The organism is Luteimonas huabeiensis HB2 (assembly GCF_000559025.1).
Taxonomy (GTDB): Bacteria; Pseudomonadota; Gammaproteobacteria; order Xanthomonadales; family Xanthomonadaceae; genus Luteimonas; species Luteimonas huabeiensis.
On the sequence record NZ_JAAN01000010.1, the window covers coordinates 1 to 111,575 of the forward strand.

A 111,575-nucleotide genomic window follows, 5' to 3' on the forward strand; every position below is an offset into this window, starting at 1 on the left:
GCTTGCGGGAGAAGGGACAGCGTGCGCCCGCTTGCGGGAGAAGGGAGGGCATGCGCCCGCTTGCGGAGCAGGGACAGCTTCGGCGCCGCAGGTCGCATGTCGATGCGCGCTGGGGCCGCTCAGCCTCGCTCGTAGCGCCAGCCGCGCGTGGCGACGAAGTCGATCGCGCCGACGAGCAGCAGCGACAGCCCCGCCAGGGGAAACAGCGCGCCGCCGATGCACAGCAGGGCGAACACGCCGGCGACGGTGCGCGGCTGCGGCGGCAGGGGCGGTACGCCGAGGCGGCCGCGGGGGCGGCGCATCCACCACATCGCGGCGGCGCCGATGCACATCACGATGATCGCGGCGCAGGCGATCAGCAGGAGCAGACGGTTGACGGCGCTGTATTCCTGGCCGAGATGGACGTTGATGCCCCACTCCAGGGCACGGCCCAGCGCGCCGTAGTCGGCGTAGCCCATGTCCAGCAGGACGCGGCCGCTGTATTGGTCGAGGTGGACCACGCGTTGCTGCGCGACGTCTTCCGGGTACACGGAGGCGGTGTATACGCCGTGCGGGCCGCGCGGCAGGGCGACGCTGTAGCCGGGCGCCAGGCCCAGCGCGTCGAACCGGGCGATGGCCGCGTCGATGCCGATCGCGCCGGGCTGCGGTGCGAACGCGTCCAGCGCGCCGCCGCTGCCGTGACCTTCGTGGCCGGCATGGGCCGAGGCCGGCCCGCCGAGCGGCCGGTCCTGCGACATCGGCAGCCGCGCGTGTTCCAGCGACCACGCCGGCTGCGTGGTGTCGGCCAAGCGCTGGTCCGACATGGGCAGATCGACCCGTACGCCCGCGGGATAGCCGAAATCGTGGCCGTTGGCCCAGGCGTTGACCTGTTGGCCCCACAGCACCGACCACGGCATGCCGGTGATCGCCAGGAACAGCACCACCAGCCCCACCCATGCGCCGGTGACCGCGTGCAGGTCGCGCCAGAACAGCCGCTGCACCGGCGCGCCCCGCACCCGGGCGACGCCGCCCGACTGCCCGCGCGGCCACCACAGGTACACGCCGGTCAGCACCAGCAGGATCGCCCAGCCCGCCGCGATCTCGATCAGCGCGCTGGCGAAGCCGCCGAGCAGGTCCAGGCTGTGCAGGCGCCGTACGATCCGCGAAAACGTGCCGTCCTCGGGTAGCCAGCCGAGCACAGCGGCCGACGACGGGTCCACGTAATGGACCTCGCGCCGGCCTTCGGCATCGAGCACGCCGATTTCCACGCTGCCATCGGCGCGCTCGGGCGTGGCGTAGCGGAAGGCGCGGCCGCCCGCGGCGGCTTCCGCGGCGGCGATCTGCGCACTGGGCGGGGCCCGGAGCGCGGGCGTGGCCTCGACCACCTTCAGGTCGTGATGGATCCAGCGGTCGATCGGCTTCTGGTACAGGTAGGCCGCACCGGTCAGCGCGAGCCAGGCCAGGAACGGCAGCGTGAACAGCCCCGCGTAGAAGTGCCAGCGCCACACCGCGCGATAGAAGCGCACACGGCCGATGGCCGGGGCGCGGGAGGTACCGGCCACGTCAGAGCGCCCGGGTCCAGGTGAGGTAGACGGCACGGCCATCGCCCGGGGAATAGCCGGACGATCCGCTGTCGTACCAGGCGTACACGTAGAACCGGTCGGTGACGTTCTTCAATTGCAGGGTCAGGCTGTTGCGATCGTCGAGCCGATGGCGCGCGCTGAGGTTGAGCAGGGCGTAGCCGCCGTAGCGGCCCTGGGTGTTGGTGCGCTCGACGTAATAGTCGCTCTGGCCGTTGCCCCAGGCGGAGAACGTCCAGTCGGGCGAGGCCAGGTACTCGACGCCGGCGCTGGCCAGCCAGTTCGGGACGTTCTCGATCTGCCGGCCGCGGGTGAGCGGTGCGCTCGGGTCGGGGATCTCGATGGTGGCCTTTTGGCGCGAATAGGCGGCCCAGGCGCGCCAGCGCGCGGCCGATTGCCAGTTCACCTGCACGTCCCAGCCGCGCCGCAGGGTCCGGCCCACGTTGCCGACCTCGTCGCTGCCGACGCTGCCGTCCACGCCCAGGATCGTCGCCACCTCGTCGGAGGCTTTCTGCTCCCAGCGGGCCACGCGCCCCTGCAGCCCGGGCAGCGGCGACCACTTGAGCCCGGCTTCCCAGCCTTCGTTGATGGAGGGGGCGAGGTCGCGGGCCTGCAGGCGATACGCGCCGTTGCCGCTGCCGATCTGGAAGGTGCGGCCCCAGTTGGCGTAGCCGACCAGGCCATCGGCGAGGTCGTAGGACACGCTGAGCTTGGGTTGCCGGATCAGGCCGTAGTCGTAGACCGGCGCGGTCGCGCCGGTGGCCTTGTCGGCGAAGTCCCCGTACACCCGGCCGATGCGGTAGGCCGGCACCAGCTTGAGCGCCGGGATCGGCCGGATGACGGCCTGGAGGTAGGCGCCGCGGGTGTCGAGATCGAAATCCCAGTCGCGCAGCGTGGCCTGGCGCTGCCGTTGCACGGTGCGGAAGCGCTGCGCCACGTTGGCCTGCCACTGGCCGTCGAGGCCGGCATCGACGACGAGTTCGTCGAGCGCGCTGCGGGGCCGCCAGGTGGCGTTGAGCAGCAGCCCGCGATGGCGTTCGTCGTTGAAGCGCTCCTGCTGGGCGCCGCCGGCGGTGAAGGTCACCCAGCGCTGGTTGCGGTAGTCGTTCTGGTAGGCGCGGGCGTTCCAGGTCCAGTGCGCGCCGAGGCGGCCGTCGGCATGCAGCGCGGTCTGCACGGTCTCGCGGTCGCTGCGGTCGTCCCGGGCGTAGTCGGGCGACCGGCGGGGATCGGCCACCACCTCGGGGTAGCTCAGGTAGCCGGCTTCCAGCGCGCCGTTCTCGTAGTAGCGGCCGGTCAGCCCGGCCCGCCAGCGCCCGTCGGGGTCGGTATAGAACCACTTGCCGGCGAAGCTGCGCTGGGTGGCGTCGGCGTGGTCGCGCTCGCCGTCGGCATGCCGCCAGCCGAAGAAGTAGTTCTGCGCCCAGGCGCCGCGCTCGAAGCCCTTGGCCAGTTGCAGGTCGCGGGTGCCGAAGCTGCCGGCCGTCAGGCTCAGCGCGCCGTCGTCGCCGCCCTGCCGGGTGATCACGTTCGCGCTGCCGGCGATCGCGTGCAGGCCGTGGCGGGCATCGTTGGTGCCGCGCACGAGTTCGATGGCGGCGATGTCGAGGGGGAAGACGGCATCCAGGTAGGGCATGCCGCCGGCGTTGTCGTTGCTGGGGATGCCGTCGATCAACAGCTTCACCGCGTTGACGCGGCCTTCGCCGTTGAAGCCGCGGAACGAGAAGCGGCCGGCATCGGTGCCCATCTTGAACTGGGTCACCTGCACGCCCGGCGCGTTCGTCAGCAGCTCCCAGCTGTGATCGACGCGCTGCGATTGCAGCAGGTCGCCGCCGATGATGTCGACGGAACTGAAGACCGAGCCGGCGGTGAGTTCGCGCGGCGCGTGCGCGCGCGCATGCACGGTGCCCAGGGTGAGCGCGGTGCCGTCCTGGGCGCGGGCGGCGGGCGATGGTAGTGCGGTGGCGCAGGCGAGCGCGAGGCCGAGGGCCCTCGCGAGCGCCGAAGGGCTGAGGTGTGGTTGCATGGTCGAAAGCGATCTGCGCCACGGCCCGGGGCCGCGGCAGGAGCGAGGCCCGCGCGTGTCGGAGGCCGCGGGCGGTGGTCGGCGCGGACGCAGGCCGGCGCCGCAGGCCCAGGGCCTGGCGCGGGCGGTCGCAGGAACGGCCGGGGGTCAGGGCAGCGCGGGCGCCGGGGGGCCGCGGGCCCCCAGGGTGCTGCCGACGGCCGCGCGCCTCGGCGCAACGGCGCCTCGCGATGCGCGGAACGCTGCGCGCGCCGGGGCGCGCATCGGGAACGTCGCCACCAGCGGCAAGGCCAGGCGGGCGGCGATCAGGCAGTGCTCGCACTCGGCCGCCGTTGCGTGCCCTGCGTGGGGATCCGCGTGCTCGCCGGCGCGCGCTGCTTCGCCGTCGTCATGGTCGGCATGGGCGTGACGGGCATGCGCGCTGTGGCCCGTCGCCTCTGTCGTTGCGCGATCGCCGCCGTGCCCGTGTTCCCCGTGCGCATGCATCGGGCTGGTATGCGCGCTGGCGGAGGCCGCGATGTCTGCGATCGGCGCTGATGCGGACGCGAGGCTTGCCAGAACGCGGCTTACCACCGGCGCGCAGATCAGCAGGCACATCGCCAGGCATGCGCAGCCGAGAAACGCGCGGTGGAAGCGGGAGCGATGCACTCGACGATTCTAAGCGGGCCAACAGGCCGACGCGCCGATGCGAGAGCCCGTCGCCCTGCGACCGAATGTCGCAGCCTCGCCCGATCGACCGGTCAGCGCACCGGCCGCTGCCGTGCGAAGTCCAGGATCAGTTCCGCCAGCTCGTCTTCTTCGGCATAGAAGTACGCCAGCGGGCACCCGAGTGCCGCGGCCAGCTTCTGCAGGGTCTGCAGATCCGGCTGGTGCACGCCGGTCTCGTAGCGATTGACCCGGGTGCTGGCGACGAACTCGTCGAGGCCGGCTTCGATGCCGAGGTTGCGCTGCGAGATGCCGCGTGCCTCGCGGGCTTCCCGCAACCGCCGGCTGTAGACCGGAAGTCGCTTGCGCTTGCCCTGTTCTGCGCCGCGAGCTTTCATGCGCGAAAGCTTTGCGGAGCGCCGCATGCATGAATACTACGTTTAACGTAGTCGCGCGCGGGGCGCTGCGCGGCCTCGAATCGCGCCCGTCAGGGCGCCGGTCGGGCGCGATCGCCGGCGCGCGAAAACTCCACGATCAACCGCGCAAGCTCGTCGTCTTCGGCGAAGAAGTAGGCGACCGGCAGGCCGAGCGCCCGGGCCAGGCGCGCGATCAGCTCGAACTTGGGCTGATGGACGCCGCGCTCGTAACGGTTGATGCGCGAGCTGGCGACGAACGCGTCCAGGCCCGCTTCGATGCCCAGGTCGCGCTGCGACAGCCCGCGCCTTTCCCGCGCCTCGCGTAGCCGGCGGCTGTAGACCGGGATTTGCGCCTGTTCTGCCAAGGCATGCCCGTCCTGGACCTGCCCGAGCGGGAGCTTCCAGAACGGCGCTCGAGCCGGATGCTACGCCAACGCAGTCCCGACTCGCTGCGAGAAGGGCAGCCGACGGGCTGGACCGTCGCCGATGCCGCAGGCGGGCAGCGCGGCATCGACGCCTTCGTCCGGACACCGCCGGCATGGAGGGCCGCTGCCGTGGGCCGCCCGAGGTCTGCCGAAAGGGCCAGCGTGATTGTTCCCGGCCGACCTGCCGATCCGTGGCGACCGATGGGAACGAGGTCGACGCCCTCTGCGGGCGCGGAAACCGCGCCCGCAGAGCCCTCCGGTCAGAGGCCGCCGGTGCCGCCGCCGCCGGGCGTAGCGGAGCGCGAGCCGCTGCCGCCGGTCGCGCCGGCGGTTTCGCTGACGTCGCCGGTGTCCGCGGAACCGCTGCCGGTCCCCGCAGCGCCGCCGGTCCCGCTGGCGCCCTGGCTGCTGGTCGTATCGCGGTCCGGGCCGCCGCTGGTGCCTGATCCGTGGGCGCCCGAGGTGCTTCCGCCCGGGCTGCCGTACACGCCCGATGCCCCGGCGGCCGAGCCCGTGGCGCCCCGGCCGCTCGAACCGCTGCCGGGCGTGCCGTCGCGCCCGGTGTCGATCGGGTCTCCATGGGGCCGGGTCCGGGCGCCATCGTCGCCGTGCGTTTCGGAACGGAGGGAGGCGCGCCCGCCGCTCTTGCCGCCGCCGTCTTCGCCGCCTTGCCGGCGCTGCCAGGCTCGGTAGGCGACGAAGCCGGCGGCGCCGGCGGCGAGCAATCTGAAGATACCCATCTCGAATCTCCATTGCGTGTGCTGGTGGGGCCCGCAGAATGGGTGGGATGCGGTGAGTCCGACGTGACATCCGCCGATCCACGCGCGCGCGTTCCGGCGGGCGTTTAGCGTGCGGTCGACATGGTCGCGCCGGTGCGAGGCGGGCATGTTCTAAACCCGCAGTGAACCCGGAACGTGCCGCCGCGGTCCAGGCGACGTGAAGATTCGACTGGGCTTCAGGCGGGAACTCTCCTACTGCCCTGCGCCGGTCGCGAAACCGCCGGCGCGTCGAGGATCTTCGACCTGGTCGGAGGTCCGGCGGCAGGATGGCGTGTCCGCCGGCGCTCGTGTGGCGAGACAGGCCCGGGCCGGTCGGCGAACCGCTCGCAGAGCCGGATGGGCAGCCGCGACGCCCTAATATCCTGAGCCGCGTCCGTGCCGCCACGGATGCTCGCTCCATGACCCACAAGAAGGAACCCCCGATGAAGAAACTGCTTCTCCCCGCCGTGCTCGCCGCCTTGTCGCCGGTGCCGGCCGCGCTCGCGCAGGATCGCCTGGCCCACGATACCTATCGCCCGGACCTGCAGTCCGGCCAGGGCCACTGGTTCGTCGCCGGCAACGTCGGCCGGACCGATGGCGGCACCGCCGACCGCTTCGGCTCCGGCGACTTCAACGTCTTCGAAAGCCGCGATGGCCGCAGGACCGGTTACGGCCTGGTCGCCGGCTACCGCTGGAAGATCGGCGAGCGCTGGGGCCTGGGCCTGGAGGGCGGCTACAGCGACCTGGGCAACCTGCGCGTGCGCAACGTCTTCAACGACGACCCGGTGAACCAGCGCGACAGCGAAAACGCGCTGCGCGGCTGGCAGGTGGGCGGCAATGCGCGCTTCCACGTCACCCCGGCCTGGTACATCGGCGCGCGCGGCGGCTATTTCCGCGCCTCCGACAACGATGCGGACTACTACAACAGCGTCGGTCAGGATCTCGGCCTGGAGAGCGGCGGGCGCGACGGCCGCAACAGCTGGTACGCGGGCATCGGCACCGGCTGGAACGCGACCGAGCGCTTCAGCATCGGCGTGCACTACGACTATTTCCGCGCGAAGTCGGGCGACCTGCGCGATCCGGCCACCGGCGTCGAGTTCGAGGGGCCGAAGCGGTCCACCGCGCTGCTGGGGCTGACCGCCGAGTACGCGTTCTGATCCGTTCGCTGCCGCCGGCGCAGGCCGGCTGCAGCCGCCGCCGGCGCGCATCGCGGACGGTCCGCCGCGCGCTCGCGCGCCACGCCCGGCTGCTCGGTCCGGCCGCGCGCCGGGTGCGCCGCGGCGACGCTTCGCGCGCCCGCGGCGAGGCCGGCGGGCACGGCGCCGGCAGGGGCGATTGGCGCGCCTACAGGGACCGCCGGCTGGCGGTCGGCGCGAAGTTCGCGCGGCGGCGCTCGACGATCCGGTCGCCGTCCATGCGGCCTTCCACCAGTTCGTAGCCCAGCAGCGCGAACACGCGCCGGCCGACGAAGATCGGACGGGCGTCGCCGTACCAGTCCACGCAACTGACCTGGCAGCCGTCGTCGGCGTCGGATGCGTCGCCGGCGTCGAGCGTGCCGATCGGCGCGAGCGCGAGATCGCGGTTGCGCAGGAACAGCACCGAGGCGGCGGCCCGGCCCACGCGCGGCGCCGGGCCGTGGTGGGGCCCGGCGACGATCGGCAGGCCGGCGGTGCCGTTTCGCGCATCGTCGGCGCGGTAGAAGAAACCGTGGCTGCGGCGCTCGCCCTGCGCGGCGCCGGGTTGCACATAGACGCTGCCGGTCGCCGCCTCGCGCGCGGCCAGGCGCACGCTGGTGAAGTGCAGGTCGCGGCCGCGCCCGCCGACCAGCAGCGCATGGGCGCCGAGCGCCTCGATGCGCTCGACGCCGTGATCGAGCGCCAGCGGCCGCGGCGCGCCGCGGGCGGCGTAGCGCACGGCGTAGGCGGTCGTCTGCGCGGCGCCGTCGCGGTCGTGCCAGCGGTGCGGTGCGCCGCCGTAGAGCAGCCAGTCGCCGACGAAGCGGTTCTGCAGGGTGCCGTCGGCGCGGCCGGGCAGGGGGCGGTAGGCGCGTTCGGGCGCTTCGTCGCGGCCGTCGCCGAAGCGCGACAGCGGCACCCGCAGCAGGGCGAGTCCGCCGCGGCTGGCGGCGGCGCCCCACATCCCCTCGCCGGCCCCCGTCTCCGCCAGCAGCACGTTGAGGTGGCCGTCGCCGCCGTGCAGGAACGAGAACTGGTCGATCGGCATGCCGCGCGTCTTCAGCGCGGTGGGCGCGCCGTCGTCGAGCGGGATGCGGAGCACCGCGGCGGTCGGCTGCGGCCGCCGGCGACCGCCGGCGGTCCACACGAACACCGAATCGCCGGAGACGTAGAACACGCGTCCTGCCGGGCCCAGGACCGCGCTGGCGGTGCAGTCGAGCTCGGCGGCGGAGAGCGGGCAGCGGATCACCGTGTGCAGGGCCACGCGGTCCTCGAACGGGTCCAGCGGCGCATCGGTGCGGTAGATGCGGGTGGCCGGCAGGATGCGGCGGAAGTCCCCGGGTACCGCCTGCGGCGTCCAGCGCCGCAGGCCGGGCAGGAACTCGCGCTGGTCGAGCGTCCAGGGCGAGAGCCGCATCGGCGCGTAGACCACCAGCGTGTCGCCGATCAGGCGACTGGCGTAGTTGCGCGAGGCGTAGTAGTCGTCGCTGCGCAGGTGATGGGTGTCCAGGTAGCGCAGGCCGCCGTCGCGCGAGAGTCGGAAGCGCACCAGCTCGGTGCCGCCGCGCGCGTAGCTGTAGCCGACGACGACGGTGTCGCGGCTGATCAGCATTTCGTCGTACCAGCCGCCGTCCGGATCGGTGCCGGGGCCGAACGCGTCCACGGCGGCGACCGGCCGCAGCTGGTCGCCGCCGATGCGCAGAGTGAACAGCCGGCCGCGGCGCAGCACCACCAGATGGTCGCCGTGGCGCTTGACGATGCCGCCCTCGTCGACGCCGGCGGTCTGCACGTTGGTGATCGCCTCCTCGTCGGCGCGACCGCCGGCGACGGCCGACTCCTCCGCCATCGGTGCGGGCGCAGCCAGCGGCGCGGCCTGAGCCGCGCGCCGGCGCATGCGCGCGGTGGCGCGCTCGCGCGCCGCGCGTTCGGACCAGTCCGCCAGCAGGCGCTCGAAGTCCGCCTCGTCGGCGAAGGGCGCCAGGGCGCTGCGCCGGTCGCCGTCGGTGCGTCCGGCAGCGGCGGCGTTCGATGGCAAGACGGCGATGGCGCTCAGGCACAGCGCGACGATCAGGGGGAGGCGCGGCGTCATGTCGGATCCTGCGGCGGCGGCGATGGGACGGCGAACGCGCGAGGCCGGCGCGTGGGGTCGAGCCGTCCGCGCCCGGCCTGTCCGGGCATGCGATGGCGGGCGGATCGTCCGGACGGCGGCGGCTCCGGTCGAAGCGTCCGGTCCTTCGAGCGGCGCCTGCAGGGGCGCGCGTCGCCGATGGCCGCCAGCGCCCGGATGCGGCGCGGCCGCGGGCATGGCACTGTGCGTGGCATGAGCCCGCCGACGATCCCGACCGACGCGCCGATCCTGCTGGTCGTCGACGGCCACCCCGATCCGAACTCGCTGTGCGCTGCGCTGGCGGCGCGCTACGCGGCGGCGGCCCGCGCGTCGGGCGCGGTGGTGGACGAGCTGCGCGTGCGCGAGCTCCGCTTCGATCCGGTCCTGCACGCCGGTCTGCATGGCGGGCAGCCGCTGGAGCCGGACCTGGCCGAGGCGCAGCGGCGCATCGAGCGCTGCCGTCACCTGTGCCTGGTCACGCCGCTGTGGTGGGGCAGCGTGCCGGCACTGCTGAAAGGCTTCCTCGACCGCACCCTGGAGCGCGGCTGGGCGTACCGATACAGCCCGCGCGGCATTCCCCAGGCGTTGCTGAAAGGGCGCAGCGCGCGGGTCCTGATGACCGCCGACTCCCCGGGCTGGTACTTGTGGCTGCTGCAGGGTCAGCCCACGCGCCGCCAGCTGGTGCGCAGCACGCTGCGCTATTGCGGCTTCCGGCCGGTCGATTTCGTGCGCTACGGGCCCGTCCACGGCAGCACGCAGCAAGCGCGCGCCCGCTGGCTGGAGGATGCCGCCCGGTGCGGCGCCACCGATGCGCGGCGCCGGTGGGCGCCGCGATAGCGAGGGGGCGCCGGCGCCCGGTCACGGCGGCGTGCGGGCGGACGACGCGTCCGCTTCCAGGTCCGGGTAGCGGCCGAACAGCGCCAGCACCACGCCGTTGGTCCAGCCGAAGCCGTCCTGCAGCGGGTACTCGCCGCCGCCGCCGCCGCGCGGGCCCTCGGCGTCGTACTTCTCCACCAGCTTGCGTTCGCGCGCGTACACCGCCTGCACGTTGCCGAGGAAGTTGCGGGCGATCGCGCGCGCGAACGCGTCCTCGCCGTAGCGCGAAAGCCCGTCCACCGCCACCCATTGCAGCGGCGCCCAGGCGTTGGGCGCGTCCCACTGCTGGCCGCTTTCGACCGCGGTGGTGGCCAGGCCGCCGGGACGCAGCAGGACGCGCGCGGCGTGCGCGGTGGCGCGGGCGCGCTCGGGTGCGGCGAGGCCGACGAACAGCGGATAGAAGGCGGCCGCGGTCAGCGCGTCGCGAGGGCGCCCGGTGCGCAGGTCGTAGTCGGCGTAGTACCCGTCGGGGTGCCACAGGTGCGCCTCGATCGCCGCCCGGCGCCGCTCGGCGCCGCTCGGCGCGCTCGGAGAACTCCCGCGCGCAATCGGGTTGCGCGTCCAGCGCGCAGCCCTGCGCGATGGTCGATTCCAGGTGGTGCAGCAGGCTGTTGAGATCGACCGGCACGATCGCGGTGGTGCGGATGGCAGGCAGGCTGCGGCCGTCGTCCAGCCAGCGGCTGGAGTAGTCCCAGCCGCTTTCGGCGCCCGCGCGCAGGTCGCGGTAGACCTCGGCCGGCGGACGCGCCGCTTCGGCCGCGGTCTCGCGGTCCTGCACGAAGGATTCCGGGCGCGGGGTGTCGCGGTCGTCCCAGTAGCGGTTGAGCAGGCTGCCGTCGGCCAGGCGCACCACGCGGCGGTGCGTGGCGCCCGGCGCGAGATCATCCTCGCCGGCCATCCAGAACGCGTGCTCGCGGCGCAGCTGCGGCAGGTGGCGGCGCAGCACGGCCGGGTCGTCGCGCGCTTCCAGCGCCACCATGTGCGAGAAGAACGGCGGCTGCGAGCGGCCGAGGTAGTAGCTGCGGTTGCCGTTGGGAATGCGGCCCCAGGTGTCGAGCAGGTCGGCGAAGTTCTCCAGCATGCCGCGCGACAGGTCGCCGCGACCGCTCTCCACCAGTCCCAGCATGGTGAACCAGGAGTCCCAGTAGTAGACCTCGCGGAAGCGCCCGCCCGGCACCACGTAGGGCCGCGGCAGCGGCAGCAGGCTGTCGTGCGCGGCGGGCTCGGCGCGGCGGGTCAGCAGCGGCCACAGCGCGTCGATGTGCGCGCGCAGGGTCGGTTGCGGCGCGACATCGGCCGTGGCCACGTCGGGCGGCAGCGCGAAGCGGGATTGGACGAAGCCGGCCAGGTCGAAGCCGGGACGCTCGCGCGCGGCCAGGTACTCGGCGCGGATCGCCGCCGGGTCGCGGCGCGGCACCGCGTCGGCGAAACGCTTCTGGTCCTCGAACAGCCGCGCGGTCTGCACCGCCTCGAACAGTTCCGGGTAGGCCTCGTCGGGCGTGGCCGGCGCCGCGGCCGTGCGCGGCTTCAGCGGCGCGCAGGCCGACAGCAGCAGGGCGAGCGCGAGCCAGCAGGCGGCGAGGCGCCGCGGGGCGGTCGGAGCGGGCATGGTCGGCATCGTGCGGATGGGTCCGGCCCGACCCTAGCGCGTCGCGCCGCGCGCTCCAAGCCCGCGCGGGCGCCTGCACGCGATGCTGATCGGCGCGCGGGCAGGGTGGGGCGTCCAACGGAGCCCGCCATGCCGACCCAGCCCGCCCGCACATTCCAGCGCTACGACGCCCGCCTCGCCGAACCCGGACCCGACGAGGCGGCGCTGGCGGTCGAGCTCGACGCGGTGCTGCTGTCGATCTGCCGCCGGACCTGGGAGGACGAGGGCCGCGCGCTGCGCGCGGTGCACGCCAAGAGCCATGGGCTGCTGGCCGCGGAGTTCGAGGTGCCGGCGGACCTGCCGGCCGAGCTGGCGCAGGGCCTGTTCGCCTCCCCCGGCCGCTACGACGCGCTGCTGCGCTTCTCCACCACGCCCGGGGATCTTCTGCCCGACCGCGTGTCCACCCCGCGCGGCGTCGCACTGCGCGTGTGCGAGGTGGCCGGCGAGCGGCTGGAAGGCGCGGAGGCGATGCGCTGCCAGGACTTCGTGATGGTCAACGGCCCGCGCTTCAATGCCCCCGACGGCCGCGCGTTCCTGCGCAGCCTGAAGCTGCTGGCCAGGACCACCGACCGCATGGCGCGCACCAAGCAGGCGATCTCGCTGATCCTGCGCGGCACCGAGCGCGCGCTGGAGGCGATGGGCGGCGAGAGCGCCGGGCTCAAGGCCATGGGCGGCGAGCCGCCGCGGCACATCCTCGGCGAGACCTTCTTCACCCAGCTGCCGCTGCGCCACGGCGACCACATCGCGCGCCTGCAGCTGGCGCCGGCCTCGCCGGCGCTATGCGCGCTGGCCGACGCGCGCCTGGAGCTGGCCGACGACGACGCGATCCGCAGCGCGGTGGTGGACTACTTCGCCGAGCACGAGGCGGTGTGGGAGCTGCGCGCGCAGCTGTGCACCTCGCTCGACGAGATGCCGGTCGAGGACGCCAGCGCCGAGTGGGACACCGCGCACAGCCCGTTCCGCACCGTGGCGCGGGTACGCGCGCGCCCGCAGGTGGCCTGGAGCGAGGCGCGCAGCCGCGCGGTCGACGACGGCGTCGGCTTCAGCCCCTGGCACGGCCTGCAGGCGCACCGCCCGCTGGGCGAGATCATGCGGCTGCGCCGCTCGGCCTACGCGGCCTCGCAGGCGTTCCGGGCGGAGAAGAACGGCGCCGCGATGGACACCGGCTGCCCGTTCGTCCTGCCGCGGTAGGCCGCACCGGGCATTTCCGCTGCCTCGGCGGGCAGCGTGGTCGCGATCGGTCAGCCGGCGTCGATCATGCGGAACTCGCCGGGCAGGGGCTCGCCGCCGTGGCTCATAGCCAGCAGCGATTCGATGACCGCACCGCCATGCGCATCGTTGCCGAGCACGGCGAAGACCTCTTCGGGCGTCTGCGCGATCGCCAGCGCTTCCTCCTGGCTGGACCACCATGGCGTCTCCACGCCGCTGTCGAGGTTGTCGAGCTTCGCCTGGCCCTGGGTCTGCAGCACGTGGTCGCGCGCGCGGTCGCGCAGCTCCATCAACTGGTCGGTGCTCAGGACCATCTGCGCGTGCTGCGGCCGGTCGGGGAACTGGTTGGCGCGCGAAGGATCGTAGGCGCTCTCCAGGTAGTTCGCCAGCGTGGGGTCGAGGTCGGCGCGGACCACGGTCCAGGTCGCATCGGCGTAGTCGGGCTGGCCGGACGCGTCCAGCGTGTAGCGCACGTCGGTGGTCACGCCGCCGGCGGACGTGTACGTGTTGCTGTATGCCGTGGTGCCGTCTGCCCAGGTGGTGCGGGCGATGTTGCCGTTGGCCTGGCTGGCGCTTCCGATCTCCAGTCCGCCGACCTGGAGTCCGATCGAGCGCGCGTACTCGTGGGAGAACACCTCGGTCGTCCCGGACTGCTGCACGCCCGGCGGCGCCCAGTCCGGCACCTGCCCGGTGCTGATGAAGGCCTGGTAGGCCGCCTGGCCTTCCTCGGTCGAGAGATCGATGCGCGCGATCTGCATTTCGCGCGTCTCCATGCTGAGCTCGGAACCGATCCCGACCGCCAGCGAGCCCTGGCGGCCGACGCCGAAGAAGGCGCTGTTCTCCACGGTCTCCACCGGGCCGGAATACACCTCCACGATCGACCCCTCGCCGCGGGTCACGCCGAAGCCGAGGCCCGCCAGTTCGGTATGCGTGCCGCCGATCGTGAGCGCCTTCCAGTTGGCCTCGAAGCTGCTGCCCTCCAGCGATTGCCCGCGCATCAGCACCGAGGTGCCTTCGGGCATGTCCAGCGGCGCCAGCGGGTTGGGCATCCCGGATGCGTCGCCCTCGGCCAGCTGCTCGCCCTGCTGCGGCGTCACCGTGGCCTCGTAGCTCAGCCGCCCGCCCTGGAACTCGGTGTAGGAGCCCGTGACCGGCAGGCCCTTGGCCACTTGCCTGAGCAACGGCGATCCGTTGACCAGGTCGCGGACCTCGTCCGGCAGCTTGTTGAGGCGATCGGCCCACTTGTAGAGCTTCTGCGGCAGCGTCCGGCTGACGTCGAACGCGGCGCCGCCCTGTACCTGGACCGACATCTCGAACTGCTGGGTCTGCTCGAAGTTCACGCCGGTCTGCACGTCCGACAGTTCGACCTGGCCCCCGATGTCGACGTTGTACTGCAGGTTCGGTCCGGTCAGGTTCGGCGTGCCCACGCCGCCGCCGCCGGTGAAGGACACCTGGGAGCCGGGGTTGATCAGCGTGCCGAGCAGGTCGTCGGGCACGGTCTCGAGGATCCGGCGGCCGGCTTCGAGCTGTTCGGGGCTGCCGCCGGCGGGCAGGTCGACGCCCAGCAGCGAAAGCGCGTCGCGCACCTGGTCGGGCGTGAACTGCTGCGCGTCGGCGGTGGCGTCCGTCGCGGTCAGGTAGGCCGGGATCTCGCCCGGCGAGGCATTGGCCTCGTCGACGATGCGCTGCAGTTCCTGCGCATAGGGATTCCCGGCCCAGGCCGATCGCGCGTCGGCGTATTCCATCTCGCCGGTCCGGCCGGGCAGCGACGAGAAGTCCTCGCGCGTCGGCGCGAAGCGGTCGAGCGCGGACTGCGCGGCGTTGGCCCGGGTCGCGTTGTAGATCTCCGCGCGCTCCTGCGCGAGCGAGCTGGCCAGGTCCGGCGGCAGGTGCGCGAGATCGCCGTTGTCGGGCGGCGCCAGGTCGTGCAGCGCGGCCACGGCCTCGCGCGGCGTCGTGGCCTGCTCGACCGTCGGTGCGGGCAGCGGTTCCGCGGCCGGGGCTTCCGGCTCCTGCCGGGCCTGGTAGGCGTTGCGGATCGAGGCCTGGTCTTCGGGAGGCAGGCGATGGTAGGTCTGTGCGTTGACGCCGTAGATCGTGCTCATGGAGGGGGCCGTGCCTGGGCTGGCGCCAGTCTAGGATGGCACCAGGCGCCGCCGCACCCGGGAGTAACCCTAGGCTGTTCGAAATCCAGCGCGCGAAAGAGGTCCCGCTTCGGCGTCAGGCGGTCTTTGCCTTCCGCCAGCGGGGAGCATCCTGTTTTTTCCTTCCCCCGAAAGGCCGCCCTCATCCGGCGCTGGCTTGCGGGAGAAGGGACGAGATGCGCCCGCTTGCGGGAGAAGGGACGATTGCGCCCGCTTGCGGGAGAAGGATCGGCAGGGGCCCGATCAGTTCGCCCAGGCGGCGCGGACTCACTCGATCAGGTCGACCTGGAACGCGGCGGTGTCGGTCAGCAGGCCGAAGTGGCCGGTGGCGAAGTCGTGGCTGGCGTTCTCGCCGGGGATGCGCGAGCTGTGCACGCCGCCGACGGTGCATACGCCGCCGTAGCAGACCACCTGGTCGATCCAGGACTTGATCGTGTGCACGCGCGCGCCCAGCGGGTGGCCCCACAGGCCGGTCAGCAGCGGGCTGTTGACCGACAGGCCGTGCGCGCCGCAGGTCGAGGTGACGACGTGGAAGGGGTAGGTGCCGCAGCTCCACAGGCCGCGGTAGGCGCCGGCGATGCCGACGAAGGCGTCGACGTCCGCGGCCAGGCCGTACTGGACGATCTGCTTCGCGGCCAGGGTCACGCCCATCGAGTGCGCGATCACGTCGATCTTGCCGGTGCACGAGCGCGCCAGCGCTTCCACCAGCGCTTCGCGCACGGGCGTTTCCTCGCTGCCGTCGTGGTCGTTGCACGCCGCGCAGAGCCGGTTGCCCCAGGCCGGTCGCAGGATTTCGGCGTCGTTCCAGCCGCGCGCGCGCAGCTCGACGTAGGTGTTGTCGAACTGCGAGGGCGTGCCGGCGTTGCCGTGCACCAGCACCACCGCGTCGCGGCAGGCGGCCCACGCGGCGGGCAGCAGCGAACAGGCGGCAAGCGCGCCGCACAGCAACAGACGGATCTTGGAACGCATGACGGGTCCTCCCTTCGGCCGTGGCCGAGTCGTGGGTACAGCGCCGCGCGCATGCACGGCGGTCGGCTGGCCACGAGCGTGGGGGGAGGCCAGTGCGGGCATCCCAGCACGCCGGCGCGCGCGCCGGCATTGGCCGAACGGCCATCCGTGACCGCTGTCACTGCGGGCGCCACGACGCCGGGCGACTCACGCCGGCGGCACGTCGCGGCGGCTACGGTGCGGGCCTTTCCTGCAACGGAGGCCGACATGAACCAGCCCAGACAGCAGCAACCCGTCCCCGGCATCGAAGGGCGCCTGGATCCGCCCGCCGACCACGGCGAGCGGAGCTATCGCGGCCACGGCCGGCTGCAGGGCAAGGCCGCGATCGTCACCGGCGGCGACAGCGGCATCGGCCGCGCGGTGGCGATCGCCTTCGCGCGCGAGGGCGCCGACGTGCTGGTGAGCTACCTGTGCGAGGACGAGGACGCGCAAGAGACCCGGCGCTGGGTCGAGGAGGCGGGCCGCCGCTGCGTGCTGGTGCGCGGGGACATCGCCGAGCCGGCGCATTGCCGCGAGATCGTGCGCCGGGCGGTGGATGCGTTCGGCCGGCTCGACGTGCTGGTCAACAACGCCGCCTACCAGATGGCGCGCGAGTCGCTGGAGGAGATTCCGGACGAGGAATGGGACTACACCTTCCAGGTCAACGTCACCGCGATGTTCCACCTGTGCAAGGCGGCGGTGCCGCACATGAAGCCGGGCGCTTCGATCATCAACACCAGCTCGATCAACTCCGACAAGCCCAATCCCACCCTGCTGCCCTACGCGGCGACCAAGGGCGCGATCGCCAACTTCAGCGCCGGGCTGGCGCAACTGCTGGCCGACAAGGGCATCCGGGTGAACTCGGTCGCGCCGGGGCCGATCTGGACCCCGCTGATCCCCGCCACGCTGCCGCCCGACGCGGTCGAGCGCTTCGGCAAGCAGACCCCGCTGCAGCGGCCCGGCCAGCCGGCCGAGGTCGCCCCGATCTTCGTGCTGCTGGCATCCGACGAGGCCAGCTACATGACCGGCGGCCGCTACGCCGTGACCGGGGGCACCCCGATCCTTTAGCGGTACGCGCCGCGCGCGGCCGGCGCGATCATGCGTACTTCACGGCGCGTGCACCAAACTGACCGGCATGAACGATCCGAGCCGGACCCCGCCAGCGGCCGTCACTCCGAGGGGGCGCGGTCGTGCCCGTCCGCGTGCCTGGCCGAGGGAGTGCGGGCATGAGCGCGAGGCAGGAAGCCGCGCGCCTGCGTGCCCTCGTCGATGCCGCACCCGCCGTGCTCTGGATCACCGAGGCCGATGGCCACTGCAGCTTCGTCGCCGACGGCTGGCACGCATTGACCGGGCAGGCGGTGGACGAGGCGCTGGGCCACGGCTGGCTGGAGGCGCTGCATCCCGACGACCGGCCGCGCGTGCGCGCCGAGTTCGCGCTCGCGCACCAGCGGCAATCGGCGTTCGAGCTCGAGTACCGGGTCCATGGCGATGGCGGACGCCACTGCTGGGTCGCGCACGCGGGCAAGCCGCGGCACGACGCCTCGGGCGCGTTCGCCGGTTTCGCGGGCTCGGTCTTCGACATCGACGAACGCCATCGCTCGGCGGAGAAGTACCGTGCGCTGTTCGAGTCGATCGACCAGGGCTTCTGCATCCTGCAGATGCTGTTCGACGAGTCCGGGGCGCCGGCCGACTACCGCATCCTCGAGGTCAATCCGTCCTATGCCCGGCATACCGGGCTGCTGGACGCGGAGGGCCGCACCGTCCGCGAGCTGGTCCCGGATCTGGAGCCGCACTGGTTCGACATCTACGGGCGGGTCGCCAGCAGCGGCGTGGCCACGCGCTTCGTCGAGGGATCGGCGGCGATGGGCCGCTGGTTCGACGTCTACGCGTTCCCGGTCGGCGACGTCGCCGATCGCCAGATCGCGGTGCTGTTCTCGGACATCACCGAACGCCGCGAGCAGGAGCAGGCGCTGCTGGATGCCGATCGCCGCAAGGACGAGTTCCTCGCCACGCTGGCCCACGAACTGCGCAACCCGCTGGCGCCGATCCGCACCTCGCTCTACGTGCTGCGCCTGGAGCCGCACCCCAATTCCACCCGTCGCATGCTCGACATCCTGATGCGGCAGGTGGACCAGCTCACCCGCCTGGTCGACGACCTCATGGAGGTCTCGCGCATCACCCGCGGCCGCATCGAGCTGCGGCCGGTCGACGTGCGCCTGGACCTGGTGATCCGCAACGCGATGGAGACCGCGCAGCCCAACTACACCCAGGCCGGCCAGCGGCTGGAGCTCGACCTGCCCGCCGAGCCGGTCTGGCTCTACGCCGATCCCGTGCGACTGGCGCAGGTGTTCACCAACCTGCTCAACAACGCCTCGCGCTACAGCCGCCCCGACGGCGCCGTGCGCCTGCAGGCGCGGGTGGAGGACGGCGAGGCCGTGATCACGGTGCGCGACCAGGGCATGGGCATCGCCCCGGAGCACCTGCAGAGCATCTTCGAGCTGTTCACCCAGATCGACCGGGCGCGCAATGCCGACGCGCGCGGCCTGGGCATCGGCCTGGCGCTGGTCAAGAGCCTGGTGCAGATGCACGGCGGCCGCATCGGCGCCCGCAGCGACGGGCCGGGCCTGGGCGCGGAATTCGAGGTGCGCCTGCCGCTGCAGGGGCGGGCCGCGGCCGAGCCGCCGCCGCCCGAGCCCGGTCCTGAGCGCGCGTTCGCCGGCCTGCGCGTCCTGGTGGCCGACGACAACCGCGACGCCGCCGAAAGCCTCGGCGAATGGCTGTCGGCCTTCGGCGCCGAGACGGTGGTCGTCCACGACGGCCTGTCCGCGCTGAAGATGACCCAGCAGCGCCAGCCGCACGTGGCGCTGCTCGACCTGGGCATGCCCGAGTTGAGCGGACTCGAGGTGGCGCGCCAGCTGCGGCGCAGCCGCCAGCAGGACAATCTGCGGCTGATCGCCATCACCGGCTGGGGCCAGGCCCAGGACCGGACCGATACCCAGGCCGCCGGATTCGATCACCACATGACCAAGCCGCCGGACATCGTCCAGTTGCGGCGCTTGCTGCTGGACGTGCGGCGGGAGCTGCTGGGCCCGCGGGACGCGACCGCGCACGCGCCGGCCGTCGAGCAGTGAGCACCTGAATCGCCGCGCGCATGGACGGCCGGGATCCCTGGTCAGCAAGCCGTGTTGCATCGCACAATACGGTGCCCCGTCCCCTCCGGTAGGCCCGTGGCCGCATCCGCCGTTCCGCTCAGCCAGCGGCTGACTCCTCGCCAGCAGGGCTGGATCCTGTTCGCGCTGTCGATGGGCGGCTTCGCCATCGGCACCAGCGAGTTCGCGCCGATGGGCCTGATGCCGGAGATCGCCGGCGGCCTCGGCGTGCGCGAGCCGCAGGTGGGGCACGTCATCAGCGCCTATGCGCTGGGCGTGGTGGTCGGCGCGCCGCTGCTGGCGATCCTGGGCGCGCGGCTGCCGCGGCGCCGGCTGCTGCTGGCGCTGATGGCACTCTACGCCGCCGGCAGCGTGGCCAGCGCGCTGGCGCCGGGCTACCTGTCGCTGATGGCGATGCGGTTCCTGGCCGGCCTGCCGCATGGCGCCTACTTCGGCGTGGCGGCGCTGGTGGCCGCCTCGATCAGCCCACCCGGCCGGCGCGGCACCGCGGTCGCGCGGGTGATGCTGGGGCTGTCGGTGGCGCTGCTGGTCGGCAACCCGCTGGTCACCTGGCTCGGCCAGATCCTGGACTGGCGCTGGGCGTTCTGGCTGGTGACCGCCATCGCGCTGCTGACGATGGCGCTGGTGGCGCGGCTGCTGCCGCCCGATCCCCACGAGCCCCGCCAGAACCCGGCGCAGGAACTGCGCGACTTCAACCGCTCGCAGGTCTGGCTGAGCCTGGCCATCGGCGCGGTCGGGTTCTCCGGCATGTTCTGCGTCTTCAGCTATCTCGCCCCGACCCTGATCCACGTGACCGGGGTGCCGGCGCGGCAGGTGCCGTTCGGCCTGGTCGCCTTCGGCGTGGGCGCGATCCTCGGCAACCTGGTCGGCGGCTGGCTCTCCGACCGCTTCCGCTTCCGTGCCGCGGCGATGATCCTGGTCTGGTCGATGGTGGTGCTGCTGGCCTATCCGCTGGCCGCGCAGGCGCGCTGGTCGATCCTGCTCGTCGTGGTGGCGGTGGGCACGATGGGCGCGCTGGCGACCGTCCTGCAGGCGCATCTGATGGACGTGGCCGCGGGCGCGCAGACCCTGGCCGCGGCCTCCAACCACGCCGCGTTCAACACCGCCAACGCGCTCGGTCCCTGGCTCGGCGGGATGGCGATCACCGCCGGCTACGGCTGGACCTCCACCGGCTACGTGGGCGCCGCCACCGCCGCCGGCGGGCTGCTGCTGTACCTGTGGGCGCGCCACGACGCGCGCCGCGCGCGCGAGGCGGACTGCGCCTGCTGACGCGGCCGACGACGCTAGCGCGAATCGACATTCGAACTGCAGCGTCGAAACCGTCCCTGCTCCCGCGCGCGGGCCCCATTGTTCCTTCTCCCGCTGGCGGGAGAATCTTGTTCTCTCTTTCTCCCGCAAGCGGGACCATGCCGTCCCTTCTCCCGCAAGCGGGGGTATGTCGTCCCTTCTCCCCCAAGCGGGTGCATGCCGTCCTTCTCCCGCAAGCGGGACGCCTGCGGCGTGCCCCCCATCCGCCTTCGGCACCTTCCCCCGCTTGCGGGGGAAGGGAAAACAAGATGCGCCCCGCTTGCGGGGGAAGGGAAAAACAGCGCGCTCCCCGCTTGCGGGTAAAGGGAAAAACCAGCATGACCCCGCTCGCGGGGGCAGGCCAAAGACAGCGTGCCTCCAGGAGCGGGCCTTTCGCGCGCTGAAATGTCGATACAGCCTAGCGGCCATCGCGGTCCGCGTCGCCGGGCAGCGCGCGCTCGACCCGGTGCCAGGCGTCGCGCACGGCGTGCCTGGCGTCCTCCCACGACAGCCTGGACGTGCCGCGCTCGCGTTCCCATTCGCGGCCCAGCCGCGCTTCGGTCTCCTCGTCCCAGCGCGCCTCGCGATCGGCGGCGCGCGCGCGGGTGCCGTAGCGGTAGGCGGCGCGGTAGTCGTCGTAGGTGTAGTCGTCGCTGTAGTAGTCGGCCTCGGCGTAGCGTTCGCCGTAGTGGCGGTCGGCATCCTCGTAGGCGCGGTAGGTGCGGTCGGTGCGCGCGTAGGCGTCTTCCACCGCCGGGCGCGCCTGGTTCCAGGACAGCAGCGAGGCGCCGCGCGCCTCCTCCCAGCGCTCGCGCAGTTCGGGCTCGGCCTCGTCCCAGCTGCGCGCCTGCAGGTTGCGGGCCTCGGTGCCGTAGCGGTAGGCCGGGGCGTAGTCGCGCTCGTAGTCGGATTCGGGTGCGTAGTAGTCGCGCGCCGGGGCGCTGGCGCGCCAGTAGTCCACCTCCACCGTCGGGTCCACGCGCTCGGCCACCGCCTTGCCGCCGGCGGCGCCGCCGAGGGTGCCGACCGCGCCGCCGACCAGGGTGCCGATCGGCCCGAACAGGCTGCCGATGGCGGCGCCGGCGAGCGCGCCCGCGGTGCCGCCCGCCGCCACGCCGAGCGGGTGCGCGCCCGGCCGGCCGCTGATCGGGTCGCGGTTGGCATCGGGCTGCTTGGGTTCGTGCTTGTCGTTCATGGCGCGCTCCGGCGGAAGGGGGAGTGCGCACTGTCGGTGCGGGATCGTGCAGGGGGCGTGCAGCGCCCGCGGCCGCCCTGGAGCGGTTTCGGCCGCGGCAGCGGGCCTGCACGGCGCGCCCGTTCACGTGGCGGACGACGCATCGCCGGGCGCAGGCCCTAAGCTAGGCGCCGACCGTGCTGCCGACGCTCCGTCCCATGCGTGCCTCTGCGTTCCTCCGTGCCACCGCCGTCGCGTTCGTCGCCGTCCTGCTCGCCGCCTGCGGCGGCAAGCAGGCGCAGACCCGGCCCGCGCTGCTGGGCGAGACCTTCGCGTTCGACGACATGTATTCCCGCAGCTTCGAGACCACGCCGGCGGTCGCCTGCGAGGCGGCGCGCCGCGCGCTGCTGGGCCAGGGTTACGTGGTGGCGCGGGCGGATGCGGGCACGGTCGAGGCGAGCAAGAACTTCCAGCCCGAGGACGAGGCGCACCTGCAACTGGCGATCCGGGTCTCCTGCGTGCCGCAGGGCAGCGGCACGCTGCTGTTCGTCAGCGCCGTGCAGGACCGCTACGCGCTGCGCCGCAGCGCCAATTCCGCCAGCCTCGGCGTCGGCGCCCTCGGCTCGGTCTCGCTGCCGATCGGCAGCACCGAGGACTCGCTGGTGCGCGTGGCCAGCAGCACGGTTCAGGACGCCGATTTCTACGGCCGCTTCTTCGACCGCGTGCGGTATTACCTGCCGGCCCACGTGCAGGAAAGCCCCGCCGAACAGCCGTAGCCGCCCCGTGCCCGCCCCGCGTCCGGCAGGATTCCACCCGGAAGCCGCGGATGGGGCCCGGCCCCGAGGACGCGGACGGTTCGGGCGACACGCCCGCGGGACGCCCCAGGGGGCGTTATGCTGCCGGGGCGCGCTGCGCGATCCGGGCGAGGCTTCGAAGCCGGCGCGGAACGGCGGCGGCGCCTGCTCTCCGGTTTCCGCGCCCCGAGTACCGTCCGAACCCGGCGCCGCAGCAGCGGTACGATTTGACGATGCGCATCGACGACGCGCCCGGCGAGTTCGGGTGGATGGTCGGACGGATGCAGTTCGACGTGACCAACCGCGAGTGCCCGCCGCCGCCGAAGGAGAATCCGGGCGGCACCTCGTCGCCGGTGCCGACCTACTCGATCCTTTTCGAACTGGTGCGCCAGCCCGACGGCACCTACGCTGGCCAATTCTTCACGGACGGCATGATCGACGAGGATGACTACGGACGCGGGGTCTGCCGCTGGGCGCTGACGAACCTGCAGGTGCAGATGCGGGCGACGGGGGCGGAGGGGGAAACCCTGTTCATCTCCAATTTCGTTGGCGATGAAATTGAAGGCGGTCAAACGGAGAAGTCCTTCTACTACTGGAGCCGTCGTTATCCGCGATCCAGGATCGACAACTATCCTGCTTCCGGCTCGCCTTCGCCGGAGGATTTCGGGGCAGATGTCAGAAATCAACTGTTCAAGATCACGCTCGCGATCGAGGGGGCGAAGTCATGAGCCTGACGTCCCAGCAGTATGCGAATCTGTCCGATCATGCCTACGCCGGGCCCGGGCGGGCCCCGCGCTCGCGCGCGGCGATGCCGGTCAGCGGATCCAGCCGCGCAGTTCCTCGCGGGTGAGGCGGCCGTCGCCATCGATGTCGACGCCGCGGAACTCCTGCGACAGCCGCGGGTGCGCCGCGGCCTCGCTGCGGCTGATGACCCCGTCGCCGTCGGTGTCCAGCGCCTCGAAGCTGATCCGGTAGGCGTCGCCGGCGGTGCCGTCGGGCTCGTAGGAGCGCACGATGACCTGCTGCTCGCCGGGGTTGCCGAAGGTGACGATGCCGGTCTGCGCAGTCTGCGCGCTCGCCCGTTCGGGCGCGGGGGCGGCCGGCGGCAGCGGCCGGGTCTGCACCTGCGCCGCGACGGCGGCGGGCAGCAGCAGGGCGGCGGCGAAGGGGAGGGTGGTGGGTCGTCGGGTCATGGCGTGGCCTCCGGGTGCTTGCGGTCCCGCTGGATGGTACCCGCGCCGGCTGTCCCGGCGCCGCTGATCGCCTCGCGCGCGTCGCGGCGCGCCTGCGCGTCCTCGTCCAGCCCGGCGCGGGCCGGGTTGCGGCCGGGCTCGAGCGCCAGCTCGACCAGGATCGGGAAGTGGTCCGAGCCGATCGCCGGCAGCCGGCGCAGGGCCACGAGGCTGAAGTCGCGGCTGTGGAACACGTGGTCCAGGGGCCAGCGCAGGCCGGGCAGCCCGGCGTGGAAGGTGTTGAACATGCCGCGGCCGATGCGCGGGTCGAGCAGGCCGCTGACCTTGCGGAACAGGCGCGTGGTGCGCGACCAGGCGACGTCGTTGAGGTCGCCGGCGACGATGGCCGGCAGCGCGCTGCCGGCGGCGGCGCGGCCGACGGCCACCAGCTCCGCGTCGCGCTCGGCCGAACCGTCGGCCTCGGTCGGGCTGGGCGGCCGCGGGTGCAGGCAGTGCAGGGCGACGCTCGCGCCGCCGTCGAGCTCCAGGCGCGCGTGCATCGAGGGGATGTCGTCCTCGACGATGAACTTCACCTCGGCGTCGTGCAGCGGCAGGCGCGAGTACAGGTGCATGCCGTAGAGATTGTCGAGCGGACGCCGCAACGCGTGCGGCAGCAGGTCGGACAGGGTGTCCAGCCGCGCCTCCCACCAGGCGTCGGTCTCCACCGCGATCAGCACGTCCGGGCGCTCCTGCCGGACCAGCGCCAGCAGGCGGTCGGCCTCGCGGTTGGTCATCAGCACGTTGGCGGCCATCAGCCGCAGCCGCGGCCGCGACGGATCGCCGCACTCGCGCACCTCGACCGGGTGCAGGCGGGTGTAGGGCAGGATCCACCACGCCTGGTAGAGCATGCAGGCGGCGTTGGCCGCGATCACCCCGATCTCCACCGCGTCGTCGATGCGGTGCAGGACGCACTGCGCCAGCAGTACCCCCGCCGAGACCAGCAGCAGCTGCAGGCGCGGGAAGTCGAGGGCGCGGATCCACCAGGCCCGGCTGCGCGACAGCGGCAGCAGGGTGGCGGCCAGCAGGACGAGGGTGATCGCGGCGAAGATGCCGGTGTTCAAGCGCTGCGCCCTCTGGCCGGTGACCGCGGGATTCTAGGCGCGATCGCGTCAATGCCCATTCATCGCCGGACCTCGGCGCCGGCGCTCATGCCGCTGTGGCGCAGCAGGGCGTCGATCCGCGGCTCGCGGCCGCGGAAGGCGCGGAAGTTCTCCAGCGCCGGCCGGCTGCCGCCGCGCGCGAGGACCTCGGCGCGGAAGCGCGCGCCGGTGTCGGCATAGGCCCCGGGCCGCTCCTCGAAGGCGGCGTAGGCATCGGCGCTCAGCACCTCGGCCCACTTGTAGCTGTAGTAGCCGGCCGCGTAGCCGCCGGCGAAGATGTGGGCGAACTGCTGCGGGAAGCGGTGCCAGGCCGGCGGCCGGTTCACCGCCACTTCCTCGCGGATGCGCTCCAGCAGCGCCAGCACGCCCGCCTGCGGCGGCTCGGCGGCGGCATGCAGTTCCATGTCGAACAGCGCGAACTCCAGCTGGCGCACGGTCTGCATGCCGCTCTGGAAGTTGCGCGCGGCGAGCATGCGCTCGAACAGCGCGCGCGGCAGCGGTTGGCCGGTGTCCACGTGCGCGGTCATCGCCTCGATGCGCGGCCACTCCCAGCAGAAGTTCTCCATGAACTGGCTCGGCAGCTCCACCGCGTCCCATTCCACGCCGTTGATGCCGGCCACCGCCAGCGCGTCGACCTCGGTCAGCAGCTGGTGCAGGCCGTGGCCCATCTCGTGGAACAGGGTGACGACCTCGCTGTGGGCGAAGGTCGCGGGCTTGCCGTCGGCGCCGCGGCCGAAGTTGCACACCAGGTAGACGATCGGCGTCTGGACGCGGCCGTCGCTGCGGCGGCGGCGGTTGCGGCAGTCGTCCATCCACGCGCCGCCGCGCTTGCCTTCGCGGGCGTAGAGGTCGAGATAGAACTGGCCGACCAGGCGGCCCTCGGCGTCGGTGAGCCGGTAGAAGCGCACGTCCTCGTGCCAGACCGGGGCGGTGTCGGGCTCCACGCGCAGGCCGTAGAGGTCGCCGATCGCGCCGAACAGCCCCGACAGCACCCGCGGTTCGGTGAAGTAGCGCTTGGCCTCCTGCTCGGAGTAGCTGTAGCGGGCCTGGCGCAGCTTCTGGCTGGCCCAGGCCAGGTCCCAGGGCTGCAGCGAGTCCAGGCCCAGTTCGTCGCGCGCGAACGCCTCCAGCTCGGCGCGGTCGCGGCGCGCGTGCGGCAGCGCGCGCGCGGCCAGGTCGCGCAGGAAGGACAGCACCTCCTCGGGGCTGCGCGCCATCTTGGTCGCCAGCGACAGCTCGGCGTAGCGCGCGTATCCGAGCAGGCGCGCCTGCTCGGCGCGCAGCGCCAGGATGCGCTCGATCAGCGGCCCGTTGTCGCGCTCGGCCGGACCGGTCTCGGAGGCGAGCACGCCGTAGGCGCGATAGAGCCGCTCGCGCAGCGGGCGATGCTCGGCGTAGGTCTGCACCGGCAGGTAGCAGGGCATCTGCAGGGTCAGGCGGTAGCCGTCGCGGCCGGCCTTGCGGGCCTCGGCCGCGCACCGGGCGACGACGTCGTCCGGCAGGCCGGCCAGCTCCGCCGGGTCCTCGACGTCGTACGTCCAGGCGTCGGTGGCGTCCAGGACGTTCTCCGAGAACTTCGCCGACAGCGAGGCCAGTTCCTCCTGGACCTCGGCCAGGCGCGCCTTCCCGGCGTCGGCCAGTTCCGCGCCGCCCAGGCGGAAGTCGCGCAGCGCGTTGTCGACCGCGCGCCGCCGCGCCGCGTCCCAGCCCGCGGCCTCGGGCGAGGCCGCCAGCGCCTTGAACTGCGCGTACAGCACCGGGTCCTGCTGCATGGCGCTGTGGAAGCGGCTGATCTTCGGCAGCGCGGCGTTGTAGGCCTGCCGCAACGCCGGCGTGTTGGCCACCGCGTTGAGGTGGGCGACCTGGTTCCAGGCCCGGCCGAGGCGCTCGGTCGCGTCTTCCAGCGGTTCCACGAAGTCCGACCAGGTGGCCGGCGCGGTGCGGGCGCGGGCCAGGGCCGCTTCGGCCTCGGCCAGCAGGGTGTCGATGGCGGGGCCGACGTGCTCGGGACGGATCGCGTCGAAGCGCGGCAGGGCGGAGAAGTCGAGGAGGGGATTGGGCGTCATGCCCGGCAAGATAAGGGCGCCGGGCGCGCGACGCCATGCCGCCGTGGGACGAGGGCCCGGGAGGTATCGTCGTTCGGCCTGGCGCGTCGAAGCCGTCCGTCTCCCGCGCGCGGACGCATGCCGTTCTTCGCGCGCTGCGTGTCAGCCTAGTCCGTGGCGAGCAGGGCGACGATGCGGTCCTGCACCCAGGTGGCGTCCTCGCGGGACAGGTCGGCCTGCGACAGGCGACCGGTCTCGCGCGAGAAGGCGGCCCAGAAGTCGCTGTCGTGCGGGTGCTGCTGGCGCAGCAGCGGCAGGCGGTCGTGGAGACCGGTCAACCAGCGATCGAGTTCGGGACGGGTCATGGCTACCTCGCGCAAGGGGGAGCCCCGCGCGGCTCTGCGGCCGCTCGCGGGGGGACAGTGGAATCTGGTCGCGTCGCGCGGGATCGGCCGCCGCGGGCGGCTTGGGATCGGGCTCGACGCGTACGGCCACCATAGGCGCGCGATGGCGTGCGTCGCGTGAAAAATGCGCCTGGAAAGAGCGGCGAACAGCAGCTGTCGCATTCAGCATAACCGATCCGCGCCGATGGCCCCCGTCTCACCGATTGAGACGAGCCTTCGCCATCGTGCGCGGGTGAAGACCATCGAGAAACTCGCGATCCTGGCCGATGCCGCCAAGTACGACGCCTCCTGCGCCTCCAGCGGGGCGAACAAGCGGCATTCGCTCGGCACCGGCGGCATCGGCAGCACCGAGGGCATGGGCATCTGCCACTCGTACACGCCGGACGGCCGCTGCGTGTCGCTGCTGAAGATCCTGCTGACCAACTTCTGCATCTACGACTGCGCCTACTGCGTCAACCGGGTCAGCAGCAACGTGCGCCGCGCGCGCTTCGCGCCGCAGGAAGTGGTGCGGCTGACGCTGGACTTCTACAAGCGCAACTATGTCGAGGGACTGTTCCTGTCCAGCGGCATCATCCGCAACAGCGACTACACCATGGAGCAACTGGTGGAGGTGGCGCGCAGCCTGCGCGAGGACCACCGCTTCGCCGGCTACATCCACCTCAAGACCATTCCCGACGCATCCCCCGAGCTGCTGGCCGCCGCCGGCCGCCACGCCGACCGTCTGAGCATCAACGTCGAGCTGCCGACCGAGCGCGGCCTGGCCGAACTGGCGCCGGAGAAGACCGCCGGCGGCATCCGCGCGGCGATGGGCGAGCTGCGCTGGCGCATCGAGGAAGGCCGCGAGGCGCGCAAGGCCGTGCGGCTGCCGGCCTCGAAGCCGCCGCGCTTCGCGCCGGCGGGGCAGAGCACGCAGATGATCGTGGGCGCCGATGGCGCCGACGACCGCAGCATCCTGCGCACCAGCGACAACCTCTACGGCAACTACCGGCTGCGCCGCGTCTACTACTCGGCGTTCTCGCCGATCCCGGACGCGTCCTCGCGGCTGCCGCCGCAGGCGCCGCCGCTGGCGCGAGAGCACCGCCTCTACCAGGCCGACTGGCTGCTGCGCTTCTACGGCTTCGGCGTGGACGAGATCGCCCCGCCCGAGGCCGGCGGCATGCTGGATCTCGACATCGACCCCAAGATGGCCTGGGCGCTGCGCCACCCCGACCGCTTCCCGGTGGACGTCAACCGTGCGCCGCGCGAACTGCTGCTGCGGGTGCCCGGGCTGGGCGCGCGCAACGTCGCGCGTATCCTCGCCTCGCGCCGGCAGGGCGCGCTGCGGGTGGACGACCTGGTGCGGTTGCGGGTGCCGGTGCGGCGCACGCTGCCGTTCGTGTCGCTGCTCGACCACCATCCGCGCCGCCAGCTCGACGATCCCGCGCGCCTGCGCGCGCGGCTGGCGCCGCCGCCCCGGCAGCAGGACCTGTTCGCATGAGCGCGGCCGGCGACCTGTTCGTCGCCGACGCGCGCGCGCAGCCGCTGGTGCGCGCCGAGGTGGTGCCGCCGTGGGACGCCGATGCCTGGCGCGACGCGGCGCGCGCGGCCTGGCGCGCCGGGGTGGCGCCGGAGCGCCTGATCTGGGAGGGCGATCCCCAAGGCGGGCTGATCGGCGCGACGGCGCTGGATGCGCTGCCGCCGCGGCGGCCGGCGCCGCGGGTGGGCGCCGAGTTCCTGTCGCTGGCCGGCGCGGTCGCCTGCCACCGCGACCCGCAGCGCTTCGCGCTGCTGTACCGGCTGCTGTGGCGCATCGCCGGCGGCGCGCCGCGCCTGCTGGAACGCGCCACCGATCCCGACGTGCATCGCGCCCGCCTGCTGGAGAAGGCGGTGCGCCGCGACGCGCACAAGATGAAGGCCTTCGTGCGCTTCCGCGAGGTGCCCGGCGACGGCGAGGCCTACATCGCCTGGTTCGAGCCGGCGCACCGCATCCTCGACCGGGTGGCGCCGTTCTTCGCGCGCCGCTTCTCCGGCATGCGCTGGGCGATCCTGACCCCGGACCGCAGCGCGTTCTGGGACGGCCGCGCGCTGGCCTTCGGCCCCGGCGGCACCCGCGCCGACGCGCCGGCCGACGACGCCCAGGACGCACTGTGGCGTACCTACTACGCGCACATCTTCAACCCGGCGCGGCTCAACCCGCAGGCGATGCGCGCGGAGATGCCGCAGAAATACTGGAAGGGCCTGCCCGAGGCCGCGTTGCTGCCGGTGCTGATGCGCGAGGCCGGCCCGCGCGTGCGCGAGATGGCCGAGCGCGCGCCCGAGGCGCCGCGCCGGCGCATCCCGGCGCCGGTGCCGGCGCCCGTCGCGCCCGCAGGCGGCCTGGAGGCGGTGCGCGCCGCGGCGGAGGGCTGCCGCCGCTGCCCGCTGTGGGAGCCGGCCACGCGTACCGTGTTCGGCGAGGGGCCGGCCGACGCGCGCGTGGCGCTGGTGGGCGAGCAGCCCGGCGACGAGGAAGACCTGACCGGTCGGCCCTTCGTCGGCCCGGCCGGGCGCCTGCTCGACCGCGCGCTGGCCGAGCTCGGCATCGCGCGCGAGCGGCTGTGGCTGACCAACGCGGTCAAGCACTTCCGCTTCGAGCCGCGCGGCAAGCGGCGGCTGCACCGCAACCCCGAGGCGACCCACGTGCGCGCCTGCCGGCCCTGGCTGCAGCAGGAACTGGCCGCGCTGCAGCCCAGGGTCGTGGTGTGCCTGGGCGCGACCGCCGCGCAGGCGGTGTTCGGCAGCGGCTTCCGCCTGATGGCCGAGCGCGGGCGCTGGCGCGAACTGGAAGGCGCGCGCGCGTTCGCCACCGTGCACCCGGCCTGGGTGCTGCGCCAGCGCGATCCCGCCGCGCGCGAAGCCGCCTATGCCGGCCTGGTGGACGACTTGCGCCTGCTCGCCGAGACCAGCCTCGTCTAGGCGGAATCGACATTCAGCGTGCGCAAGGCGCCTTCCGCGCAGGCGCGCAAGCTGTTTTCCTTGCCCCGCAAGCGGGGAGCATCCTGCTTTTCCCTTCCCCCGCAAGCGGGGGGCACTCTGTTTTTCCCTTCCCCCGCAAGCGGGGGAAGGTGCCGAAGGCGGATGGGGGGGGGCACGCCGCAGGCGTGCGAACGTGCCCTCATCCGGCGCTGCGGCGGGAGAAGGAACGACATGCCCCGCTTGCGGGAGAAGGAACGACATGCCCCCGCTTGCGGGAGCAGGGACAGCCCGGCGCTGCGGGCCGAATGCCGATACACCCCGGGGCCATGAGCGTTGACAGGCCTTGGGCGCCCGAGCGGCGGAGGCCGTCCGGGCCGCCCGACGGGCGGCGCGTGCGCTTCGCGGCCGGGTTGCGGCGCCCGCCGCGGCCGGCGAAGCGGCACGAGGCCGGCTTCCGCGCGGCGACCCGTTCGCCGCGGACGGGCTGTCCCGCCGCCCGCGTTTTGGGCCGCCGCGGGCGCGTCCCGCCGGATGCGCGCGTCCCCGCCGGCGCTCGCGTTTTTTGTGCGCCGATGTCCCCGGCTGCGTTATCGTATCGGCATCCCGGGGGCTGGCCGCGGGCCCTGCGAGCGCGATGTACTCGATCGAAGTCGTCCTGGCGATGCTGCTGCTGGTGCTGGCCAGCGGCTACGTGGCCAGGATGCTGCCGGCGTGGCTGCCGCTGCCGCTGGTGCAGATCGGCTTCGGCGCGGTGGTGGCGGGCGTGTTCCAGGAGGGCGTGCAGCTCGATCCGCATGTGTTCTTCCTGCTGTTCCTGCCGCCGCTGCTGTTCCTCGACGGCTGGCGCATCCCCAAGACTGGCCTGTTCCGCGACAAGACCCCGATCCTGGCGCTGGCGCTCGGGCTGGTGGTGTTCACCGTGGTCGGCATGGGGTTCCTGCTGCACTGGCTGATCCCGGCGATGCCGCTGCCGGTCGCGTTCGCGCTGGCGGCGGTGGTGTCGCCGACGGATCCGGTCGCGCTGTCGTCGATCACCGCGCGCGCGCCGTTGCCGCCGCGCCTGCGGCATATCCTGGAAGGCGAGTCGCTGCTCAACGACGCCTCGGGCCTGGTCTGCTTCCGCTTCGCGGTGACCGCGGCGCTGACCGGCGGTTTCTCGCTGCTGTCGGCCGGCGCCACCTTCGCCTGGCTGGCCCTGGGCGGCATCGGCGCCGGCGTGCTGCTGACCCTGGCGGCCACCCATTTGCACACGCGGCTGTCGCGCAGCGCCGGCGAGGAGGCCGGCCTGCCGATCCTGCTCAGCGTGCTGATCCCCTTCGGCGCCTACCTGCTGGCCGAGGACATCGGCGCCTCCGGCATCCTGGCCGCGGTGGCCGCGGGCATCACCATGAGCTACGTCGAGCTCAGCGGCCGCGCGCTGGCGACCACGCGGGTGCAGCGCACCGCGGTGTGGGACATGCTGCAGTTCGCGCTCAACGGCATCATCTTCGTGCTGCTGGGCGAGCAGCTTCCCGGCATCGTGACGCGGGCGGCGGCCGGCCACTCCGCGCTGGCGCTGGCCGGCTACGCGCTGGCGATCAACCTCGGGCTGGCCGCGCTGCGCCTGGCCTGGGTGTGGGCGACCATGCGCCTGCTGCTGTTCCGCGCGCACCGCAACGGCCGCGAGAGCATCGCGCCCAGCTTCAAGGTCGTCGCGGTGACCACGCTGGCCGGCGTGCGCGGCGCGATCACCCTGGCCGGCGTGCTGACCCTGCCGCTGGTGATGTCCGACGGCAGCCCGTTCCCGGGACGCGACCTGGCGATCTTCCTGGCGACCTCGGTGATCCTGGTGTCGCTGGTGGTGGCCAGCGCCGTGCTGCCGTCGCTGGGCGGGCGCATCCACCTGCCGGCCGAGCCGGAGGTGCAGCGCGCCGAGGACGCGGCGCGGCTGGCGGCCGCGCGCGCCGGGGTGGCCGCGGTGGAGCGCGCGCAGGCGACGCTGCCCGAGGCGCGCCGCGACCCGGACCTGTACGCGCAGGCGGCGGTACGGGTGATGGCGCTCTACGACGAGCGCATGAAGCGCGACGGCTCCACCGGCATCGACGCGGACGTGCTGCGTCGCGCCGACGCCGCCGAGCGCGCGCTGCGCCTGGCCGGGCTGCAGGCCGAGCGCGAGGTGCTGTTCGACATGGCGCGGCACATGCGCATCTCCGACGAGGTGGCGCGGCGGCTGGTCCGCGAGATCGACCTGGTGGAGTCGCGCTACCGCTGAGCCGGCCGCGCGGTGAACGGCGCCGCAACGCGGCATCGGCCGCGCTGGGGAGATTTCACCTGCGGTTGGCGGCCTCCGGCCGAGACTGCCGCGCCAGGCCGAACGGGAGACCGCTCATGACGCAACGCAACGCACGCCGCCTTCGCCTGCTCGCCGCCGCGCTGGGCCTCGCGCTCGCCGGCACCGTCGTCGCCCAGGATGCGATGCGGGAGGCGCAGGTGCGCAGCGCCCTGGAAGCGCAGGGCTATACCGACATCCATGACGTGAAGTTCGACGACGGCCTGTGGGAGGCCGATGCCACCAGCGCCGACGGCCGCAAGGTGGACGTGCGCATCGATCCGGCCAGCGGCGAGATCTTCCCCGACAACGCCGTCTCGCAGGTCTCGGAGGCCGAGGTGCGCGCGCGCCTGTCGGCGGCCGGCTACGGCCGGATCGGCGAGGTCGAGTTCGACGACGGCCTGTGGAAGGCCGAGGCCTGGAAGGCCGACGGCCGCAAGATGAAGGTGCTGCTGGCGCCGCAGGACGGCCGCGTGCTGCACGAGCGCGCCGACTGAGTCCGGATCGGCGGGCCCTCGCGCCCGCCGCGCCTACGCGCGCGGCCCGGCGCGGCGGGTGCGCAGGCGCAGCCAGAGCGTCTGCGCCGCCACCAGCGCCGCCAGCGCGGCGGCCGCCCAGGCCACGGTCCCGGCGCCGGCCAGCGCGCCGCGCGACTGTTCGACGTGGATCGCGGCCAGCCCCCAGATCGCCGCGGCGGCGTAGGCCGCGTCGCCGCGCAGGGCGCGGTTGGCGGCCAGCAGCACCGCCGCGGCCAGCGCCAGCAGGCCCAGGCTCCAGCCGAGCTGCTCGCCGCCGGGGAGCAGGCCGGCGCCGAGGCCGGCCTGGGCCAGGTTGAGGAAGGTCGCCAGCGTGAGCCAGCCGGCATGCAGCGAGAGCGCCAGCCGGGCCCAGCCGTCGCCACCGCCGCGCGCGAGCGCGATCGCCGTCCACAGCAGCGTCGCCCAGGCGCCCACGATGACCGCCAGGCAGGCCCACAGCCATTCCTGCGCGTACAGCGGCATCCATAGCGCGGTCAGCGCGAAGCCGGCGGCGGTGGCCGGAGCCACGCGGGCGAGCAGCGGGTCGTGGCGGCGCCGGCCGGTCGCCTGCCGCACGGCGTGCGCCAGGTCGAGCACGAACACCAGGCCCCAGATCGAGAACGCGTAGCCGGCGGGCACCAGCACGATCGGGTAGCGGGCCGAGACGGTGGCCTGGTCCGGGCCGAAGACTTCCATCTGCGACAGCCAGGCGACGACCGGCATCGCCAGCGCCGCGAACAGGACGAGCCAGCGCATCTTTCGAGCTCCTGTCGGGTGGGACGCGCAGCGTGACACGCCACCGCGGGCGCGCGGATGAAGACGGCGCCTAGCCGCGCAGCCAGCCCGCGGCGATCGCGACGGCGACCAGGGCCAGCGCGACCAGGGTGGCGGCGCGGCGGGCGTGTCGGTGCATCATCGGCGGACCCCCGGGCTCATACCATGTCGAAGCGTTCGGAGTAGAGGTTCCTCGCCGGCACGCCGCGCGCCAGCAGCGCCGGCTCCACCGCGTCGGCCATCGGTTCTGGACCGCAGAGGTAGCAGTGCATGCGCGCCACCTCGCCGGGCAGGCAGCGCTCGAGCAGGGCCGCATCGACGTGCCCGGTCTCGCCGGTCCAGTCCTCGGGCGGCGCCTCCAGCACGTGGATCACGGTCAGCGGCAGGCGCGCGGCGAGCGCGTCGAGCTCCTCGCGGGCGATGGCCTCGTCCAGGTTGAGGTTGGCGTAGACCAGCCACAGCGGCTCGCGCACGCCGCGCGCGGCCGCGGTGCGCAGCATCGACAGGAACGGCGTGATGCCCACGCCGCCGGCGACGAACACCGCGCCTTCGGGCGAGCGGCCGGGCACCCAGGTGAACACCCCGTAGGGGCCTTCGACGAAGGCGCGCGCGCCCGGCGCGAGGTCGCGCAGGCCGCCGGTGAAGTCGCCGAGCGCCTTGATCGTGAAGCGCAGCTCGCGCTCGCCGGCGGCCGATGCGATCGAGAACGGATGCTGCTGCAGCCGCCAGGGCGTCTCGCCCAGCGTCAGCCAGGCGAACTGTCCCGGCGCGAAGCGCAGGCCGTCGTGCCCCTCGGGCGACAGGCGCAGGGTGACCGCGTCGCCCGGCTCCGGTTCCACCGCCGCCACCCGCCACGGCCGTCGCCGCAGCCGCCACGGCCGCAGCAGCCGCGTCTCCAGCGCCAGCCACAGCGCGGCGCCGACGGCGGCCGCCAGCGCGCCCTTCTTCCACAGCGGCTGGGTGTAGTGATCGACCAGCAGCGCGTGGCCCAGGCCCAGGCCCACCACGCACAGCGCGAGCGCCCCGTGCAGCAGGCGCCAGCGCTCGTAGGAGAGCCCGAAACGCTCGCGCCAGAGCGAGGTCGCGACCAGCAGGCTGGCCGCCAGCAGCACCGCCCACAGCGACAGCGCGCGCAGCAGCCCGGCGCGCGGATCGAGGTAGGCGAGCAGCGCCGGATCGGCGGCGAACATCGTCAACGGATGGGCCAGCACCAGCGCCCACGCGAACAGGCCGGCGCGGCGGTGGAACTGCAGCAGGTCGTCCTGGCCGAGCCCGCGCGCGAACCAGCGCTGGCGCCCGGAGACCACCGACTGCGCGGCCAGCATGCCCAGGCCGAGGAAGCCGAGCATCGCCCCGGTCTCCTTCAGCCGCGCGCGCGCCGCCGGCGTCTCGCCCGACAGCGCCACCGCCATCGGCAGCAGCGCCAGCGCCATGTAGGCCAGCATCCAGCCCCAGAAGCGCAACCAGCCGAGGTTCATCGCGGCGCGCTCGCGCGCGGCGCCCGCCGCTCGATCCGCCGCAGGCCCTGCCGCATCAGCCACAGCGCGCCGACCAGGTACGGGATGCAGCTCGGCACCCACATCAGGATGCCGGCCAGTTGCTGGTCGGCGAGCGCATCCAGGCCCAGCTGCGGTGCGCGCACGGCATAGAGGGGATACAGCGCGCGCGATGCGAAGGTCAGCAGCGCGCCGAGAAAGCCCATCTGCATCATCACCGCCAGCAGCGCCACCACCGCGCCGCCGGCGCCGGTGGCCGGGTCGCGCAGGCGGCGCCAGGCCGCGGCCCAGAACCACACGCCGGCGAGCAGGAAGGTGACGTGCATGAGGTGGTGCAGGGCCTCGTCGGCGAGTACCGCCTCCAGCGCCGCGGGCAGGTGCCAGACCCACATCACCGCGCTGTGGGCGATGGCCGCGGCCGCCAGCCAGCCCGAGGCGCGCGCCAGCGGCCGCTGCAGGACGCGGTGCAGCGCACCGGACCAGCGCCGCGGCAGCGCGTACGCGGCCACCGCGAACGGCTTGCCGGCCAGCACCAGCGGCGGCACCACCGCCAGCAGCAGCATGTGCTGGGCCATGTGTGCGGCCAGCGACCACGCGCCCAGCGCGTCCAGCGGCCAGATCGCGGCCAGCGCCATCGCCGCCATGCCGGCCCAGAACGCCAGCGCGCCGGCCATGCCCACGCCGTGGCCGCGCCCGGCCTGCGACCACAGCCGCGCCAGGCCCACGGCGTACAGCGCCGCCAGCAGCGCGAAGGGCAGCAGCACGGCCGGCGACAGCGTCCACGCCTCGGCCAGCGCGGGCGGGTGCGCGGCATGCGCGCCGTGCGCGCGCGCCGCGCCGGGCAGCGACAGCAGGAGCAACGGCACGGCGGGGCGGATGCGCATGCCGGCACGCTAGCAAGCCCCCTGCCTGCGTCGTGTCTACACATGCGCCGCGCGCGCGCTCGCTTAGGCTGGCCTGCGGCGGTTCGCGGAGGCGCGCGTGTACTTCTGGCTCAAGGTCTTCCACATCGCGGCGATGGCCATCTGGTTCACCGGCCTGTTCTTCCTGCCGCGGCTGTTCGCCGCCCACCGGCGCGGCGGCGGGGACGCCGCGCCCGGCTACTTCAACCCGGTCGCCAACACCGTGTTCCTCTGGCTGGCCACGCCCGCGGCCATCGTCACCATCGCGCTCGGCCTGGCCCTGATCGCCTATCGCCCCGACGGCGCCTGGCTGGTGCTGAAGCTCGCCACGGTCGCGGTGGCGGTGCTGTTCCACCTGTACTTCGGCCTGCTGCTGTACGAACTGGGCAAGGGCAACGACCGCCACGGCCCGCTGTTCTACCGCGTCCTCGGCTGGGTGCCGCTGCTGCTGCTGCTGGGCATCGCCGCGCTGACCGCCGGCAAGCCGCGCACCGTCGGCGACCTGCCGCCGCCGCCGTCGCACGCGCCGCGCGACGGCGGCGCGGCGCTACCATGAGCGTCCATCCCGATCGTCGCCGCGCTTGCCATGCGTCCGAACCGTCCGATCCTCGCCGCCGCGCTGGCGGTCGCGCTGCCGCTCTGCGCGTTCTCGCAGGAGCGCGACTGGATCCTCAGCGGTGCGGAGCTGGCGCGCGCGCTGGAGGGCGACTTCGCGCCCGAAGCGTCGGGTGATCCGGAGCTGCGGCGCCGCCTGTCGCGCGAGCGCGGGCTGTCCTACGTGCAGGGCGTGGCGGACCTGACGCGCGGCACGCGCTGGTGCGGGCAGATCAAGCCGCACGAACTGGCCGACCGGGCGTACGCGCACCTGCGCGAGCTGCCGCCCGCGCGCCTGGAAGGCAACGCCGCGGCGCTGGCGGTCGAGGCGCTGGCGGCGCATTTCCCCTGCGAAGCGGCGCCGCGATAGTCCTCACTCCGCCGGCGGCCTGTCCTCGGCCTCGTGCGCGTGCGGATTGTCGTCGTCGCCGTAGACGCCGATGCCGTGGCGGAAGCTCAGCGTGCCGCCGAGCCAGCCGGCGATCATCACCAGCAGCAGCATCAGGCCCGACTGCAGCACGCCCCAGGGCCAGACCGCGGCGACCGGGTCCGGCGCGCGCAGCCACACGCCCAGCCCGGCCACGGCCAGCAGCATCACCGCGACGATGAAGTGGTTCCAGGCCGAAACGTGGCGGCGCACGACGCGGATCAGGAACATGTCGGCGGTGCCGATCGCGCCGGCGAGCAGGCCGACGGCCAGGCCGACGGCGTTCATCCAGTAGGCGGTCTGCGCCCAGAACGGCTGCTGCAGCCACAGCGACAACAGGTCGGCCGGCAGCACCAGCGACAGCAGCGCGATCGGGTAGACCACCAGCATCGGGTGCAGCGGGTGCTTGGCGATGGCCATCCGGCTGCGCACCGAATGGCTGACGGTCTTCGGCTTGGGCGGCTCCAGGCGGCGTCTCATCGGGCGCAGGGCGGCAGCATGAGGATGGGCAGGGCGGTGAACGCGACCGTGATCGCGGCCAGCACCGCGGCGAGCGCGGCGACCGCGGTGGCGAAGCGGCGGCGGCGTCCGTCGGCATCGGGGCGGGGATCGGCCCTGGCGGCGCGCCAGGCGCGCTGCGCGCGCAGGCCCAGCCAGGCGATGGCGGCCAGCGCCAGCGCGGTCAGCGCGACCAGCAGCCAGCTCGCCGCTTCCGCCTCCACGCCGGCGATGGCCATCCGGCGGCGCAGCCAGCCTTCGCCGCAGGCCAGGCCCTGCAGGCTGTAGACGACCGCGAAGTGCAGTGCCCACACCGCCAGCGGCGCGGCGATCCCGGACAGGCGCTGGGGCGAGAGCGCGCGCATCAGATCGCCCTCGGGAACAGGTGGATCACGATCCACGCCACCGCGCCGATGCCGACCGTGTAGCGCCAGAAGCCGGCCGCCACCCGCGCTTCCAGCGGGCGCTCGGCGCGGACGAAGCCGGCGCGCGCGCGCGCGGCCACGAACAGCGAGATCAGCGCGGCGATCGCCACGTGCACGAGCTGGAAGCCGGCCAGCGTCCACACCACCGAGGCGTAGGCGTGCGCCTGCGGCGCGCCGACCGGCCCGGCCAGGGCCCAGGCGTGGGCGCCGACGAAGGCCGCGCCCAGCGCGGCGGCGGCCAGGTGCGGCGCCGCGATCGTCGCCGGCGACGGGGCGCGCACCGCGCGGCCGGCCCAGGCCGCCGCGGCCGCGAGCGCGCCCAGCAGCGCCAGCGCCAGCAGCGGCGGGCCCCAGGGCCCCACCGCGATGCCCGCCGGCGGCCAGGCCGGCGTGCCCAGCCAGAGATAGAAGTAGGCGAACACCAGCGAGGCGAACAGCGAGCCGTCGATCAGCAGCGCGATCACCAGCGCCCACCAGCCCGGCGCGTTGCGGCAGGCGTACTGCGAGGGCAGCGTGAGGCCGCGGCCGGCGTCGATGCGCAGCGGCGCGTGGCGATCGCCGGTGGTCCAGGCCCAGGCGCCGAACAGCGCCAGCAGCGGCGCCAGCATCAGCGCCGCGCCCCAGTAAAGCTTGGCGATGAAGCAGGCCAGCAAGGCGGCGATGGCCAGCGCCGACAGCAGCGGCAGCCAGGTGGAGCTCGACACGCGGATCACCTGCTCGGGTTCGGCACCGAGCATGCTGGTGCCGAGCACTTCGCGGCGGCCGTCGCGCGGATCGCCGAGCAGGCCGTCGGTGCGCGCGCACTCGTCGGCCAGCGCCGGCCGCGACCACAGCGGGTAGCGGTCGTCGACGATCGGCACGGAGGCGAAGTTGTACTGCGGGACCGGCCAGGACAGCGCCCATTCCAGCGTGCCGGCCTCCCAGGGATTGCGCTGCGCGGCGCGGTGGCCCAGGCGGAAGCTCAGCGCCACGTCGACCAGGATCGCGACCATGCCCACCGCCAGCAGGAAGCCGGCCGCGGTGGAGAGCAGGTTGAGCCATTCCACGCCGAGGTCGAGCGGGTAGGTGTACACGCGCCGCGGCAGGCCCAGCAGGCCGGTCAGGTGCATCGGCAGGAAGGCGAGGTTGAAGCCGACGAAGACCATCCAGAACGCGCTGCGGCCCAGGCTTTCCGACGGCATGCGTCCGGAGGCCAGCGGCAGCCAGTAGTAGAGGCCGGCGAACATCGGGAACATCAGCCCGCCGATCAGCACGTAGTGCAGGTGGGCGACCACGAAGTGGGTGTCGTGGGCCTGCCAGTCGAAGGGCACGAAGGCCAGCATGACGCCGGTCAGCCCGCCCAGCACGAAGACGAAGAAGAACCCGGCCAGGTGCAGCATCGGCAGCCGCAGCCAGGGCCGTCCGGCCCACAGGGTGGCGATCCAGGCGAAGGTCTGGATGCCCATGGGGATCGCCACCGCCATGCTCGCCGCGCTGAAGAACGCCAGCGCCAGCAGCGGGATGCCGACGGTGAACATGTGGTGCACCCACAGCCCGAAGCTGAGGAAGCCGGTGCCCACGATCGCCAGCACGATCCAGGTGTAGCCCACGATCGGGCGGCGGGCGAAGGTGGCCACCAGCATCGACACCACGCCCGCCGCCGGCAGGAAGATGATGTAGACCTCCGGGTGGCCGAACAGCCAGAACAGGTGCTGCCACAGCAGCGGGTCGCCGCCGCGCGGCACGTCGAAGAACGCGAAGTCGAACGCGCGCTGGATCTCCAGCAGCACGCTGGCCAGGATCAGCGGCGGGAAGCCGAACGCGATCATGAAGGCCATGACCAGGATCGCCCAGCAGAACAGCGGCATGCGCTGGATGCCCATGCCGGGCGCGCGGGTGAGCAGGATCGCCACGATCAGCTCCACCGCCGCGGTGACCGCCGCGATCTCGGCGAAGGTCACCCCGATCAGCCAGAAGTCGGCGCCCAGGCCGGGCGAATAGGTCGCGTCGGTCAGCGGCACGTACATGAACCAGCCGCCGTCGGGCGCGGCGCCGAACAGGAAGCTCGAATACAGGAACAGCCCCCCGAACAGGTAGCACCACCAGCCGAACGCGGACATGCGCGGGAACGGCAGGTCGCGCGCGCCGAGCATCTTCGGCACCAGGTACATCGCGAAGCCTTCCATGATCGGCACCGCGAACAGGAACATCATCGTGGTGCCGTGCATGGTCACGAACTGGTTGTAGCGCTCGGGATCAAGCACCTCCAGGCCGGGCCAGGCGAGCTGCAGGCGGATGAACATCGACAGCATGCCGCCGACCAGCAGGAAGGCGAAGCCGGTGACGATGAAGCGCATCGCGATGGTGCCGTGGTTGACCGCGGTGAGCTGGCCGGCCAGCCCGGGGGCGTTGGCCCAGATGCGCGCCAGCGCCTGCAGGCGGCGGCGGTTCTCGCCCTCGTCGATGCGGCCCGGGCCGTGCGCGGCGGTGGTCATGGCGCGGGCGCCTGCGCGCCGCCGGCCTCGCGCCAGGCCCGCCACTCGGCGGGCGCCAGCACCTGCACCCCGAACGCCATCCGGGTGTGCTCCAGGCCGCAGAACTCCGCGCACTGCCCGCGCAGCGGGCGGCCGCCGTCGTCGTCGGCGCGCAGCCGCAGCAGGTTGACGCGGCCGGGAACGGCATCGACCTTGCCGCCCAGCCGCGGGATCCAGAAGCTGTGCACCACGTCCTCGCTCAGCACGCGGAACTCCACCATCTCGCCGCGCGGCAGGTACAGCGCATCGAAGCTGCGCGCGAGCACGGTGCCGGCGTCGTCGAGGTAGCGGAACTCCCAGGCCCACTGCCTGGCGACCACCTCGATCGCGTGGTCGGGGCGCTGGCCGAGGCCGGTCACGCGACCGCTGGTCGCGGTGCCCCAGGCCAGCAGCGCGACCAGCGCGATCGTCGGCAGCACCAGGCCGCCGGCGACGATCAGCCGCTGCGGCTCGCGCAGCGCGCGGGTGTTGCGCCCGCGCAGCAGCGCGTAGACGACGAAGCCCATCACCAGCAGCCAGATCGCGGCGGCGCCGCCGGCCATCAGCCACCAGGTGCGGGCGATGGCCTCGGCGGCGGGGCCGGCGGGATCGAGGGTGGACTGCGGCCCGTGGCGGCAGCCCGCGAGCGCCAGCGCGGCGGCGATGGCGGCCGCGTCGTGGAAAGAACCTGCTGGTCGCCGCATCGTGCTGCCGTGTCCTCCTGCCGTGCTTCGCATGGGGGCCCCGCGCGTCCGGATGGACGACGCGAGATCCACGCTAGCGATGCCGCGGGGCAGGCGGCGTGAATGCGATGCGCGTCGGCGGCGCCGGCGCGATAAGATGAACGGGTCGCGCACCGCGATGGAAACGGGGGCCACGCCATGCATCTCAACGACGTCACCTGGATCCTGGTGGTGCTGCTGATCGCGGTCCCGGTGCTGATCGTCGCGGCGCTGCGCTTCGCCTTCCGCCATCGCGGCGGGATCGGCACCGGCATCGGCGGGGCGATCTTCGTGACCCTGTGCTGGGCGACGGCGCTGGCGATCATCCTGTACCGGGTCGGCGTCTTCGGCCGGTAGCGGCGCGACGCTACCCGGCCATCAGACCGATCACCACCGCGTTGATCAGGTCGATGAAGAAGCCGCACACCAGCGGCACGACCACGAAGGCCTTGGGCGCGGCCCCGTACTCGCGGGTCACCGCGCTCATGTTGGCCACCGCGGTGGCGGTGGAGCCCAGGGTGATGCCGCCGAAGCCGGCGCAGATCACCGCCGCCTCGTAGTCGCGGCCCATGGCCCGGAACACCACCAGCATGGTGAACAGCACCACCATCAGGATCTGCAGGGTCATGGTCACGGCGATGAAGGCCAGCATCGGCTGCAGCGCCCACAGCTGCAGGCCCATCAGCGCCATGGTCAGGAACAGGCCGAGGCTGATGTCGGAGATCAGCGCGATGCCCGGCTGCATGCTGTCGTAGCGCCACAGCCGGCCGCCGCGCGGCGGCGACAGCAGGTCGCCGAGCGCGCGCATCAGGATGCCGGCCAGCAGGCAGCCGACGAAGGCGGGCAGGTTGAGGCCGGTGTTGGCGATCAGCGCGCCGATGCCGTGCCCCAGCATCAGCGCCACGTTGAGCCAGAACACCGCCAGCAGCACGCCGTGGTAGTTGAGCCGCTGGCGCGAGGTGTCGCCGTAGAGCGTGCCGACCTCCAGGTCGGCGTCGGCCGAGGGCATCACCGGGTGGCGGCGGATCAGCGAGCCGGCGATCGGGCCGCCGATCGTGCAGGCCGCGACCAGGCCGATCATGTTGGCGGCCAGGCCCAGCTCGCCGGCGCCCTCGATGCCCAGCACCTCGGCGAAGTGCGGCGCCCACGCCAGCGTGGTGCCGACGCCGCCGGTCAGCGAGATCGAGCCCACCATCAGGCCCGCGCGCGGGTCCATGCCGAACAGGCTCGCCAGCGCCATGCCCACGCCGTTCTGCATCACCATGAAGGCGCTGGCCAGCGCCACCAGCACCACCAGCAGGCGCCCGCCCTTGAACAGCGCGCGGATGTCGGAATTCAGGCCCAGCGCGGCGAAGAAGTAGAGCAGCAGCATGTCGCGCGCGCCGAGGTCGAACTCCACCCGCAGGTCGAAGCCGTAGTACAGCACGCACACCACCAGCGCGCAGAGCATGCCGCCGACCACCGGCTCGGGGATGCCGTAGCGGCGCAGCGGCGCCACGCGCTCGGCCAGGCCCTTGCCGACGAACAGCAGCAGGATCGCGAGGGTGAAGCCGACGAAGGCGTCGATCTGGACGAGGTCTCGCATGGGGCTCCGGGGGTCAGGGGCTGCCGGGCAGCGGCGCGCGGGCGGGGGCGTCGCCGCTCTCGCGCAGGTCCTCGTGGAGGATGCGGCGGATCTCCAGGATCGCCTCGGCGCTGCGCTGCACGCTGTGGCCGGAGACGATCACCCGCTCGGACACCGCGCCCGGCAGGTGCGCGCTGCGATAGGGCACCAGCCCGTCGTCGCTGTCCTCCAGCGCGCCGGCGGCGCTGGCGCGGGCGACGATCGAGTGGTAGCGCACGGACGGGGAGATCGGCAGGTCGGCGGCGGCGCGCACGAACGGGTCGTTCGCGTCGAGGTTGTCGATGCTGTTGGGCAGCCGCGGCTCGTCGGCGCCCGGCTCGCCGGCCAGCGCCTGGAGCGCGTCGCCGAAGCCTTCCAGCACGGTGATCGGCAGGCGCACCAGCCGCGACAGGAAGCGGCCCGCGCGGCTGCCGGCCACCGCGGTGCCGCGGTGCGGCGCGGCGATGAAGATCGCCCGTTCCACGCCCGGGAACGGCGCGAAGCCCAGCACCGGCTGCAGCCGCGGCCGCGCGCGCGCGAGCCGGTCCGGGTCGGGTTCGCGTTCGGCCAGGACGGCGTCCCACAGCCGGTCGCCCGCCGAGGAGACCATCAGCCGCGAGATCACCCCGCCCATGCTGTGGCCGATCAGCACGATGTCGCGCGAGGCCGGCATCAGCCGGAAGGGATCGACGCGGTCCAGCGCGTCGGACACGGTGCGGCGGATGGCGGCGTGGTTGAGCGCGATCGGCGCGTTGGTGGGGTAGTAGACCTGCCAGATCTGGAAGCGCTGGCGCAGGGTCTCGTCGCCGAGGATCTCGTTGGCCAGGTTGACCCAGGCCTCGGGGCTGCTGGCCAGCCCGTGCAGCATGAGGACGATGCGGCGATCGGGATCGTAGGGCTGCATCATGTACAGGTGCGGGCGGGCGATGCCGTGCTCGCGCCCGAACAGCGTGCGCAGCGACTGCCGCGAAAAGCCCGAGCGCGCCAGCCACAGGCCGTAGCCGGCGGTGAAGTTGGCCGCCAGCGGCACCCGCTGGCCGCGCAGGTCCACTTCGGCGTCGACGTAGGGGTCGTGCACGCTCATGCGCGTGCGCCGGGTGCGCAGCACGGCGTCGAGATCGTCGCCCTCGAAGCGCAGCAGCACGGTCAGCGCCGGGAACGGCATCTCGCTCCAGTCCGGTGCCCGCGGCGGCGCGGGCGCCGGCGCCGCCGCGGGCGCGGTCACCGGATCGTCCATCACCGCCACCAGCTCGGCGCCGAAGCCATCGCGGCGGTAGACGCTGCGCAGGCCCTGGAACGACAGCGACGAGGCCGGCAGCAGCTCGCGCACGGTGTCCACGCCCTCGGGCATGCGCACCCCGCGCAGGTCCACCCGCAGGGTCCAGCCGGCGCGCCTCGCCTCCAGCGCATCGCCGCCGGCGGCGGCAGCCTCGTGCGCGCGCGCATCGAACAGTTGCGTGACGGCCTGCTGCACGGCGTGGTTGTACCAGTCGCGGACCTGGGTCTGGCGATCCTCGAAGGCGCGCGCGTCCGGCGGGCGCTCGCTGAAGAACAGGTAGGCGTAGGCGTGGCGGGCGGTCTCCAGCCAGGCGTCGAGCCGCGCGTCGTCCATGGCGCGGTCGCCGGCCGGCAGCAGGGTCGCCCGCTGCAGCCACAGTTCCGAGAGCGCCGACTGCCTGCGCTCGGCGGTCAGACCCTCGGCGTCGGCCAGCGCCTGGATGCAGGCCGGGCCGGGCTGCGCACAGGGGCCCTCGTCCAGGCCGGCGACCTGCAGCGTCTCCCGCGTGGCCGCGCTGAGCGTGCCCTGGGTGAGCAGGTCGCCGCGCTTGAGCGCGATGTACTCGCCCGCGCTCATCTGCCGCACCTCGACCGAAGGACCGAACTCGCGCAGCACCGCGCAGCCGCCCAGCAGCAGGACGGCGGCCGCGGCCAGCAGGCCGCGCGCGCAGGCCACGGCGCCGCGGCGCAGGGGAGCGGGACGGCGGCGGCCGGGGCTCATCGCGGCTGCAGCACGTCGAGCAGCAGGCGCGCATGCGCCTGGCGCATCTGCGCCAGCGACATCGGCACCGCCTCCTTGAGGGTGATGTACATGTTCATCCACATCACCACCGGCGCCACCGCCAGCTCGAAATGCTCGGTCAGGGCGCTGGGCCGCATCACCCCGCGGCGCACGCACGCGTCGACGAAGGCCTGGTCGCGCTGGCGCCGTGCGGTGGTCTGCGCGTGCCAGCGCCGGATCAGGCCCGGCGCGCGCTCGCTCTCGGCGATCAGCAGGCGGAAGGTGGCCAGCACCACCGGATCCTGCAGCCGCCCGTACAGGGACTGGATGTAGGACTCGACCAGCTCGGGCAGCGGCATGTCGGGGTCCGGCTCCCAGGCGCCCTCGGGCGGGCTCTGCGGGCTGAGCACCTCCATCAGCAGGGCCTCGAAGATTTCGTCCTTGCCGGCGTAGTGCGCGTAGATGCCGCTCTTGGACAGCCCCGCGCGCGCGGCGATGTCCTCGATCCGGGCCGCGGCGAAACCGTGCTGGGAGAATTCGGCCAGGACCGCGTGGAGGATCTGCTGCGTGCGGATCTCGGGCTTGAGCCGGATGCGCTTGCGGCCGGCGGATGGGCGGGATGGCGTCATGGGCCGGGGGGGCTCCGGGTCGGCGGCGCGCGTGCGCGCCTGGCATAACGGAAAGGGCGGGATTCTAGACCGTGCCCCGCGCGCGGACCGTCGCAGGCCGCGGCCGCCGGGGCAGCCCGCCCAGTGTAGACTAACGACTCCGCGGTCGTTAGATTGATCGCGATCAATGCGGGGCCACCGCCGGACCGCGATCCTGCTACGGCCGCGGCGCCATGCCGCGGCGCGGGCGGACCGAAACGGAAGGAGCGGACATGGGCGCGCTGGACGGCAAACGCGGGTGGGTGGTGGGCATCGCCGACGACCGCAGCATCGCTGCCGAGCTCGGGCCGCGCCGGTCGCCGCGCTCCTGCTCGCGGCGGGCGCGCTGTGGCCCGCATCGCCCCTGCTCGCGGCGGAGGGGTGCCGCGCACGCGCCGCGCCGCTCGCGGCCCGTTCCACCTTCAACCTGCGCATCGACAACGACATGTTCGGTGGCGCCGGCCAGGACCAGGGCTACACCAACGGCTTCCTGCTCAGCATGGTGTCGCCGAACCTGCTCGACTACCTCGACGATCCCTGCCTGCCGCTGCTCGTGCGCCGCTTGAACGGGTATCTGACGCGCCTGCAGCCGGAGGGGTTCGACGAGCAGAACATGACCATCGGCCTGGGCCAGATGATGTACACGCCGGTGGACCACGCGCGGACCGACCTGATCCCGGACGACCGCCCCTATGCCGGGGCGCTGATGTTCAGCCTCGGCTACAACGCCCGGCGCGGCGACCATCTGCGCACCACACAGGTCCGCGTCGGCGTGGTCGGTCCAGCGTCGCAGGCCGATGCGATCCAGGACGGGTGGCATGATCTGATCGGGGCCGATCGGTTCCAGGGGTGGCAGCATCAGCTGCGCGACGAGCCGGTGTTCCAGCTGATCCACGAGCGCCGCAGGCGACTGCGGCGGCAGGCGGGCGCCACGGGCTGGGGCTGGGACCTGACCCGGCACTGGGGCGCGAGCCTGGGCAACTTCGCGACCTACGCCAACTTCGGCGGCGAACTGCGCCTGGGCCTGCGTCTGCCCGACGACTTCGGCACCGCGCCGCTGCGCCCGGCCGGCGAGAACACCGCGCCGGTCAATGCGACCGGCGACGGTCGGTGGAACGGGCACCTCTTCATCGCCGCCGACGCGCGCTGGGTGCTGCGCGACATCACCCTGGACGGCAATACCTTCAAGTCCAGCCACAGCGTGGACAAGCGCCCGTTCGTCGCCGACCTCGGCTACGGGCTCGCGGTCTACCGCGGCCACTGGCGGCTGGCGTTCGCGCGCTACCACCGCACCCGCGAATTCGACGGCCAGGGCGAGGTGCCGGTCTACGGCACCATCACCCTCGGCAGGCGGTTCTGATCCTTCCCTTCATGTCGCAGACCCGAGACGCCATGCCCCGACTGATTCTGCCGATGCCCGGCAACGAGGCCTTCGCCGCACGCCTGGCCGCTGCCCTCGACGCCCAGGTCGGCCGCGTCGAGACCCGGCGCTTTCCCGACGGCGAAAGCTACGTGCGCCTGCACGGCGATCCCGCCGGCCGGGCGGTCGATCTGGTCTGCACGCTGGCGCGCCCGGATCCGCAGTTCCTGCCGCTGGTCTTCGCCGCCGATGCCGCGCGCGAACTCGGCGCCGCCCAGGTGAACCTGATCGCGCCGTACCTGGCCTACATGCGCCAGGACAGCCGCTTCCGGCCGGGGGAATGCATCACGTCGCGCTCGTTCGCGCGCCTGCTGTCGTCGACCTTCGATCGCTTGCTGACCGTCGATCCGCACCTGCACCGGCACCCGGCGCTGTCGGCGATCTACGCCATGCCCACCGCGACCCTGCAGGCCGCGCCGCTGCTGGCCGGCTGGATCGCCGCGAACGTGGACGCGCCGCTGATCGTCGGCCCGGACGAGGAGAGCGAGCAGTGGGCGGGCGCCATCGCGCGCGGGATCGGTGCGCCGCACGCGGTGCTGCGCAAGACCCGGCACGGCGATCGCGCCGTGGAGATCGACGTGCCCGATCTGTCCCGGCATCGCGGGCGTACCGCGGTGCTGGTGGACGACATCGCCTCGTCCGGGCGCACCCTGGCCGTGGCCGCGCGCAAGCTGTCCGAACAGGGCTTCGCCCGGCCCGAGTGCGTGGTGGTGCACGCGCTGTTCGCCGACGAGGCCTTCGCCGAGCTGGCGCCGCTGTTCGCGCGCATCAGCTCCACCGATGCGGTGCCGCACCCGAGCAACCGCATCGCGCTGGCGCCGTTGCTGGCCGACGCGCTGCAGCGCGACCTGCGCGATTGAACCCATCCGCCGCCGGGCGGCACGCGCCGCCGGGGGCTCCAGAGGGAGGACCCACCGCATGACCGCCGACACCGACCCCCGCGCCCGCTGGCTCGCCGGCCACGGCCCGATCGTCCACCGCGCCGACACCGTCGCGCGCATCGATGCGCAGGTCGCGCGCCTGCACGCCGAAGGCCGCATCCGCCATCCCGACCGGGCCCATGCGCTGCTGGCCGCCGCCGACCGCATCGCCTGCACGGCGATGAACGTGGTCGCGCACATGACCTATGCGCGGCGCATCGACCTGGCCGGCGCCCCGCTGGCGGCCGACGATTTCAAGCCGGTGCCCGAAGGGCATACCGGCGGCTCGCTGAACATGGTGCCGGCCTATGTCGGCTACCTGCTGGCCAACGCGCTCAGCGGCGACACCCGCGGCTGGCTGATGGGCCAGGGCCATTGCGTGGCGGCGATCGAGGCGGTCAATGCGCTGACCGGCGACGTGTCGCCCGCCCAGCGCGGCCGCTACGACCGCAGCGAGGCCGGGCTGTCGCGGCTGTGCGCCGATTTCTACGCCTATGCCATCGACGCCGACGGCCGGCCGGCGGCGCCGCTGGGCAGCCACGCCGGCCCGAACACCGCCGGCGCGGTCTGCGAGGGCGGCTATCTCGGCTTCGCCGCCCTGCAGTACGTGCACATGCCGCTGCCGGGCGAGTCGCTGGTGGCGTTCCTGAGCGACGGCGCGTTCGAGGAGCAGCGCGGATCGGACTGGGCGCCGCGCTGGTGGCGCGCCGAGGACAGCGGCTTCGCGGTGCCGGTGATGATCCTCAACGGCCGCCGCATCGAGCAGCGCACGCAGATCGTGCAGGAAGGCGGCGCGCCGTGGCTGGCCGAGGACCTGCGCCACAACGGCTTCGCGCCGACGATCGTCGACGGCCGCGACCCGGCGGCGATCGCCGGGGCCATCCTCGAGGCCGAGGCCGCGCTGCGCGCCTTCGCCGCCGCGCCGCAGCGGCGCTACCCGGCGCCGTTGCCGTACGTGATCGCCGAGACCGAGAAGGGCTTCGGCTTCCCGGGCGCCGGCACCAACGCGGCGCACAACCTGCCGTTGTCGGGCAATCCGCACTTCGATGCCGATGCGCGCGCGCTGTTCAACCGCAGCGCGGCCGCGCTGCACGTCGCGCCGGCGGCGCTGGACGCGGCGCTGGCGGCCTTCGCCACCCACGTCGAGCAGCGGCGCCCTCCGGAGAGCGCGCACCCGATGGCGCACCGCCGCCCGCCCGCGCCGATCCTGCCGGAACCCGCCTGGGCCTCCGGCGGCGGAGACGCCAGCGCGATGGCGGCGCTGGATCGCTGGTTCATCGACTTCGTGCGGGCCAACCCGCAGCTGCGGGTGCGCGTCGGCAACCCGGACGAGCTGGCCAGCAACAAGATGGGCGGGACCCTGGCCCTGCTCCGGCACCGCGTCAACGCGCCCGAGCCCGGCGTGCCCGAGGACCTGCACGGCGCGGTGATCACCGCGCTCAACGAGGAGGCCGTGGCCGCCGCCGCGCTGGGCAACAAGGGCGGGCTGAACCTGATCGTCAGCTACGAGGCCTTCGCGGTGAAGATGCTCGGGCTGCTGCGCCAGGAGGCGGTGTTCGCGCGGCGCCAGAAGGAACTCGGGCCGGGCCCGGGCTGGCTGTCGGTGCCGCTGGTGGTCACCTCCCACACCTGGGAGAACAGCAAGAACGAACAGTCGCACCAGGACCCGACCATCGGCGAGGCGCTGCTGGGCGAGATGTCCGACACCGCGCGGGTGCTGTTTCCGGTGGACGGCAACACCGCGGTCGCGGCGCTGCGCGACGTGTACGCCGGCCGCGGCCAGGTGGCCTGCGTGGTGGTGTCCAAGCGCGAGGTGCCGCAGCGCTTCGATGCCGCGGCGGCGCAGGCACTGGTGTGCGACGGCGCAGGCCACGCGGCGGGCCGCCCCGACGAGGCCGAGGTGCAGCTGGTCGCCATCGGCGCCTACCAGCTCGACGAGGCGCTCAAGGCGCGGGCGCACCTGGCCGCGCGCGGCCGGCGCGCCTGCGTCAGCGCGATCCTGGAGCCGGGCCGGCTGCGCGTGCCGCGCGACCGCATCGAGGCCGGCTTCGTCGCCGGCGACGACACCGTGCGCGCCCTGTTCCCGCCGGGCTTGCCGCGCGTGCTGCTGACCCACACCCGTCCCGAACCCATGCTCGGTCTGCTGCGGCGCCTCGACGGCGGCCCCGCCGCCACCCGCGCGCTGGGCTACATCAGCCGCGGCGGTACGCTGGACGTGGCCGGCATGCTGTTCGCCAACCGCTGCACCTGGGCGCACGCGGTGGATGCCGCCGCCGACCTGGCCGGCTGGGAGCGCACGGCCTTGCTGGACGCGCCGCAGCGCGCCGCGCTCGACGGCCACGGCGACCCCGCGGCGCTGCGCTTCGCTCTTTCCGACACCGACCAAGGATCCCCATGCTCTCGCTGACGTCCCTCGGTGCCGCCGGCACCGTCACCGGCTCCAAGCACCTGCTGACCCACGGCGACACCCGCATCCTGATCGATTGCGGCCTGTTCCAGGGCCTGAAGAACCTGCGCGAACTCAACTGGCAGCGGCTGCCGGTGGAGCCGCGCGACATCGACGCGGTGGTGCTCACCCATGCCCATCTCGACCATTGCGGCTACCTGCCGCGGCTGCTGCTGGACGGCTTCTCCGGTCCGATCTTCGCGACCGCCGCGACCCGCGACGTGGCCGAGCTGATCCTGCTCGACAGCGCCTGGCTGCAGGAGAAGGACGCCGAGTTCGCCAACCGCAAGGGCTTCTCCAAGCACAAGCCGGCGCTGCCGCTGTACCGGGTGGCCGACGCCGAACGCACCCTGGCCGCGTTCCGGCCGGTGCCGTGGCACCGGCCGGTGGCGCTGCCGGGCGGCGCGACGCTGCGATTCCGCCGCGCCGGGCACATCCTCGGCGCGGCCAGCGCGCAGATCGACGTGGCCGGCCGGACCTTCGCCTTCTCCGGCGACCTGGGCCGCTACGACGATCCGGTGATGCATCCGCCCGAAGCGGTGCCCGAGGCCGACTACGTCGTGGTCGAGTCGACCTACGGCAACCGCCGCCACGACCGCGCCGATCCGGTCGAGGCCCTCGGCGAGACGATCGAGCGCACGGCGCTGCGCGGCGGCACCGTGGTGATTCCCGCCTTCGCGGTCGGCCGCGCGCAGACCCTGATCCACGAGCTGTGGCGGCTGCGCGAGGCCGGCCGGCTGCGCAACGTGCCGACCTACCTCGACAGCCCGATGGCCACCAGCGCCACCGAGCTGCTGCACCGCCACGCCGCCGATCACAAGCTCGATCCCGCCGACTACGAGGCCGCCTGCGCCGCGGTCACCTACGTGCGCGACGTGGAGGCATCCAAGGCGCTGTCGGCCAACCGCTATCCCAAGATCGTCATTTCCGCCAGCGGCATGGCCACCGGCGGCCGCGTGCTGCACCACATCGCCGCGTTCGCGCCGGACCATCGCAACACCCTGCTGTTCTCCGGTTTCCAGGCCGCGGGCACGCGCGGGCGCAAGCTGCTCGACGGCGCCCGCGAGACCAAGATCTACGGGCAGTGGGTGAGCGTGAACGCCGAGGTGGCGGAGATCCCCTCGCTTTCGGCGCATGCCGACAGCGACGAACTGATGCGCTGGCTGTCGGGCTTCCGGCGGCCGCCGCAGCGGGTGTTCGTGGTCCACGGCGAGCCGGAGGCCTCCGAGGCGCTGCGCGAGCGCATCCAGCGCGAGCTGGACTGGCCCGCGACGGTGCCGCTGCAGAACCGGAACTACCCGCTGTGAACGCCGCAGCGCGCGCGCCGGTGCCGGTGCTGCACGCCCACCGCATGCGCCTGCATGCGCAGCACCAGTGCATCGCGATCGTGCACGCCGAGTGCCACGTCAGCCATGCCGAGGGACTGTCCCCGCGCAGCCAGGTGCTGGTGATCGCCGGCGGCCGCCAGGTGCAGGCGCTGCTGTACCAGACCGACAGTCCGTCGTTCGGGCTCGACCGGGTGGCGTTGTCGGAAGCCGCCTGGGACGCGCTGGGGATCTCCGACGGCGACACCGTGGAGGTCCGCCACGCGCCGCTGCTCGAATCGCTGGCGGCGGTGCGCCGGCGCGTGTACGGCGGGCGCCTGGGCGCGGGGGACTTCGCCGCCATCGTCGGCGACGTGGCCGCCGGCCGCTACACCGACGTGCACCTGTCGGCATTCCTCACCGCGACCGCGGTGCTGCCGCTGGACGCGGACGAGACCGTGCACCTGACCCGCGCCATGGTGGAGGCCGGCGAGCGCCTGCGCTGGCCGGGCGCGGTGGTGGTGGACAAGCACTGCGTCGGCGGGCTGCCGGGCAACCGCACCACCCCGCTGGTGGTCGCCATCGCCGCCGCCAACGGCCTGACCATGCCCAAGACCTCCTCGCGCGCGATCACCTCGCCGGCCGGCACCGCCGACACCATGGAGACCCTGGCGCCGGTCGATCTCGACCTCGCCACGCTGCGCCGGGTGGTCGAGGCCGAAGGCGGCTGCCTGGCCTGGGGCGGGGCGATGCACCTGAGCCCGGTGGACGACGTCTTCGTGCGCATCGAGCGCGAGCTGGACATCGACAGCGAGGGCCAGATGATCGCCTCGGTGCTGTCGAAGAAGATCGCCGCCGGCGCCACCCACGTGGTCATCGACATCCCGGTCGGCCCGACCGCCAAGGTGCGCAGCCGCGAGGCCGCCGAGCATCTGGCCCGCCGCCTGACGGCGACGGCGGATGCCTTCGGCGTCGCCCTGCGCTGCCTGTTCACCGATGGCATGCAGCCGGTCGGGCGCGGCATCGGGCCTGCGCTGGAAGCGCGCGACGTGCTAGCGGTGCTGCGCAACGCCGCCGATGCCCCGCAGGACCTGCGCGAACGCGCCGTCCTGGTCGCCGGCGCGGTGCTGGAGCTGGGCGGCGCGGCCGCCGAAGGCGACGGCCCGCGCCTGGCGCTGGACACGCTCGACAGCGGCCGCGCCTGGGCGCGCTTCCAGCGCATCTGCGATGCCCAGGGCGGTCTGCGCGAGCCGCCGCAGGCGCGTTATGTCGAACCGCTGCGCGCCGCGCGCGCCGGGCGGGTGACGGCGATCGACAACCGCAAGCTGTCGCGGCTGGCCAAGCTGGCCGGGGCCCCGGAGCGCAAGGCCGCCGGCGTCGATCTGTCGGTGCGCCTGGGCACGCGGGTCGAGCGCGGCCAGCCGCTGTTGTACCTGCACGCGCAGACGCCGGGCGAGCTGGCCTATGCGCTGGCGTTCGCCCGCGATGCCGGCGGCATCGTCCGCATCGAGGATCCCGCGCGCCCGCCCGAGGCTCGACCATGAGCGTCCGGCCCCCCGCCGCCGCCGACGCGCCGGACACGCTGCGCAACCGCACCTTCGACGAATTGGCGGACGCCGCCGTGAGCGCTGCGCCAGCGCCGCCCGCCGACCGCTATCCCACCGAGGGCGAGCTGATCCTGGTGCTCAACTGCGGCTCGTCGAGCATCAAGTTCGCGCTGTTCGACGCCGGCCGCGACCCGCTGCCGCGCGCGCCGGTGTGGAACGGCAAGGTGCAGGGCATCGGCGGGCCGTCGCCCACCTTCGGCGAGACCGGCGTGGCCCCGGCGCCGGTCGCGCTGGATGCCGCGCGGCCCCATCACGCGGCGCTGGCGCGGATCCGCGAGCGCGTGCTGGCGCGGCTGGGCGGCCGCCGCCTGCACAGCGTGGCCCATCGCGTGGTCCACGGCGGCAGCCGCTACTTCGCCCCGGTGCGCGTGGATGCCGGCGTGCTCGCCGACCTGAAGTCCTACGTCCCGCTGGCGCCGCTGCACCAGCCGTTCGCGCTGGAGGCGATGGAGATCCTGCTGCGCGAGCGGCCGGCGCTGCCGCAGGTCGCCTGCTTCGACACCGCCTTCCACCACACCCGGCCGCAGGTCGAGCAGCTGCTGCCGCTGCCCTACGCGGCCTGGGAGCGCGGCCTGCGCCGCTACGGCTTCCACGGCCTGTCCTACGAGTACATGGCCGCGGCGCTGCCCGAGCGCCACGGCGAGGCGCTCGCGCGCGGGCGCACGATAGTCGCGCACCTGGGCAGCGGTGCCAGCCTGTGCGCCATGCGCGAGCTGCAGAGCGTCGCCACCACGATGGGCTTCTCCGCGCTGGACGGGCTGATGATGGGCACGCGCACCGGCGCGCTCGACCCGGGCGCGGTGCTCTACCTGATGGAGATCGAGAAGCTGAGCCTGGAGCAGGTGGCCCGCGTGCTCTACCACGAGTCCGGGCTGCTGGGCGTGTCCGGCATCTCCGCCGACCCGCGCGAACTGCTGGCCCGCGAGGCCGGGGCGCCGCGCGCGGCGCTGGCGCTGCAGCTCTACGTGCGCCGCATCGTGCGCGAGCTCGGCGCCCTGGCCGCGGTGCTGGGCGGGCTGGACCTGCTGGTGTTCACCGCCGGCATCGGCGAGCACAGCGCGGTCCTGCGCGAGCGCGTGTGCGCGCAGCTCGGCTGGCTCGGCGTCGCCCTGGACGCGGCGGCCAACGCCGCCGACGCGCCGACGATCTCCGCCGCCGGCAGCCGCGTGCGGGTGGGGGTGGAGCCCACCAACGAGGAATGGATCGCCGCCGGCCACGCGCGCGGCCTCGCATGAGCCCGGTCTGCTGCCGTGCGGCCCGCCAGGCTCGCCGCCGCCTCGCGCGTCCGCGCGGCGGCCGCGCCCGAGCACCGCATCGCCTGTCGCGCGGACCCGCCGCGGTCGTTCAGGCCGGCGAGGCCGCGACCTCGCCGTCGCCGTCGCCGGCCAGGCGCCGCAGCTCGCGCAGCGATTCGGGTTCCTCCGCGATGCGCAGCGCCTCGCGCAGGCTGCGGAAGATCCGGTCCACGTAGCCCAGGTCGTTCATCAGCGAGGCCGCCTGCAGGCCGTCCAGCTCCCCGTTGCGCACCATCGCGAACAGGCGCAGCCGGAACGCGCTGCCGAACTCGGCCGCGCTGCGGTCGAGCGCGTCCAGGCGCTCGTGGCGGGTCGCGTCCTCGGGCGGCAGCCGCCCGAGCGCGTACAACGCACGCAGTTGCGCGAACAGGTGGCGGCGCAGCGCCAGGTAGGCCTCGCGCCGCGGCGAATCCGCCTCGCGCAGGCGCAGGCCGAGGTTCTTCTGCAGGTGCTTGGCGTCCTTGACCGCGTTGACCAGTTGCAGCGCCACCATCTGGCTCTGCGCCCAGAAGCGCTGGTGCGCCTCGTCCAGCGGCGCGTCCAGCCGGCCCATGAAGCTCAGCAGGTCGGCGTAGACGCCCTTGACGTGGCGCTGGTACAGCGCCTCGGCGTCCTCGTCGCCGTCGTCCGGACGCGCGTCCAGCGCCGTGGGGTCCGGCGCCGGCCCGTCCAGCCGCTCGACCGGCAGGTACAGCGCGCGGCAGATGGATTCCATGCACAGCCGGCCCAGGTGGCGCAGTTCCAGCGCGACCGCGGCGGCCGCGGCGTCGGCGGAATCCAGCGCCTGCTCGGCGAGGTGGCGCGCGCGGACGCGACCGGCCTGCGCCGGATCCGGCGCGGTGAGCACGGCCGGCTCGGCGGTATCGGGCAGCCGCCGCGCCAGCCAGGCGGCGAGCCGCGTCTGCGCCGGCCAGAACAGCGCCACGCCGCCGGCGTTGAACAGGGTGTGGAACAGCGCCAGCTGCAGCAGCGGATTGCCGCCGAAGCCGGCGAGATCCGCCGTCGCGCGCACCAGCCAGCCCAGCGGCGCCAGCAGCGCGAGCGCCAGCGCCGCGGTGACGGTGTTGAACACGACGTGCGCCAGCGCCAGCCGCTGCCCGCTGCGGTTGCCGCCGAGCATGCCGACCACAGCGGTGCTGAGGCTGCTGCCCACGTTCGAGCCGATCGCGATCGCCAGGCCCTGGTCGAGCTGCAGCTGGCCGCCGGCGAGCGCGGCCAGGGTCAGCATCAGCGTGGCATGGCTGGACTGCAGCACCACGGTGACCGCCAGGCCCGCGGCGACGAACAGCAACGTGCCCGCCGCGCCCGGCGACGCGATCGTTCCCAGGTCCGGGCCGCCGAAGGCGTCGAAGTCGGCCTTGATCTGGTCGATGCCCAGGAACACGAAGGCCACGCCCAGCACCACGCGCCCGGCCGCCTTGCTCCTGGGCCCGGCGAAGCCGGCGAGCACGCCGAACACCAGCATCGGCAGCGCCAGCGGCGACAGGCTCAGGTCCTGCCCGGCCAGCGCCAGCAGCCAGATGCCGCTGGTCGCGCCGAGGTTGGCGCCGAAGACGATGGCGATGCCGCCGGCGAGCTGGACCAGGCCCGCGCTCACGAACGCGATCGTCAGCAGCGACACCAGCGTGCTCGACTGCAGCACCATCGTGCCCGCGATACCGAACATCAGCCCCCGCGCCGGCGTGCCGGTGCTGCGCGCCAGCCACTGCTCGAGCCGGCCGCCGGCGAGCTGGCGCAGGCCTTCCTCCAGGCACTGCATGCCGAACAGGAACAGCGCCAGCCCGGCGCACAGCTGCAGCCAGCCGTCGTTGCGCCAGAACGACCACGCCAGCGCAGCGCCTACCGCCGCGACCAGCCACATGCGCGCCTTCACTCGTCCGCTGCCTTCGCGATCCGCCGAAAGGCGGCATTACATCACTTCGGCGATGCCGGCGCCGATACGCGCGGGCGAGGTCGCTCCGGCGCCGGTGTCGCGCGTAGACGACCGCGTGCCCGCGCAACGGGGCCGCGGAACACGCACGACGTGGCCCTGGGCTTGTATCGGCATTGCAGTGCGCGAAAGGGCCTCTTTTCCCCGCCTGCGGGGACCTGTTGTCTTTCACTTCCCCCGCAAGCGGGGAGCATTCTGCTTTTCCCTTCCCCCGCAAGCGGGGGAAGGTGCCGAAGGCGGATGGGGGGGCACGCCGCAGGCGTGCGAACGTGCCCTCATCCGGCGCTGCGGCTTGCGGGAGAAGGAACGGCATGCGCCCGCTCGCGGGAGAAGGGGGCGACGGCAAGGGACTGCGGCCGCGCTGAAAGAGATTCGTGCGCAACTGGATACCGAGCCAGAGCGCTTGGCCGTGTACGCGCGCGAGTCTCCGGACCGGGGCGCATTCGCGCCGAGGGTGCGTCGATGCGAAGCAGGCGCGCCGCGAGAGGCGGGCGCGATCTTCAAGCCGGTTTGCCGTGAGCTTCGAGGCTGCGTTCGCGCCGCTCGCGGCTCGGGTCGCTCGGACGGTCTTCTCGCGCATCCGAACGGTGCGCACGTCCGGGGGAGGACGTCGCCGGACAAAAAAGACGGCGCCCGAAGGCGCCGTTCGCTCCGACCGGGGCCGGAGGCGGAACTCAATCGCGGTCGGTGGTGGCGCTGCCGACGGTCAGGTCGCTGTCGTCCACGCGCGCGACGCCTTCGATGTCCTGGGCGATGCGCTTGGCCTTGTCGGCCTGGGCCTGGGTCTCGACGTTGCCCGACAGCGCGACCACGCCGTTGTTGGTGACCACGCGGATGTCCATGCCGGAGACGTCGGAATCGGCCAGCAGGCTGGACTTGACCTTGGTGGTGATCCAGGTGTCGTTGATCGGCTGGTCGGAGTCGGCGGCCGCTGCGCGGTCGGTGTTGGTGGGGCGGTGGTCGTCGGCCAGCGCGCCGCCGGCGACGAGCATCAGGCCGCCCGACAGGGCGATGGCGAGCGCGGCTTGCGGGGTGCGGAAACGGTTCATGGGAAAGCCTTCGTCGTGTTGGGTGTGGGACCGGAGTGTTTCCGCGCGGTCGTCCACGAAGCGTGACCGCGGACCGGGCCGGCGTGAAATAAACGGGCGCTGGCGCTCACGTGCGCGAACGCCGCCTGAGCGGCGCGCGAAAGCGCGCCCGCTGTCCGCTCTCGCAGCCGTCCGCCTCCGGCGCGTTTCGCGCCGCGGGCGCGTCTATCCGACGCGCACCATGCGCTGCAACAACCGCTCCATCACCGCGTCCAGGTCGCCGTGGCGGCAGCGGCCCATGTGCACGGTGGAGGTCTGCACCACCGCGCTGCGCTGGGCGGTGAGCCAGTGGAAGCGCGCGCGTTGCGGCAGCAGGCCGATCGGCCCGGCTTCGGCGCCGCCCGCGCACACGCGCGGGATCGCGGCCAGCGCGCGCCAGATCGCGTCCACGTCGGCGCCCGGGCACAGCGCCAGCAGCCGCGCGCGATCCAGCTCGATGCGCGCCTGCAGCCAGCGCCTGCGTTCGCACGACAGCAGGATGCCGACGTTGAGGAATTCCTCGCGCTCCACGCGCGGCACCGCGCGCACCACCGCGTAGTCGTAGGTGTCAGCCGCGCGCACGCATCGCCTCCTCGACGAACGCGGCGCGCTGCGCCAGCCGCGCCGACAGCCAGGCGACGTAGGCCGCGCGCTGCGCCTGCGGCGGCGCGAACGCATCGGGGCCGTCCAGCCAGGCATCCGGCACCTCGGCCACGATCGCGGCCAGGCGCGCGGGGTCGAGCTTCGGCGCCAGTTCCGCATCGGCCTGCGGGATCAGGTCGGCCCAGGGCAGCAGCACGTGGTCGCGGATCAGCGCGAACGCGGTGCCGGCGCCGTCCGCGCGGCCGTCCCAGCCGTGGTGGAAGTACAGCGCCGCGCCGTGGTCGATCGGGTGCAGGCGGCGGTGCCAGAGCATCAGGTTGGGGTTGCGCGCGGTGCGGTCGAGGTTGCAGACGTAGGCGTCGAACCAGACGATGCGCGAGGCCAGCGCCGGGTCCGGCTCCCAGGCCAGCGGATCGAAATTGATCGCGCCGGGCAGGTAGTCGAGGCCGAGGTTGAGGCCGCCGCTGGCGCGGATCAGGTGCTGGATCTCGGGATCGCCCTCGGTGCGCGCCAGTTCCGGGTCGAGTTCGGCGTACACCAGCTCCGGCACCGCCAGGCCCAGCGCCTGGCCGATGCGCCCGGCGATCCATTCCGCCACCAGCGCCCGCGCGCCCTGGCCGGCGCCGCGGAACTTCAGCACGTAGAGCCCGTCGTCGTCGGCCTCGACCACGGCCGGCATCGAGCCGCCCTCGCGCAGCGGGGCGACGTAGCGATCGACCTGGACGGTGCGCGGTGCGTTCATCGCGCGCAGCATAGCCGCTCGCGCGCTCGGCCTGCCGTGGCCGCGCCGCGCTACGGGGCCAGCCCGCGCCCCTGCGCGCGGGCGCGGGCGATCACCGCGCGCACGCGCTCGCGGTCGCGGTGCCGCGAGATCGCCACCGCGCCCAGCGCCAGCGCGCGCTCGCGCATGTCGGCGGGCACGTCGTAGTGCGCCCCGCTGGTCTTGTTCTGGAACGCATGGCGCGGGATGCCCAGCCGCGCCGCGAAGGCGTGCAGTTCGTCCAGGGTATCGGCCATCAGGTGCGCCCAGCGGCGCCCGCGCCACAGGACGACGGCGTCGTCCACGTAGACCGCCATCGGCGGCCGGTCAGCGCGCCGGGGCGGGGAACTCGCGCCGCGCCCAGTCGTCGATCATCCGCTTCTCGTAGTAGAGCGACTCGCCGCTGCGCCCGGAGCTCGCGCCCGTGGTCAGGTAGGAGGGATCGCGCAGGATCCGCTCGCCCTCGTCGATGGTCCGGCCGGAGGCGTCGGTGCGGCGCAGCTGCAGGGTGATCTGCGGCCAGTAGATGTCGCGCATCATCCGCACGTCCTGCAGGTTCGGCCCGAGCCAGGGCTCGTAGTCGCCGGCGCGGCGGATGTCGGTGATCGTGATCTCGACCCGCTCGCCGGCCGGCAGGCGGGCCGCCACCGCATCGCGCAGGTGCTCGGCCAGTTCCCGCACCCAGTCGCCGCGGCGCGCTTCCCAGCGGTTGCCGCTGCGGGCGAGGTCGGAGAAGCGCGCCGGGTCGGTCCAGGAAACGGCCACCGGGCCGGCCTCGGGCAGCGCCCGCGGCAGTTCGGGATCGGTGACGTCGCGCACCGGGCCGCCCGCGCAGGCGGTCAGCACGGCGGCGAGCAGGGCGGCGGCGAAGGCGCGGACCATGACGGCTTCCTCGAAGGGCGACGGCACCGGGGCAGACGCCCTCGAGTGTGGTGCCCGCCCGGCGGCGATTCAAGCCGGCGGCGGCGGGTTCTCCGCGGTGCCGGCTCGGGCCGCGCGTCGGCCACGTCGCCGGCCAGCCCGGCGCCGTCCTGCAGCGCATCGTGATGTCCACCAGCACCGTCTCGCTGGCCGGCATGCGCTCAGACTACCGCTGCACGGCCTTCGCGCCCTCGACGATGCCGCCGCCGGCACCGCCTCCATGCCCGCACGCCTGCGCGCGCGGCGTGCGATGTCTTGACTGGCTGTCGGACGGTGCGGAAGACTGCAGGCCGAGCCCGGCAAGGAACGCTGCGATGCCCCGACGCCCCGGTCCCGTCGCGATCTTCGCGCCGCCGCTGGCCGCCGCGCTGCTGACCGCCTGCGCGCACAGCGCCGCGCCGTCTTCTTCGACCCCGGCACAGGAGTCCGCCGCCATGTCGCCCCCCGAAGCCGCTGCGCCCGCCGGGCAGCCGACGCTCACCGCGGAGCAGGCCCTGGCCCGGCTGCTCGAACTCATCCGCACGACCGAATCGGTGCGGGAGTTCACGCCGGAGAGGCTCGAAAGCGGATTCGGTCTGCCTGTCTGGCACGGACAGGGAGGGCGGTACGGCGTTGGCGAGCAAGTGACGGCCGATTGGCGCTACACTGCGGAGTTCTACACCAGTCCCCTGGATGGCATCCAATTCCACCTGACTTTCTATCCGGTCGTCCCGGGATCGTTTCCGGACATGACCGGGATCTGTGGATTGGATTTCGAGAGATTCTCCGCTGCGCTGGAAGGCATGGGCTTCTCGAACCAGCCTGGCTACGGTGAGCATGGCCGCCTGATGAGCCACATCTTCGACCGCCCGGGAATGCGCGTGGAGGTGTTTCCCGAAGGCGAGTGGATTTGGACCGAAGAGCGGGGCGGGGGACGCGCTTGCGTCAAGATGGTCGTCATTTCCCCACGCTGACGAGGACGCGACATGCCTACGCTCAGCCCGCAATCCGAGTCGCTGCTCACCGCCTTCGCGGCGCAGCCAGGCGTTGCCCAGCACCATGTGGGCAACCTGCGCGGCATTTTGGAGGGCTCGCCGGCCTTGGCGGATCGGTTCGATGCGGCCGTCGCGCAGGGACATCTCAAACAGCTCGCACCACTGGCCCATGCCAATGCGGGCGGCGAATACGATCCCGCGAGCAAGACCATCCGTCTGCCGCTGGGAAAACTGGACACGCCACCCAATGCAGGTGACCTCACCTTCGTGATGGGGCACGAACTGCAGCATGCCTTCAACGCCGAGGCGGTGCGTCAGGCGTCGGCGGCGTTCTCGAAGCAAGTAGAAGACGTAGCAAGCAGTTCCGGGGCGGTACACGACTACACCCCGGCCACGGCGGACATGCTGGCGGCCCATCGGCGCAATGAGGCGAGCGCGGAGATCGCGGGCTGGAATGCGATCGTCAGCCGGCTGCGAGTGACGAACCCGACGCCTACGTTGGCGGACATCCACGGTGCGGGCCGTGGCCGGATGATGGACTTCATCGATGTTGGGGGCACTTCGCAGAACCCGACTCATACGTTGAAACCCGGTCTCTCCCTCAGTTCCGACATGACCATGCCAGCTACCCCAGAAAACCTGGAGGCGATGGGCCGGCACTACTTCGACAAGCCGCCGAGGCAACCCGGCGGCCTCGGCCCCCAGGGCAGCGCCGACTACGCCAACTACTACGCCGCGAGCCTGGTGAGTTTCGTGGCGCAGCGCGAGCGGCACCACAACCCGCCCCAGCCGGGCGTGGAGGCGCCGCGGATGACCTTCGACATGAGCCGGCTGCGGCTGTCGGAGAAGCTGCTGGAGGTGCGGTGGAACTGCAGGCGGAAGTGCTGGAGGCGTTGCGCCACGTGGAGATCACGTCCTGCGGCGGCCGCGCCTGCATCCGCTTGGACGACCGCGCGCCGACCTGGCGCGGCGGCGACGGGGAGTACGTCCTGGTCGACGGGCGGTGACCGGCATTCCTTGTGCGAAGCGCACGTCTGCTGGGGGATGGGCTACCGCACCAGCAGCGGCGCCAGCGCCCGCTTGACGTGGTCGCGCAGCGCCGGCTGCGCCTGCGCGGTGGGGTGCAGGTTGTCGGGCTGGTAGCTGGCGCGGTCGAGCGCGATCGGCTCCAGCAGGAACGGCAGCAGCGGCACGTCGAAGAAATCGGCCAGCTCCGCGTACACGCGCTCGAAGCCGCGGGTGTAGTCGGGGCCGAGGTTGGGCGGCATGCGCATGCCGACCAGCAGCACCTTGGCGCCGACGAACTGCGAGGCGCCGATCATCCGCGCCAGGTTGCGGCGCATCTCGCGCAGCGGCAGGCCGCGCAGGCCGTCGTTGGCGCCCAGCGCGATCACCACCACGCCGGGGCGGTTGCGCAGCACTTCCTCGACGATGCGCGCCGAGCCGCCGGCGGTGGTCTCGCCGCTGATGCTCGCGTTCACCACCCGCCATTCCGGATGCTCCGCGCGCAGGTCCTCGGCCAGCAGGCTCACCCAGCCATCCGCGGCGGCCATGCCGTAGCCGGCCGAGAGCGAATCGCCCATCACCAGGATCGTCCGGGTGGGCGGCGGGACCTGCGCCGCGGGCTGCGCCCAGGCCGCCAGCGACAGCAGCAGGCCGAGGCAGCCGGCGAGCCAGGCGAGGGCGGGGTGCGGACGGGGCGGGACGGGCATGCGGCGATCTCGGCGGCGGAGGTCGGGACAGCTTAGAACGTGCCGCGCGCGGCCGGCGTGCGCGTCGCGCCGCGCGGGCGGCCGCGGTTCGGCGTCGCGGCCCGCAACCGCGCCTGGAGGCGGGCCGCAGCATCCCGCGGCGGGTTCGCGCGGCGTCCGGCCGCCGCCCGTACACTGCGGGTCTCCCCCCGTCCCACGCCGGGCCGGCCCAGGCCGCCCGCAACAGGTGCCCGCATGCCCGATTCGCCGTCTCCCCCGTCCGCCGCGCCCGTCGCGTCGCCGCCCGTCGCCGAGGCCCGTCCCGCGCTGCGCGTGCGCGGCCTGGGCAAGCGCGTGGCGCTGCCGGAAGGCGCGCTGACCATCCTGGACGGGATCGGCTTCGAGATCGCCCGCGGCGACAGCGTCGCCATCGTCGGCGCCTCCGGCTCCGGCAAGAGCACGCTGTTGTCGCTGCTGGCGGGCCTGGACCTGCCCAGTAGCGGCGAGGTGGAACTGGCGGGCACCGCGCTGTCCACGCTCGACGAGGACGGCCGCGCGCGCGTGCGCGCGGACCAGGTCGGCTTCGTGTTCCAGAACTTCCAGCTGCTGCCCTCGCTGACCGCGCTGGAGAACGTGATGCTGCCGCTGGAACTGCGCGGCGACGCCGACGCGCGCGGCCCGGCCGAGGCGGAGCTGCGCCGCGTCGGCCTGGGCGAGCGTCTGGGCCACTACCCGCGCCAGCTTTCCGGCGGCGAGCAGCAGCGCGTGGCGCTGGCGCGCGCCTTCGTCACCCGGCCGGCGCTGCTGTTCGCCGACGAGCCCACCGGCAACCTCGACACCCGCACCGGGCAGGCGGTGATCGAGCTGCTGTTCGCGATGAACGCCGAGGCCGGCACCACCCTGGTGCTGGTCACCCACGACGACCAGCTGGCCGCGCGCTGCCGGCGCGTGCTGCGCATCGACAGCGGGCGGCTGGTCCGCGCATGAGGACCGCCAAGCTCGCCTGGACCCAGTTCGTGCGCGACCTCGCCGCCGGCGAGGTGCGGATCATGCTGGCCGCGCTGGTGCTGGCGGTGCTGGCGGTGACCGCGGTCGGCTTCGTCACCGACCGCGCAGAGCGCGCGCTGGCGCAGCAGGCCAACCGCCTGCTCGGCGGCGACGCGGTGCTGCGCTCGGACGCGCCGATCGGCGATGCGGTGCGCGAGGCCGCGCGCGCGGCCGGCCTGCAGACGACCGAGACCGTCGAGCTGGACAGCATGATCCGCGCCGGCGACGACCTGCGCCTGGGCGACCTCAGCGCGATCGCCGAGGGCTACCCGCTGCGCGGCGCGTTCCGCATCGCCGAGCGCAGCGGCGGCGCCGACCGCGAGGCCGAGGGGATCCCCGCGCCCGGCACCGTGTGGATGAGCCGCGCCGGTGCCGATACCCTGGACGCGGCGGTCGGCGACGAGATCGCGCTGGGCGAGGCGCGCTTCCGCCTGGCCGCGCTGGTGACCCAGGAGCCGGACGCCTCCATCGACTACTTCAACGTCGCGCCGAAGGTGTTCCTCAACCTCGCCGACCTGCCGGCCACCGGCCTGGTGCAGGAAGGCAGCCGCATCCGCTACCGGCTGGTGGTGGCCGGCGCGTCCGGCGCGGTGGAAGGCTTCGTCGCCGGCCTGCGCGACCAGCTCACCCGCGGCCAGCGCCTGGAGACCATCCAGGACGCGCGCCCGGAGGTCCGCTCCGGCCTCGACCGCGCCGGACGCTTCCTGGGCCTGGCGGCGCTGGTGTCGGTGGTGCTGGCCGCGGTGGCGGTGGCGATGGCCGCGCGCCGGCACAGCGAGCGGCATCTTTCCGGCGCGGCGGTGATGCGCTGCCTGGGCGCCAGCCAGCGCACGCTGGTCGGCATCCACGTCGGCGAGCTGGCGCTGCTGGGTGTGCTGGCCGGCGCGATCGGCGTGGCGCTGGCGTTCGCCCTGCAGTGGGCGGTCGGCGGCTGGCTGGCGCGCGAACTGGAACTGGAACTGCCGGGCGCCGGCTGGCTGCCGGCCGTGCAGGGCCTGGGCGTGGGCCTGGTGGTGTTGATGGCCTTCGGCGCGCCGCCGGTGCTGGCGCTGCGCCGGGTGCCGGCGCTGCGGGTGATCCGCCGCGACCTGGCGCCGGTGGAGCCGACCGCGCTGGCGGTGGCGCTGGCCGGCTTCGCCGGGCTGGGCGCGCTGCTGTGGTGGAAGGCCGGCGCGCCGGAGCTGGCCGCGGCCATGCTCGGCGGCATCCTCGCCACCCTGGCGGTGCTGGCGCTGATCGCCTGGGCGCTGATCGCGGCCGTGCGCCGGCTGCGCGGGCGCCTGCGCGGCGGTCTGCGCTACGGGCTGGCCAACGTCAGCCGCCGCGCCGGCAGCAGCATCGCCCAGGTCTCGGCGCTGGGCCTGGGCCTGATGGCGCTGCTGCTGCTGACCTTCGTGCGCACCGACCTGCTCGACCGCTGGCAGCTGCAGTTGGCCGAGAACGCGCCCAACCGCTTCATCATCAACGTGCAGCCGCGGCAGCTGGAGCCGGTGCGCGCGTTCATGGCCGAGCGCGGGCTGGAAGCGCCGCAGCTGTTCCCGATGGTCCGCGCGCGCCTGGCCGCGCGCAACGGCGAGGCGGTCACCGCCGAGACCTACGCCGGCCAGGATCCGCAGACCCGCCGCCGCGCCGAGCGCGAGTTCAACCTGTCGATGGCCGACGCCCTGCGCGACGACAACCGCGTCGTCGCCGGGCGCTTCTGGAGCGGCCGCCCGGCCGCGCCGGAGTTCTCGGTGGAGGCAGGCTTCGCCGAGCAGCTGGGCTGGAAGCTCGGCGACCGCATCGCCTTCGACATCGCCGGGCAGCGCCTGGAAGCGCCGATCACCAGCCTGCGCAGCGTGGACTGGGAGAGCTTCCGCCCGAACTTCTTCGTGCTGGCCTCGCCGGGCGCGCTCGACGGCTACCCGGCCAGCTACATCACCGCGGTCTCGGTGCCGCCGGAGGACGCGCGCTTCACCGCCGAGCTGGTGGGCGCGTTCCCCAACCTCTCGGTGATCGACGTCGACGCGGTGCTGCAGCAGGTGCGCACCACCGCCGACCAGGTCTCGGTGGTGGTGCAGGCGGTGTTCTGGTTCTCGCTGGCCGCCGGCGTGCTGGTGCTGCTGGCCGCGGTCAGCGCCAGCCAGGACGAGCGCCTGCTGGAAGGCGGTGTGATGCGCGTGCTCGGCGGCAGCCGCCGGCAGCTGCGGCTGGCGCAGGCCTCGGAGTTCGCCGCGATCGGCCTGCTGGCCGGGCTGGTCGCCGCGATCGCCGCCTCGCTGCTGTCGGGCGTGGTCGCCACCCAGGTGTTCGACCTGCCGTGGCGGCCAAACTGGGCGATGGCGGCGGTCGGCGGCGCGCTCGGCATGGCGGTGACGCTGGTCGCCGGCCTGGTCGCCACGCGCCGGGTGGTGGACGCGCCGCCGGCGCTGACCTTGCGGGAGCTGCAGGGATGATGGTCCTGCCGCTGCGCCGATGCGGGATCGACGCACCGCCGGTGCGGTAGCGCTGTCGGCCGTGGCGACACGGTTCGCTGGGTGGAATCGCTGCTCGCGGCTGCGCGCTGCGTTACCGGGGCGGGATCGGGGCAGCCCGTCGATGCGCCCGGACGGCGTAGGTGGGCTGCGGTCTCGCAGGTACGCTCGGACGCGACGATCTTCGGCCTTTGGAGTCGGGACGGGGGCGCGTGGATTGGAGGATCAGCGAGCGGCGTCGCGTTCCTCCGCCTCGAAGCGCCGCGCGTAGGCACGCTCCTCGCTGACCCGCGCGACCTCGTCGTCCGGAAGCTCGGGCGCGCCGTATACCGCGTAGGCGATGCGGTTTTGCACCCGGCCGATGCGGCGCAGGCGGTAGCGGCCGGTGACCGTGCCGGTGTCGGGTGGGTAGTGGATCGGCGGGGTGTCGCCGTCCAGATCGAGTTCGCTGTTGTCGACCGGGCCGCCGACGAAAAGTGCGCGCATGCGGGCGTCTCCGTGGGGGAACGGCGACAGGGTGGCTGTGCGCGCGTTCGCGGCCGATGAAATCCGCATGCATGGCGCGTTGGCGCGGCGCGCTTCGCGACGCTTTCGTAGAATGCGCGATCCTCGATCCGCACCCCGTCGCCGTGTCCGATCCCGCTCTCGATGCCCTGATGCTGCCGTTCGCCGAAGGGCGCATCGCGCGCGTGGCGGGCGCGCTGTTCCTCGGCGCGCGCGCCGGCGCGGCGCTGCACGCGTCGCAATGGCCGGGGCTGGCCTGCGTGCAGGCGTTCCGGCCGCAGGCGCAGGCGCTGGAGCGCGCGGGCTTCGAGGTGCGCGCGGAGGCGGAGCCCGGGCGCGGCCGGCCGCTGGTGCTGGTGCTGCCGCCGCGTCAGCGGGAGGCGGCGCGCGCGCTGTACGCGCAGGCGCGCGCGCTGGCCGGTGCCGGCGCCACGGTGGTGGCGAGCGTGGCCAACGACGAGGGCGCGAAGTCCGGCAAGGCCGACTTCGTTCGCCTGTTCGGCCCGGCGGCGTCGCTGTCCAAGCACAAGTGCCGGGTGTTCTGGGCGCGCGCCGACGGTGCGGGCGACGATGCGCTGGCCGCGCAGTGGCGCGAGGCCGAAGCGCCGCGCGAAGTGGCGCCGGGCTGGTGGAGCCGGCCCGGCGTGTTCGCGTGGGACCGCATCGACCCCGCCAGCGCGCTGCTGATCGCGCACCTGCCCGCGACGCTCGCCGGCGAGGGCGCCGACCTCGGGGCCGGCAACGGCGTGCTCGCTGCGGCCGTGCTCGAACGCTGCGCCGGTGTGCGCGGCCTGGATCTGTACGAGGCGGACGCGCGCGCGCTGGCGCTGGCCGAGCGCAACCTCGCGCCGCACGCCGCGCGGGTGCGGCTGGGCTTCCGCTGGCACGATGTCGCCGCCGGGGTGCCGGGGCGCTACGACTTCGTGGTCGCCAACCCGCCGTTCCACGCCCAGGGCCGTGCGCCGCGGCCGGAGCTGGGGCAGGCCTTCGTCCGTGCCGCCGCCGTCGCGCTGCGCCCGGGCGGCGAGCTGTGGTTGGTCGCCAACCGCCAGCTGCCCTACGAGCAGGCCCTGGCCGACGGCTTCGCCGAGGTGCGCACCGTGGTCCAGCGCGACGGCTTCAAGGTCGTCGCGGCGAGGCGCGCGCGATGAAGCTGGTGCGCCTGCTCGCCAACCTCGGCTACGGCAGCCGCAAGCAGGCGGTCGCGCTGTGCCGGCAGGGCCGGGTGACCGACGCCGCGGGCGAGGTGCTCTATGCCGACGACAAGGTCGATCCGGCCGAGGTGCGCGTGGACGGCGAGCCGCTGGATCCGCCGCAGGGCCTGGTGCTGATGCTGCACAAGCCGGTCGGCCATACCTGCTCGACGAAGGATCCGGGCCGGGTGGTCTACGATCTGTTGCCGCCGCGCTTCCGCCTGCGCAACCCCGCGATCTCGCCGGTGGGCCGCCTCGACCGCGACACCTCGGGCCTGCTGCTGATGACCGACGACGGCGCGCTGCTGCATCGGATCGTGTCGCCGAAGTCGGCGATCCCCAAGGTCTACGAGGCCGGGCTGGCGCAGGACCTGCGCGGCGACGAGGCCGCGCTGTTCGCCAGCGGCACGTTGCTGCTGGAATCCGAGGACACGCCGCTGTTGCCGGCCGAGATGGAAACGCTCGGACCGCGCCGCGCGCGGCTGACCCTCCACGAGGGCCGCTACCACCAGGTGCGGCGAATGTTCGCCGCCACCGGCAACCGCGTGGTCTCGCTGCATCGCAGCCGGATCGGCGGGCTGGCCCTGGGCGATCTGCCGGAAGGGCGCTGGCGCGCGCTGGCGCCGGCGGAACTGGATTCGCTGTTCGGGGCCGCGTCGCGATGAGCGCGGTCGCTCCGTTGCCGCACGCGCCGGAGGCGGTGATCTTCGACATGGACGGGCTGATGCTCGACAGCGAGCGCGCCATCCTCGACTGCCTGCGCCGCGCCGCCGCGGAGCAGGGCGTCGACATCGAGCCCGACTGGTGGCTGCGGACGATCGGCCACACCGACGACGTGTGCCGCGAGCTGCTCGGTGCGCGCATCGGCGCGGAGGCGGCCGCCGCGCTGCTGGAGCGCGGGCACGCGCTGTACGTCGCCGTGGCCGAGGCGGGCGTGCCGCACCGGCCCGGCATCGTCGAACTGCTGGAACTGCTGGCCGCGCACGAGGTGCCGCGCGCGGTGGCCACCTCCACCCGGCGGCCGCTGGCGCTGCGCAAGCTCGCCGCGGCCGACCTGCTGTGGCGGTTCGACGCGGTATGCACCAGCAGCGACGTTGCGCGGCCCAAGCCCGCGCCCGACGTCTACCTGTTGGCCGCGCAGCGCCTGGGCGTGGCGCCGTCGTGCTGCCTGGTGCTGGAGGATTCGCCCACCGGCGTGCGCGCGGCGCTGGCCGCCGGCATGACCCCGGTGCAGGTGCCGGACCTGCTCGCGCCCGACGACACGGTGCGCGCCCTGGGCCACCGCATCGTCGATTCGCTGGCCGATGCGCAGGCGCTGCTGGCGCCCTGGCTGCGCGCGCGCTGAAGCCGTCCGCGGCTGCGGACGGCGCGGCCGCGCCTCAGGCGTACTGCATCTTCCGCGTCATGCCGCCGTCGACCACGAACTCCTGGCCGGTGACGAAGCCCGACAGCGCCGGCGCCAGCAGGTGGACGGCCAGCGATGCGATGTCCTGCGGCGTGCCGACGCGGCCGGCCGGATGCTGCGCGTGGTCGCTGCGCGACAGCCGCGGCCGGCGCCGGCGCGCCGGCGCGCGCCAGGCGTCGGTGGCGATCCAGCCGGGGCTGATGCAGTTGACGCGCACCGCGGGGCCGGCGCTCAGCGCCAGCGCGTGGGTGAAGGCGACCAGCCCGCCCTTGGCCGCGGCGTAGGCCTCGCTGTGCGGCTCGGACTGGTGTGCGCGGGTGGAGGCGATGTTGACCACGGCGCCGCCGCCTTCGCTCCGGGACAGCGCGGGCAGCGCGTGCTTGCTGCACAGGAAGGCGCCGTGCAGGCTCGACAGGCGGCGGTTCCACGCCGCCCAGTCGAGCGCCGGCAGCGGCGGCGCGTGCGGGTCGGCGATGCCGGCGTTGTTGACCAGTCCATCGATGCGGCCGAAGCGGGCCAGCGCGGCCTCGACGAAGGCGGCCACGCTGCGCTCGCGGGTCGCGTCCAGGCGCCGGAACAGCGCGTCGTCGGGCCGCTGCCATTCCGCCAGGCAGGCGCGGCCGGCGGTGGCGTCGAGGTCGCCGATGGCCACGCGGCCGCCGGCGCCGAGCACCGCCTGCGCGATGCCGCGGCCGATGCCCTGCGCGCCGCCGGTGATCAGCACCACGCGGCCGTCGAGCGGCCGCGCGGGCCAGGGGAGGATGTCGGGTACGAGCATGGCGGTTCGCGTGCGGGATCGGGCCGGTCAGTCTGCGGCCGCGACCGGCAAGGGCGCGTTACGCGCAGAATGCGCGCGCATGGCGCTCGGGTGGATGGGGAAAGCGCGGGGCGGCGCGCGCCTACTCGGTGGCGTGCGGCTCGGCGGCGTGTTCCAGCATGTCCGTCAGCATGTCGCGGATGTGCGCGTCGGCGGTGGCGTAGAGCACCTGGCGCTGGCGGCGCTCGCCGCGCACCAGCCGCGCGCCGCGCAGCAGGCGCAGGTGGTGGCTCACCAGCGGTTGCGAGGCGCCGATCCGGCGCGCGATGTCGCCGACCGCGATCGGGCCGTCCAGGCAGGCGAGCAGCACGCGCAGCCGGGTCGGGTCGCCGAGCAGGCGATAGGTGGCGGCGATGGTCTCGACGCGGGCGTCGTCGGCGGACGTCATGCGCGGCCGCCGTGGTCGCCGTGCGCCGCCGGCTCCAGCGCGCAGGCCGGTGCGGGCGCGTGCATCACCTCGACCGTGGTGTGGCCGATGCCGAAGCGTTCGGCCAGCGCATGCTTCACCGCGGCCACCGTCGCGCCGGGGTCGGCGCCTTCGGCCACGCCCAGTTCCAGCGTCGCCAGCGTGCGCCCGGAGGTGATCGACCACACGTGCACGTGCGCCACGCCGGCCACGCCCGGCACCTGATCCAGCAGGTGGCGGCGCAGCGCGTCGAGGTCGAGGTCGGGCGGCGCGCCCTCCATCAGGATGTGGAAGGCGCTGCGCAGCAGGGACCAGGCGCTGCGCAGGATCAGCAGGCACACCAGCGCGGAGAGGATCGGGTCGATCGCCATCCAGCCGGTGAAGTGGATGACGATGGCCGCCGCGATCGCCGCCACCGAGCCGAGCAGGTCGCCCAGCACGTGCAGCATCGCGCCGCGGATGTTGACGTGGTCGCGGTCGCCGCGATGCAGGATCCAGAACACCGCCAGGTTGACCAGCAGGCCGACGGTGGCCACCGCCAGCATCGGCCCGGCCAGCACCTCGCCGGGCGCGCGCAGGCGCTGGAACGCTTCCCAGAAGATCCAGGCCACCAGCGCGAACAGGGTCAGCGCGTTGATCAGGCCGGCCAGCACTTCCAGGCGCATGTAGCCGAAGGTGCGGCGGGCGTCGGAGGCGCGGCGGCCGATGCGGAAGCCGGCCCAGGCCAGCGCCAGCGCGGCGGCGTCGGTGAGCATGTGGCCGGCGTCGGCGATCAGCGCCAGCGAGCCGGAGAGCAGGCCGCCGATGACCTCGACCACCATGAAGCCGGCGGTTAGCACCAGCGCGGTCAGGACGACCTTTTCGTTGCGCGCCGACACCGCGGGCGCGTGGTCGTGGTGGTGGCCGGCGTGACGGTGGTCGTGATCGTGGTCGGCGTGCGCGGTCATGGCGGCGGGCGCGGGGGCGATAGGCGTAATCCTATCTACATATGTTTATGTATTCAATTGGCGCGGGCCGACGCGGCCGCGTCCCGGGGCCGCCGCGCTATGCGGGCGCGTCGTCCTCGAACAGCCGGCGCCAGCCGGCGTGGCCCAGGCGGTCGAGCGTGCGCAGGTTGCGCTCGACGATGATGTCGGGATCGGGGTAGGCGGCCACCGCGCGCGCCACGCTCTCCTCGCGCAGCAGGTGCAGCATCGGCAACGGTGAGCGGTTGGTGCAGTTGCCGATGTCGTCGTCGGCGCTGCCGGCGAAGCGGTAGTCGGGGTGGAAGCTCGCCACCTGCAGCACGCCGGACAGGTCCATGCGCTCGATCAGCGCATCGGCCTCGTCGAGGAAGTCGTTGTAGTCGAGGAAGTCGCCCAGCACGTGCGGATGGATCAGCAGCGTCGTATCGACCGTCTCGGCCGGCGTGTCGCGCAGCAGGGCGAGTTCCTCCGCCAGCGCGTCGAGCAGGGCCGCCGGCGTGCGCGCTTCGGTCGTCGCGAAGCGCACCTGGCCCTTGACCGTCACCGCCTTGGCGAACGGGCACAGGTTGAGTCCGATCACCGCGCGCTCCAGCCAGCGGCGGGTGGCGGCGACCGGGTCCGAACCCCCGGCCGCCGCCGGACCGTGCGTCGCGACGCTCCGGTCAGTTGCGCGGCTCATCTCCGAGCCCTCCGTAGAAGACGCCGCCGAGCAGCCCGCCGGCGAAGATCGCGCCGAGCACCTGGGCGACGACGTACGGCAGCAGCTCGCGGCCGGAGAAGCGGCCGCCCGCCCACAGGCCGAGGCCGACGGCCGGGTCGAAGTGCGCGGCGGAGATGTGCCCGAGCGCATACGCGCCGGTCAGCACGGTGAGGCCGAACGCCAGCGCCACGCCGACGAAACCGATCCCCAGCGGGTTTCCATCGCCGCCGAAGTTGGCGGCCAGTACCGCGCTGCCGCACCCGCCCAGCACCAGCCAGAACGTGCCCACGAACTCGGCAGAGCGTCGCTTGATCATGTCGTTATCCCCAAAGGGCGGCACGCGCCGGCGTGCCGGATTCTAAGTGCATGTCCACCGGCCGGATACCGCGGACGCTATGCTTGCCGGCTGTCCACGGAGATCGCCCACCGGCCCAGCATGTCGCGTTCGGAACCCAGGCGCGCGCGCCTGCCGCCGTCCTCTGCGCGCGGCGCGGCGCTGTGGATGCTGCTGGCGGTCGCATTGTTCGCGGTCATGGACGGCGGTATGAAATGGCTGTCCTCCAGCTACCCGCCGCTGCAGGTGGCGGCGCTGCGCGGCGCCACGGCGCTGCCGCTGGTGTTCGCCTGGGTGGCGTGGAGCGGCGGCCTGCGCGGCCTGCTGCGCGTGCACTGGCGCCTGCACCTGCTGCGCGGCGCGCTCGGGGTGGCGATGATGTGGGGCTTCGTCTACGGGCTGTCGCGCATGCCGATGACGACCGCCTACGCGATCGTCTTCGTCGCGCCGCTGATGATCGCCGCGATGGCGGTGCCGTTGCTGGGCGAGCGGGTGGGGCCGCGGCGCTGGACCGCGATCGCGCTCGGCCTGGTCGGCGTGCTGGTGGTGCTGCGCCCGAGCGGCGACGGCGCGGCCACCCGGGCCGGCCTGGTGCTGGTGATGGCCGCGGCCTGCTACTCGGCGGCCGCGATCGCGGTGCGCGTGCTGGCCCAGCGCGACAGCGTGCAGGCGATGGTGTTCTGGTTCCTGGCGATGATCGCGGTGGGCGCGGGCGCGCTGGCGTGGCCGGACTGGCAGCCGATCGCGCGCGCGGACCTGCTGCCGATCGCGATCGTCGGCGCCGCGGGCGCGCTCGGGCAGGTGGCGCTTACCCACGCCTTCCGCCTCGGAGAGGCCTCGCAGCTGGCGCCGCTGGAATACACCGGCCTGGTCTGGGTGGTGCTGCTGGATCTGGGCGTGTGGGGCGTGCTGCCGGATGGCGCGACCTGGGCCGGGGTGGCGATCATCGTCGCCAGCGGGCTGTACCTGATGCGGCGCGAGCGCATCGTGGCGCAGGCGGGCACGGGCGAGGCGCAGCCGTAACGCGCCGCCCGGCTGCGCGGAGCAGATGCCCGCGAAAACGGAAACGGGCCCCGAAGGGCCCGTCGCCTTGCGTCGCGTGGATCGATCCGGTGGGGATCAGAAGCGGGCGCCGATGCCGACGCCGACGGTCCACGGGTCGAGCTTGATGTCCTCGGCCACGTTGGCGCCGGTGGTGCTCAGGCGAGCGTCCGAACGCGCGCGCATGTAGCGGGCGTCGAAGCGGGCGAACCAGGTCGGATCGATGTTGAGGTCGACGCCGACGGTGCCGATCGCGCCCTTCGGCGTGGTCAGGCCGATGTGGTCGCCGCCGGGGTTCAGGTCCTCGCCGCTGATGTTGGACTGGTAGTAGCCCAGGCCCACGAACGGGCGGAACACGTTGTCCGCATCGCCGAAGTGGTACTGGCCGCTCAGCGCAATCGGCTGCTGCTCGATGGTGCCGACCTTGCCTTCCGGACCGCGCACGCGGCTGTCGACCTTGTCGGCCAGGCCCCAGAGCTCCACGCCCCAGTTGTCGGTGATGTGGTAGCTGGCGCTCAGCGCCGGCGCGGGGCCGCCGTCGATGTCGTAGCCGGTGGCGGGGTCGTGGTGCGGCTCGAGCAGGGTCACGCCGCCGACCACGGAAAAGCGCTTGCCGGAGGCGGTGCCGCCGTCCTGCGCCAGCGCCGGGGTCGCGGCCAGGGCGAGTGCGGAAGCCAGGGTGAGAGTACGAAGCACGGTCATGGGGGAATCTCCTCAGTCTTTGTTTGTTATCGCTGTCGTCAGCGCCCTCTTCGGGGCGCGCACACCGTAGCGCCGCGGAAGTGAACCGCGTTCTGCCCGCGCGTCGTTTTTCGCGCGCCCTCTTCACGTTCGCTTCAGCGGGTTCAGGAAGGTGGCGAGGGCGTCGGCTTCCCGGCGCGCGGGTGCCGGAGGTCACGACGCCCGATGGCACGGGCGCGCGCATCCGCGGCGCGGCAGCATGCCGCGGGAGCAACCGGGAGTCGTCGTCATGCGCAGCGTGCTGGTCTTGTTCGTCCTGCTCGCCGGCAGCGCGGCGGCCTCCGCGCAGCGCCTCGACGCGTCGCCCTCGTGCGAGGTCGAAAGCGACTGGGAGTTCCACCTGCGCGAGCGCAGCCTGATCCTGTTGCGCGATGCCGGGGAAACGCCTTCCCGGCTGGTCCTGCGGCAAGGCCGGCTGTTCGCCGAAGACGCCTGGGTGCCGCTGAGCGCCGCGGATCGCCGCCGCCTGGCCGAGTACGAGCGCGAGGCGAGGGCGGCGGTGCCGCTGGTGCGCGACATCGCCGCCAGTGCGTCGGGGATCGCCCTGGGCGTGCTGGCCGAGCTGTCGATCGGCTTCGGCGCGGATCCGGCGCAGGCGCGGGCCGACGCCGAGGCGATGCGCGCGCGCATCGACCGACGGTTGCAGGCCGCCCTGCGCCCCGAGCGCTTCGCGCCCGGCGAACTCGGCGAAGCGCTGGGGCAGAGCCTGCGCGAGGCCCTGCCCAGCGCGATCGGCGACATCGTGCGGGCGACCGCGACGGCGGTGCTGTCGGGCGACGCCGGGCGGCTGCGGCGCCTCGAACGCCTGGACGCGGAGATCGACGCACGGATCCGCCCGCGCGCTGAGGCGCTGGAGCGCGATGCGCAGGCGCTGTGCGTGCGCATGCGCCGGCTCGATGCGCTCGAGGATGCGCTGGATTACCGCACGCCCGATGGCGCCCGGCTGGACCTGCTGCGCGTGCGCGACGCCGAAGCCTCGAACTGACCCGGAGCGCGCCCCGGGGCATCGCCACGCGCGGGCGGCGAGCGACGATCCGCGGCGGTCGCGGGGGCAGGGCGAGCGCCGATCCCGCGCGCGGGCGCGCCGCGGCGGTTCCGCGGGGCGCGGCGATCCGCGCCCATTCGTATGCGTATGTCGGCCTGCCGCCGCGTGCCCGCGGCACGCCGCGGTTGGCGGAGGGTCCGCGTGCGGACACAATAGGCGTTCCCCTACTCTCGTTCTGGCGGAGCGCCGCATGGCCGACCTCAAAGAAGCACGCGTCCCCGATATCGGCGATTACGACGATGTGCCGGTGATCGAAGTGCTGGTGGCGGTCGGCGACCGCGTCGAGCAGGACCAGGGCTTGGTCACGCTGGAATCGGACAAGGCGACGATGGAGGTGCCGGCGCCGTTCGCCGGCACGGTGCGCGAGCTGAAGGTCAAGGTGGGCGACGCGGTGTCGAAGGACAGCGTGGTCGCGCTGGTCGAGCCCGACGCCGGCGACGGCGCGGGCGACGATGCCGCCGCGAAGGCGCCCGCCGCGGCGAAGGCCGAGCCCGCCGCGAAGCAGGACGCGCCCGCGCCGCCGGCGCCGAAGGCCGCGCAGGCCGCTGCGCCTGCGCCCGCGGCCTCCGGCGGGGTGCAGGACGCCGTGGTGCCGGACATCGGCGGCTACGACGGCGTGCCGGTGATCGAGGTGCTGGTGGCCGTCGGCGACCGCGTCGAGCAGGACCAGGGCCTGGTCACGCTGGAATCGGACAAGGCGACGATGGAAGTGCCGGCGCCGTTCGCCGGCACGGTGAAGTCGCTGGAGGTGAAGGTCGGCGACAGCGTCTCGGCCGGCAGCGTGGTGGCCCGCATCGAGACCGAGGGCGCCGCGCCCGCCGCCGCCGAGGCGCGCCGGCCCGGCGCGCAGCCGCAGGCCCAGGCGCCGGCCCGCGTCGAGGACGATCCCGCCGTGGAGCCCGCCTCCCCGGGCGCGAAGCCCGATCGCATCGCCGAGGCCTCGATCGAGCAGCGTCCGGCCGGCCGCGGCGAGCCGCCGGTGCGCTTCGACGCCGATGCCGTGCTGCCGGACAAGGTGCCCTACGCCAGCCCGGCGGTGCGCCTGTTCGCGCGCGAGCTGGGCGTGGACCTGTTCCAGGTGCGCGGCAGCGCGCGCGGCGGCCGCATCGTGCGCGAGGACGTGCAGCAGTACGTCAAGCGCGTGCTGTCCGGCGGCGCCGCGCCCGCCGGCGCCGCGGCCGCGCCCGCTGGCGGCGGCGGGCTGTCGCTGCTGCCCTGGCCCAAGGTCGATTTCTCCAAGTTCGGCGAGGTGGAGGAGAAGCCGCTGTCGCGGATCAAGAAGATCTCCGGCGCCAACCTGGCCCGCAACTGGGCGATGATCCCGCACGTCACCCAGCACGACGACGCCGACATCACCGAGCTGGAGGCGCTGCGCGTCGCGCTCAACAAGGAGCACGAGAAGGCCGGCATCAAGCTGACCATGCTCGCCTTCCTGATGAAGGCCAGCGTCTCGGCGCTGAAGAAGTTCCCAGAGTTCAACGCCTCGCTGGATGCCGCCGGCGAGACCCTGACGCTGAAGAAGTACTACCACGTCGGCTTCGCCGCCGACACGCCCAACGGGCTGGTGGTGCCGGTGGTGCGCGACGTCGACCGCAAGGGCGTGATCGAGATCGCGCAGGAGACCGCCGCGCTGGCGAAGAAGGCGCGCGACGGCAAGCTGGGCCCGGCGGAGATGCAGGGCGGCTGCTTCTCGATCAGCTCGCTCGGCGGCATCGGCGGCACCGGCTTCACCCCGATCGTCAACGCGCCCGAGGTGGCGATCCTGGGCGTGTCGAAGTCGGCGATCAAGCCGGTCTGGGACGGCAAGCAGTTCCAGCCGCGCCTGCTGCTGCCGCTGTCGCTGTCCTACGACCACCGCGTCATCGACGGCGCCGCCGCCGCGCGCTTCACCGCCTACCTCGCCCAGCTGCTGGGCGACATGCGCCGCGTGCTGCTGTGACCCCGCGCGCGGGCCGTGGCGATGGCTGAGGACGCGGCCGCGCCGACGCGCGGCGCCGGCCAGCCCATCGGCGGCGAGCGGCGCCACGTTCCGTTCGCGCGCGACGTCGCCGCCGCCGCGTCGAACGCGGAGCGGGCGGCCTTCGCCGGCCTGCGCCCCGACGACCCGACCGCGGCCCGCGACGCGGGCGCGATGCAGAACCTCAACGACCGCCGCCACGACCTCGACGCGCTGCGCCGCGCGCGCCGCCTGGGCGTGCCGGCGGGTCCCCCGCGCACACAATCTTCGGAGAACGCGTAATGGCCAAGACCCAGGAAGTGAACGTCCCCGACATCGGCGGCTATGCCGACGTGCCGGTGATCGAGGTGCTGGTGGCGGTCGGCGACCGCGTCGAGAAGGACCAGGGCCTGGTCACGCTGGAATCGGACAAGGCCACGATGGAGGTGCCGGCGCCCGCCGCGGGCACGGTGAAGGCGCTGCGGGTCAAGGTGGACGACAAGGTGTCCGAGGGCACCGTGGTCGCGGTGATCGAGACCGAGGATGCCGAGACCGACGCCCCCGGCGCGTCCGGCGAGGGCGGCCGCGGCGAGGCATCGGCCGGCGACGGCCCGAAGCCGGCGGCGCCCGGTCCCTCGAAGCCGCCGGTGCCGACCTCGCACCGCGCCCCGCCGGAGCCCGCGCCGCTGAAGCCGGCCCCGGCCTCCGGCCGCCAGGCCGACGTGGAATGCCGGATCGTGGTGCTCGGCTCCGGCCCCGGCGGCTACACCGCCGCGTTCCGCGCCGCCGACCTGGGCCTGGATACCGTGCTGATCGAGCGCTACGACACCTTGGGCGGCGTCTGCCTCAACGTCGGCTGCATCCCCTCCAAGGCGCTGCTGCACGCGGCCGACGTGATCGAGCAGGCGCAGCACGCCAGCGACTACGGCGTCGACTTCGGGCGGCCGAAGATCGCGCTCGACAAGCTGCGCGCCTACAAGGAGAAGGTGGTCGGCCAGCTCACCAAGGGCCTGTCCGGCATGGCCAAGCAGCGCAAGGTGCGGGTGGTGCAGGGCAGCGGCCGCTTCGTGTCGCCGAACGAGATCGAGGTGGCCGGCGCCGACGGCAAGCCCGTGCTGGTGCGCTTCGAGCAGTGCATCATCGCCGCCGGCTCGCAGGCGCTGAAGCTGCCGGGTTTCCCCTGGGACGACCCGCGGGTCATGGATTCGACCGACGCGCTGGAGCTGGCGGAGGTGCCGAAGTCGCTGCTGGTGGTCGGCGGCGGCATCATCGGCCTGGAAATGGCCACGGTCTACCGCGCGCTGGGCGCGCAGGTCACCGTGGTCGAACTCGCCGACCAGTTGATGCCGGGCGCGGACAAGGACCTGGTCAAGCCGCTGGCCGACCGGCTGAAGAAGCAGGGCGTGTCGGTGCACCTCAAGACCAAGGTGGTCGAGGCCAAGGCGGCCAAGCGCGGCATCGAGGTGGCCTTCGAGGGCGACAGCCTGCCCGAGGCCACGGTCTACGATCGCGTGCTGGTGGCGGTCGGGCGCAGCCCCAACGGCCGCAAGATCGACGCCGACAAGGCGGGCGTGCGGGTCAACGAGCGCGGCTTCATCGACGTCGACCGGCAGATGCGCACCAACGTCGACCACATCTTCGCCATCGGCGACATCGTCGGCCAGCCGATGCTGGCCCACAAGGCGACCCACGAGGGCAAGCTGGCCGCCGAGGTCGCCGCCGGCGAAAAGAAGGAGTGGGTCGCGCGGGTGATCCCGTCGGTCGCCTACACCGACCCCGAGATCGCCTGGGTCGGCATCACCGAGACCGAGGCGAAGGCCAAGGGCCTCAAGGTCGGCGTCGGCAAGTTCCCGTGGGCGGCCAGCGGCCGCGCCATCGGCCTGGGCCGCACCGAGGGCTTCACCAAGCTGGTGTTCGACGAGGCGAGCCACCGCATCGTGGGCGCCGGCATCGTCGGCGTGCATGCGGGCGACCTGATCGCCGAGGCCGCGCTGGCGATCGAGATGGGCGCGGAGGTGGCCGACATCGGCCACACCATCCACCCGCACCCGACGCTGAGCGAGTCGGTCGGCATGGCGGCCGAGGTCTACGACGGCACCATCACCGATCTCTACCTGCCCAAGCGCAAGTAGGCCGGCGCCGGGCGACGGCCCAGCGCGCGCGCAGGCCGCGGCGCGGATGAACGCGCGCGCGGCCCGTCGCGGCTGTGGCGGGAGTCGCAGTTCGCGCATCCCGCCCTCCGCGGCGGTTGCGCGCGTCGCCCCGCGCGCGGTAATCCGGAGGCCGGGCCATCCAGGGGGGATCGCCAGGGCGCCGCGGCGCGAGGGGAACGGGACGATGAAGAGGATCATCCGGTGGGCGGCGCTGTGCGTGGCCGGCTGTGCGTTCTGGCAGGCGGCGCAGGCCGCCGGTACCGACAGCGCGGCGGCGGACCCCGCGCAACGCGAGGCGGCGGCGCTGCAGGCCGCGCAGGCCGGCGCGCTGGAGCGCGAGCGCGCGCGCTTCCCGGCGCTGTTCCGCCGCGCCTATGCCGCCTATCCGCGCATCCCGCGCGGCACCTTGGAGGCGCTGGCCTACGCGCAGAGCCGCTGGCAGTCGTTGCGGCCGGCGGCCGGCGGCGATGCCGGTCATCACCACGTGCCGCCGGCCTGGGGCGTGATGGGCCTGTACGCCGGCGAGGGCTTCGCCGACCAGGTGGGCGAGGCGGCGGCCCTGCTGGGCCTGCCGGCCGATCGCATCCGCACCGATCCCGCCGCCAACGTGCTGGCGGCCGCAGCGCTGCTGGACCGCGAACTGCGCGGCGTGGACGGCGGCGACGTGGCCGGGCTGGCGCAGGCGCTGGCGCGCTACGCCGGCTTCGGCGCGCCGCAGGGCAAGAGCGCGATCGACGACCACGCGCGCGCCAGCTTCGCCTTCGAGGTGCTGCTGGCGCTCGACCGCGGCGTGGACGACCAGGGCATCCGCGTGCCGGTGCGCCCGATCGAATGGGAACGCGCGTTCGACGCCGAGCGGCTGGTGCTGCTCAACGCGCCGTTCGTGCGCCTGGACGCGACCCGCGACCGCATCGAGACCGCCGATTACGCGCTCGATCCGGTGGCCGAGCGGCTGGTGCGGCGCGAGGCCGCCACCGCGCCCGATATGCGGCCGGCCAGCACCGATTACGGCCCGGCGATCTGGAGCCCGGCGCACGCGTCCAACTACAGCGCCTCGCGCAGCGCCGCGGTCGGCGCGGTGACCCTGCACACCGCGCAGGGCAGCTACGCCGGCACCATCTCCTGGTTCAAGAACGCCGCGGCCGGCGTCAGCGCGCACTACGTGATCCGCAGCTCCGACGGCCAGGTCACGCAGATGGTGCGCGAGGCGCACACCGCCTGGCACGTGCGCAACCACAACAGCTACACCCTCGGCATCGAGCACGAGGGCTACGTCGACAACGCGAGCTGGTACACCAGCGCGATGTACGACGCCTCGGCCGCGCTGGTCCGGCACTGGTGCGCGCGCTACAGCGCCATCGCCTGCAGCAGCGCCTACCGGGGCGCGCCCAGCAGCGGCATCAACGTGCTGCCCGACAGCGTGCGGATCAAGGGCCACCAGCACTACAGCGGCCAGACCCATACCGATCCCGGCATCAACTGGAACTGGAGCCGCTACTACGACCTGCTCAACCCGGGCGGCGGCGGGGGCGGCGGCGCCACCCGCGTGCTGGACGGATTCGAGAGCGGCGTCGGCCGCTTCAACACGCAGCCCGCGTACTCGGGCAGCACCACCGGCATCTCGACCGCCTCCAGCGCGACGCGCGACTGCACCACCCGCCGCAACGGCAACTGCTCGCTGCGCGTGTGGCTGCGCGACGACGCCGCGTCCTCGGCGAACTGGGCGGTGCGCCTGCTGTCGGGCAGCGGCAACCCCGGCAGCAACGCCGCGCTGGCGCGCGCCAACGGCCGCATCGGCTTCTGGGCGTGGTCGGGCGGCAGCGGCATGAGCCTGGCGGTGGGCATCGACGACAGCGACGGCACCGAGCGCTCGATCGCGCGCAGCCTGCCGGCCAACCAGTGGACCTACCTCGAGTGGAGCCTGACCGACGCCGCGCAGTGGGACCCCTGGGTCGGCAACGCCAACGGCGCGATCACCGCCGCCAGCGTGACCCTCGACGCGATCTGGCTGTACCGCGCGCAGACGAGCTTCGACGTCAACGTCTACATCGACGACGTGCAGATCCGCAATTGAGCCGGGTGCCTACGCGCGGGCGTTCCGGCGTCGTTCGTGCGGCCGCTCGGGCCGGGCCGGCCGCGCGGGGCATCGATCGGCGGTGCGCCCGTGCGGCGCATCCCAGGCATCTTCGTCCCCGGCGTATCGCGGCGCGGCCGTGAGGCGCGCGGGCGTTCGTGGTAACGTCCCGCCGCGGCGACGATGGCCATCGTCGCCCGTCGTTCACGAACAAGCGTAGAGGTCGATGCCTGTCCAGGTGCCTGCGTTCCCGCCCAGAATCGCGGTCGCGGTGCTCGCTCTGGCAGTGTGCGGCGCCTGCCTGCCCGTATCGGCGCGGGCGGGCTGCGCGCCCTGCGCATACGAGGTCGAACCCGACCGGCGCGTGACGGCGTTGTTCGAGGCGGCCGCTCAGGCCGACGAAACGCGCTTCGCCCAGTGGCTCGACGGTGTGGCCGACGTCGATGCGCTGGCCGTCGAGACCCGCTCGCTGACCGCCGCGCTCCTGACACCCGACCCGCGGGCCCTCGAAGCCTTCGCCCGCGGCGAGCATGAGGCGGCGGTCGAAGAGCTGAAGGCGCGCCATCGCGCTTCCTTGCCGGCGCGCGCGCGCATGCTCGAGCGCGCGCTGGCTGCCGGGGCCAGCGTGTCCGACATCGCCGATGACTCGCGGATGCCGCCGCTGCACCTGGCCATGGTGTTCGGCGACGCGGGCATCGTGCAGCTGCTGCTCGACCACGGCGCCGACCCGGGCCAGCCGGACGGCGACGAAGGCAAGATGCCTGCGGAATTCGCGCTGGACCATGAGGACTTCCTGCGCCGCCGGGGCCTGCCGGAGCTGGTCGATCCGCCCGAGCGCACGCGCATGCTGCTGGCGCTGATGCGCGCCGGCGCGCCGCGCCCATGGTCCCGGCTGGATGCCGGCCAGGCCCTGTGGTCCCGGCTGGCGGAGCTGACCGTCGGTGCCGAGATCATGCAGGTCATGGCCGGCAGCGGCACGCTGCCCGCCGTCGATGCGGCGCATGTCAGCGCGCTGGCGCGTGCCGTGCGCGCGGGCAATCTCGACGGCGCGCGGTGGCTGCAGGCGCATGCCCAGCGCCGTACCGCGTCCGATCCCGACGGCAGCGGCAGGGCCAGCCTCGACACCTGGACCGACGCGGCGATATGGGCCGTCCACGAGCCCGATGCCGCACTGCGCGCGGCCCTTCTGGACGCGTTGCTGCGCGCGGATCTGGACTGGAGCTGGCGCGGCCCGCTGGAGAGGAGCGCCGGTCTCGACGACGCGCCGGCGCGTGCGCACTGGCAGGCCGTTCCGCGCGGCCAGACCTTGCTGGGCCATGCCCTCCATGCCGGCGATGCCGCGCTGGTCGAGCGCTTGATCGAACTGGGCGCGCCGGTGATCTCCGCGGCCGACGACATGGAGCAGCCGCTGAGCGTGGCGGTCAAGGCCCGGCGGCCGGACCTGGTCGCGCTGTTGCTGCGTCATGGCGCCGATCCGCTGGCGGGTGCCGAGCCGGCGCTGATGTGGGCCGTGCGGCCGCTTCCCGGCCGCCCGCAGGCCGACCCGTCGCAAGCGCAGCGTCTGCAGGAGGAGGATCATCGATCGCTGCGCTTGATGCTGCAGGCGCTCGGACCGGGCAGGATCCGGGCGTTCGACGCCGCGCCGCGTGCCCCGGATCGCCGCGCATCGGCGCATCCGCTGACGCAGGCGCTGAACGCCTCGCAGCTGGATCCCGTGGTGGTGGAAGCGCTCCTGGATGCCGGGTTCGACCCGGCCCGCGCCGAGGGTGTCTGGCTTACCGGAGCGTTCATGCAACTTCCCGTCCCGCTGGCCTTGCGGTTGATCGAGGGCGGGCTGCCGCTGGAGGCCGGCACGGACGGCCTCCCGCAAACGCCGGCGGTGATCGCCGCGCTTCGCGCGCCGGTGTCGGTGCCGCTGGTGGGCGCCCTGCTCGAGCGCGGCGCCGATCCCAACGCGCGCGACGAGGACGGACAATACGCATTGACGCTGGCCATTCGTCGCGGCGACATGGTGCAGGTGCGGCAGCTGGTCCAGGCCGGCGCCGACACCGCCGTGCTGGGGTACGAGGACACGTTTGCTGCGCTGGCCATGGACGACAGCCGGCGCGGGATGCGCGACTGGGTGCTGCGGCACGCCCCGTCCGACCTGTCGGGCTTCTGCCCCGCCGGGGACCACGCGGGCCGGCAGATGGCGCGGCTGCTCACCGTGGGAGATGGCGCCTGGCAGCGCATGCGCTCGATCGGACTGGCGCGCGACGACGCGCCCTGCCGCGCGCGCGGCACCACATGGCGGGCCTTGGCGCTGGAGGGCGTGACGCAACTGGGCTTTCCGCCGGCCGGCTGGATGGCCGAGACGCTCAGCGCCCGGATCGCCAGCCTGCCGACCTCCGATTCCGATCCGGCGATCGAGGCCTATCCGCTCCTGCCGCAGCTTTCCGCGCTGTTGGGAGGCGGGCCGGAGGCGGCACGGAGGCCGGCGCTACGGGGGCGCATCGACGCATCGCGCGCCGGGTTCTATCTGCTCTCCGGCCCGGGCATGACGGGCTCGCAGTTGCGGCTGCATCCGGACGGCCGTTTCGAATACGCGTTGCTCTACGGTCCCGCCGGCTTCTACGCCCAGGGCCAGTGGCGCGTGCACGGGGACCGGCTGCGGCTGCGCAGCGACGGGCCCTCGACGCAGGCCCGGCCGCCCGGGCGGCTGCGCGCCGAGGCGGCCGATCCGCAGGCGCCGTTGACCGTGTCCGTGCGCATCGACGGGGGCGAGGTGAACGACGTCCAGGTGGCGGTGTACGGCGATCCGGGCCAGATGGCCGCGGACGTCGGCGCGTACACCGGGCCGCTGCAGTTCGACGGCCCCGTGCGGCACGTGGCCGTGCACTACCGCGATCGCGCGCAGGCGTTCATCGCGGTGTTCGAGCCCGACGTCGAAGCACAGTGGCATCGTCGGTTCGTGATCGAGCTGGACCCGGCCTGGATCGCGGCGCAGGCCGAAGCCGGACAGCCGTTGTCCATGGAACTCGTCGTCGACGGCGATGCGCTGGTGCCGTCCGAGGGCGGTGGACGCTATCTGCGCGAGTGAGCGAAGCGCCCGCGTCCGCCAACGGCGCGGGCGACGACTCCTGCGACCGCGGCGGCGAGGCGGCCCGGGCGAGCCGTCGCAGGGCGCCGAGCGCCCCGCGACGAAGAAGCCCCGGCATGGCCGGGGCTTCGCAGTCGCGACGCGCGGCGGGGCGTCAGAAGCGGAACGTCAGGCCGGCCATCGGGCCGTGGACCTTGAGCTCGGCCTCGGCGCGGCCGCCGATCCGGATCGGGTCGAGCCCGATCTCGTCGGCCGGCACGGTGGCGGTGTAGTCGTCCTTGAGCTTCAGGCGGAACCAGTCGTAGCCGACGTGGATGCCCACGCGCTCGCTGACCAGGTATTCCACGATCAGGCCCGCGCGCTCGAAGTGACCGTCCTCGTCGAGGAAGTCGCCCCAGCTGGTGTCGAGGTACTGCCCTTCCAGGCCGATGCGCCAGCGCTCGTGCGGGCGCCAGGTCAGCCGGGTGTGCAGGCCGGGCGAGAAGCCGTCGCGCTTCCAGCGCAGGCTCTCCGACTGCGCCGGTATCTCGTCGGTGGGCGTGGTGGAGGCGTTGGCCTCGACTTCGAGCTTGGCGTAGGTCACGCCCAGGCCCACGCCCCACTGGAACGCCTCGGTGCGCACGAAGCTGTACTCGTAGTTGAGGCTGGCCAGGTTGAAGGACGCCTCGCCGTTGGCGGTCAGCGCCGGGATCTCCACGCCGCCGATGTCGCCGCCGCCGTAGGCGAAGTCCTCGTCGTCGCTGTAATCGTAATAGTTGCCGACCAGCGCCTGGCGGTCGCTGATGCGGAAGCCGATGGCGCCGCGCGGCCGCACGACGTTGCCGAAGGTCGCGGTCTCGCCGCCGCCGAAGGTCGCGGTCTCGCTGCCGTCGGTGGCGCTGCCGCGGGCGGACAGGCCCAGCGACGCTTCCGGATAGAACGCCGACAGGCGCAGGGTGAAGCGGTCGTCGCGCTCGATGAGCTCCTGGGCCTGGGCGGGCAGGACGACGGCGCCGGCGGCGACCGCCAGCAGGGACAGGGCGAGGGTACGGGGGGCGGGAACGGTCATGGAGTCTCGTCTCGATGGCATCGTGAGGGGCGGGCGATCCCCGCGCGCTCGCGCGGGCGGGGCAGCGGCCGGTGCGCGCAGTGTCGGCGCTCGCCCGTCTCGCTTGCGTGAAGACGCAGGCGTATGGAGGCGTTCGCGCGCCGTGGCGCAGGGCCGGCCCGGTCCTCCCGGGCGCGCGCTGGCGGCCGCAGGACAAAGAAGAAGCCCCGGCGAACCGGGGCTTCGGGTGGGGTCTGCGACAGGATCGACGAGGAAGGGTGGCAGACCGCGCAGAGGATCGGACCGGCCGGGCCGGGCGAAGTTCCGCGCGAACCGGCCTGAATGCGCGCCGCGGACGCCGGGCCCGGCGATCGCCGCGACGGGACCTCCGCCGGTTGTCCGCAAAACGACACCACTGCTATACTTTTGCGGCTCGGCGGGACGGTTTTCGCTGGCCGTCCCGGACCCACTGCTACAGGACCTCGTGTGTCGTTGACTTCCGTCGCTGCGGGTCGGCGACTGGCGCAGCGCGCAATCGTCTGGCAGGCGGTCGCGGTGGCGCTGGTGGCCGGGGCGTTCCTCGCCAAGGGGCCGTCGTGGGCCCTGGCCGCGCTGGCCGGCGGGGGGGCGGTGGCCGTGGGCGGCTGGCTGTCCGGCGCGATCGCGCTGGGCGGCGGGGCCAACCCGGCCGCGGGCGCGCTGGCGCGCCTGCTGCTGGGGGTGCTGGCCAAGTGGGCGGTGGTGCTGCTCGTGCTGGGGCTGGCGGTCGGTGCGGGCGGGTTGCCCCCGATCGCCGCGCTGGTGGGCGTCGTCGCCGCGCTGGCGACACAGATGCTGGCCATGGCCAGCCGTTGATCGACTCATAGGCAGGAAACGGAACATGGCGGGCGAGGCGGAAACGACCCCTACCAGCTACATCCAGCACCATCTGCAGAACCTGACCTGGCAGGTGGGCGAGGGCGACTTCTGGACCCTCAACGTGGACACCTTCGTGTCCGCGGTCGCCATGGGGCTGCTGATCACCTTCCTGTTCTGGCTGGGCACCCGCAAGGCGACCTCGGGCGTGCCGGGCAAGTGGCAGGCGTTCGTGGAGATCATGCTGGAGTTCGTCGACCGCCAGGCGCGCGACACCTACCACGGGGCCAGCAAGCTGGTGACGCCGATCGCGATCACCCTGTTCTTCTGGATCCTGCTGATGAACATGCTGAAGTTCATCCCGGCGGACTTCTTCGCGATCCCGCTGTCGTGGATCGGCGTGCACTACTGGAAGCCGGTGCCCACCGCGGACGTCAACGCAACGCTGGGCATGTCGATCAGCGTGTTCTTCCTGATGCTGATCTTCGCCCTGCGCTCCAAGGGCCTGGGCGGCTTCACCAAGGAATTCCTGACCGCGCCGTTCGGCAAGTGGATGATGCCGTTCAACCTGATCCTCAACATCGTCGAGTGGCTGTCGAAGCCGATCTCGCTGGCGATGCGACTGTTCGGCAACATGTTCGGCGGCGAGATCGTGTTCCTGCTGATCTGGGTGCTCGGCGGCGCCGGGCTGATCGGCATGCTCGGCGGCGCGGTGTTCGGCTTCGGCTGGATGATCTTCCACCTGCTGGTGATCCCGCTGCAGGCCTTCATCTTCATGATGCTGTCGATCGTCTACCTGAGCCTGTCCGAGGACAGCCACTGACCCCGGCGCGCTCCCTGGCCGCATCCCCCTTCCGCTTCACCCCTCACGTTCAACCCTCGCACCGTCCGTTCCGGAGAAAACCATGGAAATCGCTCTGACCTCCTTCGCCCAGATCCAGGCTTCGACCGTTCTGGCCATCGGCATCATGATCGGCCTCGCCGCGCTGGGCGCCGGTCTGGGCCTGGCCATCATGGCCGGCAAGTTCCTGGAGTCGGCCGCGCGCCAGCCGGAGCTGATCCCGGTGCTGCAGGTCCGCATGTTCATCACCGCCGGCCTGATCGACGCGGCGTTCATCATCAGCGTCGCCGTCGGCCTGCTGTTCGCCTTCGCCAGCCCGTTCATCGGCCCGGTCGTCGCGCAGCTCGGCGGCTGATAGGCGCCGGTGCGCGGAACGCGGGCGGCCTGAGCGCCGCCCGCGCTCCGGGATGACAGGCGGCATGCGCGGCATGCCCGGACCATCACGACAGGCAGTGGCACACCCATGAACATCAATCTGACCCTGATCGCCCAGGCGCTGGCCTTCGCGGCCCTGATCTGGCTGATCGCGACCAAGGTCTGGCCGCCGTTGCTCAAGGCGATCGAGGAACGGCAGCAGAAGATCGCCGAAGGCCTGGCCGCCGCCGACAACAGCCAGCGCGCGCTGGCGCAGGCGCAGGAACAGGTCAACGAGGAACTCAAGGCCGCCCGTACCAAGGCCAACGAGATCATCGATCAGGCCCACCAGCGCGCCAACCAGATCGTCGAGCAGGCGCGCGCCGAGGCCCAGGCCGAGGCCGCGCGGCAGAAGGCGATCGTGGAGGCCGAGATCGAGGCGTCCGCCAACCGCGCCCGCGAGGACCTGCGCCGCCAGGTGTCGGTGCTGGCGGTGGCCGGCGCCGAGAAGCTGCTGCGCCGCGAGATCGACGCCAGCGCCCACAAGGCCCTGCTCGACGAGCTGGCCGCGGAGATCTGACCGTGAGCCACGAGATCACGCTCGCTCGTCCCTACGCCCGCGCCGCGTTCGGCCTCGCCCGCGACGCGGACGCGTTCGCGGCTTGGTCGGACGCGCTGGCGTTCTCCGCGCGCGTCGCGGCGGACCCGCAGGTGCGGCCGCTGCTCGGTCATCCCGCGCTCGGCGACGAGGACGCGGTCGCGCTGCTCGCCCCGGAGGGCGCGCAGGGCGAATTCCGCGACTTCCTCGCGCTGCTGGCCCGCAACGGCCGGCTGGCGCTGCTGCCGGAGATCGCCGGGCTGTACGAGGATCTGCGGGCCGAGGCCGAGCACGTCGTGCGCGCGAAGGTGACCGCGGCCTCGGCATTGCCCGAGACCGAGCTCGACGCGATCCGCGCCGCGCTCAAGCGCCGCTTCGGGCGCGAGGTGCACCTGGAGACCGCGGTCGACGAGGCGCTGATCGGCGGCGCGGTGATCAACGCCGGGGACGTCGTGATCGACGGCTCGCTGCGCGGCAAGCTCGCCCGGCTGCAGTCGGCGCTAGCGGGCTAACGCGGGACAGGCGGCCGGGGACCCGGGATTCGCAGAGGCGTACGCAACCGCTTCGACGATTCCCGATCCCGAATCCCGATCCCGAAATCGAAAAAAACCCCGTGCGTCGCCCGCAGGCGGCGCACGACACAGGAACCCCAGACCATGGCAAGCACCCAGCTCAACCCCTCCGAAATCAGCGAACTGATCAAGAGCCGCATCGAGAAGGTCAAGCTGGCCGCCGAAGCGCGCAACGAGGGCACGGTGACGTCCGTGTCCGACGGCATCGTGCGCATCTACGGCCTGGCCGACGTGATGCAGGGCGAGATGATCGAGCTGCCGAACGACACCTACGCGCTGGCGCTGAACCTGGAGCGCGATTCGGTGGGCGCGGTGGTCCTCGGCGACTACGAGCACCTGCGCGAGGGCGACGTGGCCAAGACCACCGGCCGCATCCTCGAGGTGCCGGTCGGCCCCGAGCTGCTGGGTCGCGTGGTCAACGCGCTCGGCGAGCCGATCGACGGCAAGGGCCCGATCGGCGCCGCGCTGAGCGCGCCGGTCGAGCGCGTGGCGCCTGGCGTGATCTGGCGCAAGTCGGTCGACCAGCCGGTGCAGACCGGCTACAAGTCGGTGGACGCGATGATCCCGATCGGCCGCGGCCAGCGCGAGCTGGTCATCGGCGACCGCCAGACCGGCAAGACCGCGCTGGCCATCGACGCGGTGATCAACCAGAAGGGCACCGGCATCAAGTGCGTGTACGTGGCGATCGGCCAGAAGGCCTCGACCGTCGCCAACATCGTGCGCAAGCTGGAGGAGAACGGCGCGCTGGCGCATACCATCGTCGTCGCCGCGACCGCTTCCGAGTCGGCCGCGATGCAGTACATCAGCGCCTATTCCGGCTGCACCATGGGCGAGTACTTCATGGACCGCGGCCAGGACGCGCTGATCGTCTACGACGACCTGTCCAAGCAGGCCGTGGCCTACCGCCAGATCTCGCTGCTGCTCAAGCGCCCGCCGGGCCGCGAAGCCTACCCCGGCGACGTGTTCTACCTGCACTCCCGCCTGCTCGAGCGCGCCGCGCGCGTGTCCGAGGAGTACGTGGAGAAGTTCACCAACGGCGAGGTCAAGGGCAAGACCGGCTCGCTGACGGCGCTGCCGATCATCGAGACCCAGGCCGGCGACGTGTCCGCGTTCGTGCCGACCAACGTGATCTCGATCACCGACGGCCAGATCTTCCTCGAGACCGACCTGTTCAACGCCGGCATCCGCCCGGCGGTCAACGCCGGCATCTCGGTGTCGCGCGTGGGCGGCGCGGCGCAGACCAAGATCATCAAGAAGCTGTCGGGCGGCATCCGCATCTCGCTGGCCCAGTACCGCGAGCTGGCGGCGTTCGCGCAGTTCGCCTCGGACCTGGACGAAGCCACCCGCAAGCAGCTCGAGCGCGGCCAGCGCGTGACCGAGCTGATGAAGCAGAAGCAGTACCAGCCGATGTCGGTCGCCCACCAGGCGCTGTCGATCTACGCCGTCAACGAGGGTTACCTCGACGACGTGCCGGTCAACCGCATCGGCGCGTTCGAGGAAGCGCTGCACGCGCACTTCGACAACACCGAAGCGGCGCTGATCGAGAAGATCAACGCCAGCGGCGCCTGGAACGACGAGATCGAGGCGGCGTTCAAGAAGGGCATCGCCGAGTTCAAGGCGACGGGAAGCTGGTAAGCGGAGACCAGGTCCGGAGACCTGGGGCGGTGCGGGTCGTCGCCCCTGGCCCCCGGCCCCTGATCCCTGACCCCTTTGAAGCGAGCGGAGCGAGCTAGATGGCCGGCGGCAGAGAAATCAAGAGCAAGATCAAGAGCGTGCAGAACACCCGCAAGGTGACGCGCGCGCTCGAAATGGTCTCGGCTTCCAAGATCCGCAAGGCGCAGGACCGGATGAAGGCCTCGCGCCCGTACGCGCGGGCGATGAAGCAGCTGATCGGCCACCTGGCGCAGGCGAACTCGGAGTTCCAGCATCCGTACCTGGTCGAGCGCGAGAACCCGCGCCGGGTCGGCTACGTGATCGTCTCCTCCGACCGCGGACTGGCCGGCGGCCTCAACAACAACCTGTTCCGCAAGCTGCTGGGCGAGATCCGCCAGTGGCAGGAGCGGGGCGTCGAGGTGGACGTGGTCACCATCGGCCAGAAGGCCACGGTGTTCTTCCGCCGCCTGAAGGTGCAGATGCTGGCCAGCGTGACGCACCTGGGCGACACGCCCGAGGTGGAGCAGCTGATCGGCGTGATCAAGGTCATGCTCGACGCCTACACCGGCGGCTCGCTGGACCGCGTGTTCCTGGCGTACAACGACTTCGTCAACACCATGACCCAGCGCGCGACGTTCGACCAGTTGCTGCCGCTGCCGCCGGCCGACGAGAGCATGGTCAAGCACGACTGGGACTACCTCTACGAGCCGGACCCGGAGACGGTGCTGGAGCACGTGCTGACCCGCTACATCGAGTCGCTGGTCTACCAGGCGGTGATGGAGAACGTGGCCTCGGAGCACGCGGCGCGCATGGTGGCGATGAAGGCCGCCAGCGACAACGCGACCAAGCTGATCGACACCCTGAACCTGGTCTACAACAAGGCCCGCCAGGCGGCGATCACGCAGGAAATTTCCGAGATCGTGGGCGGCGCGGCGGCAGTTTAGCGCCGGGCTCCGGGAATCGGGATCCGGGAACGGCAACGGCAGCGGACCGCGCCTTTCCGAATCCCCCGTCCCGGGTCCCCGATCCCGGTACCGGAATCAAACAGACATCAGTGGAGTGACCCAAATGAGTCAGGGCAAGATCGTTCAGATCATCGGCGCGGTCGTCGACGTCGAATTTCCGCGCACCGAAGTGCCGAAGGTCTACGACGCGCTGAAGGTCGACGGCACCGCGATCACGCTGGAAGTGCAGCAGCAGCTCGGCGACGGCGTGGTGCGCACCATCGCGCTGGGCTCCACCGACGGCCTCAAGCGCAACCTGGTGGCCACCAACACCGGCCGCGCGATCTCGGTGCCGGTCGGCGCCGGCACGCTGGGCCGCATCATGGACGTGCTGGGCAACCCGATCGACGAGGCCGGCGAGGTGCAGGCGTCCGATCACTGGGAGATCCATCGCGCCGCGCCTTCCTACGAGGACCAGGCCTCGACCACCGAGCTGCTGGAGACCGGCATCAAGGTGATCGACCTGATGTGCCCGTTCGCCAAGGGCGGCAAGGTCGGCCTGTTCGGCGGCGCCGGCGTCGGCAAGACCGTCAACATGATGGAGCTGATCAACAACATCGCCAAGGCGCACTCGGGCCTGTCGGTGTTCGCCGGCGTGGGCGAGCGCACCCGCGAGGGCAACGACTTCTACCACGAGATGAAGGACTCCAACGTCCTCGACAAGGTGGCGATGGTCTACGGCCAGATGAACGAGCCGCCGGGCAACCGCCTGCGCGTGGCGCTGACCGGCCTGACCATGGCGGAGTACTTCCGCGACGAGAAGGACGAGAGCGGCAAGGGCAAGGACGTGCTGCTGTTCGTGGACAACATCTACCGCTACACCCTGGCCGGCACCGAGGTCTCGGCGCTGCTGGGCCGCATGCCGTCGGCGGTGGGCTACCAGCCCACGCTGGCCGAGGAAATGGGCGTGCTGCAGGAGCGCATCACCTCGACCAAGTCCGGCTCGATCACCTCGATCCAGGCCGTGTACGTGCCCGCCGACGACCTGACCGACCCGTCGCCGGCCACGACCTTCGCCCACCTGGACGCGACCGTCGTGCTCTCGCGCAACATCGCCGCGCTGGGTATCTACCCGGCGGTGGACCCGCTGGACTCGACCAGCCGCCAGCTCGATCCGAACGTGATCGGCAGCGAGCACTACGAGACCGCGCGCCGCGTGCAGGCCACGCTGCAGAAGTACAAGGAGCTGAAGGACATCATCGCGATCCTCGGCATGGACGAGCTGTCGGAAGAGGACAAGCAGGCCGTGTCGCGCGCGCGCAAGATCGAGCGCTTCTTCTCGCAGCCGTTCCACGTGGCGGAAGTGTTTACCGGCTCCCCGGGCAAGTACGTGCCGCTGAAGGAGACCATCCGCGGCTTCAAGGGCATCGTCGACGGCGAATACGACCACCTGCCCGAGCAGGCGTTCTACATGGTCGGCAGCATCGACGAGGCGGTCGAGAAGGCGAAGAAGATCGCCGCGTAGGCAGAGGCCAGAGGCCGGAGACCAGGGGCCAGCAAAGCAACAGCTTTTCCCTGACCCCTGACCCCTGGCCCCTGCCCCCCCCCAGGCCCCGTCGAACGAGCGAAGCGAGACAGACATGACCACCACCATCCGTTGCGACATCGTCAGCGCCGAGGCCGAGATCTTCCACGGCGAGGCCACCCTGGTCGTGGCCACCGGCGAGGTGGGCGAGCTCGGTATCGCGCCGCGCCACGCGCCGCTGATCACCCGCCTGAAGCCGGGCAAGATCGTGGTCACCCAGCCCAACGGCGAGAAGCTGGACTTCGCCATCGGCGGCGGCATCCTCGAGGTGCAGCCGCAGGTGGTCACGATCCTGGCCGATACCGCCATCCGCGCCGACGAGATCGACGAAGCCGCGGTGCGCAAGGCCAAGGAAGAGGCCGAGCGCGTGCTCGCCGGGCGCGGCGAGGCGATGGACGTCGCCGAGGCGCAGCAGAAGCTGGCCGAGGTCACGGCGCAGCTGCAGGCGCTCGAGCGCCTGCGCAAGAACCTCAAGCACTAGGCGCGCGCGGGCGGCGGACGCCGCTCGCCTCGAACGTGTCCGCCCGGGCTCCTGGGCGGGCCGAATCCCGACCCGACGACGCCGGCCTCGCGCCGGCGTTTTCGCGCGCGCGCCCTGGACCGTGCAGGAGGGCTTCGCGCCCTGCGGGCAGCGCGATCGGCATCGCCGGGGCATATCGACATCCGACCCACCGCGCCGAAGCTGTGCCGCCGCCCGCAAGCGGGCGCATGTCGTTCCTTCTGGCCGCTCTGCGCGCTTGCGGCGTGCCCCCATCCGCCTTCGGCACCTTCCCCCGCTTGCGGGGGAAGGAAAAACAGGATGCTCCCCGCTTGCGGGGGGAAGGGGCTTTCGCGCGCCCGTCAATCCGGCCTAGCGCCGATATACCCACTGGCGCGAGATCACGAAGCCGAGCGCGCCCAGCGCGATCTCCACCAGCGGCTTGGCCAGCCATGCCCAGTGGCGGCCCAGGTAGTCGTCGATGTGGCCGATGGCCCAGGTACTGAACAGCGTCATCAGGATCCACATCACGACGAAGCGCTGCAGCTGGGCTCGCCCGGGGCCGCGCGCGTCCTCGCCGAAGGTGAAACGCCCGTTCAGCCAGAAACCCAGCAGGGCGCCGCAGATCCGGCCGACAATGTTCGCCTGGCGCACCGGCAACCCGGCCTGGCTCAGCGCCACCATCACCGCCCAGTCCAGCAGCCACTGCAGGCCGCCGATGATCAGGTAGCTGCTGCCCTGTCGTTTCAGTCCCATTGCGTGTTCACTCCTGTCCGGACCGCCACAGCGCGATGCCGTCGACGCTGCGCACATGGACGGCGCCGGCCTGGCGCAGTCCCGCAGCCAGAGCGGACGAGGTTTCGGCCTCGGTCACCGGGATCCAGCGTGCCCCGGTCTGCGCGAAGAGCATGTGCCAGCGACGGCCTCGGCACCGCGGCCCTTCGGACAGCCGCAGCGCCGAAGCGCTCCCACGGCAACTGCGCCCACAACCCGTGGACGCTGATGCCGACCAGCGCCAGGATCGGGCCGGCGATCCAGAGTGGGCGCGTCCATGGGGAAGGCGCGGCCGCGACGGCGGTCGCCGGGGGGGAGGGCATCGCAGGTCCTGCTTGCACGGGCGTCGATTATCATCAAACGTCCGCCAAGTTACGAACGCCATGACCGCTCCCCTGCACGTCGTCATCCTCGCCGCCGGCGAGGGCAAGCGCATGAAGTCCTCGCGGCCGAAGGTGCTGCAGACCATCGCCGGCCGGCCGATGCTCGCCCACGTGATCGCGACCGCACGGCGGCTCGCGCCCGAGGCGATCCACGTGGTCTACGGCCACCGCGGCGATCAGGTGCGCGAGGCCTTCGCCGCCGAGACCGACCTGGTCTGGGTGGAGCAGCGCGAGCGGCTGGGCACTGGACATGCGGTGCGGCAGGCCCTGGCCGGGGTGCCCGACGGTACCGAGACGCTGGTGCTCTACGGCGACGTGCCGCTGATCACCGATGCCACCCTGCGTCGGTTGCTGGCCGAGGAGCACGAGGCCCGGCTGGCCGTGCTGGCGGCCGAGCTGGACGATCCCACCGGCTACGGCCGGATCGTGCGCGACCCCGCGGGCCGCGTGGCCGCCGTGGTCGAGCAGAAGGACGCCGACGAGGAGCAGCGACGCATCCGCCTGGTCAACACCGGGATCGTCGCCGCCGATTCCACCGCGCTCAAGGGCTGGCTGTCGCGCCTGACCCGCGACAACGCGCAGGGCGAGTACTACCTGACCGACATCTTCGCGCTGGCCGCGGCCGAGTACACCGCCGCGGAAATCGTGGAGATCGCCGATCCCATCGAGGCCGAGGGCGCCAACGACCCCTGGCAACTGGCGCAGCTCGAGCGCGCCTGGCAGCAGCGCGCGGTGCGGGCGCTGTGCGCGCAAGGAGCGCGGTTCGCCGATCCGGCGCGGGTGGACATCCGCGGCGAGGTGATCGTCGGGCCGGACGTGGAGTTCGACGTGGACGTGGTGCTGGAGGGGCGGGTCGCGCTGGGCGAGGGCGTGCGGATCGGGCCGTTCTGCCGGCTCAAGGACGTCGGCCTGGGCGACGGCACCGAGGTGCGCGCGCACTGCGACCTGGATGGCGTGCGCGCGGAGGGCGCGGTGACCATCGGCCCGTTCGCGCGCCTGCGCCCGGGCACGGTGCTGGCCGACGGCGCCCACATCGGCAATTTCGTCGAGACCAAGAACGCCGCCATTGGCGTGGGCAGCAAGGCCAACCACCTCACCTACCTGGGCGATGCCGAGGTCGGCGCCGGCGTCAACATCGGCGCCGGCACCATCACCTGCAACTACGACGGCGCCAACAAGTCGCGCACGACGATCGGCGACAACGCCTTCATCGGCTCCAACGCCTCGCTGGTGGCGCCGGTGACCATCGGCGCCGGCGCCACCACCGGCGCCGGCTCGGTCATCACCACCGACGTGCCCGCCGGCAAGCTGGCGGTGGCGCGGGCGCGGCAGACGGTCATCGACGGTTGGACGCGGCCGAAGAAGCGCTAGGAGCCTGGGCGCTAGGCTTCGGCGCGGTCCTTCTCCGGCAAGCGGGCGCATGCCGCTCCTTCTCCCGCAAGCGGGTGCGTATTGTTCCTTCTCCCGCAAGCGGGGCCACGTTGTTCCTTCTCCCGCAAGGCAGCGCCGGATGAGGGCGGCTTTTGCACGCCTGCGGCGTGCCCCTACCGCCTTTCACTCCGGCAAGGTCAGGCTCACCGCCAGCCCGCCGCCGTCGCGGTTCTGCAGCGCGATGCGGCCGCCGTGGGCTTCGCAGATCTCGCGCGCCAGCGCCAGGCCGAGGCCGGTGCCGTTGCGCTTGGTGGAATAGAACGGCAGCAGGGCATTGGCCAGGACCGCGTCGTTCATGCCGCTGCCACGGTCGAGGACGTCGAGCCGCCAGGCCTCGGGCAGCCGGCGCAGCCGCAGGCGGACTTCTTCGGCGGGCGATCCGGATTCGTGCGCGTTGCGCAGCAGGTTGATCAGGCATTGCTCCATCTGCGCCACGTCGATGCGCAGGCGGGCGTCGTACGCGTCGCCGTCGGCGACGAAGGGCACCTGCTCGCGCAGGCGCTCGGCGAAGCGCGGCCACGGCACGGTCTCCAGGCGCGGTGCGGGCAGCTTGGCGAAGCGCGCGTAGTCGCGGATGAAGCCCTCCAGGTGGCGCGCGCGCTCCTCGATGGTGGCCAGCGCGCCGGGCAGGCGCTCGAGCTGGCCGCGGCGCAGCAGTTCCGCGCCCGAGTGCGCCAGCGAGGCGATCGGCGCCAGCGAGTTGTTGAGCTCGTGGCTGATCACGCGGATCACCTTCTTCCAGGTCTGCACTTCCTGCCGGCGCAGTTCCGAGGTCAGCAGGCGCAGCAGGATCAGCTCGTGGCGGCGGCCGTTGAGCCGGAAGCGCCGGCGCGAGAGGTGGTAGATGTCCTCCTGCTCGTCCTCGCCGACGCCGAACATGCCGTCGCCGCCGTGCAGCAGCGCTTCGCCCAGCGCCGGCGGCGCGGCCGCGGCCAGGGCGTCGAAGCCGCGGCCTTCCAGGCGGGTGCCGTCGCCCAGCAGCTTGCGCGCGGCGAGGTTGCCGAGCACCACGCGCCGGCGCGGGTCGAGCAGCACCATCGCCACCGGCGTGTTCTGCACCATCGTGTCGAGCAGCAGCTCGCGCTGCACCAGCGCGCCGCGCTGTTCGCGCAGCACCGCGCCGAGCCGGTTGTGGCTGTCCACCAGCTCGCCGAGCTCGCCGCCGCCGTCCCAGTGGATGCCGAAGCTGTAGTCGCCGTCGCGGTAGGCGGCGACCGCGCCGGCCAGCGCGCGGAACAGCGCGCGTTGCGGCGCCAGGATGCGGTGCGCGCGCCAGACCAGCAGCGGCAGCAGCGCGCCGCAGGCCGCCAGCACCGCCGCCGGGGGCGGCAGCCAGCGCGCCAGCAGCGCCGCCAGCGCCGCCGCGGCCAGCGCGAACAGCGCCGCCAGGGCGGTCACCCGGGTCGGCATCGACAGCCGGCGCGCGCGCTTCATCCCTCGCGCCGCAGGCCCAGGCGGTCCATCCGCCGGTACAGCGCCTGCCGCGACAGCCCCAGCTCGGCGGCGGCCTGCGCCAGCACGCCGCCGGCGCCGGCCAGCGCGGCCTCGATCTGCGCGCGGTCGGGTTCGGCGGCCGGTGCCGGCACCGGCACGGATGCGGCGGCGGGCAGGCCCAGCGCCTGGGCCTCGATCGCCTCGCCCGGCGACAGCAGCGCCGCGCGCTGGACCGCGTTGCGCAGCTCGCGCACGTTGCCCGGCCAGCGATGCCGCAGCAGCGCGCGTTCGGCGCCCGGCTGCAGGCGCTTGCCGGCCGGCAGGAAATGCCGCGCCAGCGGCAGGATGTCGTCCGGCCGCTCGGCCAGCGGCGGCAGCTTCAGCTCGATGGCGTTGAGGCGGTAATAGAGATCCTCGCGGAACCGGCCCTCGGCGATCAGCGCCGGCAGGTCGGCGTTGGTGGCGCTGACCACGCGTACCCGCACCTGGCGCTCGCGGTTGGAGCCGAGGCGCTCGAAGCGCCCGGTCTCGAGCACGCGCAGCAGCTTGACCTGGCCGCCGAGCGGCAGGTTGCCGATCTCGTCGAGGAACAGCGTGCCGCCGTCGGCGGCCTCGAACTTGCCCTCGCGCGCGCGGTTGGCGCCGGTGTAGGCGCCCGCGTCGGCGCCGAACAGCTCGGCCTCGATCAGGTCCGCCGGCAGCGCGCCGCAGTTGAGGGCGACGAAGGGACCGGCGCGCACCGCGGAATTGGCGTGGACGATCTCGGCGATCTTCTCCTTGCCGGCGCCGTTGGGGCCGGTGATCAGCACCGGCAGGTCCGAGCGCGCCACCTGCACCGCCAGGCTGAGCACGCGCTCGCTGGCGGGGTCGGCCCAGATGGTGCCGCACAGGTCGTGGCGTTCCAGCGCGTGGCGCTCGCGCAGCTCGCGCTCGCGGCGCCGCGCCAGTTCGCGCCGGCTGGCCGACAGCTCCAGCAGGTTGCCGACCGTGGTCAGCAGCTTGTGGTCGTCCCAGGGCTTGGCGACGTAGTCCGCCGCGCCGGCCTTGATCAGGCCGACCGCGGATTCCAGGTGCGTCCACGCGGTCAAGAGCACCACCGGCAGGTCCGGGTGGCGGGCGTGGATGGCCTCGAACAGCGCCACGCCCTCGTCGCCGGAGGTGGTGTCGGCGCGGAAGTTCATGTCCTGGATCACCAGGTCCACCGGCTCGCGTTCCAGCAGCGCGAGCCCGGCCTCGGGCGAATCGGCATGCAGGGTCTGCAGGTCGTGCAGGGAGAACAGCACCTCCAGCGCGGTGGCCACGGCGGGGTTGTCGTCGATGACGAGCACGATGGGCATGGGGCGGTCCTGGGGCGTCACGCGGGAGAGCTTATCGGAACCGGTGCCGCCGGCCGGGCGCGCGCGGCTCATGGGCCGCGCGCGGCCACCGCCGGGGCGACGGCGGCCGCGCGACGGGCCGGTCCCCAGGCCGCGCACAGGCCGAGCAGCCACAGCGCCAGCGCGCCCAGCGGCAGGTAGGCCAGCGGCAGGCGCGCGAGCTCGTACTCGCGCATCAGCCACTGGTTGATGGCGTAGGCGGCGGCCAGCCCCGGCAGCAGCCCGGCGCCGACCACCACCGCGTTCTCGGCCAGGAAGTACCGCACGATGTCGCCGCGGCGCGCGCCGAGCGCGCGGCGGATGCCGATCGTGCGCCGGCGCTGCTCGACCCAGTAGGCCGACAGCCCGGCGATGCCGACAGCGGTCACCACCGACATCACCGCGATCACCGTGCCCAGCAGCCACAGCGCGGCCCGGCGCGGCCGGAACGCGGCCGCGCGCAGGGGCTCGTAGGCGTCCACGCTGGCTTCCAGCCCGGGCATGCGGCTGGTCTCGAATTCGCGCGACAGCGCCGCCAGCGCCGCTTCGCGCACCTGGTCGCGCTGCGCGGGGTCGGCGCGGACGGCGTAGGTCAGCAGCGGCACCGAGACGATCCGCGCCGGCAGCAGCATCGAGAACTCGGCCTGGCCGCCGTCGAGCGCGTCGAGCTGGTAGCGCAGCAAGTGGCGGACCACGCCCACCACCACCAGGTGGCCGGCGCCGTCCGCCTGCTCCAGCCGCCCGCCCAGCGCGTCGCCGTCGGGAAAGTAGTGCCGCGCCAGCGCCTCGGTCAGGATCGCCGGGGTGCCGGGCGGGAGGTCGATGCCGCCGCTGGACAGGTCGATGTCGAAGTGTTCTTCCGGCGCGAAGTCGCGGCCGCGCACCAGCTCTAGGCCGAGCGCCTCGCGCAGCCCCTCGCCGACGAAGCCGCTGGCGCTGGCGACCACGCCCGACGGGCTGCGGGTGCGCAGCACGAACGACATCGACTGCTTCATCGGCAGCCCCAGCGCCGGCGCGACCGCTTCCACCCCGGGCAGCGCGCGCAGCGCGTCGGCGCCGGCGCGGATCTGCGCCGGCCGCCACATGCCCTCGCGCGAGACCAACTGATCGACCAGCAGCAGGCGCCCGCGCGCGATGCCGTCGTCGACCAGCAGCGGCGCGGCCTGGCGCTGCAGCTCGAACGCGGCGTTGAGCAGGATCGCGCAGGCGATGCAGATCTGCGCGGCGATGAGCGCCGGCATCAGCGGGTGCCGGCGCAGGGCGGAGAGGATGGGGCGCAGGGGCGGCAAGGACATGGCTCAGAGACTCTTGACCTGGAGGACCGGCGCCAGGCGCGCGGCGCGCAGCGCGGGCAGCAGCCCGACCAGCAGGCCGACCGCCAGCGACAGCGCCATCAAGAGCGCCGACAGGCGCAGGTCCAGCCGCGCGAGATCGGTATAGCCGTGGTCCTGCAGGCGGATCACCCACAGGCCGAACAGGGTCAGCGGCAGCGCCAGCAGGCCGCCGGCGACGCCGGCGGTGCCGGCCTCCACCAGGCACTGCACGACCACCGAGCGCCGCGGCGCGCCGAGCACGCGGCGCACGCCCAGCTCGCCGGCGCGGCGCAGGAAGCGCGCGGCGAGCAGGCCGGCGACGTTGACCATGCACAGCGCCAGCAGACCCAGCGCCAGCCACAGGTTCAGGCGCACGCTGTCGGGCACCACGCGGTTGGCCGCCAGCCATTCGCGCACGCCGTACAGCCGCGTCGCCGGCGCGCGCTCCCAGGCGCCGGCTTCGTGGCGGGCCTGGGCGAAGGCCGCCAGTGCGGCCGCGTACGCCTTGCGGTCTTCGGGCCCGCGCAGTTCCGCCCACAGCGCCAGCCAGCGGCAGGCGCCGAGATCCACGCGATCGAAGCCGAAGCCGCCGACGCCATGATCGTCGCACTGGCGGCTGCCGACCGGCGCCACGCCCGCGTCCAGCGCCGCGCGCACCGGCAGGAAGGCGATGTCCGCGCCGCGCCCGCGCCAGGCGTCGTCGGCCGGTTGCAGGAAGTGGAAGCGCGGCTGCGGCGCCCAGGCGCCGCCGACGCCGATCACCCGGAACAGGCCCTCGCCGATCCGCAGGTCGCGACCGACGCCGTCGGCGGTGCCCAGCAGCGCCACGCTGGTCGCCTCGTCGACCACGACCACGCGCGCGCCCTCGGCCGCCTCCTGCGGCGTCCAGAAGCGGCCGCTGCGCAGCGGCACGCCGAACATCGCCGGCATCGGCCCCTCCGCGAGCACCGCGTGGCCGTTGCGGCTGCGCGCCCCGTCGGGCGTGCGCAGCTGCAGCGGCGTGGTCATCAGCGCCGCCTGCCGCGCCTGCGGGAACGTCGCCATCATCGCGCGGGCATCGTCGAGCTTCCACAGGAACTGCGGCGCGTCGCGGTCGGGATCCGCGGACTCGGTACCGCGCTCGGCCTGGCGCGAGTCCGCCGTGGCCAGGTACAGGTTCTCGCTGACGCCGGGCAGCGGATCGCCCGAGAGCATCGACAGCAGCGTGAGCATGCAGGTCACCGCGGCCAGGCCCAGCGCGAGCAGCAGCACCGCCAGCGCCATGGTGCGCGGGTGCCGGGTCAGGCCGCGCAGGCCGAGCGCGATCGCGTAGCGCATCGCCGGGTCAGGCCGAGCGCGTGGCGACCGCCGGCGGTACCGCCGCGGCGCGCCGGGCCGGCCAGTACACCGCGATCTGGCCCAGCAGCCACAGCGCGATCGCGCCCGCCGGCAGGTAGGACAGCGGCAGCCGCGGGATCTCGTAGCGCGCCATCAGCCACTGGTTGAGCCCGTAGGCCAGCAGCATGCCCAGCGCGATGCCGATGCCGGCGAGCAGGAAGTTCTCGGCCTGGAAATAGCGCAGGATCTGCCCGCGGGTCGCGCCCAGCGCGCGGCGGATGCCGATCTGCTTGTTGCGCTGCTGGACCCAGAAGCTGGCCAGGCCGACGATGCCCAGCGCGGTCACCACCAGCAGCGCCGCGATCACGACCGTTAGCAGCCAGGCCATCGCCCGGTCCTGGGCGAAGAAGCGCTCGCGCAGATCGGTGAAGACGTCGGCATTGGCGACCACGCGGTTGGGATCGATCCGGTTCAGCGCCTCCAGCGAGGCCGCCAGCACCTCGGCGCGGCGGCCGGGCTCGGTGCGGATCAGGTAGTTCACGCCGGCCTGGTTGTAGCGCACCGGAAGCACCATCGCGTACTGGCCGAGCCCGAAGCTGTTGGGGCGGACCAGTTCCTCGACCACGCCGACCACGCGGATCGGCGCCTCGCCCCAGCTGTAGAACACCTTGCCCACCGCGTCCTCGCCCGGGAACAGGCGCTCGGCCATCCGGCGGTTGAGGATGGCCGCCGGCACGCCCAGGCGCTCGTCGCGCTCCAGCGCCTCGGCGTCGACGAATTCGTCGGGAGCGAAACCGCGCCCGGCGACCAGGCGCAGGCCCAGCGTCTCCACCAGGTCCTCGCTGCCCGAGTACACCGCGGCGTTGAGGGTGCTGCTGTCCTGCTCGGGACTCAGGCGCACGCCGCTGTTGTTGCTGGAATTGCCGAACGGCAGCTGGTTGCCGGCGGCGGCGTGGGTCACCCCGGGCACCGCGCGCAGCGCGGCCAGATCCTCCTCGATCATGGCGCGTCCGCCGGTGCGCGTGCGCGCGCTGATGGCCTGGATGCGCAGCAGTTCGTTCTCCGCCACGCCGCTGGGCATCTGCATGCGCTCCACGCGCTGGCCGATCAGGAAGATGGCGTTGCACACGATCGCGCAGGTCAGCGCGACCTCCAGCACGATCAGCGCCGCGGCGGTCTTGTGGCGGCGCAGGGAGGACAGGATGGGACGGAATTCCATGGGCTTCTCCGGGGCGGTCGGGCGGGCGCCGGGACGGCGCCCGGCCTCACTGCGACTTGAGCTGGATGGCGGGGGCGATGCGCATCGCCCGCCAGGCCGGCAGCACGCCGGCGATCAGGCTGGCCGCGATCGCGAAGGCGAAGGTGGTCGCGAGCATGGTGGGATCGAGGTGGGCCAGCTTGGCGTAGGCCGCCGGCTGCTGGCGCACCGCCCACAGGCCCAGCAGCGCCAGCAGCAGTCCGGCCAGGCCGCCGGCCAGGCCGATCGCGCCGGCCTCGACCAGGAACTGGGCGAAGATCGCCCGCCGCGGCGCGCCCAGCGCCCGGCGCACGCCGATCTCGGGCGCGCGCCGCAGGCACTTGGCCAGCAGCAGGCCGACGGTGTTGACCAGGCACACTGCCAGGAAGGCGAACGCCAGCCACACCTGCAGGCGCACGTCGCTCGGCACGACCTCCTTGAATGCCAGCCATTCCGTCACCGTGCGCGCGCGGACGTTGTCCGGCCGCTCGAAGCGCCCGGCCGCGCGCTGGCGCGCGGAGTAATCGATCAGGTAGGCGCGGTAGTCCGCGGCCTCGTCCGGCGAGGCCAGTTCCACCCAGTACTGGACCCAGGCGCAGGGCGCGTTCGGGGCGCGGGAATCGCCGCTGCTGCTGGCCCAGCAGTTGGTGTTGCCGGAGGTGTCCAGCTTCACGGTGTCGTCCATCGCGGTGGCGAACGGCACGAACAGCGATTCCACCGCGCCGAAGCGCCCGGTGGTGAGGTCGTAGAACTTGGGCACCGGCCGCCACGGCGCCAGCACGCCGGCGATGCGGAACTCGGTCTCGCCCGCGCGCAGGCTGCGCCCGACGCTGTTCTCGCCGCCGAACAGGGTCTGGTTGAGCTCGTGGGAGATCACCGCCACCCGCGCGCGCGCCTCGTCGTCCGCGGCGGCCCAGCCTTGTCCGTGCGCGAACGGCACGTCGAACATCGCGAAGAAGTCGGCGGAGGTGTAGCGGCCGTCGACGAACGTGGCCGCGCGCGCCGCATCGGCCGGCTGTACGGGGACGTAGCCGCCGCTCATCATCGCCTGCCGCGCGCCGCGGGCCTCCCGCAGCAGGGACTCGGCATCGAAGCGGGTCAGCTGCTCCTCGGGTTCCTCGCCGGGCCGGTACTCGGCCATGTTCGGCGCGTCCAGCTGCACGTAGAGCAGGCGGTCGCTCTTGTGCGGGATCGGGTCGCCCGACAGCACGCGGAACACCGTCAGCGTGGTCATGCAGGCGCCGATGCCCAGCGCGATGGCCAGGACCGCCAGCGCGGTAAGCACCTTGTTGCGGCGGAAGCTGCGCAGGGCGAGGTTGGCGTAGTAGGCGAACATGGGCGGGTCTCCGGCGCCTCAGGCGCTGCGGGTGGCGACGGCGGGGGGAATGGCGGCCGCGCGCAGCGCGGGGCCGAGCACGGCGAGCTGGCCCAGCGCCCACAGCAGGCAGGCGCCGATGGGCAGGTAGCGCAACGGCAGGCGCTGGAGTTCGAAGACGTCCATCAGCAGCAGGTTGCCGCCGTAGGCCAGCAGCATGCCCAGCCCGATGCCGGCGCTGGCCAGGAGCAGGTTCTCGGTCTGGAAATAGCGCAGGATGTCGCCGCGGGTCGCGCCCAGCGCGCGGCGGATGCCGATCTGCTTGGTGCGCTGCTGCACCCAGAAGCTGGCCAGGCCGACGATGCCCAGCGCGGTGACCAGCAGCATGGCCGCGATCACCGTCAGCAGCAGCCCGGCCATGGCCCGATCGCCCTGGAAATGGCGTTGGCGCAGTTCGGCCAGCGTGCGGCTTTGCTGCTGGTCGACGACCGACTCCGGCACCGCGCGGGCCACCGCCTCGCGCGCGGCCTGCGCCACGCCCGGCAGGTCGCGCGGGTCGGCGCGCAGCACGTAGCTGCCCGACTGCGCATCGCCGCCGACCGGCACGACGATCGACCAGTCCGCGCCGCGCAGGCCTTCCTCGCTGCGGCCCGGGTCGGTGACCGCGAAATGATCGAGCACGCCGGCCACGCGGAAGTGGCCCGCGCTCCAGATGTCCTTCCCCAACGGGTCTTCGCCGGGCCACAGGTGCTCGGCCAGCGATCGGGTGATCCAGACCTGGGCGTCGGCGGGGAGGAAGTTGTCGATCGGCTGGAAGTCCTCGGCGGCGAAGGCGCGGCCGCGCACCGGCCGCAGCCCGAGCGCTTCGATGGCGCCGGCATCGGCGGTGTAGAAATGCACCACGCCGCCCCAGTGGGTTCCGTCCGGATCCAGGTGGATGCCGGCATAGCCGGCGCGCGGGCCGAACGGCACGGTGTTGACGCTGCCGGCCGCCTGCACGCCGGGAATGGCGCGCAGCGCGCCGAGCACGCGCCCGTTGACGTCGGCATGGCCGCAGCCGTCGCAGCCGCTCAGGGCGACCGTGGCCAGGGCGGATTCGTCGACGCCGCTGTCGATGCGCATCAGCGCCAGGCGCCCGGCGACCAGGAAGAAGGCGTTGCACAGCACCGCGCAGGCCAGGGCGATCTCGAGCACGATCAGGCTGACCGCGACGCGATGGCGGCCGAGCGCGGACAGGATGGGGCGGATTGCCATGGCGGCCCTCACAGCGTCTTGAGTTGCATGGCCGGGACGATCCGGCTGGCACGGAAGGCCGGGAACACCCCGGCGGCGAGGCTGGCGCCGATGGCCAGCGCGAACGTCAGCGCGAACATCGACACGTCCAGGCGCACCAGGTCGGCGTATTCCACCGGCTGCCGGCGCACCGCCCACAGCCCCAGCAGGGTCAGCAGCCAGCCCAGGAGCCCCCCGGCCAGTCCGATCAGCCCGGCTTCGGTCAGGCATTGCTTGAAGATTTCCCCGCGCGGGGCGCCGAGGGCGCGGCGCACGCCGATCTCGCCGCTGCGGCGCAGGAACTTGGCCAGCAGCAGGCCGACGGTGTTGAACAGGCAGATGGCCAGGAACGCCAGCGCCAGCCAGGTCTGCAGGCGGGCGTCGCGCGGGACCACGCGGTTGTAGTCGAGCCAGTCCATCAGCGACAGCACGCGCGCGTTGTCGGGGAAGCGGATCCGCCCCAGGGCCTTCTGCTGCGCGGCATAGTCGGCGACGAAGCGGCGGTAGTCGGCGACCTTGGTGGCGCTGTCGAGCTGCACCCACAGCTGCAGCCACACGCAATCGCTGTTCTGCAGGCGCCCCGGCACCGGCGGCAGCGCGTTGCAGGTGAACTGCTGGAAATGCCCGTCGTTGATTTCGAGCCCGGTCTGGAACGGCACGAACACGTCCTGGCTGCGCCCGTAGAAGCTGGCGGTATCGCCTTGCGAGAAGTTGCCGCCGGCCAGGGTGTAGAACAGCGGCGACGGCCGCCACGGCGCGAGCACGCCGACGATGCGCACCTGGCTGCCGCGCACCAGCAGGCTGCGCCCGACGCTGTCGGCGCCGGCGAAGAGCTTTTCGTTGAGGTCGTGCGAGATCACCGCCACGCGCGAGCGCCTGTCGTCGTCTTCCGCGCTCCAGCCGCCGCCGTGGGCGAACGGCGCGCCGAACATCGGGAAGAAGTCCGCGTGGGTGGACAGCATCTGCGTCATCAGCGGCGGCTGCCGGGTGTCCGGCGACTGCAGCTTGATCCGGCTGTCGACGACGATGGCCTGGCGGTCGGCGCGCCGGGCCCGCCACAGATCCATGGCGGAGACGTAGTCGAGCATGTCGGGCGGGTCGCGCCGCAGGCGGTCGGTGGACAGCGCATCCACCTGCGGATAGAAGATCCGCTGGCTGCGGCCCGGCAGTGGATCGCCGGACAGCAGCCGCATCACCGTCAGCGTGGTCATGCACGCGCCGATGCCCACCGCGATGGCGACGATCATCAGCGCGGTGAGCGCCTGGTTGCGCCGCAGGCTGCGCAGGGCGAGCTTGAGGTAGTAGCCGAGCATCATGCGCTCCGGGTCGCGACGGCGGGAGGGACGGCGGCCGCGCGCAGGGCGGGCCCGAGCACGGCGAGCTGGCCGAGCACGCAGACCGCGAGCGCGCCGGCGGCCGCGGTGGCCGGATCCAGCCGCTCCAGCTCGAAGCGCTGCATCAGCCATTGGTTGATCGCGAACGCCAGCGCCGTGCCCAGCGCCGTGCCGGCGCCGACGATGAGCAGGTTCTCGACCTGGAAGTAGCGCAGGATGTCGCCGCGGGTGGCGCCGAGCGCGCGGCGCACGCCGATCTGGCGCGTGCGCTGCTGGACCCAGAAGCTGGCCAGGCCGCCGATGCCCAGCGCGGTCACCAGCAGCACGATCGCCATGATCGCGACCAGGATGGCGGCGGTGGCGCGTTCGCCGCGGAAGGCGCGCTCGCGCGACTGCGCGACCGTGGTCACCCGCTGCTGGACGTGCCCGGGGTTGTGCTCGCGCATCGCACGCGCCGCCTGCGGCAGCACCTCGCTCAGCCGGCCGGGCGCGCTGCGCACCACGTACAGTCCGCCGAGTCCTTCGTCGCCGACGCGCATCTGGGTGAGCAGGGATTCGTCGTCGCTGCCGCGGCCGGTGATCTCGGCCCGCAGCGAGTCGATCACGCCGACGATGCGGAAGCGGATCGAGGTGCCGTAGACGGTGCCGTACAGGTGGCGGCCGAGCGCCGTCCCGTCCGGGAACGCGCGTGCGGCCAGGGCGCGGGTGATCAGCGCCGGCGCCTGGACCGGGCCGCTGGCGGCCATCAGCTCGGCGATCGAGGGCAACTCGTCGTCGCGCAGGGCGCGCCCCTCGATGACCCGCACGTCGAGCGCCCGGTCCAGGCCCTGGCTGCCCAGGAACAGGTGCGCCCGCGCGACGGGCACCTGCGCGCCGCCGGGTTCGCGGAACAGCGGCAGCGGCCCGTCGGCCCAGAACGGCGCGGCGCCGAACGCGGCCGCCTCCACCCCGGGCACCGCGCCCAGCGCCGCCAGGCTGCCGCCGGTGGTGCCCGGATTCTCGGTGCCGATGACGCCGATGCTCTGGATCAGGCCGATGTCGGCCTCGGGCACGCCGCTGGGCGTACCGGCGCGCCGGATCGTGCCCGAGACGACGTGCACGAGGTTGCACAGCACCGCCAGCGTCAGCGCGATCTCCAGCGCCAGCAGGCAGGCGGCGGCGCGGTGCGCGCGCAGCGCCGACAGGATCGGCCGGATGTCCGTCGCCGTCCTCATAGCGACTTCACCTGCAGCGCGGGCGCCACCCGCGAGGCCCGCCACGCCGGCCACAGCCCGGCGCACAGGGTGGCGGCGATCGCCAGGCCCAGCGCCGCGGCCAGCATCGCCGGATCCAGCTTCGCCAGCGCCGCGTACTGGACCGGTTGCTGGCGCACCAGCCACAGCCCGAGCCAGGCCAGCGGCAGCCCGAGCAGGCCGCCGGCCAGGCCGAGGGTGCCGGCCTCGGTCAGGCACTGGGCGAAGATCGCGCGCCGGCTCGCGCCGAGGCAGCGGCGGATGCCGATCTCGCTGGACTTGCGCAGGAACTTGGCCAGCATCAGGCCCAGCGTATTGAGCAGGCACACCAGCAGCACGCCGAATGCGATCCAGGCCTGCATGCGCACGGTCTGCGGGATCACCCGCTTGTGGTCGAGCCAGTCCACCAGCCCGCGCAGGCGCACGTTGGGCGGCCGCTCGAAACGGCCCGATTCCGCCTGCGCCCGGCTGTAGGCCGCCAGCGCCGCGCGATACCCCTCGACCTGGGCCGGCGTCGCCAGCTCGACCCAGAACTGCACCCAGGTGCAGTGCGGCGTCTTCGGATCGTGCAGGCCGGCGCCGGGGTCGTCGCCCCAGCAGCGCATCGGGCCGTAGCCGTAGTCCTGCGGCAGGTCCATCCAGGCCGAGAACGGCACGAACATGCCGACCGGCTCGGCGTCGAACGCGCCGGAATTGAGGTCGTAGAAGCGCGGCTGCGGGTTCCAGCGATCGACGACGCCGATCACGCGGAAGCTGCGCGTGGCGATGGTCAGCTCGCGGCCGACGCTGTCGCCGCCGCCGAACAGGCGCTGGCTCAGATCGCGATCGAGCACCACGACCTGCGCGCGCGCCGCGTCCTCCTCCGCGGTCCAGCCGCGCCCGTGCAGGAACGGCACGTCGAACATGGGGAAGAAATCGGCGGTGGCCGCGCGCGTGGTCTGCATCGTCGGCGGCGCGCGCTCGTCGGCGCGCACCGGCAGCCAGTTGCTGCTGGTCATCGTGCGGCGGGGCGCGGGCAGCTCGAACAGGGCCGTCGCGTCGTGCCAGGTGAGGTCGTCGGGCGGTTCCGGATCGTCGCCGGCGCCGAGCGGCCGCGGATCGACCTGCGGGTGGTAGAGGACCGCGCTGCGCTGGGGCAGCGGATCGCCGGACAGGTTGCGCAGGACCACGAGCATGGTCATGGCCGTGCCGATGCCCAGCGCGACCGCCAGCACCATCAGCGCGCTCGACAGCGGCGTCCTGCGCAGGCTGCGCAGGGCCAGGGCGATGTCGTGGGCGAGCATCGGTCGGGTCCGTCGAGGCGGCGACGCTCAGGCGGCGCCGTGGGGGGCGGCCTGAGCCGTCGCCGGCTCGCGCACGATGTCGGTGACCATGCCGTCGACGATGTGCACGTTGCGCTGCGCGCGCGCGGCCAGCTCCGGGTCGTGGGTGACCATCACGATGGTCGCGCCCTGGCGGTGGATGTCCTCCAGCAATTCCATCACGCTGCGCGCCATCTGCGAGTCCAGGTTGCCGGTGGGCTCGTCGGCCAGCAGCAGGCGCGGGCTGCCGGCCAGCGCGCGGGCGATCGCCACGCGCTGCTGCTGGCCGCCCGAGAGTTCGGCCGGGTAGTGCTTCATGCGCGAGGCCAGCCCGACCATCGTCAGCGCCTCCTCGATCCGCCGCTTGCGCTCGGCCGCGGGCATGCCGCGGTAGCGCAGCGGCACGTCCACGTTGTCGAACAGGTCGAGATCGGGGATCAGGTTGAAGCCCTGGAAGATGAAGCCGATCTTCTCGTTGCGCAGCCGCGAGCGCTGGTTGTCGTCGAGTCCCTTCACGTCGACGCCGTCGAGGCGGTAGTCGCCGCCGGTGAAGGTTTCCAGCAGGCCGGCGATGTTGAGGAAGGTGGTCTTGCCGGAGCCGGAGGGCCCGGTGACGGCGACGAATTCCCCTTCGCGCACGTGCAGGTCGAGCGCGCGCAGGGCGTGGGTCTCGACGAGTTCGGTGCGGTAGACCTTGGCGAGGGCTTGCATGTGCAGCATGGACGGACTCCGGGCGGACGGGATGCGGAAGGGGCGGCGGTCAGCCGCGGATGCGGGAGGGTGCGGGCGCAACGACGCGGGGCATGCTCAGTCTCCGGAGATGCGCACGCGCTCGGCGTTGTCGAACAGGTCGCTGCCCGAGACCACCACGCGCTCGCCGGGCTGCAGGCCGGAGACGATCTCCACCGCCGACAGGCTGCTGGCGCCGGCCTCGATCGGGCGGCGCACGGCGGTATTGCCCTGCACCACGTAGGCGAAGCGGCCGCCGAGCTGGTCGAGGAACGGGCCGCGCTCGACCTGGACCACGTCGCGGCGGGTGTCGAGCACGATGCGCGCGGTCAGGCGCTGGTTCTGGCGCAGGCCCGGCGGCTGCCGCTCGCTGAAGCGCACCCGCGCGGCGACCTCGCCGCTGACCACTTCCGGCGACACCGCCGAGACCTCGGCCGGGAACACCTCGGCGCCGCTGCGGATCTCGGCCGGCATGCCGATCCCCAGGTCGCGGGCGAAGCTCTCCGGCACCTTGATCTCGACCTCGAACACCGACAGGTCCACCACCCCCAGCACCGGCGCGTTGGCGGCCACGTTGCTGTGCTGGACCGCCTGCACCTGGCCGACCTGGCCGTCGAAGGGGGCGCGCAGGGTCAGCGCCTCGACCTGGCGCCGCGCCTCGGCGACCACCGCGCGCTGGCGGTCGGCCAGCAACTGCTTGTTGCGCGCGTCGAGCGCGGCGCCCTGGCCTTGCAGGGTGGCGTCCTCGCGCGCGGAGGCCAGGCCGATGTCGGTCTTCTTCAGGGTGTCCTCGGCCTTGGCCAGGTCCACCTGCGCGACCACGCCGGCGTCGAACGCGCGCTGGTAGCGCTGCAGGTCGCGTTCGGCGGCGGTGCGGTCGATCTCGGCCTGGTCCAGCAGCTTGCGCGCCTCGGCGCGGGCGATGCGCGCGTCCAGCGCGGCGCGGTCGGCCTCGGCCTGCAGGCTGGCCAGGGTGGATTCCTCCTGCACCAGCTTGCTGCGCAGTTCCGGGCTGTCGATCTCGGCCAGCACCTGGCCCTGCTTGACGATGTCGCCGGCCACCACCTTCAGCGTCACCGCGCCGCTGGCGATCGCGTACAGGGTGGGGTTGTTGGCGGCGATGACCCGGCCTTCGGCGCTGATGTCGCGGACCAGATCGCCGCGGCCGACCTCGGCGATGCGCAGGCGCGCTGCGTCGTAGGAACGCGCGCCGCCGGCCCACCCGGCCACCACCCAGCCGAGGCCGGCCAGCACCGCCAGCGCCACCGCTGCCGCGGGCAGCCAGCGGCGCAGGCGGCGGGCGCGGCCGGGCGCGACGCGCACGGCGTCCTGGGCGGCGGTATCGCGGATCGGGGTCGGTCGGTTCATGCGGGCGGGCTGTCTTGCGAAGGCGTGCTTGACCTTAAGCAGGATGCGTGCCAACGGCTATCCATTTGAATGAAAAGGAAATTCTTCGCGTTGCCGGGGTGTCCGCCGGGGCGGGCGGACGTCCGCGCCCGCGTCCGCGCGCTGCCGTCCCCGTGCGGGGACGCGCGGTTGTATGAGAAAATGCGAATCATTCTCGATGTTTCGCGAGCCGCGTTCCGATGGCGTTCCCCAAGTTCCTGGCCGTGTCCGGCGTCCGCCCTGCCGCTGCCGGATGCGCGCGGGCGTCGCGCGCCGGCGCGCGCCGGCCTGGGACGCGTCCAGGACGTGCGCCGCGGGCGGCGGCGGGTGCCGCGCCCGGCTTCGCGCCGGGGGCCTGAGGGTGGCCGTGCGCAAGTCCGGTACCGGCCGCGGCGGCCGTCGCGGCGAGGGCGGGGCACGCGGCGTCGCGGCCGCGGCGACCGTCGCCGTGCACATGCTGGCGGCCTCGCTGCTGCTGGGCGGCCCGGCGGCGCAGCCGCCGCC

Annotated in this window: 98 protein-coding genes and 2 pseudogenes (1 of these 100 running past the window's edge); 46 read left to right on the forward strand and 54 right to left on the reverse strand. The window is 73.2% G+C overall.

Annotated features, from left to right (window positions below):
* Positions 1–119 precede the first annotated feature (119 nt).
* From Z164_RS0101800 to Z164_RS21230, 6 genes are all read right to left on the reverse strand, one after another.
* On the reverse strand, positions 120–1,583 hold the full coding sequence (locus Z164_RS0101800; protein ID WP_043688998.1) for a PepSY-associated TM helix domain-containing protein: 1,464 nt from the start codon (positions 1,581–1,583) through the stop codon (positions 120–122).
* Positions 1,543–3,585, reverse strand: a complete 2,043-nt coding sequence (locus Z164_RS0101805; protein ID WP_024889037.1) for a TonB-dependent receptor — start codon at positions 3,583–3,585, stop codon at positions 1,543–1,545. Before Z164_RS0101805 ends, Z164_RS0101800 begins: the two co-directional genes overlap by 41 nt.
* A 147-nt stretch (positions 3,586–3,732) precedes the next feature.
* Complete coding sequence (locus Z164_RS0101810) at positions 3,733–4,233, reverse strand: hypothetical protein (protein ID WP_052338328.1); 501 nt, start codon at positions 4,231–4,233, stop codon at positions 3,733–3,735.
* Positions 4,234–4,325: 92 nt separating this feature from the next.
* Complete coding sequence (locus Z164_RS0101815) at positions 4,326–4,628, reverse strand: helix-turn-helix domain-containing protein (RefSeq protein WP_052338329.1); 303 nt, start codon at positions 4,626–4,628, stop codon at positions 4,326–4,328.
* An 89-nt stretch (positions 4,629–4,717) separates the two neighbouring features.
* Positions 4,718–5,011, reverse strand: coding sequence for a helix-turn-helix domain-containing protein (locus Z164_RS0101820; RefSeq protein WP_024889040.1), 294 nt, complete (start codon positions 5,009–5,011; stop codon positions 4,718–4,720).
* Positions 5,012–5,331: 320 nt separating this feature from the next.
* Positions 5,332–5,811, reverse strand: coding sequence for a hypothetical protein (locus tag Z164_RS21230; RefSeq protein WP_052338330.1), 480 nt, complete (start codon positions 5,809–5,811; stop codon positions 5,332–5,334).
* 461 nt (positions 5,812–6,272) lie between these two features.
* Between Z164_RS21230 and Z164_RS19775 the strand changes: the two genes are divergently transcribed.
* Positions 6,273–6,986: an outer membrane protein gene (locus Z164_RS19775; RefSeq protein WP_024889042.1), complete on the forward strand. Its 714-nt coding sequence runs from the start codon at positions 6,273–6,275 to the stop codon at positions 6,984–6,986.
* Between the two features lie 187 nt (positions 6,987–7,173).
* On the opposite strand, the gene Z164_RS0101835 is transcribed toward Z164_RS19775, so the two are convergent.
* Positions 7,174–9,093, reverse strand: coding sequence for a beta-propeller domain-containing protein (locus tag Z164_RS0101835; protein WP_024889043.1), 1,920 nt, complete (start codon positions 9,091–9,093; stop codon positions 7,174–7,176).
* A 231-nt stretch (positions 9,094–9,324) separates the two neighbouring features.
* On the opposite strand from Z164_RS0101835, the gene Z164_RS0101840 reads away from it, so the two are divergent.
* Positions 9,325–9,948, forward strand: coding sequence for an NAD(P)H-dependent oxidoreductase (locus tag Z164_RS0101840; RefSeq protein ID WP_024889044.1), 624 nt, complete (start codon positions 9,325–9,327; stop codon positions 9,946–9,948).
* A gap of 21 nt (positions 9,949–9,969) precedes the next feature.
* Here Z164_RS0101840 and treA read toward each other — a convergent pair.
* A pseudogene (gene treA, locus Z164_RS19780) lies at positions 9,970–11,596 on the reverse strand (alpha,alpha-trehalase TreA).
* A gap of 129 nt (positions 11,597–11,725) precedes the next feature.
* Between treA and Z164_RS0101855 the strand changes: the two are divergent.
* Entirely contained in the window at positions 11,726–12,826 is a 1,101-nt protein-coding gene (locus tag Z164_RS0101855; protein WP_024889046.1) for a catalase family protein, read from the forward strand.
* Between the two features lie 50 nt (positions 12,827–12,876).
* Here the strand turns inward: Z164_RS0101855 and Z164_RS0101860 are convergent, their stop codons facing one another.
* Complete coding sequence (locus Z164_RS0101860) at positions 12,877–14,949, reverse strand: hypothetical protein (RefSeq protein ID WP_024889047.1); 2,073 nt, start codon at positions 14,947–14,949, stop codon at positions 12,877–12,879.
* Positions 14,950–15,255: 306 nt separating this feature from the next.
* A complete protein-coding gene (locus Z164_RS0101865; protein WP_024889048.1) occupies positions 15,256–15,957 on the reverse strand; it encodes an alpha/beta hydrolase family protein in 702 nt (233 codons plus the stop codon).
* A gap of 246 nt (positions 15,958–16,203) precedes the next feature.
* Here Z164_RS0101865 and Z164_RS0101870 point away from each other — a divergent pair, with 246 nt between their 5' ends.
* The 3 genes from Z164_RS0101870 to Z164_RS0101880 all read left to right on the forward strand — a co-directional run bounded on the left by Z164_RS0101870 (position 16,204) and on the right by Z164_RS0101880 (position 20,414).
* On the forward strand, positions 16,204–17,043 hold the full coding sequence (locus Z164_RS0101870; RefSeq protein WP_024889049.1) for an SDR family oxidoreductase: 840 nt from the start codon (positions 16,204–16,206) through the stop codon (positions 17,041–17,043).
* A gap of 158 nt (positions 17,044–17,201) precedes the next feature.
* Complete coding sequence (locus Z164_RS19785) at positions 17,202–19,106, forward strand: hybrid sensor histidine kinase/response regulator (RefSeq protein ID WP_024889050.1); 1,905 nt, start codon at positions 17,202–17,204, stop codon at positions 19,104–19,106.
* A gap of 171 nt (positions 19,107–19,277) precedes the next feature.
* Complete coding sequence (locus tag Z164_RS0101880) at positions 19,278–20,414, forward strand: MFS transporter (protein ID WP_081770025.1); 1,137 nt, start codon at positions 19,278–19,280, stop codon at positions 20,412–20,414.
* A gap of 436 nt (positions 20,415–20,850) precedes the next feature.
* On the opposite strand, the gene Z164_RS0101885 is transcribed toward Z164_RS0101880, so the two are convergent.
* Positions 20,851–21,627, reverse strand: a complete 777-nt coding sequence (locus Z164_RS0101885) for a hypothetical protein (RefSeq protein ID WP_024889052.1) — start codon at positions 21,625–21,627, stop codon at positions 20,851–20,853.
* A 197-nt stretch (positions 21,628–21,824) separates the two neighbouring features.
* On the opposite strand from Z164_RS0101885, the gene Z164_RS19790 reads away from it, so the two are divergent.
* Entirely contained in the window at positions 21,825–22,382 is a 558-nt protein-coding gene (locus Z164_RS19790) for a DUF2242 domain-containing protein (protein WP_043689037.1), read from the forward strand.
* 251 nt (positions 22,383–22,633) lie between these two features.
* On the forward strand, positions 22,634–23,128 hold the full coding sequence (locus tag Z164_RS19795) for a hypothetical protein (protein ID WP_052338331.1): 495 nt from the start codon (positions 22,634–22,636) through the stop codon (positions 23,126–23,128).
* Positions 23,129–23,215: 87 nt separating this feature from the next.
* Here Z164_RS19795 and Z164_RS0101900 read toward each other — a convergent pair whose 3' ends face one another.
* The 4 genes from Z164_RS0101900 to Z164_RS0101915 all read right to left on the reverse strand — a co-directional run bounded on the left by Z164_RS0101900 (position 23,216) and on the right by Z164_RS0101915 (position 27,142).
* Positions 23,216–23,593, reverse strand: coding sequence for an EF-hand domain-containing protein (locus Z164_RS0101900; protein WP_024889054.1), 378 nt, complete (start codon positions 23,591–23,593; stop codon positions 23,216–23,218).
* The gene (locus Z164_RS0101905) at positions 23,590–24,693 is read right to left on the reverse strand and encodes an endonuclease/exonuclease/phosphatase family protein (RefSeq protein WP_024889055.1); all 1,104 of its coding nucleotides are present in this window, start codon (positions 24,691–24,693) and stop codon (positions 23,590–23,592) included. The genes Z164_RS0101900 and Z164_RS0101905 overlap by 4 nt, the downstream gene beginning before the upstream one ends.
* Before the next feature lie 59 nt (positions 24,694–24,752).
* The gene (locus Z164_RS0101910) at positions 24,753–26,798 is read right to left on the reverse strand and encodes a M3 family metallopeptidase (protein ID WP_024889056.1); all 2,046 of its coding nucleotides are present in this window, start codon (positions 26,796–26,798) and stop codon (positions 24,753–24,755) included.
* A 146-nt stretch (positions 26,799–26,944) separates the two neighbouring features.
* A complete protein-coding gene (locus Z164_RS0101915) occupies positions 26,945–27,142 on the reverse strand; it encodes a hypothetical protein (RefSeq protein WP_024889057.1) in 198 nt (65 codons plus the stop codon).
* A gap of 271 nt (positions 27,143–27,413) precedes the next feature.
* Between Z164_RS0101915 and Z164_RS0101920 the strand changes: the two genes are divergently transcribed.
* From Z164_RS0101920 to Z164_RS0101940, 4 genes are all read left to right on the forward strand, one after another.
* Entirely contained in the window at positions 27,414–28,658 is a 1,245-nt protein-coding gene (locus tag Z164_RS0101920; RefSeq protein ID WP_024889058.1) for a putative DNA modification/repair radical SAM protein, read from the forward strand.
* A gap of 44 nt (positions 28,659–28,702) precedes the next feature.
* Entirely contained in the window at positions 28,703–30,115 is a 1,413-nt protein-coding gene (locus Z164_RS0101925; protein WP_024889059.1) for a UdgX family uracil-DNA binding protein, read from the forward strand.
* A gap of 634 nt (positions 30,116–30,749) precedes the next feature.
* Entirely contained in the window at positions 30,750–32,366 is a 1,617-nt protein-coding gene (locus tag Z164_RS0101935) for a Na+/H+ antiporter (protein ID WP_024889060.1), read from the forward strand.
* Between the two features lie 116 nt (positions 32,367–32,482).
* Positions 32,483–32,920 carry a PepSY domain-containing protein gene (locus Z164_RS0101940; RefSeq protein WP_024889061.1) on the forward strand — a complete coding sequence of 146 codons (438 nt, stop codon included), beginning with the start codon at positions 32,483–32,485 and terminating at the stop codon, positions 32,918–32,920.
* Between the two features lie 33 nt (positions 32,921–32,953).
* On the opposite strand, the gene Z164_RS0101945 is transcribed toward Z164_RS0101940, so the two are convergent.
* The 3 genes from Z164_RS0101945 to Z164_RS0101960 all read right to left on the reverse strand — a co-directional run bounded on the left by Z164_RS0101945 (position 32,954) and on the right by Z164_RS0101960 (position 36,095).
* On the reverse strand, positions 32,954–33,697 hold the full coding sequence (locus Z164_RS0101945) for a hypothetical protein (protein ID WP_024889062.1): 744 nt from the start codon (positions 33,695–33,697) through the stop codon (positions 32,954–32,956).
* A gap of 176 nt (positions 33,698–33,873) precedes the next feature.
* Positions 33,874–35,193, reverse strand: a complete 1,320-nt coding sequence (locus Z164_RS0101955; RefSeq protein ID WP_024889063.1) for a ferredoxin reductase family protein — start codon at positions 35,191–35,193, stop codon at positions 33,874–33,876.
* A complete protein-coding gene (locus Z164_RS0101960; protein ID WP_024889064.1) occupies positions 35,190–36,095 on the reverse strand; it encodes a cytochrome c oxidase assembly protein in 906 nt (301 codons plus the stop codon). The genes Z164_RS0101955 and Z164_RS0101960 overlap by 4 nt, the downstream gene beginning before the upstream one ends.
* 97 nt (positions 36,096–36,192) lie before the next feature.
* On the opposite strand from Z164_RS0101960, the gene Z164_RS21235 reads away from it, so the two are divergent.
* Together Z164_RS21235 and Z164_RS0101970 are read left to right on the forward strand one after the other, a co-directional pair.
* Positions 36,193–36,669 (forward strand): CopD family protein, encoded by a 477-nt coding sequence (locus tag Z164_RS21235; protein ID WP_024889065.1) that lies wholly within the window; start codon positions 36,193–36,195, stop codon positions 36,667–36,669.
* A 30-nt stretch (positions 36,670–36,699) separates the two neighbouring features.
* Positions 36,700–37,077 carry a Rap1a/Tai family immunity protein gene (locus tag Z164_RS0101970; protein WP_024889066.1) on the forward strand — a complete coding sequence of 126 codons (378 nt, stop codon included), beginning with the start codon at positions 36,700–36,702 and terminating at the stop codon, positions 37,075–37,077.
* 3 nt (positions 37,078–37,080) lie between these two features.
* Here the strand turns inward: Z164_RS0101970 and Z164_RS0101975 are convergent, their stop codons facing one another.
* Genes Z164_RS0101975 through coxB form a run of 4 tightly spaced genes read right to left on the reverse strand, consistent with a single transcriptional unit; the run spans position 37,081 to position 41,253 of the window.
* Positions 37,081–37,614, reverse strand: a complete 534-nt coding sequence (locus tag Z164_RS0101975) for a DUF2231 domain-containing protein (protein ID WP_024889067.1) — start codon at positions 37,612–37,614, stop codon at positions 37,081–37,083.
* The gene (locus Z164_RS21240; protein ID WP_024889068.1) at positions 37,611–37,997 is read right to left on the reverse strand and encodes a hypothetical protein; all 387 of its coding nucleotides are present in this window, start codon (positions 37,995–37,997) and stop codon (positions 37,611–37,613) included. The genes Z164_RS0101975 and Z164_RS21240 overlap by 4 nt, the downstream gene beginning before the upstream one ends.
* Entirely contained in the window at positions 37,997–40,531 is a 2,535-nt protein-coding gene (gene ctaD / locus Z164_RS0101985; RefSeq protein ID WP_081770027.1) for a cytochrome c oxidase subunit I, read from the reverse strand. Before ctaD ends, Z164_RS21240 begins: the two co-directional genes overlap by 1 nt.
* A complete protein-coding gene (coxB, locus tag Z164_RS0101990; protein ID WP_024889070.1) occupies positions 40,528–41,253 on the reverse strand; it encodes a cytochrome c oxidase subunit II in 726 nt (241 codons plus the stop codon). The genes ctaD and coxB overlap by 4 nt, the downstream gene beginning before the upstream one ends.
* A 177-nt stretch (positions 41,254–41,430) precedes the next feature.
* Here coxB and Z164_RS0101995 point away from each other — a divergent pair, with 177 nt between their 5' ends.
* Entirely contained in the window at positions 41,431–41,628 is a 198-nt protein-coding gene (locus Z164_RS0101995; protein WP_024889071.1) for a hypothetical protein, read from the forward strand.
* Positions 41,629–41,638: 10 nt separating this feature from the next.
* Here Z164_RS0101995 and gltS read toward each other — a convergent pair whose 3' ends face one another.
* The 3 genes from gltS to Z164_RS0102010 are packed head-to-tail and all read right to left on the reverse strand — an operon-like array spanning position 41,639 to position 45,502.
* The gene (gene gltS, locus Z164_RS0102000; RefSeq protein ID WP_024889072.1) at positions 41,639–42,856 is read right to left on the reverse strand and encodes a sodium/glutamate symporter; all 1,218 of its coding nucleotides are present in this window, start codon (positions 42,854–42,856) and stop codon (positions 41,639–41,641) included.
* Between the two features lie 13 nt (positions 42,857–42,869).
* Positions 42,870–44,873: an esterase/lipase family protein gene (locus tag Z164_RS0102005; RefSeq protein ID WP_024889073.1), complete on the reverse strand. Its 2,004-nt coding sequence runs from the start codon at positions 44,871–44,873 to the stop codon at positions 42,870–42,872.
* A complete protein-coding gene (locus tag Z164_RS0102010) occupies positions 44,870–45,502 on the reverse strand; it encodes a TetR/AcrR family transcriptional regulator (protein WP_024889074.1) in 633 nt (210 codons plus the stop codon). Before Z164_RS0102010 ends, Z164_RS0102005 begins: the two co-directional genes overlap by 4 nt.
* Positions 45,503–45,779: 277 nt before the next feature.
* Between Z164_RS0102010 and Z164_RS0102015 the strand changes: the two genes are divergently transcribed.
* The 6 genes from Z164_RS0102015 to Z164_RS0102040 are packed head-to-tail and all read left to right on the forward strand — an operon-like array spanning position 45,780 to position 54,452.
* Entirely contained in the window at positions 45,780–46,880 is a 1,101-nt protein-coding gene (locus tag Z164_RS0102015) for a lipid A deacylase LpxR family protein (protein ID WP_024889075.1), read from the forward strand.
* 32 nt (positions 46,881–46,912) lie between these two features.
* Complete coding sequence (locus Z164_RS0102020; protein WP_024889076.1) at positions 46,913–47,800, forward strand: ribose-phosphate pyrophosphokinase; 888 nt, start codon at positions 46,913–46,915, stop codon at positions 47,798–47,800.
* A 58-nt stretch (positions 47,801–47,858) separates the two neighbouring features.
* The gene (locus Z164_RS0102025) at positions 47,859–50,267 is read left to right on the forward strand and encodes a phosphoketolase family protein (protein ID WP_024889077.1); all 2,409 of its coding nucleotides are present in this window, start codon (positions 47,859–47,861) and stop codon (positions 50,265–50,267) included.
* Positions 50,255–51,613, forward strand: coding sequence for an MBL fold metallo-hydrolase RNA specificity domain-containing protein (locus Z164_RS0102030; RefSeq protein ID WP_024889078.1), 1,359 nt, complete (start codon positions 50,255–50,257; stop codon positions 51,611–51,613). Before Z164_RS0102025 ends, Z164_RS0102030 begins: the two co-directional genes overlap by 13 nt.
* Complete coding sequence (locus Z164_RS0102035) at positions 51,610–53,154, forward strand: thymidine phosphorylase family protein (protein WP_024889079.1); 1,545 nt, start codon at positions 51,610–51,612, stop codon at positions 53,152–53,154. Before Z164_RS0102030 ends, Z164_RS0102035 begins: the two co-directional genes overlap by 4 nt.
* Positions 53,151–54,452 carry an acetate/propionate family kinase gene (locus Z164_RS0102040; RefSeq protein WP_024889080.1) on the forward strand — a complete coding sequence of 434 codons (1,302 nt, stop codon included), beginning with the start codon at positions 53,151–53,153 and terminating at the stop codon, positions 54,450–54,452. The genes Z164_RS0102035 and Z164_RS0102040 overlap by 4 nt, the downstream gene beginning before the upstream one ends.
* Positions 54,453–54,561: 109 nt before the next feature.
* Here the strand turns inward: Z164_RS0102040 and Z164_RS0102045 are convergent, their stop codons facing one another.
* From Z164_RS0102045 to Z164_RS0102070, 6 genes are all read right to left on the reverse strand, one after another.
* Complete coding sequence (locus Z164_RS0102045; RefSeq protein WP_043689001.1) at positions 54,562–56,373, reverse strand: Na/Pi cotransporter family protein; 1,812 nt, start codon at positions 56,371–56,373, stop codon at positions 54,562–54,564.
* A 743-nt stretch (positions 56,374–57,116) separates the two neighbouring features.
* Positions 57,117–57,491, reverse strand: coding sequence for a BON domain-containing protein (locus Z164_RS0102050; protein ID WP_024889082.1), 375 nt, complete (start codon positions 57,489–57,491; stop codon positions 57,117–57,119).
* A gap of 204 nt (positions 57,492–57,695) precedes the next feature.
* Complete coding sequence (locus Z164_RS0102055) at positions 57,696–58,091, reverse strand: DUF3037 domain-containing protein (RefSeq protein ID WP_024889083.1); 396 nt, start codon at positions 58,089–58,091, stop codon at positions 57,696–57,698.
* Positions 58,078–58,854 (reverse strand): HipA family kinase, encoded by a 777-nt coding sequence (locus tag Z164_RS0102060; RefSeq protein ID WP_043689063.1) that lies wholly within the window; start codon positions 58,852–58,854, stop codon positions 58,078–58,080. The genes Z164_RS0102055 and Z164_RS0102060 overlap by 14 nt, the downstream gene beginning before the upstream one ends.
* A 50-nt stretch (positions 58,855–58,904) precedes the next feature.
* Positions 58,905–59,189, reverse strand: coding sequence for a DUF4031 domain-containing protein (locus Z164_RS0102065; RefSeq protein WP_024889085.1), 285 nt, complete (start codon positions 59,187–59,189; stop codon positions 58,905–58,907).
* Positions 59,190–59,199: 10 nt separating this feature from the next.
* Positions 59,200–59,754, reverse strand: coding sequence for a DUF3016 domain-containing protein (locus Z164_RS0102070; RefSeq protein ID WP_024889086.1), 555 nt, complete (start codon positions 59,752–59,754; stop codon positions 59,200–59,202).
* A gap of 353 nt (positions 59,755–60,107) precedes the next feature.
* Between Z164_RS0102070 and Z164_RS0102075 the strand changes: the two genes are divergently transcribed.
* Together Z164_RS0102075 and Z164_RS0102080 are read left to right on the forward strand one after the other, a co-directional pair.
* Positions 60,108–60,746: a hypothetical protein gene (locus Z164_RS0102075; RefSeq protein WP_052338333.1), complete on the forward strand. Its 639-nt coding sequence runs from the start codon at positions 60,108–60,110 to the stop codon at positions 60,744–60,746.
* 12 nt (positions 60,747–60,758) lie between these two features.
* Entirely contained in the window at positions 60,759–61,910 is a 1,152-nt protein-coding gene (locus Z164_RS0102080) for a hypothetical protein (protein ID WP_024889088.1), read from the forward strand.
* On the opposite strand, the gene Z164_RS0102085 is transcribed toward Z164_RS0102080, so the two are convergent.
* On the reverse strand, positions 61,817–62,479 hold the full coding sequence (locus tag Z164_RS0102085; RefSeq protein ID WP_024889089.1) for an arylesterase: 663 nt from the start codon (positions 62,477–62,479) through the stop codon (positions 61,817–61,819). The genes Z164_RS0102080 and Z164_RS0102085 overlap by 94 nt on opposite strands.
* A gap of 234 nt (positions 62,480–62,713) precedes the next feature.
* Between Z164_RS0102085 and Z164_RS0102090 the strand changes: the two genes are divergently transcribed.
* Together Z164_RS0102090 and Z164_RS0102095 are read left to right on the forward strand one after the other, a co-directional pair.
* A complete protein-coding gene (locus tag Z164_RS0102090; RefSeq protein WP_024889090.1) occupies positions 62,714–63,445 on the forward strand; it encodes an ABC transporter ATP-binding protein in 732 nt (243 codons plus the stop codon).
* Complete coding sequence (locus Z164_RS0102095) at positions 63,442–65,940, forward strand: ABC transporter permease (RefSeq protein WP_024889091.1); 2,499 nt, start codon at positions 63,442–63,444, stop codon at positions 65,938–65,940. Before Z164_RS0102090 ends, Z164_RS0102095 begins: the two co-directional genes overlap by 4 nt.
* Before the next feature lie 243 nt (positions 65,941–66,183).
* On the opposite strand, the gene Z164_RS0102100 is transcribed toward Z164_RS0102095, so the two are convergent.
* Positions 66,184–66,444, reverse strand: coding sequence for a hypothetical protein (locus tag Z164_RS0102100; protein WP_024889092.1), 261 nt, complete (start codon positions 66,442–66,444; stop codon positions 66,184–66,186).
* Positions 66,445–66,563: 119 nt separating this feature from the next.
* Here Z164_RS0102100 and Z164_RS0102105 point away from each other — a divergent pair, with 119 nt between their 5' ends.
* The 3 genes from Z164_RS0102105 to Z164_RS0102115 are packed head-to-tail and all read left to right on the forward strand — an operon-like array spanning position 66,564 to position 69,000.
* Entirely contained in the window at positions 66,564–67,613 is a 1,050-nt protein-coding gene (locus tag Z164_RS0102105; protein ID WP_425477202.1) for a class I SAM-dependent methyltransferase, read from the forward strand.
* On the forward strand, positions 67,610–68,320 hold the full coding sequence (locus tag Z164_RS0102110) for a pseudouridine synthase (protein WP_024889094.1): 711 nt from the start codon (positions 67,610–67,612) through the stop codon (positions 68,318–68,320). Before Z164_RS0102105 ends, Z164_RS0102110 begins: the two co-directional genes overlap by 4 nt.
* Positions 68,317–69,000: an HAD family hydrolase gene (locus Z164_RS0102115; RefSeq protein WP_024889095.1), complete on the forward strand. Its 684-nt coding sequence runs from the start codon at positions 68,317–68,319 to the stop codon at positions 68,998–69,000. The genes Z164_RS0102110 and Z164_RS0102115 overlap by 4 nt, the downstream gene beginning before the upstream one ends.
* Before the next feature lie 34 nt (positions 69,001–69,034).
* Here the strand turns inward: Z164_RS0102115 and Z164_RS0102120 are convergent, their stop codons facing one another.
* The 5 genes and pseudogenes from Z164_RS0102120 to Z164_RS19820 form a co-directional block, all read right to left on the reverse strand.
* Positions 69,035–69,838, reverse strand: a complete 804-nt coding sequence (locus Z164_RS0102120; protein WP_024889096.1) for an SDR family oxidoreductase — start codon at positions 69,836–69,838, stop codon at positions 69,035–69,037.
* Positions 69,839–69,959: 121 nt separating this feature from the next.
* On the reverse strand, positions 69,960–70,265 hold the full coding sequence (locus Z164_RS0102125) for an ArsR/SmtB family transcription factor (RefSeq protein WP_024889097.1): 306 nt from the start codon (positions 70,263–70,265) through the stop codon (positions 69,960–69,962).
* Entirely contained in the window at positions 70,262–71,230 is a 969-nt protein-coding gene (locus Z164_RS0102130) for a cation diffusion facilitator family transporter (RefSeq protein ID WP_024889098.1), read from the reverse strand. Before Z164_RS0102130 ends, Z164_RS0102125 begins: the two co-directional genes overlap by 4 nt.
* 97 nt (positions 71,231–71,327) lie before the next feature.
* On the reverse strand, positions 71,328–71,927 hold the full coding sequence (locus Z164_RS19815) for a DUF1415 domain-containing protein (RefSeq protein ID WP_043689003.1): 600 nt from the start codon (positions 71,925–71,927) through the stop codon (positions 71,328–71,330).
* 1 nt (position 71,928) lies between these two features.
* Positions 71,929–72,264: pseudogene (locus Z164_RS19820) on the reverse strand (aquaporin); the annotation flags it as partial.
* 120 nt (positions 72,265–72,384) lie between these two features.
* Here Z164_RS19820 and Z164_RS0102145 point away from each other — a divergent pair.
* Complete coding sequence (locus tag Z164_RS0102145; protein WP_081770020.1) at positions 72,385–73,305, forward strand: DMT family transporter; 921 nt, start codon at positions 72,385–72,387, stop codon at positions 73,303–73,305.
* Positions 73,306–73,401: 96 nt separating this feature from the next.
* Here the strand turns inward: Z164_RS0102145 and Z164_RS0102150 are convergent, their stop codons facing one another.
* A complete protein-coding gene (locus tag Z164_RS0102150; RefSeq protein WP_024889100.1) occupies positions 73,402–74,025 on the reverse strand; it encodes an OmpW/AlkL family protein in 624 nt (207 codons plus the stop codon).
* Positions 74,026–74,293: 268 nt separating this feature from the next.
* Here Z164_RS0102150 and Z164_RS0102155 point away from each other — a divergent pair, with 268 nt between their 5' ends.
* The 6 genes from Z164_RS0102155 (at position 74,294) to Z164_RS0102180 (ending at position 84,351) form a co-directional block, all read left to right on the forward strand.
* Positions 74,294–75,049, forward strand: coding sequence for a DUF2884 family protein (locus tag Z164_RS0102155; protein WP_024889101.1), 756 nt, complete (start codon positions 74,294–74,296; stop codon positions 75,047–75,049).
* Positions 75,050–75,299: 250 nt separating this feature from the next.
* Positions 75,300–77,048, forward strand: a complete 1,749-nt coding sequence (gene aceF / locus Z164_RS0102160; RefSeq protein WP_024889102.1) for a dihydrolipoyllysine-residue acetyltransferase — start codon at positions 75,300–75,302, stop codon at positions 77,046–77,048.
* A 21-nt stretch (positions 77,049–77,069) separates the two neighbouring features.
* Positions 77,070–77,348 carry a hypothetical protein gene (locus Z164_RS0102165; protein ID WP_024889103.1) on the forward strand — a complete coding sequence of 93 codons (279 nt, stop codon included), beginning with the start codon at positions 77,070–77,072 and terminating at the stop codon, positions 77,346–77,348.
* Positions 77,348–79,177 carry a dihydrolipoyl dehydrogenase gene (lpdA, locus tag Z164_RS0102170; RefSeq protein ID WP_024889104.1) on the forward strand — a complete coding sequence of 610 codons (1,830 nt, stop codon included), beginning with the start codon at positions 77,348–77,350 and terminating at the stop codon, positions 79,175–79,177. The genes Z164_RS0102165 and lpdA overlap by 1 nt, the downstream gene beginning before the upstream one ends.
* Before the next feature lie 205 nt (positions 79,178–79,382).
* Positions 79,383–81,272 (forward strand): N-acetylmuramoyl-L-alanine amidase, encoded by a 1,890-nt coding sequence (locus Z164_RS23055; protein ID WP_024889105.1) that lies wholly within the window; start codon positions 79,383–79,385, stop codon positions 81,270–81,272.
* A gap of 364 nt (positions 81,273–81,636) precedes the next feature.
* Entirely contained in the window at positions 81,637–84,351 is a 2,715-nt protein-coding gene (locus Z164_RS0102180; RefSeq protein ID WP_160170674.1) for a hypothetical protein, read from the forward strand.
* A 154-nt stretch (positions 84,352–84,505) separates the two neighbouring features.
* Here the strand turns inward: Z164_RS0102180 and Z164_RS21250 are convergent, their stop codons facing one another.
* A complete protein-coding gene (locus Z164_RS21250) occupies positions 84,506–85,399 on the reverse strand; it encodes a hypothetical protein (RefSeq protein ID WP_024889107.1) in 894 nt (297 codons plus the stop codon).
* A gap of 465 nt (positions 85,400–85,864) precedes the next feature.
* Between Z164_RS21250 and Z164_RS0102190 the strand changes: the two genes are divergently transcribed.
* The 9 genes from Z164_RS0102190 to Z164_RS0102230 all read left to right on the forward strand — a co-directional run bounded on the left by Z164_RS0102190 (position 85,865) and on the right by Z164_RS0102230 (position 93,261).
* Positions 85,865–86,233 carry a hypothetical protein gene (locus Z164_RS0102190; RefSeq protein ID WP_236621736.1) on the forward strand — a complete coding sequence of 123 codons (369 nt, stop codon included), beginning with the start codon at positions 85,865–85,867 and terminating at the stop codon, positions 86,231–86,233.
* 25 nt (positions 86,234–86,258) lie between these two features.
* Positions 86,259–87,056, forward strand: coding sequence for a F0F1 ATP synthase subunit A (gene atpB / locus Z164_RS0102195; RefSeq protein ID WP_024889109.1), 798 nt, complete (start codon positions 86,259–86,261; stop codon positions 87,054–87,056).
* An 82-nt stretch (positions 87,057–87,138) separates the two neighbouring features.
* Positions 87,139–87,429, forward strand: a complete 291-nt coding sequence (gene atpE, locus Z164_RS0102200; RefSeq protein ID WP_024889110.1) for a F0F1 ATP synthase subunit C — start codon at positions 87,139–87,141, stop codon at positions 87,427–87,429.
* Between the two features lie 108 nt (positions 87,430–87,537).
* Positions 87,538–88,008 (forward strand): F0F1 ATP synthase subunit B, encoded by a 471-nt coding sequence (locus tag Z164_RS0102205; RefSeq protein ID WP_024889111.1) that lies wholly within the window; start codon positions 87,538–87,540, stop codon positions 88,006–88,008.
* A 2-nt stretch (positions 88,009–88,010) separates the two neighbouring features.
* A complete protein-coding gene (locus Z164_RS0102210) occupies positions 88,011–88,538 on the forward strand; it encodes a F0F1 ATP synthase subunit delta (protein WP_024889112.1) in 528 nt (175 codons plus the stop codon).
* Between the two features lie 144 nt (positions 88,539–88,682).
* Entirely contained in the window at positions 88,683–90,233 is a 1,551-nt protein-coding gene (gene atpA / locus Z164_RS0102215; protein WP_024889113.1) for a F0F1 ATP synthase subunit alpha, read from the forward strand.
* Between the two features lie 98 nt (positions 90,234–90,331).
* A complete protein-coding gene (gene atpG / locus Z164_RS0102220) occupies positions 90,332–91,195 on the forward strand; it encodes a F0F1 ATP synthase subunit gamma (protein ID WP_024889114.1) in 864 nt (287 codons plus the stop codon).
* A 124-nt stretch (positions 91,196–91,319) separates the two neighbouring features.
* A complete protein-coding gene (gene atpD, locus Z164_RS0102225; RefSeq protein ID WP_024889115.1) occupies positions 91,320–92,720 on the forward strand; it encodes a F0F1 ATP synthase subunit beta in 1,401 nt (466 codons plus the stop codon).
* Positions 92,721–92,835: 115 nt separating this feature from the next.
* Positions 92,836–93,261 carry a F0F1 ATP synthase subunit epsilon gene (locus Z164_RS0102230; protein ID WP_024889116.1) on the forward strand — a complete coding sequence of 142 codons (426 nt, stop codon included), beginning with the start codon at positions 92,836–92,838 and terminating at the stop codon, positions 93,259–93,261.
* A gap of 369 nt (positions 93,262–93,630) precedes the next feature.
* Here the strand turns inward: Z164_RS0102230 and Z164_RS0102235 are convergent, their stop codons facing one another.
* Together Z164_RS0102235 and Z164_RS22730 are read right to left on the reverse strand one after the other, a co-directional pair.
* Positions 93,631–94,014 (reverse strand): GtrA family protein, encoded by a 384-nt coding sequence (locus tag Z164_RS0102235; RefSeq protein ID WP_024889117.1) that lies wholly within the window; start codon positions 94,012–94,014, stop codon positions 93,631–93,633.
* A gap of 7 nt (positions 94,015–94,021) precedes the next feature.
* On the reverse strand, positions 94,022–94,168 hold the full coding sequence (locus Z164_RS22730; protein WP_160170675.1) for a hypothetical protein: 147 nt from the start codon (positions 94,166–94,168) through the stop codon (positions 94,022–94,024).
* A gap of 247 nt (positions 94,169–94,415) precedes the next feature.
* On the opposite strand from Z164_RS22730, the gene glmU reads away from it, so the two are divergent.
* The gene (gene glmU, locus Z164_RS0102245; RefSeq protein WP_024889118.1) at positions 94,416–95,786 is read left to right on the forward strand and encodes a bifunctional UDP-N-acetylglucosamine diphosphorylase/glucosamine-1-phosphate N-acetyltransferase GlmU; all 1,371 of its coding nucleotides are present in this window, start codon (positions 94,416–94,418) and stop codon (positions 95,784–95,786) included.
* A 183-nt stretch (positions 95,787–95,969) separates the two neighbouring features.
* Here the strand turns inward: glmU and Z164_RS0102250 are convergent, their stop codons facing one another.
* The 12 genes from Z164_RS0102250 to Z164_RS0102305 form a co-directional block, all read right to left on the reverse strand.
* On the reverse strand, positions 95,970–97,256 hold the full coding sequence (locus Z164_RS0102250) for a sensor histidine kinase (protein ID WP_152540839.1): 1,287 nt from the start codon (positions 97,254–97,256) through the stop codon (positions 95,970–95,972).
* A 20-nt stretch (positions 97,257–97,276) separates the two neighbouring features.
* Positions 97,277–98,617, reverse strand: coding sequence for a sigma-54-dependent transcriptional regulator (locus tag Z164_RS0102255; RefSeq protein WP_024889120.1), 1,341 nt, complete (start codon positions 98,615–98,617; stop codon positions 97,277–97,279).
* Between the two features lie 68 nt (positions 98,618–98,685).
* The gene (locus Z164_RS0102260) at positions 98,686–99,930 is read right to left on the reverse strand and encodes an FtsX-like permease family protein (protein WP_043689005.1); all 1,245 of its coding nucleotides are present in this window, start codon (positions 99,928–99,930) and stop codon (positions 98,686–98,688) included.
* A 3-nt stretch (positions 99,931–99,933) separates the two neighbouring features.
* On the reverse strand, positions 99,934–101,265 hold the full coding sequence (locus Z164_RS0102265) for an ABC transporter permease (RefSeq protein ID WP_024889122.1): 1,332 nt from the start codon (positions 101,263–101,265) through the stop codon (positions 99,934–99,936).
* A 7-nt stretch (positions 101,266–101,272) separates the two neighbouring features.
* Positions 101,273–102,484 (reverse strand): ABC transporter permease, encoded by a 1,212-nt coding sequence (locus Z164_RS0102270; RefSeq protein ID WP_024889123.1) that lies wholly within the window; start codon positions 102,482–102,484, stop codon positions 101,273–101,275.
* Between the two features lie 46 nt (positions 102,485–102,530).
* Positions 102,531–103,838, reverse strand: coding sequence for an ABC transporter permease (locus Z164_RS0102275; protein ID WP_024889124.1), 1,308 nt, complete (start codon positions 103,836–103,838; stop codon positions 102,531–102,533).
* Between the two features lie 18 nt (positions 103,839–103,856).
* A complete protein-coding gene (locus Z164_RS0102280) occupies positions 103,857–105,071 on the reverse strand; it encodes an ABC transporter permease (protein ID WP_024889125.1) in 1,215 nt (404 codons plus the stop codon).
* An 8-nt stretch (positions 105,072–105,079) separates the two neighbouring features.
* Positions 105,080–106,402, reverse strand: a complete 1,323-nt coding sequence (locus tag Z164_RS0102285) for an ABC transporter permease (RefSeq protein WP_024889126.1) — start codon at positions 106,400–106,402, stop codon at positions 105,080–105,082.
* Positions 106,402–107,637, reverse strand: a complete 1,236-nt coding sequence (locus Z164_RS0102290; protein WP_024889127.1) for an ABC transporter permease — start codon at positions 107,635–107,637, stop codon at positions 106,402–106,404. Before Z164_RS0102290 ends, Z164_RS0102285 begins: the two co-directional genes overlap by 1 nt.
* A complete protein-coding gene (locus tag Z164_RS19835) occupies positions 107,634–108,938 on the reverse strand; it encodes an ABC transporter permease (RefSeq protein ID WP_043689007.1) in 1,305 nt (434 codons plus the stop codon). The genes Z164_RS0102290 and Z164_RS19835 overlap by 4 nt, the downstream gene beginning before the upstream one ends.
* A gap of 27 nt (positions 108,939–108,965) precedes the next feature.
* Positions 108,966–109,676, reverse strand: coding sequence for an ABC transporter ATP-binding protein (locus tag Z164_RS19840; RefSeq protein WP_043689008.1), 711 nt, complete (start codon positions 109,674–109,676; stop codon positions 108,966–108,968).
* 87 nt (positions 109,677–109,763) lie between these two features.
* Positions 109,764–111,053, reverse strand: a complete 1,290-nt coding sequence (locus Z164_RS0102305; RefSeq protein ID WP_043689010.1) for an efflux RND transporter periplasmic adaptor subunit — start codon at positions 111,051–111,053, stop codon at positions 109,764–109,766.
* A 385-nt stretch (positions 111,054–111,438) separates the two neighbouring features.
* On the opposite strand from Z164_RS0102305, the gene Z164_RS23060 reads away from it, so the two are divergent.
* On the forward strand, positions 111,439–111,575 hold the 5' portion of the coding sequence (locus Z164_RS23060) for an energy transducer TonB family protein (protein WP_024889129.1). Its footprint extends 622 nt past the window's final position; 137 of the gene's 759 nt are visible here — the first part of the coding sequence; its start codon is at positions 111,439–111,441; its stop codon lies beyond the right edge, outside the window.

What these genes read in the sequence shown, in the direction of transcription:
- Z164_RS0102080 (WP_024889088.1), top strand. Translation starts at nt 60,759, where the DNA reads ATGCCTACGCTCAGCCCGCAATCCGAGTCGCTGCTCACCGCCTTCGCG.
- Z164_RS0101975 (WP_024889067.1), bottom strand. Translation starts at nt 37,614, where the DNA reads ATGAGACGCCGCCTGGAGCCGCCCAAGCCGAAGACCGTCAGCCATTCG.
- Z164_RS0102045 (WP_043689001.1), bottom strand. Translation starts at nt 56,373, where the DNA reads ATGTGGCTGGTCGCGGCGGTAGGCGCTGCGCTGGCGTGGTCGTTCTGG.
- Z164_RS0102120 (WP_024889096.1), bottom strand. Translation starts at nt 69,838, where the DNA reads ATGCTCGTACCCGACATCCTCCCCTGGCCCGCGCGGCCGCTCGACGGC.
- Z164_RS0102285 (WP_024889126.1), bottom strand. Translation starts at nt 106,402, where the DNA reads ATGCTCGGCTACTACCTCAAGCTCGCCCTGCGCAGCCTGCGGCGCAAC.
- Z164_RS0102025 (WP_024889077.1), top strand. Translation starts at nt 47,859, where the DNA reads ATGACCGCCGACACCGACCCCCGCGCCCGCTGGCTCGCCGGCCACGGC.
- Z164_RS0102165 (WP_024889103.1), top strand. Translation starts at nt 77,070, where the DNA reads ATGGCTGAGGACGCGGCCGCGCCGACGCGCGGCGCCGGCCAGCCCATC.
- Z164_RS0102230 (WP_024889116.1), top strand. Translation starts at nt 92,836, where the DNA reads ATGACCACCACCATCCGTTGCGACATCGTCAGCGCCGAGGCCGAGATC.
- Z164_RS0102265 (WP_024889122.1), bottom strand. Translation starts at nt 101,265, where the DNA reads ATGCGCTACGCGATCGCGCTCGGCCTGCGCGGCCTGACCCGGCACCCG.
- Z164_RS0102005 (WP_024889073.1), bottom strand. Translation starts at nt 44,873, where the DNA reads ATGAGCCCCGGCCGCCGCCGTCCCGCTCCCCTGCGCCGCGGCGCCGTG.
- coxB (WP_024889070.1), bottom strand. Translation starts at nt 41,253, where the DNA reads ATGCGGCGACCAGCAGGTTCTTTCCACGACGCGGCCGCCATCGCCGCC.
- Z164_RS0101940 (WP_024889061.1), top strand. Translation starts at nt 32,483, where the DNA reads ATGACGCAACGCAACGCACGCCGCCTTCGCCTGCTCGCCGCCGCGCTG.
- Z164_RS19785 (WP_024889050.1), top strand. Translation starts at nt 17,202, where the DNA reads ATGAGCGCGAGGCAGGAAGCCGCGCGCCTGCGTGCCCTCGTCGATGCC.
- Z164_RS0101855 (WP_024889046.1), top strand. Translation starts at nt 11,726, where the DNA reads ATGCCGACCCAGCCCGCCCGCACATTCCAGCGCTACGACGCCCGCCTC.
- Z164_RS0102130 (WP_024889098.1), bottom strand. Translation starts at nt 71,230, where the DNA reads ATGACCGCGCACGCCGACCACGATCACGACCACCGTCACGCCGGCCAC.
- Z164_RS0101955 (WP_024889063.1), bottom strand. Translation starts at nt 35,193, where the DNA reads ATGAACCTCGGCTGGTTGCGCTTCTGGGGCTGGATGCTGGCCTACATG.
- Z164_RS21240 (WP_024889068.1), bottom strand. Translation starts at nt 37,997, where the DNA reads ATGCGCGCGCTCTCGCCCCAGCGCCTGTCCGGGATCGCCGCGCCGCTG.
- atpD (WP_024889115.1), top strand. Translation starts at nt 91,320, where the DNA reads ATGAGTCAGGGCAAGATCGTTCAGATCATCGGCGCGGTCGTCGACGTC.
- aceF (WP_024889102.1), top strand. Translation starts at nt 75,300, where the DNA reads ATGGCCGACCTCAAAGAAGCACGCGTCCCCGATATCGGCGATTACGAC.
- Z164_RS0102030 (WP_024889078.1), top strand. Translation starts at nt 50,255, where the DNA reads ATGCTCTCGCTGACGTCCCTCGGTGCCGCCGGCACCGTCACCGGCTCC.
- Z164_RS22730 (WP_160170675.1), bottom strand. Translation starts at nt 94,168, where the DNA reads ATGCTCTTCGCGCAGACCGGGGCACGCTGGATCCCGGTGACCGAGGCC.
- Z164_RS0101910 (WP_024889056.1), bottom strand. Translation starts at nt 26,798, where the DNA reads ATGACGCCCAATCCCCTCCTCGACTTCTCCGCCCTGCCGCGCTTCGAC.
- Z164_RS0102020 (WP_024889076.1), top strand. Translation starts at nt 46,913, where the DNA reads ATGCCCCGACTGATTCTGCCGATGCCCGGCAACGAGGCCTTCGCCGCA.
- Z164_RS0102095 (WP_024889091.1), top strand. Translation starts at nt 63,442, where the DNA reads ATGAGGACCGCCAAGCTCGCCTGGACCCAGTTCGTGCGCGACCTCGCC.
- Z164_RS0101800 (WP_043688998.1), bottom strand. Translation starts at nt 1,583, where the DNA reads ATGGCCGTGCCGTCTACCTCACCTGGACCCGGGCGCTCTGACGTGGCC.
- Z164_RS23055 (WP_024889105.1), top strand. Translation starts at nt 79,383, where the DNA reads ATGAAGAGGATCATCCGGTGGGCGGCGCTGTGCGTGGCCGGCTGTGCG.
- Z164_RS0102235 (WP_024889117.1), bottom strand. Translation starts at nt 94,014, where the DNA reads ATGGGACTGAAACGACAGGGCAGCAGCTACCTGATCATCGGCGGCCTG.
- Z164_RS0101815 (WP_052338329.1), bottom strand. Translation starts at nt 4,628, where the DNA reads ATGAAAGCTCGCGGCGCAGAACAGGGCAAGCGCAAGCGACTTCCGGTC.
- Z164_RS0101935 (WP_024889060.1), top strand. Translation starts at nt 30,750, where the DNA reads ATGTACTCGATCGAAGTCGTCCTGGCGATGCTGCTGCTGGTGCTGGCC.
- Z164_RS0101885 (WP_024889052.1), bottom strand. Translation starts at nt 21,627, where the DNA reads ATGAACGACAAGCACGAACCCAAGCAGCCCGATGCCAACCGCGACCCG.
- atpB (WP_024889109.1), top strand. Translation starts at nt 86,259, where the DNA reads ATGGCGGGCGAGGCGGAAACGACCCCTACCAGCTACATCCAGCACCAT.
- Z164_RS0102260 (WP_043689005.1), bottom strand. Translation starts at nt 99,930, where the DNA reads ATGTCCTTGCCGCCCCTGCGCCCCATCCTCTCCGCCCTGCGCCGGCAC.
- Z164_RS0102050 (WP_024889082.1), bottom strand. Translation starts at nt 57,491, where the DNA reads ATGAACCGTTTCCGCACCCCGCAAGCCGCGCTCGCCATCGCCCTGTCG.
- ctaD (WP_081770027.1), bottom strand. Translation starts at nt 40,531, where the DNA reads ATGACCACCGCCGCGCACGGCCCGGGCCGCATCGACGAGGGCGAGAAC.
- Z164_RS0102100 (WP_024889092.1), bottom strand. Translation starts at nt 66,444, where the DNA reads ATGCGCGCACTTTTCGTCGGCGGCCCGGTCGACAACAGCGAACTCGAT.
- atpE (WP_024889110.1), top strand. Translation starts at nt 87,139, where the DNA reads ATGGAAATCGCTCTGACCTCCTTCGCCCAGATCCAGGCTTCGACCGTT.
- Z164_RS0101835 (WP_024889043.1), bottom strand. Translation starts at nt 9,093, where the DNA reads ATGACGCCGCGCCTCCCCCTGATCGTCGCGCTGTGCCTGAGCGCCATC.
- Z164_RS0102150 (WP_024889100.1), bottom strand. Translation starts at nt 74,025, where the DNA reads ATGACCGTGCTTCGTACTCTCACCCTGGCTTCCGCACTCGCCCTGGCC.
- Z164_RS0102270 (WP_024889123.1), bottom strand. Translation starts at nt 102,484, where the DNA reads ATGGAATTCCGTCCCATCCTGTCCTCCCTGCGCCGCCACAAGACCGCC.
- Z164_RS0102085 (WP_024889089.1), bottom strand. Translation starts at nt 62,479, where the DNA reads ATGCCCGTCCCGCCCCGTCCGCACCCCGCCCTCGCCTGGCTCGCCGGC.
- Z164_RS0101860 (WP_024889047.1), bottom strand. Translation starts at nt 14,949, where the DNA reads ATGAGCACGATCTACGGCGTCAACGCACAGACCTACCATCGCCTGCCT.
- Z164_RS0101840 (WP_024889044.1), top strand. Translation starts at nt 9,325, where the DNA reads ATGAGCCCGCCGACGATCCCGACCGACGCGCCGATCCTGCTGGTCGTC.
- Z164_RS0101945 (WP_024889062.1), bottom strand. Translation starts at nt 33,697, where the DNA reads ATGCGCTGGCTCGTCCTGTTCGCGGCGCTGGCGATGCCGGTCGTCGCC.
- Z164_RS0102070 (WP_024889086.1), bottom strand. Translation starts at nt 59,754, where the DNA reads ATGGTCCGCGCCTTCGCCGCCGCCCTGCTCGCCGCCGTGCTGACCGCC.
- Z164_RS0102060 (WP_043689063.1), bottom strand. Translation starts at nt 58,854, where the DNA reads ATGAACGCACCGCGCACCGTCCAGGTCGATCGCTACGTCGCCCCGCTG.
- Z164_RS0102065 (WP_024889085.1), bottom strand. Translation starts at nt 59,189, where the DNA reads ATGGCGGTCTACGTGGACGACGCCGTCGTCCTGTGGCGCGGGCGCCGC.
- Z164_RS0102125 (WP_024889097.1), bottom strand. Translation starts at nt 70,265, where the DNA reads ATGACGTCCGCCGACGACGCCCGCGTCGAGACCATCGCCGCCACCTAT.
- Z164_RS21250 (WP_024889107.1), bottom strand. Translation starts at nt 85,399, where the DNA reads ATGACCGTTCCCGCCCCCCGTACCCTCGCCCTGTCCCTGCTGGCGGTC.
- gltS (WP_024889072.1), bottom strand. Translation starts at nt 42,856, where the DNA reads ATGCGAGACCTCGTCCAGATCGACGCCTTCGTCGGCTTCACCCTCGCG.
- Z164_RS19775 (WP_024889042.1), top strand. Translation starts at nt 6,273, where the DNA reads ATGAAGAAACTGCTTCTCCCCGCCGTGCTCGCCGCCTTGTCGCCGGTG.
- Z164_RS19840 (WP_043689008.1), bottom strand. Translation starts at nt 109,676, where the DNA reads ATGCTGCACATGCAAGCCCTCGCCAAGGTCTACCGCACCGAACTCGTC.
- Z164_RS0102250 (WP_152540839.1), bottom strand. Translation starts at nt 97,256, where the DNA reads ATGCCGACCCGGGTGACCGCCCTGGCGGCGCTGTTCGCGCTGGCCGCG.
- Z164_RS0102280 (WP_024889125.1), bottom strand. Translation starts at nt 105,071, where the DNA reads ATGGCAATCCGCCCCATCCTGTCCGCGCTCGGCCGCCATCGCGTCGCG.
- Z164_RS0102275 (WP_024889124.1), bottom strand. Translation starts at nt 103,838, where the DNA reads ATGTTCGCCTACTACGCCAACCTCGCCCTGCGCAGCTTCCGCCGCAAC.
- Z164_RS0101805 (WP_024889037.1), bottom strand. Translation starts at nt 3,585, where the DNA reads ATGCAACCACACCTCAGCCCTTCGGCGCTCGCGAGGGCCCTCGGCCTC.
- Z164_RS0102155 (WP_024889101.1), top strand. Translation starts at nt 74,294, where the DNA reads ATGCGCAGCGTGCTGGTCTTGTTCGTCCTGCTCGCCGGCAGCGCGGCG.
- Z164_RS0102115 (WP_024889095.1), top strand. Translation starts at nt 68,317, where the DNA reads ATGAGCGCGGTCGCTCCGTTGCCGCACGCGCCGGAGGCGGTGATCTTC.
- lpdA (WP_024889104.1), top strand. Translation starts at nt 77,348, where the DNA reads ATGGCCAAGACCCAGGAAGTGAACGTCCCCGACATCGGCGGCTATGCC.
- Z164_RS0101870 (WP_024889049.1), top strand. Translation starts at nt 16,204, where the DNA reads ATGAACCAGCCCAGACAGCAGCAACCCGTCCCCGGCATCGAAGGGCGC.
- glmU (WP_024889118.1), top strand. Translation starts at nt 94,416, where the DNA reads ATGACCGCTCCCCTGCACGTCGTCATCCTCGCCGCCGGCGAGGGCAAG.
- Z164_RS0102290 (WP_024889127.1), bottom strand. Translation starts at nt 107,637, where the DNA reads ATGAGGACGGCGACGGACATCCGGCCGATCCTGTCGGCGCTGCGCGCG.
- Z164_RS0101960 (WP_024889064.1), bottom strand. Translation starts at nt 36,095, where the DNA reads ATGCGCATCCGCCCCGCCGTGCCGTTGCTCCTGCTGTCGCTGCCCGGC.
- Z164_RS0101995 (WP_024889071.1), top strand. Translation starts at nt 41,431, where the DNA reads ATGCATCTCAACGACGTCACCTGGATCCTGGTGGTGCTGCTGATCGCG.
- Z164_RS0101880 (WP_081770025.1), top strand. Translation starts at nt 19,278, where the DNA reads ATGGGCGGCTTCGCCATCGGCACCAGCGAGTTCGCGCCGATGGGCCTG.
- Z164_RS19835 (WP_043689007.1), bottom strand. Translation starts at nt 108,938, where the DNA reads ATGCTCGCCCACGACATCGCCCTGGCCCTGCGCAGCCTGCGCAGGACG.
- Z164_RS19815 (WP_043689003.1), bottom strand. Translation starts at nt 71,927, where the DNA reads ATGAGCCGCGCAACTGACCGGAGCGTCGCGACGCACGGTCCGGCGGCG.
- Z164_RS0102255 (WP_024889120.1), bottom strand. Translation starts at nt 98,617, where the DNA reads ATGCCCATCGTGCTCGTCATCGACGACAACCCCGCCGTGGCCACCGCG.
- Z164_RS0101915 (WP_024889057.1), bottom strand. Translation starts at nt 27,142, where the DNA reads ATGACCCGTCCCGAACTCGATCGCTGGTTGACCGGTCTCCACGACCGC.
- Z164_RS0102145 (WP_081770020.1), top strand. Translation starts at nt 72,385, where the DNA reads ATGTCGCGTTCGGAACCCAGGCGCGCGCGCCTGCCGCCGTCCTCTGCG.
- atpG (WP_024889114.1), top strand. Translation starts at nt 90,332, where the DNA reads ATGGCCGGCGGCAGAGAAATCAAGAGCAAGATCAAGAGCGTGCAGAAC.
- Z164_RS0102075 (WP_052338333.1), top strand. Translation starts at nt 60,108, where the DNA reads ATGCCCCGACGCCCCGGTCCCGTCGCGATCTTCGCGCCGCCGCTGGCC.
- Z164_RS19795 (WP_052338331.1), top strand. Translation starts at nt 22,634, where the DNA reads ATGCGCATCGACGACGCGCCCGGCGAGTTCGGGTGGATGGTCGGACGG.
- Z164_RS0102010 (WP_024889074.1), bottom strand. Translation starts at nt 45,502, where the DNA reads ATGACGCCATCCCGCCCATCCGCCGGCCGCAAGCGCATCCGGCTCAAG.
- atpA (WP_024889113.1), top strand. Translation starts at nt 88,683, where the DNA reads ATGGCAAGCACCCAGCTCAACCCCTCCGAAATCAGCGAACTGATCAAG.
- Z164_RS21230 (WP_052338330.1), bottom strand. Translation starts at nt 5,811, where the DNA reads ATGGGTATCTTCAGATTGCTCGCCGCCGGCGCCGCCGGCTTCGTCGCC.
- Z164_RS0102305 (WP_043689010.1), bottom strand. Translation starts at nt 111,053, where the DNA reads ATGAACCGACCGACCCCGATCCGCGATACCGCCGCCCAGGACGCCGTG.
- Z164_RS0102110 (WP_024889094.1), top strand. Translation starts at nt 67,610, where the DNA reads ATGAAGCTGGTGCGCCTGCTCGCCAACCTCGGCTACGGCAGCCGCAAG.
- Z164_RS0101865 (WP_024889048.1), bottom strand. Translation starts at nt 15,957, where the DNA reads ATGCGTTCCAAGATCCGTCTGTTGCTGTGCGGCGCGCTTGCCGCCTGT.
- Z164_RS0101970 (WP_024889066.1), top strand. Translation starts at nt 36,700, where the DNA reads ATGCGTCCGAACCGTCCGATCCTCGCCGCCGCGCTGGCGGTCGCGCTG.
- Z164_RS0102090 (WP_024889090.1), top strand. Translation starts at nt 62,714, where the DNA reads ATGCCCGATTCGCCGTCTCCCCCGTCCGCCGCGCCCGTCGCGTCGCCG.
- Z164_RS19790 (WP_043689037.1), top strand. Translation starts at nt 21,825, where the DNA reads ATGCGTGCCTCTGCGTTCCTCCGTGCCACCGCCGTCGCGTTCGTCGCC.
- Z164_RS0102040 (WP_024889080.1), top strand. Translation starts at nt 53,151, where the DNA reads ATGAGCGTCCGGCCCCCCGCCGCCGCCGACGCGCCGGACACGCTGCGC.
- Z164_RS0101900 (WP_024889054.1), bottom strand. Translation starts at nt 23,593, where the DNA reads ATGACCCGACGACCCACCACCCTCCCCTTCGCCGCCGCCCTGCTGCTG.
- Z164_RS0102205 (WP_024889111.1), top strand. Translation starts at nt 87,538, where the DNA reads ATGAACATCAATCTGACCCTGATCGCCCAGGCGCTGGCCTTCGCGGCC.